Source organism: Flavobacterium procerum, assembly GCF_042431625.1.
In the GTDB taxonomy this organism is placed as follows: domain Bacteria; phylum Bacteroidota; class Bacteroidia; order Flavobacteriales; family Flavobacteriaceae; genus Flavobacterium; species Flavobacterium procerum.
In genome coordinates this window covers 57,672-173,014 of record NZ_JBHLYW010000032.1, presented here as the reverse complement: position 1 = coordinate 173,014, position 115,343 = coordinate 57,672, and the positions used below count along the sequence as shown (strand labels likewise).

Annotated in this window: 98 protein-coding genes and 3 tRNA genes (1 of these 101 only partly in view); 42 read left to right on the top strand and 59 right to left on the bottom strand. The window is 34.6% G+C overall.

Annotation, left to right across the window (positions count from 1 at the left end):
• Positions 1-428, bottom strand: the 5' portion of a protein-coding gene (locus tag ACFFLS_RS24940; protein ID WP_379682668.1) for an Lrp/AsnC family transcriptional regulator. The gene continues 25 nt to the left of window position 1, outside the view; 428 of the gene's 453 nt are visible here — the first part of the coding sequence; the start codon lies at positions 426-428; its stop codon lies beyond the left edge, outside the window.
• Positions 429-634: 206 nt separating this feature from the next.
• On the opposite strand from ACFFLS_RS24940, the gene rocD reads away from it, so the two are divergent.
• A complete protein-coding gene (gene rocD, locus ACFFLS_RS24935) occupies positions 635-1,894 on the top strand; it encodes an ornithine--oxo-acid transaminase (RefSeq protein WP_379682667.1) in 1,260 nt (419 codons plus the stop codon).
• A 312-nt stretch (positions 1,895-2,206) separates the two neighbouring features.
• Here the strand turns inward: rocD and ACFFLS_RS24930 are convergent, their stop codons facing one another.
• From ACFFLS_RS24930 to ACFFLS_RS24890, 9 genes are all read right to left on the bottom strand, one after another.
• Positions 2,207-3,598, bottom strand: a complete 1,392-nt coding sequence (locus ACFFLS_RS24930) for a RagB/SusD family nutrient uptake outer membrane protein (protein WP_379682666.1) — start codon at positions 3,596-3,598, stop codon at positions 2,207-2,209.
• 11 nt (positions 3,599-3,609) lie between these two features.
• Positions 3,610-6,594 carry a SusC/RagA family TonB-linked outer membrane protein gene (locus tag ACFFLS_RS24925; protein ID WP_379682665.1) on the bottom strand — a complete coding sequence of 995 codons (2,985 nt, stop codon included), beginning with the start codon at positions 6,592-6,594 and terminating at the stop codon, positions 3,610-3,612.
• A 409-nt stretch (positions 6,595-7,003) separates the two neighbouring features.
• On the bottom strand, positions 7,004-8,260 hold the full coding sequence (locus tag ACFFLS_RS24920) for a YeiH family protein (protein WP_379682664.1): 1,257 nt from the start codon (positions 8,258-8,260) through the stop codon (positions 7,004-7,006).
• A 112-nt stretch (positions 8,261-8,372) separates the two neighbouring features.
• Positions 8,373-9,989 (bottom strand): sulfatase-like hydrolase/transferase, encoded by a 1,617-nt coding sequence (locus ACFFLS_RS24915; protein ID WP_379682663.1) that lies wholly within the window; start codon positions 9,987-9,989, stop codon positions 8,373-8,375.
• Between the two features lie 51 nt (positions 9,990-10,040).
• A complete protein-coding gene (locus tag ACFFLS_RS24910; RefSeq protein ID WP_379682662.1) occupies positions 10,041-10,754 on the bottom strand; it encodes a rhodanese-like domain-containing protein in 714 nt (237 codons plus the stop codon).
• A gap of 4 nt (positions 10,755-10,758) precedes the next feature.
• Positions 10,759-11,826, bottom strand: coding sequence for a sterol desaturase family protein (locus ACFFLS_RS24905; protein ID WP_379682661.1), 1,068 nt, complete (start codon positions 11,824-11,826; stop codon positions 10,759-10,761).
• A gap of 238 nt (positions 11,827-12,064) precedes the next feature.
• Entirely contained in the window at positions 12,065-13,981 is a 1,917-nt protein-coding gene (locus tag ACFFLS_RS24900) for an arylsulfatase (RefSeq protein ID WP_379682660.1), read from the bottom strand.
• Positions 13,982-14,014: 33 nt separating this feature from the next.
• Positions 14,015-15,487 (bottom strand): RagB/SusD family nutrient uptake outer membrane protein, encoded by a 1,473-nt coding sequence (locus ACFFLS_RS24895; protein WP_379682659.1) that lies wholly within the window; start codon positions 15,485-15,487, stop codon positions 14,015-14,017.
• Positions 15,488-15,503: 16 nt separating this feature from the next.
• The gene (locus ACFFLS_RS24890) at positions 15,504-18,626 is read right to left on the bottom strand and encodes a SusC/RagA family TonB-linked outer membrane protein (RefSeq protein WP_379682658.1); all 3,123 of its coding nucleotides are present in this window, start codon (positions 18,624-18,626) and stop codon (positions 15,504-15,506) included.
• Positions 18,627-19,526: 900 nt separating this feature from the next.
• Here ACFFLS_RS24890 and ACFFLS_RS24885 point away from each other — a divergent pair.
• The 10 genes from ACFFLS_RS24885 to moaA all read left to right on the top strand — a co-directional run bounded on the left by ACFFLS_RS24885 (position 19,527) and on the right by moaA (position 27,525).
• Positions 19,527-20,699, top strand: coding sequence for a molybdopterin molybdotransferase MoeA (locus ACFFLS_RS24885; RefSeq protein WP_379682657.1), 1,173 nt, complete (start codon positions 19,527-19,529; stop codon positions 20,697-20,699).
• Between the two features lie 123 nt (positions 20,700-20,822).
• The gene (locus ACFFLS_RS24880) at positions 20,823-21,566 is read left to right on the top strand and encodes a sulfite exporter TauE/SafE family protein (RefSeq protein ID WP_379682656.1); all 744 of its coding nucleotides are present in this window, start codon (positions 20,823-20,825) and stop codon (positions 21,564-21,566) included.
• A gap of 180 nt (positions 21,567-21,746) precedes the next feature.
• The gene (locus ACFFLS_RS24875) at positions 21,747-22,316 is read left to right on the top strand and encodes a molybdenum cofactor guanylyltransferase (protein ID WP_379682655.1); all 570 of its coding nucleotides are present in this window, start codon (positions 21,747-21,749) and stop codon (positions 22,314-22,316) included.
• A gap of 5 nt (positions 22,317-22,321) precedes the next feature.
• Positions 22,322-23,110, top strand: a complete 789-nt coding sequence (cobA, locus tag ACFFLS_RS24870) for a uroporphyrinogen-III C-methyltransferase (protein ID WP_379682654.1) — start codon at positions 22,322-22,324, stop codon at positions 23,108-23,110.
• Between the two features lie 2 nt (positions 23,111-23,112).
• Complete coding sequence (locus ACFFLS_RS24865) at positions 23,113-23,352, top strand: MoaD/ThiS family protein (protein WP_379682653.1); 240 nt, start codon at positions 23,113-23,115, stop codon at positions 23,350-23,352.
• A gap of 3 nt (positions 23,353-23,355) precedes the next feature.
• A complete protein-coding gene (moeB, locus tag ACFFLS_RS24860) occupies positions 23,356-24,426 on the top strand; it encodes a molybdopterin-synthase adenylyltransferase MoeB (protein ID WP_379682652.1) in 1,071 nt (356 codons plus the stop codon).
• A 52-nt stretch (positions 24,427-24,478) separates the two neighbouring features.
• Positions 24,479-25,114 carry a DUF3592 domain-containing protein gene (locus tag ACFFLS_RS24855; protein ID WP_379682651.1) on the top strand — a complete coding sequence of 212 codons (636 nt, stop codon included), beginning with the start codon at positions 24,479-24,481 and terminating at the stop codon, positions 25,112-25,114.
• A gap of 71 nt (positions 25,115-25,185) precedes the next feature.
• A complete protein-coding gene (locus ACFFLS_RS24850; protein ID WP_379682650.1) occupies positions 25,186-25,617 on the top strand; it encodes a molybdenum cofactor biosynthesis protein MoaE in 432 nt (143 codons plus the stop codon).
• Entirely contained in the window at positions 25,617-26,531 is a 915-nt protein-coding gene (moaCB, locus tag ACFFLS_RS24845; RefSeq protein WP_379682649.1) for a bifunctional molybdenum cofactor biosynthesis protein MoaC/MoaB, read from the top strand. Before ACFFLS_RS24850 ends, moaCB begins: the two co-directional genes overlap by 1 nt.
• The gene (gene moaA, locus ACFFLS_RS24840; protein ID WP_379682648.1) at positions 26,518-27,525 is read left to right on the top strand and encodes a GTP 3',8-cyclase MoaA; all 1,008 of its coding nucleotides are present in this window, start codon (positions 26,518-26,520) and stop codon (positions 27,523-27,525) included. Before moaCB ends, moaA begins: the two co-directional genes overlap by 14 nt.
• A gap of 210 nt (positions 27,526-27,735) precedes the next feature.
• On the opposite strand, the gene ACFFLS_RS24835 is transcribed toward moaA, so the two are convergent.
• The 3 genes from ACFFLS_RS24835 to ACFFLS_RS24825 all read right to left on the bottom strand — a co-directional run bounded on the left by ACFFLS_RS24835 (position 27,736) and on the right by ACFFLS_RS24825 (position 33,540).
• Entirely contained in the window at positions 27,736-28,356 is a 621-nt protein-coding gene (locus ACFFLS_RS24835; RefSeq protein ID WP_379682647.1) for a hypothetical protein, read from the bottom strand.
• Positions 28,357-28,502: 146 nt separating this feature from the next.
• On the bottom strand, positions 28,503-29,933 hold the full coding sequence (locus tag ACFFLS_RS24830; protein WP_379682646.1) for a rubredoxin: 1,431 nt from the start codon (positions 29,931-29,933) through the stop codon (positions 28,503-28,505).
• 91 nt (positions 29,934-30,024) lie between these two features.
• Positions 30,025-33,540 carry a molybdopterin-dependent oxidoreductase gene (locus ACFFLS_RS24825; RefSeq protein ID WP_379682645.1) on the bottom strand — a complete coding sequence of 1,172 codons (3,516 nt, stop codon included), beginning with the start codon at positions 33,538-33,540 and terminating at the stop codon, positions 30,025-30,027.
• Positions 33,541-33,718: 178 nt separating this feature from the next.
• On the opposite strand from ACFFLS_RS24825, the gene ACFFLS_RS24820 reads away from it, so the two are divergent.
• Positions 33,719-34,423, top strand: coding sequence for a Crp/Fnr family transcriptional regulator (locus ACFFLS_RS24820; protein ID WP_379682644.1), 705 nt, complete (start codon positions 33,719-33,721; stop codon positions 34,421-34,423).
• Between the two features lie 69 nt (positions 34,424-34,492).
• On the opposite strand, the gene ACFFLS_RS24815 is transcribed toward ACFFLS_RS24820, so the two are convergent.
• The 14 genes from ACFFLS_RS24815 to nirB form a co-directional block, all read right to left on the bottom strand.
• Positions 34,493-35,044 carry a transglycosylase domain-containing protein gene (locus ACFFLS_RS24815; RefSeq protein ID WP_379682643.1) on the bottom strand — a complete coding sequence of 184 codons (552 nt, stop codon included), beginning with the start codon at positions 35,042-35,044 and terminating at the stop codon, positions 34,493-34,495.
• A gap of 56 nt (positions 35,045-35,100) precedes the next feature.
• Positions 35,101-35,418, bottom strand: a complete 318-nt coding sequence (locus tag ACFFLS_RS24810; RefSeq protein ID WP_379682642.1) for a type II toxin-antitoxin system RelE/ParE family toxin — start codon at positions 35,416-35,418, stop codon at positions 35,101-35,103.
• Positions 35,418-35,651 (bottom strand): hypothetical protein, encoded by a 234-nt coding sequence (locus ACFFLS_RS24805; protein ID WP_379682641.1) that lies wholly within the window; start codon positions 35,649-35,651, stop codon positions 35,418-35,420. Before ACFFLS_RS24805 ends, ACFFLS_RS24810 begins: the two co-directional genes overlap by 1 nt.
• Positions 35,652-35,757: 106 nt before the next feature.
• Positions 35,758-36,378, bottom strand: a complete 621-nt coding sequence (locus ACFFLS_RS24800; RefSeq protein WP_379682640.1) for a class I SAM-dependent methyltransferase — start codon at positions 36,376-36,378, stop codon at positions 35,758-35,760.
• 3 nt (positions 36,379-36,381) lie between these two features.
• Positions 36,382-37,095 (bottom strand): endonuclease/exonuclease/phosphatase family protein, encoded by a 714-nt coding sequence (locus ACFFLS_RS24795; protein WP_379682639.1) that lies wholly within the window; start codon positions 37,093-37,095, stop codon positions 36,382-36,384.
• 34 nt (positions 37,096-37,129) lie between these two features.
• Positions 37,130-38,455, bottom strand: a complete 1,326-nt coding sequence (locus ACFFLS_RS24790) for a tetratricopeptide repeat protein (protein WP_379682638.1) — start codon at positions 38,453-38,455, stop codon at positions 37,130-37,132.
• A gap of 128 nt (positions 38,456-38,583) precedes the next feature.
• On the bottom strand, positions 38,584-38,925 hold the full coding sequence (locus tag ACFFLS_RS24785) for a hypothetical protein (RefSeq protein WP_379682637.1): 342 nt from the start codon (positions 38,923-38,925) through the stop codon (positions 38,584-38,586).
• Between the two features lie 162 nt (positions 38,926-39,087).
• Positions 39,088-40,347, bottom strand: coding sequence for an alginate export family protein (locus ACFFLS_RS24780; RefSeq protein ID WP_379682636.1), 1,260 nt, complete (start codon positions 40,345-40,347; stop codon positions 39,088-39,090).
• 96 nt (positions 40,348-40,443) lie between these two features.
• Positions 40,444-41,928, bottom strand: coding sequence for an MFS transporter (locus ACFFLS_RS24775; RefSeq protein WP_379689721.1), 1,485 nt, complete (start codon positions 41,926-41,928; stop codon positions 40,444-40,446).
• A 96-nt stretch (positions 41,929-42,024) separates the two neighbouring features.
• Positions 42,025-42,684, bottom strand: a complete 660-nt coding sequence (locus tag ACFFLS_RS24770) for a response regulator (protein WP_379682635.1) — start codon at positions 42,682-42,684, stop codon at positions 42,025-42,027.
• A 738-nt stretch (positions 42,685-43,422) separates the two neighbouring features.
• Positions 43,423-45,231, bottom strand: coding sequence for a sensor histidine kinase (locus ACFFLS_RS24765; protein ID WP_379682634.1), 1,809 nt, complete (start codon positions 45,229-45,231; stop codon positions 43,423-43,425).
• 6 nt (positions 45,232-45,237) lie between these two features.
• The gene (locus ACFFLS_RS24760; protein WP_379682633.1) at positions 45,238-45,822 is read right to left on the bottom strand and encodes a DUF4202 domain-containing protein; all 585 of its coding nucleotides are present in this window, start codon (positions 45,820-45,822) and stop codon (positions 45,238-45,240) included.
• A 268-nt stretch (positions 45,823-46,090) separates the two neighbouring features.
• Entirely contained in the window at positions 46,091-46,468 is a 378-nt protein-coding gene (gene nirD / locus ACFFLS_RS24755; protein WP_379682632.1) for a nitrite reductase small subunit NirD, read from the bottom strand.
• Positions 46,469-46,694: 226 nt separating this feature from the next.
• Positions 46,695-49,208 (bottom strand): nitrite reductase large subunit NirB, encoded by a 2,514-nt coding sequence (gene nirB, locus ACFFLS_RS24750; protein WP_379682631.1) that lies wholly within the window; start codon positions 49,206-49,208, stop codon positions 46,695-46,697.
• A gap of 269 nt (positions 49,209-49,477) precedes the next feature.
• Between nirB and ACFFLS_RS24745 the strand changes: the two genes are divergently transcribed.
• Positions 49,478-50,251 (top strand): META domain-containing protein, encoded by a 774-nt coding sequence (locus tag ACFFLS_RS24745; protein ID WP_379682630.1) that lies wholly within the window; start codon positions 49,478-49,480, stop codon positions 50,249-50,251.
• 161 nt (positions 50,252-50,412) lie between these two features.
• Here the strand turns inward: ACFFLS_RS24745 and ACFFLS_RS24740 are convergent, their stop codons facing one another.
• On the bottom strand, positions 50,413-51,702 hold the full coding sequence (locus ACFFLS_RS24740; protein ID WP_379682629.1) for a DUF2130 domain-containing protein: 1,290 nt from the start codon (positions 51,700-51,702) through the stop codon (positions 50,413-50,415).
• Positions 51,703-51,991: 289 nt separating this feature from the next.
• Positions 51,992-52,873: a LysR family transcriptional regulator gene (locus ACFFLS_RS24735; RefSeq protein WP_379682628.1), complete on the bottom strand. Its 882-nt coding sequence runs from the start codon at positions 52,871-52,873 to the stop codon at positions 51,992-51,994.
• Between the two features lie 221 nt (positions 52,874-53,094).
• Here ACFFLS_RS24735 and ACFFLS_RS24730 point away from each other — a divergent pair, with 221 nt between their 5' ends.
• The gene (locus ACFFLS_RS24730; protein ID WP_379682627.1) at positions 53,095-53,802 is read left to right on the top strand and encodes a class I SAM-dependent methyltransferase; all 708 of its coding nucleotides are present in this window, start codon (positions 53,095-53,097) and stop codon (positions 53,800-53,802) included.
• Between the two features lie 91 nt (positions 53,803-53,893).
• Here ACFFLS_RS24730 and ACFFLS_RS24725 read toward each other — a convergent pair whose 3' ends face one another.
• The 4 genes from ACFFLS_RS24725 to ACFFLS_RS24710 all read right to left on the bottom strand — a co-directional run bounded on the left by ACFFLS_RS24725 (position 53,894) and on the right by ACFFLS_RS24710 (position 56,770).
• Positions 53,894-54,358, bottom strand: a complete 465-nt coding sequence (locus ACFFLS_RS24725; RefSeq protein WP_179002927.1) for a DUF3291 domain-containing protein — start codon at positions 54,356-54,358, stop codon at positions 53,894-53,896.
• A 165-nt stretch (positions 54,359-54,523) separates the two neighbouring features.
• Complete coding sequence (locus ACFFLS_RS24720; protein ID WP_379682626.1) at positions 54,524-54,802, bottom strand: putative quinol monooxygenase; 279 nt, start codon at positions 54,800-54,802, stop codon at positions 54,524-54,526.
• 2 nt (positions 54,803-54,804) lie between these two features.
• Complete coding sequence (locus ACFFLS_RS24715; protein WP_379682625.1) at positions 54,805-55,410, bottom strand: NAD(P)H-dependent oxidoreductase; 606 nt, start codon at positions 55,408-55,410, stop codon at positions 54,805-54,807.
• Positions 55,411-55,783: 373 nt separating this feature from the next.
• Positions 55,784-56,770: an aldo/keto reductase gene (locus ACFFLS_RS24710; protein WP_379682624.1), complete on the bottom strand. Its 987-nt coding sequence runs from the start codon at positions 56,768-56,770 to the stop codon at positions 55,784-55,786.
• 116 nt (positions 56,771-56,886) lie between these two features.
• On the opposite strand from ACFFLS_RS24710, the gene ACFFLS_RS24705 reads away from it, so the two are divergent.
• Positions 56,887-57,732, top strand: coding sequence for an AraC family transcriptional regulator (locus tag ACFFLS_RS24705; protein ID WP_379682623.1), 846 nt, complete (start codon positions 56,887-56,889; stop codon positions 57,730-57,732).
• A gap of 218 nt (positions 57,733-57,950) precedes the next feature.
• Here ACFFLS_RS24705 and ACFFLS_RS24700 read toward each other — a convergent pair whose 3' ends face one another.
• From ACFFLS_RS24700 to ACFFLS_RS24690, 3 genes are all read right to left on the bottom strand, one after another.
• A complete protein-coding gene (locus ACFFLS_RS24700) occupies positions 57,951-59,003 on the bottom strand; it encodes an SMI1/KNR4 family protein (RefSeq protein WP_379682622.1) in 1,053 nt (350 codons plus the stop codon).
• 18 nt (positions 59,004-59,021) lie between these two features.
• Entirely contained in the window at positions 59,022-59,783 is a 762-nt protein-coding gene (locus tag ACFFLS_RS24695; RefSeq protein WP_379682621.1) for a C40 family peptidase, read from the bottom strand.
• A 66-nt stretch (positions 59,784-59,849) separates the two neighbouring features.
• Positions 59,850-61,028, bottom strand: coding sequence for an acetyl-CoA C-acyltransferase (locus tag ACFFLS_RS24690; RefSeq protein WP_379682620.1), 1,179 nt, complete (start codon positions 61,026-61,028; stop codon positions 59,850-59,852).
• A gap of 238 nt (positions 61,029-61,266) precedes the next feature.
• On the opposite strand from ACFFLS_RS24690, the gene ACFFLS_RS24685 reads away from it, so the two are divergent.
• The 10 genes from ACFFLS_RS24685 (at position 61,267) to ACFFLS_RS24640 (ending at position 71,009) form a co-directional block, all read left to right on the top strand.
• A tRNA-Ser gene (locus ACFFLS_RS24685) sits at positions 61,267-61,350 on the top strand.
• A gap of 14 nt (positions 61,351-61,364) precedes the next feature.
• A tRNA-Pro gene (locus ACFFLS_RS24680) sits at positions 61,365-61,439 on the top strand.
• 16 nt (positions 61,440-61,455) lie between these two features.
• Positions 61,456-61,529, top strand: a tRNA-Arg gene (locus ACFFLS_RS24675).
• A gap of 185 nt (positions 61,530-61,714) precedes the next feature.
• Complete coding sequence (locus ACFFLS_RS24670; protein WP_379682619.1) at positions 61,715-62,221, top strand: ATP/GTP-binding protein; 507 nt, start codon at positions 61,715-61,717, stop codon at positions 62,219-62,221.
• 253 nt (positions 62,222-62,474) lie between these two features.
• Positions 62,475-63,377: a BRCT domain-containing protein gene (locus tag ACFFLS_RS24665; protein ID WP_379682618.1), complete on the top strand. Its 903-nt coding sequence runs from the start codon at positions 62,475-62,477 to the stop codon at positions 63,375-63,377.
• 89 nt (positions 63,378-63,466) lie between these two features.
• Positions 63,467-65,218 carry a tellurite resistance TerB C-terminal domain-containing protein gene (locus tag ACFFLS_RS24660; protein WP_379682617.1) on the top strand — a complete coding sequence of 584 codons (1,752 nt, stop codon included), beginning with the start codon at positions 63,467-63,469 and terminating at the stop codon, positions 65,216-65,218.
• The gene (locus tag ACFFLS_RS24655) at positions 65,215-66,528 is read left to right on the top strand and encodes an ATP-binding protein (protein WP_379682616.1); all 1,314 of its coding nucleotides are present in this window, start codon (positions 65,215-65,217) and stop codon (positions 66,526-66,528) included. The genes ACFFLS_RS24660 and ACFFLS_RS24655 overlap by 4 nt, the downstream gene beginning before the upstream one ends.
• On the top strand, positions 66,528-68,657 hold the full coding sequence (locus tag ACFFLS_RS24650) for a DEAD/DEAH box helicase (RefSeq protein ID WP_379682615.1): 2,130 nt from the start codon (positions 66,528-66,530) through the stop codon (positions 68,655-68,657). Before ACFFLS_RS24655 ends, ACFFLS_RS24650 begins: the two co-directional genes overlap by 1 nt.
• A gap of 160 nt (positions 68,658-68,817) precedes the next feature.
• The gene (locus tag ACFFLS_RS24645) at positions 68,818-70,008 is read left to right on the top strand and encodes an MFS transporter (protein ID WP_379682614.1); all 1,191 of its coding nucleotides are present in this window, start codon (positions 68,818-68,820) and stop codon (positions 70,006-70,008) included.
• 179 nt (positions 70,009-70,187) lie between these two features.
• Complete coding sequence (locus ACFFLS_RS24640; protein ID WP_379682613.1) at positions 70,188-71,009, top strand: phospholipase A; 822 nt, start codon at positions 70,188-70,190, stop codon at positions 71,007-71,009.
• 52 nt (positions 71,010-71,061) lie between these two features.
• On the opposite strand, the gene ACFFLS_RS24635 is transcribed toward ACFFLS_RS24640, so the two are convergent.
• The 8 genes from ACFFLS_RS24635 to nadA all read right to left on the bottom strand — a co-directional run bounded on the left by ACFFLS_RS24635 (position 71,062) and on the right by nadA (position 80,064).
• Positions 71,062-72,276 (bottom strand): hypothetical protein, encoded by a 1,215-nt coding sequence (locus ACFFLS_RS24635; RefSeq protein ID WP_379682612.1) that lies wholly within the window; start codon positions 72,274-72,276, stop codon positions 71,062-71,064.
• Between the two features lie 47 nt (positions 72,277-72,323).
• On the bottom strand, positions 72,324-74,750 hold the full coding sequence (locus ACFFLS_RS24630; RefSeq protein ID WP_379682611.1) for a TonB-dependent receptor: 2,427 nt from the start codon (positions 74,748-74,750) through the stop codon (positions 72,324-72,326).
• A gap of 5 nt (positions 74,751-74,755) precedes the next feature.
• Positions 74,756-75,232 carry a DUF4625 domain-containing protein gene (locus ACFFLS_RS24625; protein ID WP_379682610.1) on the bottom strand — a complete coding sequence of 159 codons (477 nt, stop codon included), beginning with the start codon at positions 75,230-75,232 and terminating at the stop codon, positions 74,756-74,758.
• A gap of 28 nt (positions 75,233-75,260) precedes the next feature.
• Positions 75,261-76,190, bottom strand: coding sequence for a DUF4625 domain-containing protein (locus ACFFLS_RS24620; RefSeq protein ID WP_379682609.1), 930 nt, complete (start codon positions 76,188-76,190; stop codon positions 75,261-75,263).
• Between the two features lie 404 nt (positions 76,191-76,594).
• Positions 76,595-76,909: a hypothetical protein gene (locus ACFFLS_RS24615; protein ID WP_379682608.1), complete on the bottom strand. Its 315-nt coding sequence runs from the start codon at positions 76,907-76,909 to the stop codon at positions 76,595-76,597.
• A 195-nt stretch (positions 76,910-77,104) separates the two neighbouring features.
• Positions 77,105-77,551, bottom strand: coding sequence for a copper resistance protein CopD (locus ACFFLS_RS24610; RefSeq protein WP_379682607.1), 447 nt, complete (start codon positions 77,549-77,551; stop codon positions 77,105-77,107).
• Between the two features lie 36 nt (positions 77,552-77,587).
• On the bottom strand, positions 77,588-79,129 hold the full coding sequence (nadB, locus tag ACFFLS_RS24605) for an L-aspartate oxidase (RefSeq protein WP_379682606.1): 1,542 nt from the start codon (positions 79,127-79,129) through the stop codon (positions 77,588-77,590).
• A 2-nt stretch (positions 79,130-79,131) separates the two neighbouring features.
• On the bottom strand, positions 79,132-80,064 hold the full coding sequence (nadA, locus tag ACFFLS_RS24600; RefSeq protein WP_379682605.1) for a quinolinate synthase NadA: 933 nt from the start codon (positions 80,062-80,064) through the stop codon (positions 79,132-79,134).
• Between the two features lie 280 nt (positions 80,065-80,344).
• On the opposite strand from nadA, the gene ACFFLS_RS24595 reads away from it, so the two are divergent.
• Together ACFFLS_RS24595 and ACFFLS_RS24590 are read left to right on the top strand one after the other, a co-directional pair.
• Positions 80,345-81,448, top strand: coding sequence for a fatty acid desaturase family protein (locus ACFFLS_RS24595; RefSeq protein WP_379689717.1), 1,104 nt, complete (start codon positions 80,345-80,347; stop codon positions 81,446-81,448).
• 147 nt (positions 81,449-81,595) lie between these two features.
• On the top strand, positions 81,596-82,111 hold the full coding sequence (locus ACFFLS_RS24590; RefSeq protein WP_379689715.1) for a hypothetical protein: 516 nt from the start codon (positions 81,596-81,598) through the stop codon (positions 82,109-82,111).
• Here ACFFLS_RS24590 and ACFFLS_RS24585 read toward each other — a convergent pair.
• The 3 genes from ACFFLS_RS24585 to ACFFLS_RS24575 form a co-directional block, all read right to left on the bottom strand.
• The gene (locus tag ACFFLS_RS24585) at positions 82,094-82,642 is read right to left on the bottom strand and encodes a hypothetical protein (protein ID WP_379682601.1); all 549 of its coding nucleotides are present in this window, start codon (positions 82,640-82,642) and stop codon (positions 82,094-82,096) included. The two genes, ACFFLS_RS24590 and ACFFLS_RS24585, sit on opposite strands and share 18 nt — an antisense overlap.
• Before the next feature lie 41 nt (positions 82,643-82,683).
• Positions 82,684-84,432, bottom strand: coding sequence for a CocE/NonD family hydrolase (locus ACFFLS_RS24580; RefSeq protein WP_379689712.1), 1,749 nt, complete (start codon positions 84,430-84,432; stop codon positions 82,684-82,686).
• A 126-nt stretch (positions 84,433-84,558) separates the two neighbouring features.
• Positions 84,559-85,119, bottom strand: a complete 561-nt coding sequence (locus tag ACFFLS_RS24575) for a hypothetical protein (RefSeq protein ID WP_379682598.1) — start codon at positions 85,117-85,119, stop codon at positions 84,559-84,561.
• Between the two features lie 82 nt (positions 85,120-85,201).
• On the opposite strand from ACFFLS_RS24575, the gene ACFFLS_RS24570 reads away from it, so the two are divergent.
• On the top strand, positions 85,202-85,855 hold the full coding sequence (locus tag ACFFLS_RS24570) for a M15 family metallopeptidase (RefSeq protein ID WP_379682597.1): 654 nt from the start codon (positions 85,202-85,204) through the stop codon (positions 85,853-85,855).
• Here the strand turns inward: ACFFLS_RS24570 and ACFFLS_RS24565 are convergent, their stop codons facing one another.
• From ACFFLS_RS24565 to tsaD, 8 genes are all read right to left on the bottom strand, one after another.
• Entirely contained in the window at positions 85,856-86,425 is a 570-nt protein-coding gene (locus ACFFLS_RS24565; protein ID WP_379682596.1) for a hypothetical protein, read from the bottom strand.
• Positions 86,426-86,428: 3 nt separating this feature from the next.
• Positions 86,429-87,610, bottom strand: a complete 1,182-nt coding sequence (locus tag ACFFLS_RS24560; RefSeq protein ID WP_379682595.1) for a THUMP-like domain-containing protein — start codon at positions 87,608-87,610, stop codon at positions 86,429-86,431.
• Positions 87,611-87,612: 2 nt separating this feature from the next.
• Positions 87,613-88,704, bottom strand: coding sequence for an AI-2E family transporter (locus ACFFLS_RS24555; RefSeq protein ID WP_379682594.1), 1,092 nt, complete (start codon positions 88,702-88,704; stop codon positions 87,613-87,615).
• Positions 88,705-88,813: 109 nt separating this feature from the next.
• Entirely contained in the window at positions 88,814-89,773 is a 960-nt protein-coding gene (locus ACFFLS_RS24550; protein ID WP_379682593.1) for a zinc metalloprotease, read from the bottom strand.
• A gap of 354 nt (positions 89,774-90,127) precedes the next feature.
• Positions 90,128-90,625: a TrmH family RNA methyltransferase gene (locus ACFFLS_RS24545; protein ID WP_379682592.1), complete on the bottom strand. Its 498-nt coding sequence runs from the start codon at positions 90,623-90,625 to the stop codon at positions 90,128-90,130.
• A complete protein-coding gene (locus tag ACFFLS_RS24540) occupies positions 90,626-91,264 on the bottom strand; it encodes a DUF4159 domain-containing protein (protein ID WP_379682591.1) in 639 nt (212 codons plus the stop codon).
• Between the two features lie 10 nt (positions 91,265-91,274).
• Positions 91,275-91,979, bottom strand: a complete 705-nt coding sequence (locus ACFFLS_RS24535; RefSeq protein ID WP_379682590.1) for a 16S rRNA (uracil(1498)-N(3))-methyltransferase — start codon at positions 91,977-91,979, stop codon at positions 91,275-91,277.
• 3 nt (positions 91,980-91,982) lie between these two features.
• Positions 91,983-93,005 carry a tRNA (adenosine(37)-N6)-threonylcarbamoyltransferase complex transferase subunit TsaD gene (gene tsaD / locus ACFFLS_RS24530; protein ID WP_379682589.1) on the bottom strand — a complete coding sequence of 341 codons (1,023 nt, stop codon included), beginning with the start codon at positions 93,003-93,005 and terminating at the stop codon, positions 91,983-91,985.
• A 229-nt stretch (positions 93,006-93,234) separates the two neighbouring features.
• On the opposite strand from tsaD, the gene ACFFLS_RS24525 reads away from it, so the two are divergent.
• The 5 genes from ACFFLS_RS24525 to ACFFLS_RS24505 all read left to right on the top strand — a co-directional run bounded on the left by ACFFLS_RS24525 (position 93,235) and on the right by ACFFLS_RS24505 (position 101,488).
• A complete protein-coding gene (locus ACFFLS_RS24525; protein WP_379689731.1) occupies positions 93,235-97,731 on the top strand; it encodes a translocation/assembly module TamB domain-containing protein in 4,497 nt (1,498 codons plus the stop codon).
• Between the two features lie 311 nt (positions 97,732-98,042).
• Positions 98,043-99,029: a 6-phosphofructokinase gene (pfkA, locus tag ACFFLS_RS24520; RefSeq protein WP_379682587.1), complete on the top strand. Its 987-nt coding sequence runs from the start codon at positions 98,043-98,045 to the stop codon at positions 99,027-99,029.
• A gap of 87 nt (positions 99,030-99,116) precedes the next feature.
• Complete coding sequence (gene gap / locus ACFFLS_RS24515; protein ID WP_379682586.1) at positions 99,117-100,121, top strand: type I glyceraldehyde-3-phosphate dehydrogenase; 1,005 nt, start codon at positions 99,117-99,119, stop codon at positions 100,119-100,121.
• A gap of 130 nt (positions 100,122-100,251) precedes the next feature.
• A complete protein-coding gene (locus tag ACFFLS_RS24510; RefSeq protein ID WP_379682585.1) occupies positions 100,252-101,103 on the top strand; it encodes an N-acetylglucosamine kinase in 852 nt (283 codons plus the stop codon).
• 10 nt (positions 101,104-101,113) lie between these two features.
• Positions 101,114-101,488, top strand: a complete 375-nt coding sequence (locus ACFFLS_RS24505) for a methylglyoxal synthase (protein ID WP_095930559.1) — start codon at positions 101,114-101,116, stop codon at positions 101,486-101,488.
• Here ACFFLS_RS24505 and ACFFLS_RS24500 read toward each other — a convergent pair.
• Together ACFFLS_RS24500 and ACFFLS_RS24495 are read right to left on the bottom strand one after the other, a co-directional pair.
• Positions 101,469-101,849, bottom strand: coding sequence for a RidA family protein (locus ACFFLS_RS24500; RefSeq protein WP_379682584.1), 381 nt, complete (start codon positions 101,847-101,849; stop codon positions 101,469-101,471). The two genes, ACFFLS_RS24505 and ACFFLS_RS24500, sit on opposite strands and share 20 nt — an antisense overlap.
• Before the next feature lie 23 nt (positions 101,850-101,872).
• Positions 101,873-104,605: a putative LPS assembly protein LptD gene (locus ACFFLS_RS24495; protein ID WP_379682583.1), complete on the bottom strand. Its 2,733-nt coding sequence runs from the start codon at positions 104,603-104,605 to the stop codon at positions 101,873-101,875.
• 49 nt (positions 104,606-104,654) lie between these two features.
• Here ACFFLS_RS24495 and ACFFLS_RS24490 point away from each other — a divergent pair, with 49 nt between their 5' ends.
• The 9 genes from ACFFLS_RS24490 to ACFFLS_RS24450 all read left to right on the top strand — a co-directional run bounded on the left by ACFFLS_RS24490 (position 104,655) and on the right by ACFFLS_RS24450 (position 112,583).
• Positions 104,655-105,770 (top strand): N-acetylmuramoyl-L-alanine amidase family protein, encoded by a 1,116-nt coding sequence (locus ACFFLS_RS24490; RefSeq protein ID WP_379682582.1) that lies wholly within the window; start codon positions 104,655-104,657, stop codon positions 105,768-105,770.
• Between the two features lie 50 nt (positions 105,771-105,820).
• Positions 105,821-106,786 (top strand): MlaD family protein, encoded by a 966-nt coding sequence (locus tag ACFFLS_RS24485; protein WP_379682581.1) that lies wholly within the window; start codon positions 105,821-105,823, stop codon positions 106,784-106,786.
• Positions 106,787-106,792: 6 nt separating this feature from the next.
• The gene (locus ACFFLS_RS24480; protein ID WP_379682580.1) at positions 106,793-108,133 is read left to right on the top strand and encodes a 4Fe-4S dicluster domain-containing protein; all 1,341 of its coding nucleotides are present in this window, start codon (positions 106,793-106,795) and stop codon (positions 108,131-108,133) included.
• An 80-nt stretch (positions 108,134-108,213) separates the two neighbouring features.
• Positions 108,214-109,005 carry a (Fe-S)-binding protein gene (locus ACFFLS_RS24475; RefSeq protein ID WP_379682579.1) on the top strand — a complete coding sequence of 264 codons (792 nt, stop codon included), beginning with the start codon at positions 108,214-108,216 and terminating at the stop codon, positions 109,003-109,005.
• 99 nt (positions 109,006-109,104) lie between these two features.
• Positions 109,105-109,587: an ABC transporter ATPase gene (locus tag ACFFLS_RS24470; protein ID WP_379682578.1), complete on the top strand. Its 483-nt coding sequence runs from the start codon at positions 109,105-109,107 to the stop codon at positions 109,585-109,587.
• A gap of 254 nt (positions 109,588-109,841) precedes the next feature.
• A complete protein-coding gene (locus tag ACFFLS_RS24465; protein WP_379682577.1) occupies positions 109,842-110,036 on the top strand; it encodes a hypothetical protein in 195 nt (64 codons plus the stop codon).
• Between the two features lie 52 nt (positions 110,037-110,088).
• Entirely contained in the window at positions 110,089-110,862 is a 774-nt protein-coding gene (locus tag ACFFLS_RS24460; RefSeq protein ID WP_379682576.1) for a hypothetical protein, read from the top strand.
• Between the two features lie 51 nt (positions 110,863-110,913).
• Positions 110,914-111,729, top strand: a complete 816-nt coding sequence (locus ACFFLS_RS24455; RefSeq protein ID WP_379682575.1) for a hypothetical protein — start codon at positions 110,914-110,916, stop codon at positions 111,727-111,729.
• Positions 111,730-111,836: 107 nt separating this feature from the next.
• Positions 111,837-112,583 carry a hypothetical protein gene (locus ACFFLS_RS24450; protein WP_379682574.1) on the top strand — a complete coding sequence of 249 codons (747 nt, stop codon included), beginning with the start codon at positions 111,837-111,839 and terminating at the stop codon, positions 112,581-112,583.
• A gap of 114 nt (positions 112,584-112,697) precedes the next feature.
• Here ACFFLS_RS24450 and ACFFLS_RS24445 read toward each other — a convergent pair whose 3' ends face one another.
• Positions 112,698-113,867, bottom strand: coding sequence for an IS3 family transposase (locus tag ACFFLS_RS24445; protein WP_379682573.1), 1,170 nt, complete (start codon positions 113,865-113,867; stop codon positions 112,698-112,700).
• Between the two features lie 5 nt (positions 113,868-113,872).
• Positions 113,873-114,994 (bottom strand): IS3 family transposase, encoded by a 1,122-nt coding sequence (locus tag ACFFLS_RS24440; protein ID WP_379682572.1) that lies wholly within the window; start codon positions 114,992-114,994, stop codon positions 113,873-113,875.
• Positions 114,995-115,343 lie beyond the last annotated feature (349 nt).

Below are 115,343 nucleotides of genomic sequence, written 5' to 3'. Positions count from 1 at the left end.
GCACAGCCTAATTCTATAATCGAATCGGTTTTGGCAATTCCGGGAATACTATCGATTTTTTCGTACAAAATGCTTCGCATGTGCTCATGGTTTTTTGCGATTATTTTGATATAAAGTGTAAATGAACCCGTTACATAATAACATTCTGTGATTTCGGGAATCTCTTTTAAGGCCTGTATTACGCGGTCTGAATCGGAATCTTTGTTTAACGAAATTCCGGTAAAAGATGCCCAGTCGTATCCTATCTTTTTTTCCTGGATAATAGGCTTAATTCCGCTTATGATGCCTTGTTCGGTCATTCTGTTGATGCGCTGGTGCACCATTGTATTTGAAATCTTTAAATTGGTCGCTATAGCGGAAAATGCCATTCTGCCGTCTCTTTCTAATTCTTTTAGAATATTAATATCAAAATCGTCTAAATTATCCATAAGTTGAAATTTCTCTTTTTTATAAAAGTAATTATTTTTTTCAATAAATAAAGAAGAAAGAGATTTTGCCAAGGTTTCGGATTTGCTTTTTTTGATGTTTAAAATTCATATTTGACTTTGTTTAGCTGTTTTTAAAGTCAAAAAACATATTTTTAGGTTTTAAATAAATTAATTTTGTTACTTTTGTGTTTCTAAAACAATAAATTATGATTGATACAGAAAAAGCACTTTCATCAAAGTCTGAAATTTTGATTGAAAAAGAAAATAAATATGGAGCTCATAATTACCATCCGCTTCCTGTGGTTTTAGAAAGGGGAGAAGGAGTATATGTTTGGGATGTTGACGGGAAAAAATATTTTGATTTTCTTTCGGCTTATTCGGCAGTAAATCAAGGGCATTGCCATCCTAAGATTGTTCAGGCTATGATCGATCAGGCTCAAAAACTGACTTTGACTTCACGTGCTTTTTACAATGATAAACTTGGAAATTACGAAGAATTTGTAACTAAATATTTTGGTTTTGATAAAGTTCTTCCAATGAATACTGGTGCCGAAGCTGTAGAAACGGCATTGAAAGTCTGCAGAAAATGGGCTTATGAAGTAAAGGGAATTCCTGAAAATCAGGCACAAGTGATTGTGTGTGAGAATAATTTTCACGGGCGTACTACAACCATAATTTCTTTTTCTAATGATGAAACTGCGCGTAAAAATTTCGGACCTTTTACTGACGGATTTATAAAAATAGAATACGACAATCTTGAAGCGCTTGAAAATGCTTTAAATTCATCTAAAAATATTGCAGGATTCTTGGTTGAGCCAATTCAGGGAGAAGCTGGTGTTTATGTTCCGTCTGAAGGTTATTTAGCAAAAGCGAAAGCATTGTGCGAAAAACATAATGTTCTTTTTATTGCCGATGAAGTACAGACCGGAATCGCTCGTACTGGGAAATTACTTGCGGTTCACCACGAAAACGTGCAACCTGATATTTTGATTTTAGGAAAAGCAATTTCTGGTGGTGTTTATCCGGTTTCTGCAGTTTTATGTAATGATGAAATAATGAATGTAATTAAACCGGGACAACATGGTTCTACTTTTGGAGGAAATCCTGTTGCGGCGGCAGTAGCCATTACAGCTCTTGAAGTGGTGAGGGATGAAAAACTTGCTGAAAATGCAGAAAAACTTGGAGCCATTCTTCGAAAGGGCCTTAATGAAATCGCCTCTAAGAATGATTTGATTACACTGGTTAGAGGTAAAGGACTTTTGAATGCCATTGTCATCAACTGTGATGAAAATTCTGATTTGGCTTGGGAAATATGTTTGAAATTTAGAGATAATGGTTTGCTTGCTAAACCAACGCATGGAAATAAAATACGTCTGGCACCGCCTTTGGTTATGACAGAAGAACAAATTCAGGAATGTATTCAAATTATAGAAAAGTCTTTGAACGATTTTAGATATTTTTTTTAAGAGGCAAAGGTTCAAAGTGACAAAGGTTCAAAGTTTTTTTTTAAGATAAAGGCTCAAAGGTTTATAGAATAGTATAAACCTTTGAACCTTTGTCGCTTTGTTACTCTGTTATTTTTTTTTGGAACTAAAAACTGACTTCCGTAGCGAGGAGGATTCTGTGCTAATATCTATTTTTTGTAACGGAATTGGGAATGTTCAAAGATTCAAAGTCTTTTAAAAGATAAAGGTTCAAAGATTTATAGAATAGTATAAACCTTTGAACCTTTGTCACTTTGAACCTTTGTTACTCTGTTACTTTTTTACAACTAAAAACTAACTTCCATAGCCTGGATTCTGGGTTATTTTACCATTTGTATCCATTTCTCTTAACGGAATTGGGAATACTAATTTATTATCGTTGTAAGGAATCAATACTGAGCCGTCTCCATTTACATCAATAGAACCTTTGGTTCTTTTCAGGTCATGAATAGCAAATCCTTCCATAGCCAATTCTAACTCGCGTTCTGCTAAAATATCATCAAGCGTAATTAGTATAAAATTAGTCGCGTTAGCTCTGGATCTTATTAAATTGATGTCATTTAACGGAGTATCTCCAACAGCTGTGCCTAATCTAAAGTTGCTTTCGGCTCTGATCAAATACATTTCGGCAAGACGAATAATTCCGACATCGCCAAACTGATTGGTGTATTTAGAGGTTAATAATCTTCCGTTGTCATCATTCACATAATTAAAATTAGCTCTTACATCATTAGGATCTGTAAACTTATCTAGGTATGTATTTCTGATTTCGATATCACCTCCGCGTCCTCCATTGCCTTCAGAAGCGTACATTACTACAATTTCATTTTCTCCTGTCTGTTTTGTAATCTGTACAGCAAAAATATCTTCAATTTGATTCACGTCATGATTAAAGGCTCCTGCATAAGTGTTAGACAATGCTCTACCACTGTCGCTTATTACTTCATCAGCGGCATCTCTTGCTGCTTCATAATTTTGCTGTTGCAGATATACTCTTGCCAATAATGCTTTTGCTGCGTATTTATCAGGATAAAAGCTGTTTTCTTCTGGTAGATTGTCATAAGCATCATTTAAACCTGAAATTACCAAGGCATATACTTCTTCGACTGTGCTTCTTTCTTTAGATAAATCAGAATTATAATCGTAGATAGCATTTGGTCTGATAATAACTCCAAGCTGCGTATTTTGCTTACCGGCTTCATACGGTTGGGCAAAAAAGCGTACCAGATCAAAATAAGCCAATGACTTTAAGAATTTTGCTTCCGCAATCATTCGGGCTTGTTTATCAGGATCTTTTACTTTGTCAATATTTTCTATTACAATGTTTCCTGCGTTGATAATGTCATAACAACGCTTATATATTTGTCTAACAAAAGCATTATCTGTAAGGATCGTTTTAGTGTACATCTGTCTAAACTCTCCGTAGGTTCCTCTCCATCTAAAATCGGTTGTGGCAGTAACTCCAGTTTGCGCCATTAAATCTCCAGATACAAGCATTCGTCCTCCGTAAACATCTGCATCTGCAACAAGGGCATAAGCTCCGTTCAGAATATTGGTAATACCTCCTTCGGTACTTAACGTAATATCGGAATCCTGACTTTGTTGCGGGTCAATTTCCAGCTCATTTTCACAACTCGTCAAAAAAGCTGTGAAGAGAAAAAGTAAGATATATTTATATGATTTCATTTGTTGTATTTTTAAAAATTAAGATTTACACCTAAAGCAATTGTTCTCGCAGGTGGAGCAGAATAAAAATCTTCTCCGATTCCTGTATCATCTCTTCTGGCTTCTGGATCAGTACCGTTGTATTTGGTAAAAGTAAGTAAGTTTACTCCTGTTGCATACAAACGAACACTGCTGATTCCCGCTTCTTTAAGAATTGTTTTTGGAAGTGTATACCCAAGAGTTAAGTTTCTTAGACGAATAAAATCTGCTTGGTCAAGAAATCTTGTAGAATCACCTGTTCCGTTGCTGCCGTATAATCTAGCCTGAGGGACATCTGTAATATCTCCCGGATTCTGCCAGCGTCTCAACTGATCAGCAGTCTGGTTGTCAAAATAATCTCCAGCTACAGATTGGTATCTTCCGGCTGAATTATAGATGCTAGCTCCCCATTCTCCCTGAAAAGTAAAAGTTAAATCAAATCCTTTGTAATTCAGAGTGTTGGTTAAACCTGCCATTAATTCTGGGAAAGGATTTCCAGCAACAACTCTTTTTGCCTGGCTGTAATCGTTTGTAGTACTTCTGTCAATTGTACCATCAAGATTTACAGTGTTTTTTATGAAAAGCGCATCTCCGTTTGCAGGGTCAACTCCAGCATATTCTACAAGGTAAAAAGAAGAAATATTTTCGCCGACTCTGTTAATGGTATAGGTTGTCACAATGTCTTTGCCATTTGGCATTGACAATACTTTTGACTGATTGGTTGTAATATTGAAGCTAGTATTCCAAGTAAAGTTTTCGGTACTAAAATTTTTAGTGTTTAAAGTAAATTCGAAACCTTTACTTTCAATTTTACCAACATTTTTATTGATAGTACTTGCTCCTGAGCTTATCGCTAAAGGAACTTCAAACAATAATCCGTCGGTAGTTTTGTTGTAGTAATCAACTTCGACATTGATTCTATCAAATAAACCAAATTCTACTCCAAAATCTACCTGAGTTGATTTTTCCCAAGTTAAATTATCATTTCCGGCTTGAAAAAAAGTAAGCCCTGATTTTAAATTATAAGGATTAGACTCATATAACTGACGAGAAGCAAAGTTCTCAATTTCAGCATTTCCTAGTTTTCCCCAACTTCCTTTTAATTTTAAGAATGACAATGTTTTGTTTTCTTTTAAGAAACTTTCTTCAGAAATAATCCATCCTGCAGAAAACGCGGGAAAAATCCCGAATCTTTCATTTTTTCCAAAACGTGAAGAACCATCACGACGAATACTTGCTTTAAATAAGTACTTATTTGCAAACGAATAATTAAGTCTTCCAAATTGAGAAACAAAAGTATATCCGGTTTCTCTTCCTTCTCCTGCGTTAACTTCGGCACCTCCATCAATCGTCTGGAAAGAATCGTCTGGGAAATAAATACTGGTTACAGACTGGTATCTTCTGTGGTATTTATTGAATTCCATACCTACAACGGCATTTATAGTGTGTTTTTCGGCAAATGTTTTGTCAAAACTAAAGTAGTTACTAAAAATGTACGTTTCGTTGTTTACGGATGTCGCATAAACTTCGCCATCTGTTGCCATAAACGGTGCATTTTTCCCCTGCCAGTAATCTTCTGTCTGAGAAAGAAGGTCATAAGCAAAATCAGAATTGAATTTTAATGAAGAAAGAAGCTGGTATTCGCCAAATACTTTTCCTGTAAGTCTTCTCATAATGGTTTTCCAGAATGAATTATCAGCCGCTAAGAAGTAATTCGCATAAAGTGTATTCGGATTTGCGCTTCCGTCATCTAAACGAGCCTGAGACAATGGTGATTGCGCTACAACCTGAAGTGGTGTCGTAAAGGCGTTATCATCCTGTACACGATCTATTTCAGATCTTGAAAAGCTTAAATTCATTCCAGCAGTAAAACGATCAGAAACTTTGTGAGAAAGGTTGGTTCTCGCTGTTATTCTTTGTAAATCATTATTTACTACAATACCTTTTGTGTTATTATATGCTCCAGAGAAAAAGTATTTCGTTTTGGCATCTCCACCAGAAACAGAAAAATCTGCATCTGTTGTAAGTCCGTCACGTAAAACAAGATCTTGCCAGTCAGTATTTACCTGTCTGCTTCTCCAGTCTGTTCCCTGTGCAAGAAAATCGAAAGTGCTTTCTGCTTCGGCCGCATCTCCGGTTCCGTTTATAGAAGCTTCTGTAAACAATTCAACATACTGATCTGCATTCAGCCATTTCTTTTTGTTTGTTGCTGTACTCACACCTTGAGAAAAGTTAAGAGAAAAAGTCCCTTTTCCGTCTTTTCCTTTTTTGGTAGTAATGATTACAACTCCGTTTGCTCCTCGCGCACCGTAAATAGCGGCCGACGAAGCATCTTTTAATACATCAATAGATTCTATTTCATTTGGGCTTAAAGTCAGTAATGGATTGGTTGGAGCTCCATTGGTAGACTCGTTTGAAGTGATAAGCGGAATACCGTCTAAAACATATAATGGATCTGTTCCTGCACTGATACTCGCCGCACCACGAACGCGAATTTTTACGCCTCCGTCTACTTTTCCATTCGTTTGTGTTATCTGCACCCCAGCCAGTTTACCTACTAAGGCATTTTGTACGTTTGCCACTGGAACCTGCTGGATATCTTTAGCAGTTACACGAGCTATATTATCAGTAGATTTTCTTTTTACTTGTGTTCCGTATCCTACTACAAGAACGGTTTCTAACTCATTGGAAGCATCCTGAAGTGAAATTTTTAAGGCTTTTGATGCTTGGACCTCGATGGTCTGCATTCCAAGGTAAGAAATTACTAAAGTTTGCCCTTCTTTAGCATTGATAGTAAATTCTCCATCAAAATTTGTCTGAGTGCTTACATTAGTTCCCTTTAAAATAACATTTGCACCCGGGATAGGAAGTCCTGTTTTATCGGTAACTTTTCCGGAAACCGTTCCATCTTGTGCTGTCGCTATTTGTACAAAAAATACAAATAGTAGAAGCATAAATTGCTTTAATTTAATTTTCATTGTTCTTCTGATTTAAATTAGTTATCTCAAATATCTTAAATTAATGTTAATGTTTTTAATGTTTTTGCGGATAATTGTCACATTTGTCGTTGTTTTTGTGTGTTTGTCGATTTTTGCATTGTTATTTGGTGAGATTTGTGTTTTGTTGCTGTTTTTTTTACGTAAACTGCAAAGCTGCAATTTTGCTAAAGAAGTTAATACTGGTTTTATGTATGCAAAAAGAAAAAGCGACTGCTTTGCAACAATCGCTTTCTGGCTATAATTACTAAAAATATCAAAAAAAGTAATTATCTCATAATAGAGAATGCATGGATTGCAAACTCTTTTTTATTTTATAAATGGTTTAAGCTTTATCATTTGTAAATGATTAAATGCAAAAAACATATTGTAATTCACGGCAGATAAATTTTTAACTAAAAAGGAAAAAAGCGATAATCAGTGTAATGATAATATTGAATAATTGTGCAAGTAAAAAGGCATATAAGGGTTTGCGGCTGTTGTTGGCAAGAAGATCTTTAAAATTGGTTTCCAAACCAATGCTTGTAAAAGCCAAAGCAAACCAGATTCCTTGAAGATTTTTCAAACTGTCTTTTACATTATCTCTAGTTTCTGCGGTAATTAGGAATGAAAACAGCAGAGAAGCCGTAATAAATCCAATTACGAATTTTGGAAAACGTTGCCAAATTACTTTTAAAGTCGGTTTTGATTCAACGGTTTCAGATGATGCATTTTGTGAATATGTCCAATATACCGAAATGGCAAAGGCTGCTAATCCTAATAATACATTTTGAGAAAATTTTACAATCGTACTGATTTTTAAAGCTGTTTCTCCAACCAAAGTTCCAGAAGCAGCTACGGCTCCAGATGTGTCTATGCTGCCTCCAAGCCAGGCTCCAGTTACTTCTTCGGGAAAATTGAAATATTGGGCAATTAAAGGCATGAAAATCATCATGGGTACTGCCGTAATCAAGACAATTGAAATGACATAAGACAGCTTTTTTGCATCGCCTTTTATTGCGCCTGAAGTAGCAATTGCGGCAGAAACACCGCAAATGGAAACGGCACTTGAAATCATCATAGCCAATTCATCGTCGACTTTTAATTTTCGGCAGAGCCAGAATGCAAAATACCAAACTGATAAAACGACAAATAAAGCCTGAATTAATCCGAGTGAACCGGCTTTTAAAATATCCGAAAAAATTACGCTGGTGCCTAATAAAACCAATCCGATTTTTACAAAAACTTCTGTTGAAAGTGCTGCTCGGAACCATTCTGGAAGTTTGAAAAAATTACCAATAGCCAGACCAATTAGTAAACTAAAAATTACCGCTTCGAGATTAACCGATTTTATTGCCGAATTTCCAGCCAAGAGAAGAGCGACCAATGTTAAGAAATATAGCGCTGGAAAAGTAAACAAAAAATACTTAACCGACTTTCCGATTAAAAACACACCTAATGTTCCGATAAAAATTAAATATATAAATTGGATAAAAATAATTTTAAGGTTTTTGAAATTAAATACTTTTGCTGTTAAATCACCAGTATCTGACCAGCTGAAAACTGGAACTTCGGGAATAAAAATAAAAAGAGAGATTCCGATAATGAGAAAACTCAGAATAACGACAGTCCAATCTTCGTGAATGGTAAATTTTGTTGAGGTTGACATTTTATTTTAGTTTTCCTGCAAGGTTTTCAGAACCTTGCAGCCATTAATTATTAATTTGGATAAATAAAAAGAAACCTAAAAGGCTTTGGAAACCTTGCAGGGTTATATGAAATTATAAATCGACAAAGTATTTTTGTTTTCCAAAGTCGAATTCATAATGCATAAGATTTGGCCACAGAGGTTTTACAAGGCCTTTTTCCCAGTTTTTTAAAGCATCTTCCAATTCTTTTACTTTTTCAGGATTTTTTGCTGCCAAATCAGTTTTTTCAGATTTGTCTGAAGCAAGGTTATAAAGCCATTTTTCATGTGTTTTGCCGCTAATTATTAGTTTCCAGTCACTACTTCTGATGGCTTTTGCATCACCTGAACGCCAGTAAAGGTTCTTATGGGCTTCTTTATTTTCATTTACGGTCGAAATTAAATCGACGCCATCATAGATTCTGTCCTTTGGAAGATCGGAATGAATAGCAGCAGCAATTGTGGTAAAAATATCAAGCGTACTTACAGGCGTTTTATAGACGGTATTCGGTTTGACTTTCCCTTTCCACGAAAGTGCAAAAGGAACATTTACACCACCTTCAAAATGTGAAAACTTGCCACCTTTTAAAGGTGCATTTGTCGTTGCAAAAGTGTAATCGGCTCCTCCGTTGTCACTGGCAAAAATGATCAAAGTATTTTCTTCAAGTCCTTCTTTTTTCACTTTTGCACGAATCCTACCGATTGCATCGTCTAAAGCGCTTATCATTGCAAAATAAACACGTTTGTTTTCGTCTTTTACATTCGGAAAACGATCATAATATTTTTTACGCACCTGAAATGGCGTATGCGGCGCATTGAACGGAATGTAAAGTAGAAACGGCTTGTCTTTGTTTTTATCGATGAAAGTTTCAGCTTCGTCAGCAAATTTTTCGGTTAAATACTCTTTTTCGTCAATAATCGTGGTATCTCTTCGAATTTTTCCAATTCCGACACGTCCTTGTCCCCAAATTACTTTATCGGTAAAATCTTTATGATGATGGTTGACGATGTCTGGATTGTCATCTTCGGGAGCAAAAAGTGAAAAAGCCTGATAAAATCCGTAGTGATAATCAAAGCCACGATCCAAAGGAAAAAAGCCCTTGTTGTGGCCTAAATGCCATTTTCCAATAATAGCCGTACTGTAGCCTTTTCTTTTTGCCAAATCAGCAAAAGTAATTTCAGATTGCGGTAATCCCTGCGTGGCAATTGAAGCATTATTTGGATACGTGATTTTAGGATTCAGATGCCAATTATCTGTATTGATTAGGTATTTGAAAGCATAATATTCCAGATTATTTTTCGGATAACGATCGCCCGGTTGAAATTCATGACCAAAACGTTCTTGATATCTTCCAGTAATGAGTCCGGCTCTTGATGGCGAACAAATAGAAGATGAGACATAACCATCTGAAAAAGTTACACCAGAAGCCGCCAGAGAATCAATCTGAGGTGTTGGCGCTGATTTTCCTCCATATAAGGAAATATCATATTTGCCTAAGTCATCTGCGAGCAAAATAATGATATTAGGCTTTTTCTCTAAAGAGGAAGTATCTTTTTGTGATAGAAATGTTTTTTTGCCTTCGGCTAGTATTTTATCGGCTTCAATTAGTTTTCCGTCAGTATTGATAGGCCAAAATAAAAATGCTGCTATAATTAGGAGCACTATCAAAATAGAGACAACAATTTTGGTTATTTTTTTATAGGTTGCCATAGTTTGGTTTTGGTTGGTTTTTGAATGGATAGAGATTTATACACATTTTCGTCATTTCGAAGCCAAAGCAAGATCAACATCATTTTTCAAGTCGCCTAGACCGTCTTTTTTGAAAATAATGTTACTGTTTTGATAGAGAATTAAAGTAGGAAAGACTTTTATGTTTTTTAAATCGGCAATAACCTGCGGGCTTTCTTCTAATTCAATTTCGATGATTTTTAGCTTTTCTCCGTACTGAGTTCTCAGTGATTCTAAAATTGGTTTTACGGTTTTACAGGTTGCGCAATATTTAGAACCTATATCTACCAAAACATATTGATTTTCAGAAAGTATCTTTTTGTATTCTGCCAATGATAATTTGCTTTTTAGATTGCTGTAAAAAGGTTTTCCGCCTCCAATCCAGCTGGCAATGCCTCCTTCCAGAATATATACTTCTGTAAAACCTCTCTTTCCCAGATCGGATGCTAATAGTCCGCTTCTATAAGCGGCAATCGAATAAATAAATACTGGTTTTGAGGGATTTAAATTCGCGACATATTTTTCATAATCTTCTGATTTAAGATTGAAATTTAGAGCGCCTTCGATATGGTTAAGAGCGAATTCTTCAGGACTTCTTGCGTCAATTATTTGTGGCTGTTTTTGATTTTTCACTTTGGTGTAAAAAGCATCCAGCAATAGATTTGCGCTTTGTCCCTGAGGAAAAACAGCAATTGTAATTAGAAATACAATTGCTGTTAAACTAAATTTTAGTTTAGATTTTTTCATTTTGCTATTGAGCCTGCTCTAATTCTAATGCTGGAACCGGATTTTCTTCAACAAGAGCAACTTTTGGTTTTAATGGAAGTGACAAAACACCTTCAGCAAGAGAGCTTCCTTCTTTTTTAGATTTAAAAATCGGCCAAAGAAACTGCGCATACCATTCTTCTTGTTTGTATGATTTTGTTCCGTATGATTCGGGGAATTTACGAGTAATCAATCCTGTTCCGAAGATTACATCCCAGATAAAAAACATATTTCCGAAGTTTCCTTTAAAATGACCAACACCGTCTCCGCTTGTATCTGCATGATGTGCGTGATGTGTTGCAGGAGTAGAAATCAATCTTTCTAAAACCCAAGCAATCGGATGTAAAACTTTGTATTTGTAGAAAGGTTTATCCCACGCAATGCTTGAATGCGCTCCTAAAGTGATAAAACTTTTAATTACCAAAACAAATAAAGCAGGTAATCCTAATCCTAAATACGTTAAAGTTGCAGTCAAATAAATCTGTGAAAAGAAAATCGTGTAGATAAAGTTTTGTCTAGAAGCCATCGCCATTCCCATATATGGAGCAGAATGATGTGTTCTGTGAAAACGCCATAAAAAAGGCACTTGATGATGCAGTCTGTGGTACCAATATTGCGTTAAATCATCTGCAATTGCAATAAGAAAAAATCCTCCCCAAAATGGAACCCATGATAATGAATTAGCCAGATTTGGTATTAGGTATGGTAAAGCTGTCAAACTGAAAAAAGCAATTACTGGAGGCAAAATTAATTTTGGCGCCAAGAAAGAAACAATATCAATTTTGCGTTCTTCCCCTGTCCATTCGTCGTCGTATAAACCTGCTGCAAATTCGATGATGCCCAACACAATCATAAATACGATTAATCCCCAAGACCTGATGTTGGCAAAAACGGGCTGTAGAAATTGTAAAAATGAGGGTACGGTTAAATGTGATTCATTTACAGAGGAACCGCCCAGTTGAAAGTAAAGATAAATTGCCACAACCGGCAATGCGTAAATGAAGAAACTAATTGTTAAGTCTCTCGTTAATTTTTCTTTTTGAACTATTGCCATGATTTCTTATTTTAAAAATTGATTAATAATGGTTAATCCTCCGGCTAAAATGGCCAGTGGTACTAAAAACAAGATTATCCCAACGACAATCTTTTTTCCTATAATTTCATAATCTACTCTTTTCATAATTATTCGTTTTATCTCCTGCTAGGTTTCTAAAACCTTGTAGTCATTATTTTTTAGTTTTTATAATTTAAACCTACAAGGTTTTAGAAACCTTGCAGGTTGTATGAAATTTTTAATTTGAACTTCCTCCAGGTTTAGTGGCTTGTTTGATTAAATCTGAAACTGTTTTTCCTTTGTCGGCTCCTGTGTTGTGAATTCTTCTGTTGTAAACATCCTGCCAATCAATCAACGGATAGACGTTGTTTTCTTTAGCTTGTTCGTCAAATAATTTTTGGAGTTCAGCCAATTTTTCAGGATATTTTTTGGCTAAGTTGTTACGTTCGTTGAAATCTTCGTTTAAGTTGTATAATTCCCAAACATCGGTATCAAAATTGCTTGGCGCAGGTTTTTCGTTATTTCCTATAGATTTTTTAACAGCGAAAGAATCTGGTAAATGTGCCGCAGAAGCTTTCCATCCGTCTTTGTAAATTGCTCTGTTTCCAAAAATGTAGTAATACTGCACTTTATGCAAAGATTCTGCTTTTGGATTATCGATAGAAGATTTGAAGGTTGACCCCTGAATAATATCCTGCTTAATATTTTTAATGTATTCTGGAGCTTTAATTCCAGCAATATCCAAAGTTGTTGGAAGAATATCGGTTACGTGGCTATATTGGTTTCTGATACCGCCTTTGTCTTTAATTCCGTTTGGATAAAAAACAATTAACGGGTTACGAGTTCCGCCTTCAGAATGCGCATCTTGTTTCCAATTTTTGAAAGGAGCATTGGTTGCTTGCGCCCAACCTAAAGGATAATTGGTATTTAAACCTTTTGCTGTTCCAATTTCTCCAATATTATTCAAATTGCTTTGAAAATTTTCTTCATCTGTTTTTCCTTGAGAAAACAAACTCTGGCTGATTGTTCCTTGTAAAGTTCCTTCTTTACTCGCTCCGTTATCACCAATTGCCACAAAAATCACAGTATTATCAAGTTGTCCGCTTTGTTTTAAGTAATCGACAACTCTTCCAATCTCATAGTCGGTGTAGGTCAGGAATCCCGCATAAACTTCCATGAATCTTGCGTACACTTTCTTTTGGTCTGGAGTTAGTTTTTTCCATTCAGTAATTAAGGCATTGCGTTCAGGCAAAACAGCATTCGCAGGAATTACGCCCAATTTCTTTTGGTTAGCCAATACTTTCTCACGATAAACATCCCAACCTTCGTCAAATTTTCCTTTGTAAGGTTCAACCCATTTTTCAGCAACCTGATGAGGTGCGTGAACAGCTCCTGGCGCATAATACAAGAAAAATGGTTTTCCCGGTGCTGCTTTTTGCTGTTTCTGAATATAACTGATGGCTTTATCTGTAATCAATTCATTCAAATGGCGTCCGTCTGGTTTAATATGAACTTGATCTTCGACCAAATCAGGATTGTATTGATCAGTCTGAGAACCTAGGAATCCATAAAAATGATCGAAACCTTTTCCGGTCGGCCATCTGTCAAACGGACCTGCATCTGTTGCTTCTTCATCTGGGGTAACTCCGTATTTTCCGACTGCGAAAGTGTTATAGCCGTTTTCACGTAAAATCTCAGCAATCGTTCCTTTATCAGAAGGAATTCTGCCATCCCAACCTGGAAAACCAGCTGACAAAATAGTGTGTGAAAATCCGCTTACATGAACCCTTCCAGAATTTCTTCCTGTTAATAGAGCGGCTCGGGTAGGAGCACAAATTGCTGTAGTATGAAAGTTAGTATAGCGTAAACCATTGTTAGCAAGATTATCAAAAGTTGGAGTACTTATTAAACCTCCAAATGCACTTGCGGCACCAAATCCGACATCATCTAACAAAATCCAAACTAAGTTCGGAGCGCCTTTTGGTGCCGTTACAGGTTCTGGCCAATATTCTTTTGAATCGGCCAAAGTTTTCCCGATTGTTCCTTTAAATTCTGTTTTTTCCTGAGCTATTCCCAATTGTGCAATCAGGAAAGCAGTAATCAAAAGTCCTTTTTTCGGACTTTTGAAATTAATGCTATTATTAAAGTTTTTCATTTTTATAGTTTTTTTATAGTTAAAGGTTCTTGATTAATATCCAGGATTTTGTGGTAAACCGTCAGGATTGATGTTTCTTTCACTTTGTGGAATCGGATAAAGATTATTTCGTTCTGAAACAGAGTTTTTGGCCGTTACTTTTTTTACTTCTGTAACTAGAGTTCCCCATCTTACTAAGTCAAACCATCTTTGTCCTTCCTGAACGAATTCTTTTTTGCGTTCTTCCTGAATTGCGGCTCTAAAACTCGCTTGATTCAATGCGACTAAATCAACCGCTACATCTGGCGTTGTAATGGGTTTTCCAAAAGCTCTTCTTCTAACCTGATTGATCAATTCGTAAGTTTCTGGAGTGGGTCCGTTTTGTTCATTTATCGCTTCCGCTAAAGACAGAAGAATGTCTGCATAACGAATAACCGGAAAGTTGATAGCCACATTTGATGGAGTTGCCAAATTGGTTAAATCCAAGTATTTTTTGAAGATTGGTTTCGGAAAAGTATAAAGTGTTCCTGTTGTAGGATTCAGCAATTGTTTCGCATAACTTACATCTCTTCTTTTATCTCCAGAAGCATAAATGTCATAAAACAAAGCAACATCCGAGATAATGTCTGCTGGTTCGGTTGCTGTAAATCCGGTAAAAGAAGTTGCTTGAAAAGTACTGCCGCTAGAACCGTTTCCTGCCTGATTTGGTTCAAACTGAACAGAGAAAATATGTTCTTTTCCGTTCTTTTTAGTTTTGGTAAAAATATCTTGAAAGTCTTCAAACAAGGCATATCCGTAACCACCATCAATTACTTCTCTTGATTTTGCAATGGCATTTGGCCAGTCTTTTCGAGTCAGGTAAACTTTTGCCAAAATTGCTTTTGCAGCACCAGAAGTAGCGCGACCCGCATCTGCGGTTGTATAGGTTTTTGGTAAAGCTTCGGCATCGGTTAAATCTTTTATGATTTGAGTGTAAACTTCGTCTACAGTGGATCTGTTGGTTTTTAAACTTTCTAAATTAATCGAAGTTGCTTCGTGTAAAACAATCGGCACACCGCCCCAAAGACGAACAGCCTGAAAATATAAGAGACCTCTAATAAATTTTGCCTCATTGATCAATCTAGTTTTGATTACATCTGAACCAGAAACTTTAGGAATATTATCAATAGCAACATTGGCTCTGTTTACTCCTGCATAAATCTGTCTCCAAGCCACTTGAACACGATCGGAAGTCGCGTCGTGAGTCAAACTGCTCAAAGCCCTTACCTGCGGATTGGTTGCAGAAACTCCCGCAGCTGCATAATCTGAAGCCATATCGGTTAGGAAATAAAGATTTCTACCAAACAAGCTCTGCTCGCCAGGATCAAGACTTAATGATGCATAAACAGCGGTTACACTGGCAACAGCATCATCTTGAGTTATAAAATAATTGTCTTCGGTTACAAAAGAGGCAGGAGTTACCTCTAGATCTGTGCACGATACGAATAAGCCGGCACTTAAAAGGAATGTTATAATGATTTTTTTCATTTTGATATTTTTTTACTTAGAAAGTTACGTTCAAGCCCGAGATGAATGTTTTAGAGTTTGGATAAGAACCAAAGTCAATTCCCGGATATAAGTTGTTTTGTTCGTATGAACTTACCTCTGGATCATAGCCAGTGTATTTTGTCCATGTAATTAAGTTTTCAGCAGATACGTAAACTTTTACGCTTTTTGTTCCCAATTTTTTAGAAACGCTTTTAGGTAAAGTGTACCCTAAAGTGATTAATTTCAATCGTAAGAAAGAAGCATCTTCAACATATCTTTCAGAAACAATTCCTAAAGGAGAACTTGTCGCTCTCGGAATTTCATTACTCGGATTTGTTGGAGTCCAACGATCATTTAAAGTTGCCGCTGCATTGGTTCCAAGAGTAGAAATTTCTAATTGCTGATTTAAAGCATTGAAGATTTTAGCTCCATAAGATCCTTGAAAAGAGAAATTCAAATCGAAATCATTGTATGAAACCGTGTTACTGAAACTTCCAACGAATTTTGGTTGAGACGTTCCTAAGTTTCCTTTGTCCAAAGCAGTAATTACGCCATCGCCATTTGTATCAACATATTTTCTGTCTCCAATTCTTGTATTGGCCAAACTGTTGATTTTTGGCTGAGTATTGACTTCTTCCTGAGTTTGGAAGATTCCGTTGGTTCTGTAACCCCAGAATGTTCCCAAAGGCAGACCCACTTTTACAATTACAGGTTGTTGTTGTAATAAAGAACCATTTGGTACTACAGGAAAAAACTGGTTTACACCGTTTCCAATTTCGGTTACTTTATTTCGATTTGCAGAAAATACGATATTCGAATTCCATGCAAAGTTTTCAGTTTTTACGTTTTCAGTTGTCAAACCAATCTCGACACCTTTATTTTCAACTCCACCTATATTCTGAAGAACAGTCGCATAGCCAGAACTCAACGGAACTGGAACGCTGATTAGTAAATCGTTTGTTTTTTTGTAATAGACATCAAAAACAAAATTGATTTTTCGGTCTAATAACGATAAATCCAATCCAACATTATATTGGGTGGTTTTTTCCCATTTCAAATCCGGATTTGACAATCGGGTAGGAGCGATTCCGGTGTATAAAGTTCCGCCGAAAGAATAGTTTACAGAACCCATTGAAGCAAGAGAAAGATAATTTCCAATTTCTTGGTTTCCTGTTGTTCCCGCTGTAATTCTAAGTTTGGCTTCGGTTACGCCTTTGATGTTGTTGGCAAATTCTTCGTCGGTAATATTCCACGAAAATCCTGCAGAAGGAAAATAACCCCAAAGTGATTCAGCACCAAATCTAGAAGAACCGTCTGCACGTCCTGAAAGCGTAAAGTTGTATTTTCCTTTATAAGAATAATTTACCCTTGCCAACCATGATTTTAAAACGCTTTCATACGCTTCGCTATATGGTTTTACTGGCACACCATCTTGAAGTGCATTGTACAAGTTTGCATCATTTACAAAAGTATTAGCTCCTGCATTAACCACTTCGCCTTTAGTGTATTGAAGCGTATAACCTCCTAAAGCAGAAAACTTATGATTTTCGCCGAAATTAGTGTTGTAGTTTAAAGTGTTTTCATTTAGAACAGAACCGACTAAACGGTCTCCTACTGAAGCTAAACCTTTTGTTCCGGCTCCCGTCGTGGTATTAGACGGCGCATAATAATTTTGTTTTGTATTCAAAACATCACCGCTTACCGCAATTTTAGCAGTCAGTTTTTTAGAGAGTTTGTATTCGCCGAATAAACTGGTTAGGATTCTGTTCAAATTAGTTTGATTAGTCGTATTATCTAAATCGTTAATTGGATTCGGAACGTAACCATTTACTGAAGTTGCGTAAGGATTATTAGTGACATTATAACTTCCATCAGCATTTTTGATTGGAACAACTGGCGCTGTCAGTACTGCAGCTACTATTGGATTTGGAGTTCGACCACTACCAGCAGTTCCTACACCGTTGGCAAGAGAATAGGTGTAATTTGCATTCACACCAAATTTGAAATTCTGAGAATAGTTTCTTTCGTAATTGGCGCGAAGAGAAATACGTTTAAAATCTGAACCCAAAACAATTCCTTCCTGATCAAAATATCCTGCAGAAACCGAATATCGAGATCTTTCATCACCACCAGAAAAAGACAAGTTATGACTTTGAACGGGTGCAGCAGTTCTAAATGCCGCAGATTGCCAATCGTAGTTTCCAGAAGTTTTGAATGCTTCAATCTGTTCCGCAGTAAAAGAAGGCGACTGACCGATGCTTGCCTGAACGTCGTTGCGCAGACTTGCCCATTCGCTGGCATTCATTAATCTCAGTTTTTTTGAGATATTCTGAAAACCGAAATAACCTTGGTACGAAATATTGTCTTGTCCTTTTGTTCCTTTTTTAGTCGTAATAATGACTACTCCATTTGCACCACGCGAACCGTAAATTGCTGTTGCAGAGGCATCTTTCAAAACTTCAATGGATTCGATATCTGCGGGATTTATGGTAGACAAAACGTTAACGCTTGCTCCAGCATAAGTAACTCCTGCCGAGCTGTTGGCATTATCATTATAAATTAAGATTCCGTCAACAACATAAAGCGGTTCATTACCAGCTGTGATGGAGTTTCCTCCACGAATTCGAACGCTTGAAGAAGCACCCGGACGTCCAGAACTTTGTGTAACTACAACCCCAGAAACGGCACCTCGTAAAAGATTGTCTGCCGAAGAAGTTACCTGCGATAAATTTGCCTTTGGTACAGAAGCGACAGAACCTGTAATGTCTTTTCTCTTTTGAGTTCCATAACCGACAACTACCAATTCATCCAATTCTTGGCGTTCTTCTTTTAAACTGATGATTACTGGATTTTTTTCTACTATAATTTCGGCTTTTTTATAGCCTATATAACTTACGATTAGCGTGTAAGGGAATTTTTGTCCGGTTTGAAAATAAAACTTTCCTTCCGCATCAGTTACAACACCGTGAGTTGTTCCTTTAATGTTTACAGAAGCACCGATAATTGGCTGATTTGTAATGGCATCGACTACAGTTCCATCAAGTTTGGACTGAATGAGCGGTGTGGTATTTTGGGCTTGTATTCCTGCCGTCAGCAGCAGGAGAAATAACAATGTGTATATCTTTGAAATATTTTTCATTTCTTTGTGTTGGTTTTAAGTAATTAACAAGACGCCCTGAGCACTGTTTATACAGCACTCTAAAAGTGTTCTTGATTTAGTGATAAATGTTCTTTAAGCCTCGCCATTTCTGTTGCCGCAGAAATGGCTTTTTTTATTTACAACAACAAGTTTGCATTATTTTCATTTTTAGTTTTTTTTAAGTGTTAGTTATTTAATTCTGAATTATAAAATTAGGTCTCAACAATCCGACTAACGCATATAAATGCATCAGATAGATTTTTGTTTTTGAGTAAATATTTTTGATGGTGATTTTGAAATTCGTCAAAAAAACGAATAAAGAATTACAGAGTATTAACAACAGCTGCACATATAACAAAAAGTGTTATGCGTGCCTTTTTTAGAAAGAATGTAAAACGAAATGTTTTCTGTTGTTTTCAAAATATAGTTTTTTACGGTTCGAAATAATATTTAAAACTCTACTAACTCTATAGGACAAAGTTAATTTTAATAAAATAAAAACCAAAAGTTTACAGCTTTTTTTTTGAAAAAATATGGAGAGGATTTAAGTAGAAGTGTGTTCTGTATTGCCTGAGGCCTTATAAATATTGATATATTTGAAATTTTTCGGGATAAGACAAATGTTAAAATTAATGAGTTAAGATTTTAAAATTGTAGTATTTTATACTTATTTTCTGTAATGATAAAGGTTGGAAGTTTCATTTGGAACAGGCTATAAGTCAGCTGAAATTGTTTTTGAAACATCATTTTATAAAATTTAGCACTTAATTTTAAAGTTGATTTTGAATAAATTAGAGTAATTTTATAGACTTTAAAATAAAATAAAAGTTTTTTATTCATGCTAACTATAAATACTTATATTTGTAATAAGTATTTTTACTTAGTTTTATAGCTAAAGAAATGATAGAAGTAAAAAAAGCCCTTGAAATTACGGCAGCCAGCAGTTCGATTACAGTTGTTAAGAAAGTTCCGATTGAAAAAGCTCTTGGCTGTGTTTTGGCAGAAACAATATACGCTCCAATTGCGATGCCTCCATTTCGCCAATCGGCGATGGATGGGTTTGCTTTTATTCATTCAGAAAGACATCAGTTTGATGTGGTTGGGATTTTACAAGCCGGAGACCATTCTGATATAAAATTAAAGGAAAATCAGGCAATACGTATTTTTACTGGAGCTTATGTTCCTAAAAATGCTGATACGGTTGTAATGCAGGAAGATGTCATGGTAAATGGCGATTCGATTTTGATTGCAAAAAAGCCTGATCAATTTGCAAATGTGAGAAACAAAGGAGAGCAAATTAACGAAGAAGATGTTGTTTTTGAAGCCAATACTTTAATTACGCCTGCAGCAATTGGTTTTTTAGCCTGTTTGGGTATTACAGAAGTTTCCATTTATAAAAAGCCCAAGGTAGCCATTTTAGTAACTGGAAATGAATTGGTAGAGCGTGGTAAAAAGCTTTCTGAAGGAAAAATCTACGAAAGTAACTCGGTTATGCTTCAGGCAGCGTTGCAAACCATTGGCATCAAAAAAACAAAAGTATATACCGTTAAAGACAATTTAAAAGCTACCCAAAAAGCATTAAAAACAATTCTACAGAAAAACGATGTGGTTTTAATTTCCGGAGGTATTTCAGTAGGTGATTACGATTTTGTAAAAGAAGCATTGTTAGCAAATGGAGTAGAAGAGCTTTTTTATAAAATCAACCAAAAACCCGGAAAACCGATGTTTTTTGGCTCTAAAAAAGATACACTTGTGTTTGCGTTACCCGGAAATCCAGCATCTTCATTGACTAATTTTTACATTTATGTATATCCAGCTATCAGAAACCGAATGGGATTTTCAGACACTCATCTGCCAAAAATAGTTAGGAAATTAAATACTGATATAGAAAATAAAACTGGTAAAACATTATTTTTAAAAGCACTCTATGACGAAACCCATGTAACGATTTTAGAAGGTCAGGCATCGTCAATGCTTAATTCTTTTGCCATTGCAAATGGTTTAGTAATTATCGATCATGATGTTCAAAAGATGAATAAAGAAGATCAGGTTACGGTTCTGCCGATTGGTTAGTCTTTTTAGATTTTAGAAGAAAGAGAATAGAAAATAGAATAAAGAAAATAGATTTTTAGTTCAAGTTTAGACACGAAGTAACAACTTGAAACCTGAAACCTGAAAAAAAAATAACAAAATAACATGTTGCTAACATCAGAAAATATAATCTTATTCGGTTTTGCATTAATCATAATTGCCTTTCTATATTCCAGTGTAGGACACGGTGGCGCTTCGGGATATTTGGCTTTGATGAGCATTTTTGCTTTTCCGATTTCGATTATGAAACCGTCGGCTTTGTTGCTGAATCTCTTTGTATCGAGTATTTCGTTCTTATTTTATTACCGAAATAATTATTTCAAACCCAAGCTGTTTTATCCTTTTGCGATAGCTTCTATTCCGGCAGCATTTATTGGCGGATTTATCACTCTAGACAATATGATTTATAAAATCATTCTCGGACTTGTACTGGTTTTTGCCGCTTTGAGATTGTTTGGCGTTTTTAATTTTAAAGAAAAAGAAGAAGTAAAAATCAATCTGCCTTTTGCTTTAGCAATTGGTTTTGCCATCGGATTATTATCTGGTATGTTAGGAATTGGAGGCGGAATTATACTAAGTCCAATTTTATTGTTTTTAGGATGGGCATCTGTAAAAGAATCGGCGGCGATTTCCAGTTTGTTCATTTTTGTGAATTCAGCTGCCGGAATGTTAGGTTTCTTTTTAGGAGGGAAAACAATTCCGATTGAAAGTTTTTATCTGGTTCCAATTGCAGTTGTTGGAGGAATGTTAGGCGGATTTTATGGAAGCGGTTCTTTTTCCAACAAAACCTTAAAAATGGTTCTAGGAACCGTAATTCTGATGGCAAGTGTTAAATTGATTTTTCCTTAAAAAAACTAAGTCGATGTAGATTGCGTTCCTGAGGTTGAAACCTCAGGCTATATTTTAAAATCAAACTCAAAAGAATGCTATAAAAACATAGCCGACGGTTTCAACCGTCGGGACAAAGATTGGCAAAACCTGAAACCTGAAACCTGAAACCTGAAACCTGAAACCTGAAACAAAAGAAACATGAAAATAACAGTATTTATTCTTTGCGGAGGAAAAAGCTCCAGAATGCAGTCAGAAAAAGGATTGGTTTTGTTTCAGGAAAAGCCATTCATAGAACATATTATTCAAGCAATTCTCCCTATAACCAATCAGATAAAACTGATTACGGCTTCAAAAGAATATGATTATTTAGAATATGAAAAAATACCTGATTTAATTGTAGATAAAGGACCGTTGGGCGGAATTTACACAGCACTATGGCATACGGAAACTAAGTTTAATTTGATTTTGAGTTGTGATATTCCGTTGATTTCAACTGAACTTTTGCAGGAATTAATTTCAAAACATACAAAAGAAGCCAGAATTACGGTTTTTGCTTCCGAAAGTAAAACACATCCATTAATTGGGATTTATTCAAAAGAAATTGTTCCGGTTATTAAAGAAGCGATTGATTCGAATGAACTAAAAATGATGGATTTGCTGTCGAAATTGCCACATCAGATTATCAATATAGAAGAAAGTGAAAATGTTCATTTAACCAATATTAATTCGGCTGACGAATTAAATGACCTGAATATCAATTTAAGTTAAGGATTATGCAAAACGTAAAAACACCCAAGTTAACAATCGTAGGCGCAGGCCCAGGTGATGTTGAACTGATTACGATGAAAGCGATAAAAGCTTTAAAAAGTGCTGATGTAGTTTTGTATGATGCTTTGGTCAACGAAGAATTATTAGAATATGCATCAAATGCTGAAATTGTTTTTGTTGGAAAACGATTAGGTTGTCATGCTTACACGCAAGACCAAATCAACGATTTGATTGTTTCTATGGCAAAAACACATGGACATGTTGTGCGATTGAAAGGTGGCGATCCGTTTGTTTTTGGTAGAGGAAGTGAAGAAATAGAATTTGCAGAAGATTTCGGAATCGAAACCGCGATTGTTCCCGGAATTTCGTCGGCTTTGGGAGTTCCTGCTTCAGTTGGAATTAGTTTGACGCAGCGAAAAGTAGCAGAGAGTTTTTGGGTAATTACTGGAACAACTTCTGCTCACGAATTATCAAAAGATGTTCATCTGGCTTCAAAATCGGCTGCGACCGTTGTCATTTTAATGGGAATGCATAAGTTGAATGAAATTATTTCGATTTATCAGGAGAACAGAAATGACAATCTACCAATTGCTATTATTCAGAACGGAACGAAAAATTCAGAACAGAAAGTAATTGGAACTATCGATACAATTAGTAAATTGGTAGCTGAAAAAAACATTTCATCGCCCGCAATTATTGTTATTGGCGAAGTTGTACGAAATACATCGAGTTGGATTTCTTATTTTCAGGAACATTTTGACGATGAATTCATTTTTCAGAATTTAAACTTATAAGAATGATTGAGGTTAAATATTTTGGAGCTGTCGCCGAAAAAACAAAATGCGATTACGAAAAATTATCTTTTTCTGAAGAATTGTCATTGCAAAAACTCTTGCAGGATTTGAATGAAAAATATGAGTTCGAATCACTGACTTTCAGGGTTGCAGTCAATCAAAAAATAGTTTCAAAAACATCCGATTACACTTTGCAGACAAGTGATATCGTAGCTTTATTACCGCCATTTGCTGGAGGATAAATTATGAATGCAGATAACCGATATAATAGACAAATAATCCTTCCTGAAATTGGAGCGGGAGGTCAGCAGAAATTAGCAGAATCAAAGGTTTTGGTAATTGGTGCAGGAGGTTTGGGCGCTGCAATTCTGCCTTATTTGGCTTCGGCCGGAGTTGGTGAAATCGGAATTGTGGATCATGATGTTATTGAGGTTTCGAATCTTCAGAGACAGGTGATTTATAAAACTGATGCTATCGGAAAATCAAAAGCAAAGGAAGCTAAAGCAATGATTTCAGACCTGAATCCTTTGGTTAAAGTAAAAGCAATTTCTGAAAAATTATCTGGAAAGAATGCTCTCTCATTATTTGAAAAATATCAGATTATTGTTGATGCAACAGATAATATTGCAATTAAATACTTAATAAATGATGCTTGTTTGGCAACCAATAAACCAATGGTTTACGGATCCATTTTCAGGTTTCAAGGACAAGTTTCGGTTTTCAATTATCAAAAGGGGCCGAGTTATAGATGTCTGTATCCAGAAGAAAACTTGGATGCATTAAATTGTGAAGAAGCTGGAGTATTAGGTGTTTCGGTTGGAATTGTCGGAATGTTTCAAGCAAATGAAGTTTTAAAAATGATTCTCGGAATTGGAGAAGTTCTCAGCGGCAAAATACTGGTTTATAATACGCTGAATAACGAACAGCAAAAGTATGATTTCGATAAAATTGATTCTCAAGACATAAGTAGAGAATCATTTGAAGAAAAATACAATAAAGCTGAAATTGATGAGGTAAATTTTAATTCGGTTTTAGATGAAATAAATAATCAAAATGTTCTGTTTCTAGATGTTCGAAATTTTAATGAATCGCCAAAAATAAATTTGAAACGTCAAATTCAGATTCCGCTAATGAATTTGGAAAAAGAAGTTGAAAAACTAGATAAAAATCAAACAATCTATGTTTTCTGCCAATCGGGAATTAGAAGCAAAATAGCTGTTGAAATATTACGGAAAAAAGATTTTAAAAATGCTAAAAGCGTTGCCGGCGGGGCTTTGATATTGAAAAAACTGCTTGAAAACGAAATAATTATCTGAGATTAGAAAATAATGACAAATGTATTGGTAAGAACCTGCAAATTAGCTGTTCATGGTAACAAATAATATTGACAAAGATAAACTAAAGGCTTACGGCTGTCTTGGTTTGTTTTTTCTGCCTTTTGTAGCAGTAGGAATTTGGACTTTGTATAAAAGTATCTCTAATATTTATGATTCTCAAAAAACAGACGATTGGAAAAAAGTTACGGCTATAGTTGAAAAAGCTACTATAGAATATGACACTGATAGTGAGGGAACCGAAACTGCTAAAGTCATAATTCAATATAAGTACACAATTCATAACGTAAATTATACGGGAGATAAAATTGCTTATGGATACGGAAACAATAATGTTGAGGAGCATTCTGTATTATTTTCTAATGTAGAGCATGCAAAAAAAATTGCCGTTTTTGTAAATCCAGATGACTATTCTGAAGCTGTGATTATTAAAGGAATGAATAATTCTATAGTTTTTCTTTTGGTATTTTCGATGTTGTGGAATTCGTTAATCTCATTTTTCTTGTTGCCGTTATTGCTAAAAAAGAATACTAAGATTAATGTAAAAACATATTTTTTAGTTGTAGCCATAATTTGGATTTTGGGTTTCACCTTTTTGATATCTGAAAAATTCAGTATTCCTTTTGGTGAAAAACTTGAAGTTATTGAAAATAAGCCTGTACAACAGTAGTTAGTTTTAAAAACAATTCGTGGATTAATGAGGCATCAGAAAAATGTAATCTGCGTAAAAAAATATAAAAAATGAGTAAAAATGTATTTGTAGAAGGACCGATTGCTCCTGAATTTATAGCAGAATCGATTGCCAAACATCAATCCAAACATACTATTGGTGCACACAATATTTTTCTAGGACAAGTTCGGGCTGATGTTATTCACGATAATACGGTCGTAGCGATTGATTATTCGGCGTATAAAGATATGGCAAACGAAGCTTTGTACACGATTCGTGAAAAAGCTTTCGCTAAATTCGATTTGACCTGCATGCACATTTATCACAGTTTAGGCGTGGTTAAAGCGGGTGAAATTTGTCTGTTTGTTTTTGTATCGGCAACAAGACGTAAGCAGGTTTACGAAGCTACAGAAGCGATTGTAAACTGGATTAAAACCGATGTGCCGATTTTTGGAAAAGAAATGTTTGAAAACGATACATTCACTTGGAAACAAAATAGTTAATGGTAGATATTACGCATAAAATAAGCACTTTAAGAAAAGCAACCGCAAGGGCAATTGTAAAAGTTAGTAAACAGGAAACAATTAATGCTGTGGTCAATAATTTAGTGCCAAAAGGAAACGTACTCGAAATGGCAAAAACGGCAGGATTGTTTGCTGTAAAAAACACGCATTTGTCTATTCCAGATTGTCATCCGATTCCAATTGAATTTACTTCGGTTGAGTACAATATTGAAGATTTAGAAATTCAGATTATCTTCAATGTGAAAACGGTTTACAAAACTGGAGTTGAGGTTGAAGCCATGCATGGTGCGTCGATTGTTGCGTTGACGATGTATGATATGCTAAAACCGATTGATAAAGAAATCGAAATTGCAACAATCAAATTAATCAACAAAGAAGGCGGAAAATCTTCTTTCAAAAATAAATTTCCGAATGCAATAAAAGCAGCCGTTTTCGTTTGTTCTGATTCGATTTTTGCGGGCGATAAAGAAGATCGTTCGGGAAAAACAATTGTAGAAAAATTGGAATCATACGGAGTTGAAACTTCTCATTATGAAATCATTCCAGACGAACTGGAGATTATTCAGGAAAAAACAAAAGCTTTCGCCAAAGAACATCAATTGGTAATCTTTACAGGCGGAACCGGTTTGTCGCCAAGAGATGTAACACCAGAAGCTTTGTCACCGATTTTAGAAAGCAGAATTCCAGGAATTGAAGAAGCAATTCGCAATTACGGACAACAGAGAATGCCTTATGCAATGCTTTCGAGAAGTGTAGCGGGAACTTTAGGAAAAACGTTGGTTTTGGCATTGCCAGGCTCAACAAATGGTGTACGAGAATCGATGGACGCTGTATTTCCGCATGTAATGCACGTCTTTCATATTTTAAAAGGAAAAAACCATGACAGCCTCTAACACAATTTTGACGGATGTTTTTGGGCGTAGACACAATTACCTGCGCATTTCGCTGCTGGAAAAATGCAACCTGCGTTGTACGTATTGCATGCCAGCGGACGGAATCGCACTTTCTCCAAAAGCCAGCTTAATGACGGCCGATGAGATTTTTGCAATTGCTGAAACTTTCGTAAAAAATGGTGTGGACAAAATAAGATTAACGGGAGGCGAACCTTTACTTAGAAAAGATTTTCCTGAAATTGTTTCTAAATTATCAGAATTAGAAATTTCACTTTCTATAACGACAAACGGAATTTTAATTGACCGTCATATTGATACTTTAAAGCAATTTAATGTCAAGAAGATTAATTTGAGTTTAGATACTTTGGTTTCATCTAAATTTGCTTCTATAACACTTAGAAATCAATTTGAAAAGGTAATTGATAATCTGCATTTACTTTTGAATAATGATTTTCACGTAAAAGTAAATGTGGTTTTGATAAAAGGTTTTAATGATAACGAAATTGTCGATTTTGTGAAATTGACTCAGTTTCTGCCCATTTCTGTAAGATTTATTGAGTTTATGCCTTTTGCTGGAAACGAGTGGGACAGGAGCAAAATGGTTTCACAAAAAGAGATTTTATTTTTAGTTGAAACTGCTTTTGCTGAAGATGAAATTCAGAAACTAGAAGACGAAAAAAACTTCACTTCTAGAAATTATAAAATAAACGGTTTCCAAGGCGATTTCGGAATTATAAGTTCCATTACAAATCCGTTTTGCGACAGCTGCAACCGAATCCGCTTGACGGCCGACGGAAAAATTAAAAACTGTCTTTTCTCCAATTCAGAAACCGATTTACTGACGGCTTTTAGAAATGGTGAATCTATTACAGATTTGATTTCAGAATCCATTCAAAATAAAAAGAAAGTTAGGGCAGGAATGGCGACTGTCAATGAGATTAATGATCCTGCACTTCATTTTGATAATCGCAGTATGATTGCGATTGGAGGGTAATGGTTTCTAGAGAAACTTTGTCAAAGTTTTAAACTTTGACAAAGTTCATACACAGTTTTGTCATTTCGACCGAAGGGAGAAATCACACAAATAATTCCGCATGCAAAATCGCCAATCTTTGCCGAGTTCCGTGTGTGATTTCTCCCTTCGGTCGAAATGACAAAATGAAAAAAGGTTCAACTTTTTTCAAAATCAAACCTTTTTAAAGTATTATTTTTTCTTTTTAGCTTTCGCCTTTTTCAAAGCTTTTGCTCTTTTCTCAGCAACTTTTTTGGCTTTCGCTTTTTCCTTTGCTTTTTTAGCTTTTTCTTTTTTCTTTTCTGCGGCTTTCAGTTTCGATTTCTTCGCTTTTTCAAGTTTTTTGATGACAGCCTTAATCGCTTTTTCTCTTTTCTTTTCTTTTTCTTTTTTAGCTTTAAGTTTCGCTTTCAGTTGCGATTTTAAATCCTTCTTTTTGTCTTTTACAATTTCAAGAATTGTTCCGTCAATTTCCAAAACAGGTTCATTGGATTCAACAGGAACAGAAATATCTTGAGTTTGAATTTCTATAATTTCAGAAACAATCGGTTCTTTTTTTTCTGGTGTTACAGCTTCTTTTTTAACCGTTGCTCTCGGAGTTCCTTTTGATGCTGCTCTCACAGGTGTTTTGACTGCAGGTTTAACCGTTGCTGCTGGTGCTTTTGCAGCGGTTGTTTTTGAAGTAGCTGTTTTGGTGGTTCTTCTAACCGTTGTTTTTGCTTCCGGCGTTACTTCTGTAGTGCTTTCTACAGCTGTTTCTGCTGGTATATCAGTTGGTTTTACAGCAGAAGTTCGCGTTGTTCTTTTTATCATAACTGTATTTTTTTATTGAGTAAAATAGATTGTTACTAAGTGCGGTAAACAAAATCTTGGAGTTCGATGTTTCGATGGCAATTCTTAGTTAAGTTAAATATACGCAATTTTTAGATACAGAAATGTTAAGCTTTTTATAGAAAGTTTTAACTTTCAATAGTTTCCAAAACCCTAAAATTACTTTTGGGAGCTTCGCACAAAGAGCAGCAATAATCAGCGCCTAAATCGGTAAACAATATGCCTTTCGGAATTCCTTGTGTCTCATCTCCATATTCTGAATTATAAAGGGTTAAGCACTCTTGGCATTGGTAAATATCCAATTGAGGCTTTTCTTTTTTCTTCGGATTTTCGGTTGTTTCTGATGCTGTATTTCCAAGTTCATCGAAATATTTTCGACTTAATTCAATTAAAATTGTGGGAAGTTCCAGTTTGTCGATATCCTGAGAATGCACAATATATTCGCGTGTATTTGGGTCGAAATTCTTAGCAAACAACACATTATAAGTATCTCGAATTTTAATCGATTCTAAAGCCGCTGGGAGTTCATTTTTTTCGATTACGATCGATGTAAAATAATGCCCATCACGATTGTATTCTGAAATTCCGAAATTCAATCCGTACGTACTGATATCAAATTGATCTAAAGTTCTAACTAAAAATGTTTTCAGATTCAAAGCCCATTCCATGGCAACTGGTAAATGCCAATTTAATTCTAGTAAAGAATGACGGACGTTGATTCCACGTTTTCCAAGGAATTTTTCCCATTCTAACTTTCTATCTTTCGGAATTCCCTTTATAATAAAAGATTTCCAAGGCGTAATCGAAATTTTACCGATTTTGCATTCAAAACACAAATCGCACATTTCTTTTAGAAAATCTAAATCGTAAAGATTGTTTCGCCAATACAATCCCAACCAATATTGATCGATTCCCATTCTGTTCATTCCTTCATAATATGGAAATGGATAAAAAGGAATGTTGAGAGGTTTGTCGATAGTGCGGTTATTAGTGTCTAAAGCTTCGCTAACTAAACTAAATAGCATTTCGATATCAACGGATTCTTCTTCGGAGATTTTTTCGATTTCGTAATAAATCTTTGCTAGGTCCCAAGTATAAAGCAGAACTGGATAAAGTTCCATTTTTTCCCATTTTGGAAGACGAATATATAAATACCAATAATCTTCATGCGCAGAAGCAATAAAGTTTAAATGTCCCGTAAACAAAGGAACCAATTGCTGTTTGGGATCGGTTATGTTTACTTTGAGTTTTGGCTGTTCTTTAAATTCTTCTAAAATATATAAAAACCGATTTCCGGTTAGCCAATTGGTATTTCTAAAAATATCAGTTGAAACATAAGACGATACGATATTGTTCCCGCTTTTCTGATCAGGATAAACAAAATGATGCTTGCCCAAAATGGTTTTATCCAAAGATTTAAAACCTTTCGGAAAAATAATATCCTGCCTTGAACCAAAAGAAATAGAATCTAAACCTTCTTCCAAAGCAATATTTACAACTTCTCTAAGTTCTCCTGGCGAAATAACGCCTCCTTTTACTATTAATCTTGTTAGTTCCATTTTGTTTTTCTTTGTTTCAGGTTTCAGGTTTCAGGTTTTCCTCGTTTCAGGTTTCAAGTTGTTGCAACGTGAAACCTGAAACAAAAACAAACTATTTGCACTTCGCCAATATCTCCTTAACCTCCGTTTTACAGCTTCCACAACCTAAACCGGCACCGGTGTTTTTACATAATTCGGTGAAATCGTTTACACCGCTTTTAATGGTTTCTTCGATGTTTCCTGCGCCGACCTGACTGCATGAGCAGACTAGTTTTCCGAGAACTGGTTTTGTATTTGAACTTCCTCTTAAAAGCGTGTTTCGTTTATCTGATAATTCGATTTTGCTTTCGATTATGGTTTTGAATTCGGCAAATTCGTTTTTATCTCCCATTAAAATGGCTCCAACCAAAAGATCATCTTTTACGATGCATTTTTTGTAATAGCGTTTTTTAAGATCTGCAAAAACGATTTCTTCGTATGAATCATCGTTTTCCGGAATCGTTAAATCACCGATACTGCAAAGATTTATATCTTCTAATTTTAGAATGTTCATTAAAATCGAGCCTTTGTAATAACTGCTGATATCGCCCGCTAAAAAGTTGGCCAAAATAGCAGCCTGTTCTTCGGCGGCAGAAGTGATTCCGAATAATTTATTGTTGAATTCTGCTATTTCGCCAATCGCAAAAATATCGGGATTTGAAGTCTGTAAATACTGATTGACTTTTACACCGCGTCCGCAGATTAAACCGCTTTCTCTGGCAATTTCGATATTCGGAATCGTTCCAATCGTATATACAATGGCATTCGCAGTCAATATTTTGCCGCTTTTTAAAGCAATCTCGATTTCGTTTGGATTATCGGTTTCAAAAACGGTACTGACTTCATTATCAAAATAAATCTGAATATCGCGAAGTTGTACTTCTTCAGCCAAAAGTTTGCTCGAAATACGATCGAGCTGGCGTTCCATCAAACGGGAAGCTCTTTGGATTATAGTGGTTTTTACTTTTTTATGTTTTAATGCTGCAGCCAATTCCAATCCTAATAAACCGCCACCGATAATGACAACATGTTGTTCTTCTGGTGGAAGATTGGTACTGTCGAGATGTTTTTTTAAACGATCGGCATCTTCTTTTCTTCGAACAGTAAATCGGCCCGGAAGATGAAGCTGGGCATTTTCTGGAACAAACGGACGGCTTCCTGTTGCTAATATTAGAGAATCGAAAGTATGCGTTTCGCCTAAACTGTCTTTTATAATTTTGTTTTGAGTATCTATTTTGTCAATCGAAACTCCCGCTTTCATGGTTATTTTTAACTTATTGAAAGTTTCGCCGTCTTTGACTTTTAAAAGCTGTTCCCAAGTAAATTCTCCCGTCATATATTCAGGAAGTAAAACGCGATTGTAAAACGGATTTACTTCATTCGAAAAAACAATAATTTCGTCGGTTGTATTGAATTCGCGATAGTTTTGAATGAATCGGAAAGAAGCCGCTCCGGCGCCCACAATAGCAATTTTCTGAAATGGTTTTACATATTTTTTAATAGAAACTGTAGTGAACTTAAAATCAGGTTCTTTAGAAACGGGATCAACGACGTTATTCGTTAAATTATTTGTTCGGTTTAAATCATTTTCTAATTGTTTTCCCCAATGCATTGGCAGAAACAGCACTTTTTCTTTGATAGAATCCGTTACTTTTGCTTTTACTCTGACTTCTCCGTTTTTGCTCGAAACCACAACAATGTCGCCATTTTTGATGTCATTTTTAAAAGCATCTATCGGATTTATTTCTAAAACCGGACTCGGAATGTGCGTTAATAATCTTGATACTTTTCCGGTTTTCGTCATCGTATGCCATTGATCACGAATTCTTCCTGTTGTTAAAATAAAAGGGAATTCATCGTTGGGTTGTACCGAAGTATTTTCAATAGAAACAGGCAGATTAAAAATAGCTTTTTGAGAAGGCGTATAGAATTTTTTATCTGTAAAAAGTCTTGGTGTTCCAGGATGTCCATAATCGGGAACGGGCCATTGAAAAGTACCTTCGGTTTTTAAACGATTATAGTTTAAGAATGAGATATCGATATTGGTATTTTTGGTAAGCGCACAATGCTCTTTGTAGATTTCTTCGGCACTATTGAAATTGAATCCGTTGAAATTCATTTTTTTAGCAAAACGAATCAAGATTTCAATATCCGGAAGCGCTTCTCCAGGCGCATTGATTCCTTTTGGAAGATACGAAATACGACGTTCCGAATTGGTCATCGTTCCTTCTTTTTCGAGCCACCCAGCTGCGGGCAAAAGTAAATCGGCAAATTTTGCAGTATCTGCATTATGAGAAATATCCTGAACAACAACGAATTTTGCATTTTGAAGCGCTTTTTCGGCTCTGCGAGAATCTGGAAGACTTACCAACGGATTGGTACAAATAATCCAAACGGCTTTCATTTTTCCTGACTCTAGAGCTTCAAACATTTCGGTTGCGGTTAAACCCGGTTTATCTGAAATTTCGTCAACACCCCAAAAATCAGCGACTTCTTTTCGATGCGTTGGATTTGCTATGTCTTTGTGTGCGGCTAAAAGTGTTGCCATTCCGCCCACTTCACGTCCTCCCATTGCGTTCGGCTGACCAGTTAGAGAAAATGGTCCAGAACCTGGTTTTCCGACTTGTCCTGTTAATAAAGATAAATTTAGCAATGCCGTATTTTTATCCACGCCAACAGCGCTTTGATTTAATCCCATCGCCCAAAGCGAAATAAATCCTTTGGCTTTTCCGATAATATCAGCCGCAAGTTTTATGTCGTTTACAGAAATACCACAAAGTTTGGAAGCTTTTTCAAGCGAAGTTCCTAAAACTAGATCTTTATATTGTTTGAAATTCTCAGCGTGGTTTTTTACAAAATCATGATCGACATAACCTTTTTCGATAATGCGTCTGGCAATAGCATGATACAAAATAATGTCTGAACCCGGAATAATCTGCAAGTGTAAATCGGAGAAAGTTGCCGTATCTGTTCGTCTTGGATCGATACAGATTATTTTGATTTTCGGATTTTTTTCTTTGTGTTTTTCTAGTCGTCTGAATAGAATAGGATGGCACCAAGCAGGATTTGCTCCAGTGATCAAAAACGTATCGGCCAATTCTATATCATCATAGGCTATTGGCACAGAATCTTCTCCAAATGTTTTCTTGTAACCTACAACCGCAGAACTCATACAAAGCCTTGAGTTGGTGTCGATATTATTCGTTTTTAAAAAACCTTTTACAAGTTTATTGACTAAATAGTATTCTTCGGTTAAACATTGTCCCGAAATATAAAATCCGACGCTGTCTGGTCCGTGTTTCTTAATGATAGACGAAAAAACAGCTGCTGCACGGTCAAGAGCGGTATCCCAGCTAACGCGTTCCAATGGATAATTTTTGCTTCCGCGCATTTCAGGATACAAAATTCTGTCTGATGTATCGTTTACTACGTAATGCAGATTCATTCCTTTAGAACAAAGCATTCCCTTGTTTACAGGATGCTCTTTGTCGCCTTCGACCATAACACCATTTTTAGCATCGTTGGTCACGATTATGCCGCAGCCAACGCCGCAATAGGAACAGGTAGTTTTGATCTTCGTAGTTTGCATTAGAGTTCTATTTAGAGATACTGCTTTTATTGAATGCTCAGTCTTTAGAAAAGTACTTATGCAAAAATAAGTATTTTTACGTATTAATACTTATTTTTTGAATTTATTTTTTTTACTTTTGGTGAAAATAAATGAGGAACAACAAATTAGTTTTTAATGTGCTAAAAATTTAGAACTCATGAAAGAAGAGCAAGCCATATGTTATTCTTGTATGAATGAGAATTGTTTTATAAAGAAACACCTGCATTTAGAGCAAATGATGACTTATGTTTCTAAAAAACAGAACATAATCTGCAAAAAATCGGATCAGTTTATTACAGAAGGTGCGCCATTGCAAGGGCTTTATTTTATTTGTAAAGGAAAAGCCAAAACGGTAAAAACAGGAATCAACGGTCGGGAACAAATTGTTCGCTTAACAACGAACGGCGATATTATTGGTTTTCGGGGATTCGGAACAAGTAAGAAATACTTAATTAGTGCTTATGCCTTGGAAGATACTGTTTTGTGTAATTTTAGCAACGAAACGATGCTCGAAATTTTACAGCACATTCCAGAATTCACATACGCTTTAATGTTGTTTTATGCTGATGAATTGAACAAAAGCGAAAACAATATCCGTAAGATTGCTCATATGAATGTCCGTGAGCGCGTAATTGATTTACTGCTTTACATTCATCGTAAATTCGGACAGAAAAATGGTTTGATTGATATTGAGCTTTCGCGAAAGGAAATTGCAGACTTTGCCGGAACTACAGAAGAACAGGCAATCCGTATTTTATCAAGCCTTAAAAAAGAAACTTTAATTAAAACAGAAGGAAAACGTCTGGGCATTTTAGAGGTTGCAGCTTTGCGTTCTGAAATTATGGAGCATAAATATTTTTAATTAAGTTGCAAAGTTACATAGGAACAAAGGTGCAAAGGTTTTCTTGAGCTAAAAAATACTTTTTAAATATTATTTTTCTTCACTTTGATTCTGTACTATTTTTTCAAAATATTGAACTTTTCTTTTTAATTTTTCTCCATTTCTAAACGGATTATATAAACCTGAATTTTTTAGCATTGCTATTAAACTTAGTATTTCCGTTTTGTTGAGTTGTTCAATATTTTTCTTGAAATAAAACTTTGAAGCCTCTTCAACTCCTCTGTTATGATCTCCAAAATCATAGTTTAGCAAAACAAAACTCAGACATTCATCATTAGAAAATTCTTTTTTTATTTTGAAATAATACAAGGCTTTTTTAAATAATGACGAATGAGTAATCGTTGGAATATTATTAGACACAAATTTACAGGGACAATCGAGTTCTTTTGTTTTTTCGTTTATCTTATTATGAATTTCAATAATTGGTTTTAAACTTTCTTTTTGAGACTTTTTTATTTCGTTAGTGATAAAAACGAATTCAGAATTTTGATAGATTGGATTGAAATCGCTTACTAAATAAGTAATTATGATTGTAAGAAGGATGAGTAATCCAAAGCATATTTTTAATGATTTTTTGAGCATGAAGAAAAGATACTTTTTGAAATGTGCATTGGTGCGTTAACGCGTTATAAAAAAGCTTATTTTGTGCGCTTAAGTTTTACAGGATTTTGTCTGGTATCAAAAACATCAGCAATTTGAATTTGCTTTTTTTCTTTATCTATACTGTAAATAATCTTGTAATTTTTACAGATTAAGTAATGATATTCGCTTTCTCTATCAAGTAAAAGTTCTTCAATTTGAGTAGAAAGGTTATTAGAAATAAGTTTATTTGGTTCAGAAATTATTTCCTGAATGATTTTTTTAACGACTCTGATTCCTGCTCTAAGAAGATAATAGTCGTAAATTTTATCAAGTTCATTTTCTGCAAACTGCGACCAGACAATTTTTAATTTCATTATTTGTATTTTTCTAAAAGCTGAGAAGTCGTTTTAGATCTTCCATTTTTAAAATCACTTTCAGATTGGTCTATTCTATTATTAAACTCTTCAATTGACATTGGTTTGAAGAAATCATTATCATCGACAATGTCTTTGTTTTTTAATAAATTTTCCAGTTGAGAAATCAGTTCTTCGCTTTGAATTTTTAAAAACTCCTGTACAAATTCTATTTTTCTAGTTTGTAAATCCATGATATTGAATATTTTTTCAAATTTACGAATTATCTTTCAAGCAGTATTTTTTTTAAGATGTTTTTTGTAGAGGCGCACGGCAGTGAGTCTCTACGGCGAATATGTTTTATTTTTTTCTCCCAACAAATCGAATCACAGAACCTGTTCCGTTATGGAATAAACCTTCGCTGAGTTCGATTTCTTTTTCTTCTAATTCTATGATTTCATAATTTGGAAAATCGGCTTGGATTTCTTCAATTGAAAAAAGAGATTCAATATCTTTTGGTCCGCCAACTTTTTCGTTTTTGGTTACATATTCCAAATGTTTCTTGCTGAAAGCTTCAAAAATTAGGATACCGTCTTTTTGTAAAAATTTATCAAGTTGTTTGTGAATTTCAGATTTTATTGCTGCCGGAAAATGCGCATAAATCAATGCAATGGCATCAAACTGATTTTCTTTAAAATCCAACGTTTCTAATTCGCCAACCCGATAATCAATCGAAACGTTATTGGCTTTAGCAAGTTTTAAAGCTTTGTTTCTGCCTTCTTCGCTAATATCAAAAGCCGAAACTTTCCAACCCAATTTTGCGGCAAAAATGGCGTTTCGTCCTTCGCCTTCAGCAGGAAAAAGAATAGAGTTTGGATTTAGTTTTTCTAATTGCTCTTTTAAATAATTATTGGGTTCTTCGCCGTATGCAAATTCTTCAGTGCTGTAACGGTCGTCCCATCTTTTGGTCCAGTTGTTCATGGTTTATATATTGAAATTAATGATTAAAGGTTTGTGATCGCTGAGCATTGTCCAATCTTTATAAGTGCCAACATCAATACTTTCTAGGAGTTCTATGAAATCATTCGACGCAAAACAATAATCTATATGATACGGCTTATTTTCATGACGATACATATATAAAGTTGGATGCTCTTCTTTACCCTGAATTTGGTTAAAATATTTATGATAAGTGCTGAAAATATTCTTTTCTGAAAGTTTGTTTACAACTGTTGTATGATTCCCTTCTCTTTTTGGTTTGTCCCAAATAGTGTTGCTGTTGAAATCTCCAGTTAAAATGGTTTTGGTTTCTTTGATTAATTCTTCGTAGTAATTGATGGCTTTCCAAATCTGCGTTACATATTGTCCGTCTTTGTCTTCTAGATTATTCGCCCAAATGGCAAATAAAGTAAAATCGATTTTCCCTCCGGTTACAGCAATAGGCAGAATGTTTTTAAAAGCAGGATTATGACAATCTAATAATTGAAACCGATAATCGCTATAAGAGAAAATGCCAATTCCTTTATGCAGATTTGAACCGTACCAAAGAATATCACTTGGCAATTGAACATTCGGTGGGAATTTTAGGTTCTCAGGGTTTTCGCATTCTGAAATTACAGCAATATCAGGATTGAACGGCAAAATAAATTCTGCTTTTTTTCTGAATGCCATATTGCAATTCCAGGCTATGAGTTTCATTGGTTAAAGTTTTGCGTCGAATTTTGATTGTTATTTACACTTTTTCAACCTCTAAAGTTCCCATGTATGATTTAAGTCTGTAACTGTATTTGTTTTGATCTGTTCCAAACGTTTTGAATTCTCTTTTTATCAGTTCTATCAAATCTTGTCTTACAGGTTTGTTTTCCATTTTTGCGCATTTTGCTTTAAGCCAAAATAAATACGATGAGTTTGGGAAATCTTTTAAGGCTTCATTTAACTCAATATTATCATATTTTAAATCATTTGCTTTAGCAGAAAAATAGCTTTTTACAAATCGTTCATCTTTAAATTCTTTCCATCCTAATTTGTCAATTTCTGGATTCACAGTTCCGTTAACTGACGCTTGCAGATAAGCGTAAATATTTAGCAGATCTTTATCTTTTGTTTTTTTAGCGAGTTTTAATAGCTCATTTCCTCGATTCTTGTAAAAATCATTTTCATTTAAAAATTGATTGATGAAAGAAATACGTAACAAATCAGATGAAAACTCACCAAAAACGGGTATTGGATTATTGTTTAAAATAATTTTATTGTCAATCAGAATCTTTTTAATTTCCTCTGATTGTCTTAATCCTTCAAGTTCTTTTATCTTTAAATAGGCTTTTATAGTTTTAAAATCTGGATTTGTTTCTCCTAATTTTGTTTGAGCTAGTTTAAGATCTTCATTTAAAAAATATTCTTGGGTATGCGTATTCCACCAATCTGATTCCCAGTTTTTATCTAAGAATAGTAACGGATAAAAATTTGAGGTTTTTCCTTTTTCAATTTCAGACCTTAAATCACTTCTGGTTTTAATTTGTGTAGTTTTTCCATAAATAATGAACATAGCATTGTCAATTGATATATGATTTTCGGATTGGTTTGCTTTCTTCCAATTTAGAATTGATTTCTCTATTTCTCCCGTATTGATGTAGCAATCACTTAACCATGCATATACTCGTATGTCTTTTGGTGCACTTTCAGAATATCGTTCATAAAGTCTAGAAGCTTCTGCATATTTTTCTTTTCTGTGAAGCTCAAGTGCATATTCTAAGACAAAATTTTGATCATTACTATTGGCTAAATAAGCTTCTTCGTGAAGTTTAAAAGATTTATCAGCATCAATTTCATAAAGAACTCCACCAATACTATATTTCCTGTATTCATTTGTAGCATTTTTGACCAATTCGTCAACACATAATTTTATATCAGAATTTACAATACAAGTGCTAAAAATTTTATTTGCCTCTTTTAATTCAATTTTTGCGCTTTCAATTTTTTCTCTATTTGATTCTAATGTTTGAGAAAAGCATTTTGAGAAGATAAAAATTGTAAAAAAAAGTAAAATTGGTTTGTTCATGCTTATGGATTTTTGTTCATCAAATATATCCAAATTAACAAGATAAAAATGATATTGAAAGCAAAAAAACACCCTTTTTTCTAAGTAGAAAAAGGGTGTTCTATAAAAATTTCTTCATTTTTTAAATTTCAACCAACAAATTTAGTTTCGCCACTATTTATGTCAATTTCAGCAAAATTGTGCTTTCCGATAACGATAAGCAATTTGTTTGAATTGTATCCGACATATCGTATTTCTGGTTCTCCTTTTTTGGGTTTTCCGCAAACAGAAATTACATTGGTCTGCCATTTCAATTTGCTTCTTTTGTAGGCCGATATAGTCTGTAAATCATTTTCAACATAATAAATAATGTTGTTTTTTTTGATGCCTCTTTTTTGAGTTTTGGCAAAATTAATTTCTGAGTTTTTAGAAATTAAGTCATCATTGTATTTCTCAGCAATACCAGTCTGCGTCACAATGAAAGTTAACATTGATAGTTTTAAAAATGATTTCATTAGGATAGAATTGGGGGTTCATAATCGCTTCAAATATAATTAATTATAGTATATGATAAATCTTTGCTAGCCTAAAAAAAAGTATCCTTTTCCGAAATAGGAAAAGGGTAAAATATTGATGTCAATTTTGAAATAAATTTATTTTTTCCAATTAAAAATTCTAGGATTCACAGAAACCATCAGCCAAGCCCAGTTATTGGTGTGGTTTGCTTCTCCGTTTTTGATGAATTCCATCGTCTTTGAGCCAAACATTTGGGAATATCCTCCCGTTACGGTGATTTCTTTTTTAAAATTATAGCCGAAAGAAGCGTCAATCTCGGTTCCTAAATAAGAATCCATTTTCTCATTAAGAGGAGTAACAACATCGGCAGCAGCCAAAAACATATGCGGACTTAAAGTAAACTGCCATTTGTTTACATTGTAATTAAGTTTTAGAAAAGCGTCTTGCAAACCTACATTGTTTAGATGGTTACCAACATAGAAATAATCCATAAAACCGTTAAAAGCATGGTTGGTTCCAAAAATCGGATTGAATGATTTGATTACAGAACTTCCGTCGTTTGTATTTTTCCCAGATAAAAATTCATATCCTAAACCAGCTTTAAAAGAATCTGTTATGGCATAATTAAAGTTTGCGGCTGCATTCCAAGCGCTTACTTGTAAATTGGTGCTTTTGCCTGTTTGTCCGTACGCCCAAAAATTACTATCTATTTTACCTGTTTTATAACTCAAATAAGGGCCAAAAGTCTGCTTATAGTCTACTAATAATTTAGCGTCAAGGTTTGCATATTCGTAGCCAGTATTCAGTGCTAAAAAACTAAAACCAAAATCACTGCTAAACTGATTATGATACCAAGCATATTGCATCGCTTTATAATTGGCAACTGTGTAAGGTGTTTGCAATACATTTTCGGCAGTAGAATTGTAAGCGCCTCCAAAATCTAATTTTTGTTTTTCGGTATGAAATGTAATGGTTAAAGCATCATGGCTTTGTGCCTGTTGTCCCCAATCTTGTTCTCCTAAAATACGTTGATTGTCATATGAAAGTACCTGACGTCCCATTCTTGCACTCCATTTTTCGGTAAAATTATATTGTGCCCAAGCTTCAAAAACGGCAACACCATTTTTATCAGCAACGGCTGCTGGTGTTACATCTCCCCAAGTTCTGGTATTCTGAAGCGTTAGTTTTACGATTAAATCTTCTTGCGTGTAATTGAAATTTAAACGAGAACGTTGCGAAATCTGCGATGTTCCTTTTTGACCTTCCTGTAAAAGCTGTTTATAACCGTTTCTGTATTCAAAACGAGGTCTTATTTGTAAATTTACATCTAACTCCTGAGCTTGAATTCCGAAACTTAATCCTAAAGAGAGGAATAAAACTAGTTTAAGTCTTTTCATAAAATTTTGTTTTTTTTAACGGCGGTAAATTTATAAGAAATAGATTTCTTTTAGTTATGATTTGGGTCATATTTCTAATTTTTTTTTAATACGATTTTAATATGCAGGCTCAAGTTTTGCATTGTTTACGGTAAGTTCTTTCTTATTAGTTAGTTGTGTTATAGTATAGTGCATCCAAACGAGGCAGACAATTGAAAAAATTAGAATAAAAATCCATGAACTTGACCAAATTCCGGTTGCCGTCAGTAAATATCCGAAGATAATCGGGCCGAAGAAACCTCCTAAACCGCCAATCATTCCAACCATTCCGCCAACAACACCGATTTCATTAGGAAAATATTCAGGAATATGTTTGTAAACCGCCGCTTTCCCGATTCCCCAAGAAATTCCGATAAGAATTACTAAAACCAAGAAAACCCACATATTGGCATCAAACTTAATAACAGTAACACCTTTGGCTATCAACTCTTTTTTGGCTACGCTTTGGTTATGGGCTACTACGACATCTTGCCAGCTTGTAGAGGTTGGAAAAATTGTATTCTCGCTCGTATTGGGTGCTTTTTGTAAGATTGAATATTCTTTATCGTCTATTTTGACGGTTTGATTATTGATTGCGCTTACAACTCCTTTTTTAGCGGCTAAGATTCCTGGACCAGAGGTCGTGATTTCCATTTTTGGAATCGATAATAAGGCGCTTAAGATAACAGAAGATCCTAAAACCCAATACATTACTTTTCTGGCTCCGAACTTATCAGACAGATAACCACCAAAAGCCCTGATTACGCCAGATGGCAAACTAAACATAGTGGCAAACAAGCCTCCCATGACTAAACTCGTTTGATAAACATTCATGAAGTTCGGCAGTAGCCATTGTGAATAAGCCACAAAACAACCAAAAACTAAGAAATAATAAGCACCAAAACGCCAAACTCTTTGCGATTTTAATGGAGTAAGCATTTGTGAAATTGTTTTGTTACTGCTTTCGACTTTTTTGTTTTCAGTAAAAATTAAAAAGGCTATTCCAATCACAACCAAAGAAATTGCATAAATAATAGGGAGCGTTTTCCAGCCGTTTTGAGGATCATCAATCGAAAAATGATTTAATAAGGATGGCGCTAGAAAGGTTGTTATCGCTGCTCCAGCATTTCCCATTCCGAAGATTCCGAGTGCGCGCCCTTGCCATTCTTTTGGATACCAGATTGAAGTGTAGCCGATTCCGACAGCAAAACTGGTTCCGACCATTCCAAACAAAAAACTTAATAAGGCAAACATGCCAAAGCTGTCAGCGTAGGGAAGAAGAAACAACGGAATCGAACAAAGCAGTAGTAAAAGGGAAAAAACATATTTGCCACCATATTTGTCTGTCAGGATTCCGATGGGCAAACGCATAATTGATCCGGTTAAAATCGGAATGCCCAAAAGCCATCCCACCTGAACAACGTTCCAATGGAAAATTCCGTTATCGACTAAAAAGGTTACCAGCACTCCGTTTAATGTCCAGCAGGCAAAACACACTGTAAATGCTAATGTGTTCAAAAATAAAATTTTGTGTGATTGCGATAGTGAGTTTGAATTTTTCATAGTACTTATATTTTTATGTAAAAATAAGTACTACAACTTAGTTAAAACCTGCTAAAACGCAGTTTCTGAAAAATAATTACGTATTTATACGTATTTTTAGATTAAAGAATATTCAGTTGCTTTGTTAGAAAGTTCCATTAGATTTTTTACTTTCAGTTTTTTCATCAAGTTGAAACGGTGTACTTCAGCGGTTCTTTTACTGATGTCTAAAGCTTCGGCGATTTCTTTGTTTCCTTTTCCTGATAATAAAAGCGTAAGGATTTCTTTTTCTCTTTTTGTAATCATCATTTCGTCGCTTAAGTTTTGCTTAGGCTCTAATGATGTTGACGAGTTTGTTAACTGTCCAATTAAAATAGAAGAGATGTCACCACTGAAATATTTTCCTCCAGAAGAAACAGCGTGAAGCGCTTTTAAGAATTCTTCTTTTGAAGATCCTTTTAATAAGTACCCGTCGGCTCCGGCTTTTATAGATTTCAATACGTATTCTTCCGATTCATGCATCGAAAGCATGATGATTTTTACGTTATTATTCTCGCTTCTAAGTTTTTCTACTAGTTCTATGCCTGTCATGTTAGGCATGCGAATATCGGCTATAAGTAAATCGGGTTTTGTGTCTGCAACAACCTCAAGTGCATCAGCGCCATCAATAGCTTCGCCTACAACCTCTATGTTTGCTTCGTTTTCTAGTAAAGATTTGATTCCATCTCTTACAAAAACATGGTCATCTGCTAATACTACACGAATGATATTGCTCATAATTACTTAATTTAGATTCTCGATTTTTACGTATATTCATCTATAAAGAAGACGCTAATATACGTACTTTTTTTAAAAGTAAATTCCAATATTAAAATTTCTAATGTTGGAAATTCCAAATTCTAAAGTTTTCTATATGTAATGTTTGTCATCTCGACGAAGGAGAGATCTCTACAAGTAGCTCTACAAAGATTGGCGATTACGATTGTCATTTTTTTTGCACGCAGATTTAGCAGATTCGGCAGATTTTTTTGTCGTCAAATGATTTTCAAAGATTGCGGAGTTTCTTGCGAAGATTTCTCGTTCCTCGAAATGACAAAATTGAGAGGGAATTTTTGGGTGAACTTTGTCAAAGTTTTTCAGCCCAACATTTGTAATTCTGAGGAACGAAGAATCATACTCGAGATTCGGTAAAGATTGGCGATTTAGATTGTGGAGTTTCTTGTGTGATTCTTCGTTCCTTAGAATGACAAAAAAACGCTAAGTAAATAAGTGTTCTTTTGAAAACGTTTGCCCGCGAGAGGGATAGGAGGAAGCTACCGAAGTAGCCCGGATAGCCCGACAGTATTAGGAAAAGTGGGCGAATAGAGACAAAGTTTGATAGCCCACTTTTTCTAATACTGGCTCGCCCTGATTAATTAGATAATTAGGCAATGTGGTAATTAGATAATATTTTTAAAATGCTAAAAATAATTATCTAATTTTCTAATTGACACATTGCCTAATTTTCTAATTATCTCATTTAAGAATTGGAATGTTGAACGTAATCCTCGTTCCTTCGCCTGGGATTGATTTGATGAAAACGCGTCCGTTGATGTATTGGATGCGTTCGTTCATGAATAATAATCCCATTCCGGATTCGCTATTGCGTTTTTTGTCTACTGAATGGATGTCGAAGCCTTTTCCGTTGTCGTCTACGATGATGCTTAAAAGGGATTCGCTGTGGGAAAGCTGTACGATGATATGCGACGATTCGGCGTATTTGATAGCGTTGTTAATGGCTTCCTGAGTAAGACGATAAATGTTGATCTCGATTAAGGAATCTAAACGTTGGTCGAAATCGGTTTTGTTGTAGAAAAGGATTTCTTTTCCGGTTAGTTTTGAAAGTTCCTGTGTGAGTTTTGATAAGGACGAAACGATTCCGTGATCGCTTAATTCCGGAGGCATAAGGTTAAAAGTGGCCGTGCGGACTCCTTTAATAATATCCAAAGAAAGTTTCTTTAAATACTCGATTTTTTGTTCTGATTTTTCTCGGTCATCTAGATTGATGCTTTCTAAACTGAACTTTAAACCCGTAAGCATTTGCCCGATTCCGTCGTGAATTTCTTTGGCGATTCGGTTTTGTTCGTTTTCCTGGTTTTCGACGATTTTGCTTGAAATAATCTTTTGCTGATTGATTTTTTCGGTCGTGTTTTCGAGATTTAAACGCTCGACTTCGCGCTGTGCTTTTTTGCGTTCGGTGATGTTGAAGCAAACGATTAAAAGTTCCAGTTCGTCTTTTTTAATCATTACGGGAACCATCGATAAATCGAGCCAAATGGTTTGAGCTTCTTTGTTTAAAATGCTGATTTCGCCCTGCCAGCCACTGCGCTGTTTTTCGAAAATCAATCGGTCGAAATTGAGTTGTTCTTTTTCGTCGACAGTTAAAACTTCTGAGAATTTTTTGTTGGAAGAAAATTTGGTGTAATTGAGCAGTTTGGCAAATTTTTCTCCAATGTGAATGATAGAACCGTCGGGCGCAATTCGGCAATAGAGCAACGTGTTTTCCATTGCGTAATTGAGCGATTTGAGTTCTTTTACCGAGTTTTCTTTGATTTCACTGAGGATTTCGGTGTCGTATGCGAGTTTTAAAGCTTTCTTTTCTGAAGATAAAAGTTTAGCAATTAATCGTTCGATTTTCTTGTTGGTTGGTTTGAAAATGAAGAAGAATTCTAAAAGCAATACCAAAAGCGTGAATCCGAAAATCCAGTATTCTATTCGACGTTGTTCGGTTACTTTTTCGTGTGCTTCGAGATCGTATTGGGTTACGATTTGATTCATTTTCGCTAAAAACGTGCCTTCGTTTTCTAGAATGATTTGAACGTATTTTTTGTTTTCGGAAGGCTGTTTTTTCTGCTTTAAATTTTGCAAAAATGAATCGGTTGCCTCAACTACTTTTTTGAAAATCGGATTGATTTCGAGATATAATTTAGAAATTGTTTCTGATTTTTCTTTTGGGAAAGCGAGACTGTCATTTCCGTTTTCGAGTGCATTTTGGTTCTTTTTCCAAAGTGCTAAAACTTCTTTTAAATGCGAAATTTGCTTTGTTGAAGCAGTATCAGAAACATAATGCAGAATCAGAACTTCCTTGACGATTTTCTGACTCAACATTCGCTGTTTTCCAGAGAAGTTAATGATTTTAGAATCGCTTAACTGCTGATTCAGATTGTATTGCACCAAAAACTGACTGATGATTATGGTTAAGGCAATAGTTAGAAGCGCAAAAAAATACAGTCGGCGTAAATTTTTGAAAGTGATTTTTTCTGCTTCTTGATTGTCCTTACTCATATTTTTTTACAATCCTAGAGATGCTTTTATGAGATTCAAATTTTCTTCGGAATAGCTGATTTTTAAGGCTTCTTGATGTCCTTTATCGGACATTTTGTCCCAAGTTTTTTTGATGATGTTTTTTAGTTTTTCATCATCATGTTTATGAACGAAAGGTTCTAAGTAATATTCTAAAAACACCAGACAGATTATGTCTTCCAGTAATTGGGTTTCGGCGTCTTTTTTAAGTAGTTTTTTCTCAATTAGAAATGAAACACGATCGATAAAGGTCTGGTCGTAACCAGCTTTTTCAAGAATTTCGGCTGTAGTTTTTGCGTGAAATTTTTTCAGTTCTTCCCTCCATTTCAAATAACCCACACGATCCATTGGATACGATTCGCGAGCGACTTTCCATCGGCAAATATGCTGTGCTTTTGAAGCAATCTGAATTTCTTCAGAGGCATTTGGTTCAAATTCCATCAGTCTTTTATACATCCTGTCAGAATACAATAATTCTTTTGGATATTCTTTGTTTTGGTCGGTTTCGATGTTTGGATCTTGCGCGTTTTCGGCATCAATCCATTCACTTGCTTTTTGAAAAGGTGTAGTCATTTTTTGGTTTGATAATAGAATTTCAAAGATACGGAATTAAGTTTTTTTTCCGCAACGAATTCACGAATTAGCAAGAATTATTGTTTTGTTTTTTGCCACAGATTAAAAGGATTTTTTGGATTTAATCTTTATTTGCATGACTATCACGTCAGTTTTGTCATTTCGACGAAGGAGAAATCTTCGCAAGTAGCTCCGTTCCAATAAGCCAATCTTTGTCGAGTTTCTCGTGGAGATTTCTCCTTCGTCGAAATGACAAGATTGTGAGAAATCAGTCTATGAAACCTACAAAAACTTCGTTTTCTACTACTTTAATTGGATAAGTTGCAATTTTATAATCGTCTCCGTTTAGGTTTGAACCATCAACAAGTGAGAAGGTTTTTTTATGCATCGGGCAGGCAATTTTCGGAATATCGTCTGTAGAGCCTGTCATTCCTCTTGAAAGCACCATTTCCATTTTGTGAGGGCATGCGTTTTGGCAGGCATACCATTCGTTACGGCGCGTGAAATTGAAAATCGCAATTTGCTTGTTTTTGTATTTGATGCATCCGCCTCGATTGGTTGGGAAATCTTCTACTTTACCTGCTTTGAACCAAATTGTAGCATCGTTTGCCTGAACTGTTTCGTATTGATTTAAGATTTCTTCCATTTTGATTAAGTTTTGATTTCCTGTTTCTTAGCCCTCTCCTTACAATCAAGAGAGATTTGATGGCGCAGTAAAAAAGAGGGCAAGAAGGACAGCAAACGTTTATGATTTTTTTTCTTTTTTTTGGAGCTTTATGGTGTTTTGCCGCAAAGTCGCAAAGGCGCTAAGTTTTTTTCTTTAAGTTTTTATGATTTGACTTTGCGACTTCGCGTCTTTGTGGCATTTTTTTTTAAGACCAAGCTTTTGGCATTTTTTGATCTCTTAAAGGAACAAAAACTGCGTTATCGTCTTTTTCTTCTGAGTTTATAAAGTGATTGAAACGTTTTAATAATCTTGGTTTTTCTAGCACTTGTTTCCATTCGCATTCGAAAGTGTTTACTAGAGTCTGCATTTCGGCTTCAAGAGTTTCGCAGATTCCTAAACTGTCTTCAATAATTACTTGTTTTAGATACTCTAAACCGCCGTCTAATTTTTCTAACCAAGTAGAAGTTCTGATCAGCGGACCAGCGGTGCGGATGTAATACATTAAGAATCTATCCATATATTTTATAACGGTTTCTTTATCAATTTTTTCTGCTAATAACACGGCGTGTTTTGGATTTGCTCCGCCATTTCCTGCGATGTATAAATTCCATCCGCCTTCAACAGCAATTAATCCGAAATCTTTTCCGCGAGCTTCGGCGCATTCGCGAATGCAGGCCGAAACACCACCTTTTAGTTTATGCGGAGAACGGATTCCTTTGTATCTGTTTTCGAGTTCGATAGCAAATCCGGCGCTGTCGTCCATTCCGTAACGACACCATGCATTTCCGACACAGCTTTTTACAGCACGAAGTGATTTTCCGTAGGCATGACCGCTTTCAAATCCATTGTCGATTAGGATTTTCCAGATTTTTGGCAAGTCACTCAAATGTGCTCCAAATAAATCGACTCTTTGTGCTCCAGTGATTTTAGTGTACAAATCAAATTGTTTGGCTACTTCGCCAATTACGATTAGTTTTTCGGCTGTAATTTCGCCTCCGGCAACTCTTGGAACTACAGAATAGGTTCCGTTTCGTTGAATATTCGCTAAAAATCTATCATTTGTATCTTGTGTGGTTACGTGTTTGTTTGCTGTATCATTGTAAATACTGGAGAAAATTGAAGCTACGACAGGTTTACAGATTTCGCAACCATCGCCTTTCCCGTGATGATCTAAAACATCGTAGAAATTCTCATATTTATTGATTTTTACCAAATCAAATAATTCCTGACGATTGTAGTTGAAATGCTCGCAAATCACTTCTTTTACTTCTTTTCCTAAAGATTTTTGAGTGGCTTTCACTAAATCTGAAACCATTGGTTTACAGCCTCCACAACCTGAAGTTGCCTTGGTTGCTTTAACGACATCTGATAATGAAGCACAACTTTCGTCTAGAATTTTACAGCAGATCGCTCCTTTGGTAACATTTTCGCAAGAACAAATCACGGCTGTATCAGGCAGATCCATTACACTTCCTAAAGAAGAACCTTCAGAACCATCGCGAGAACCTAAAATCAAATCTTCTGGATTTTTTGGCAAAGCCATTGCGTTGCTGTAAATCTGGAAAAGCGAATTGTAATCGCTTGAATCGCCTACTAAAATTCCACCTAAAAGCGTTTTAGAATCTTTGGTAACGTTTATTCTTTTATAAATTCCGCTTAATTTATTCTCATAAATAATGGCAGTTACGTTTTCATTTTCGATGAAAGGATCGCCAAAACTTGCGACTTCAACACCAATTAATTTTAATTGTGTCGACATATCGATGGTTTCTCTCATGGTTTTGTCACCATTTAATATTTGCTCAGCAGCAACATCGGCCATTTCGTAACCTGGAGCAACCAATCCGTAAATGTTTTGATTGTAAAGTGCCGCTTCGCCAATCGCATAAATAGAAGGATCTGAAGTTTGCATTTGATTGTTGACTACAATTCCACCTCGTACACCAACTTCAAGTCCTGAAATCCTAGCCAGTTCGTCGCGAGGTTTGATTCCGGCAGAAATAACCAGCATATCGACTTTTAGTAATTCGTCGTTGGCAAACATCATTCCCGTTATACTTTCTTTGCCGTCAATATATTGTGTTACTTTGTTAAGATGAATTCCGATGTTTAATTCTTCTATTTTTGATTGAAGCATATCGCTTGCACCTTGATCTAATTGTCTTGGCATCAAACGAGGTGCAAATTCTACGACATGCGGATTCAATCCTAAATCTCTAACAGCTTTTGCTGCTTCTAATCCTAATAAACCTCCGCCTAAAACGGCAGCTTCTGTAGCGCCTTTTATTTTTATTTTTTTGGCATAAGCCATAATTGCATCTAAGTCTTCGATTGTTCTGTAAACAAAAACACCTTCTTTTTCGACACCTTCAATAGGAGGAACAAAGGCAGATGAACCTGTAGCCAAAAGTAAGTAGTCGTACGTATGTGTTTTGCCTAAGTGCGTATGAATGGTTTTTGAATCGCGATTGATATCTGTAATAAGTTCAGATGTGTTGAGAATAATATTGTTTTCTGCGTACCATTCGGTTGTTGATAATGATAAGTCATCAGCTGTTTTGCCTCCAAAGTACTCGCTTAAGTGAACGCGATCGTAAGCTCTTCTTGGCTCTTCTCCAAATACTGTGATTTGATACTTTTCTTGTCCCGATTTTGCAACAAACTTTTCGCAAAATTTATAACCAACCATGCCGTTTCCAACTACTATTACTCTAATCATGATTTTTTTAATTAAGTATTACTATGCAAATATAAGTATTTGTACTTATTTTGAATACGTATTTTTTTATTTTTTAATAGCCGATTATGTTTTTTGAACTACGTATTTTGGCTTAGTCTTTTGACTAGTGCGGGTTTTGAAAGAATTTATAGAGAAATAAAAAGTCTAAATTTGAAAAGATTCTAAATAAGGAATCGGGAAAAATGTCGTAAATTCATAAGAATTTTATTGTTGTTTTTTTGAAAAATGAAAGATTAAATAAATTGATTATGAGAAAAGTACTTTCAATATTATTGTTGTCAGTTTTGATTATAAGTTGTAAAACGACGGCAAACAAAGAATCTGGAGGAACAACTTCGACAAGTTCTACAGAGGAAGATTTAAAATATTATTTTAAAGGAACTGGAAACGAACCGTTTTGGGGAATTAAAATAGGGAATGAGGAGATTGTTTTTACTTCATTAATACAAGGAAAAGAAAAGCTTGTTTTTCCGTCAACCGAAGCAATTCGAGCAATGGATGCGAATGTGAAAATGTATAAGGTATCTAATGAAACCAGTACTGCCATGATTACGATTCAGCAATTAGATTGCCAGGATTCTATGTCTGGTGCAATTTCACCTTATAGTGTAAAAGTAGAAATCAAAAATAATTCGGAATTGGAGACTAAAAAATTAAGCGGATGCGGTAAATATCTGACTGATTATCGACTTCACGATATTTGGGTTTTGGAAGAATTAAACGGCTACAAAGTTTTTGCAACCGACTTCCAAAAAGAAATGCCTAGAATAGAAATTAATTCTACTGAAAATAGATTTTCTGGTTACGGTGGCTGTAATGCAATAAGTGGTTCTATTTTTTATGAAAAAGATCTATTACGTTTTTCTAAAGTTGTTTCAACTCTTATGGCTTGTCCTTCTGGAAATAAAGAAAATGAGTTTACTAAAGCATTGCAGAGTACGACTACTTATTCAATCGGGAATAATCAGTTGATTTTGTCAAATACTTCTGGGAAATTGGCTGTTTTTAAGAAGGTGGATTAATTGTTTTGTTTATTTTGTTTCAGGTTTCAAGTTGCTGTTGTCATTTCGACTGAAAGGAGAAATCACACAAGAAATTCCGCAAAGTATGTCGCCAATCTTTGTAGAATCCCGCGTGTGATTTCTCCTTTCAGTCGAAATGACAAACTGGATGTGGAAAATTATTACTCAAACAATTCCTTAGGTTCTTCGTCTTCCGGTTCTTCACCTTCAATAAAATCCAATTCTAAAGCTTTCACACTTTGAACCGCATTTCCGGCAATTCCACGAATCGAACCGTACATTCCTAAAGTATTATGAACCACTTTTTCGATTTGTTTTTCGCGCTGTTTCCAGATTCTCTGCATCGCTCTTTTTTCAGAATCTAAGTCGCTTTGCATTTGCGTAAAACCTTCTACAATTCCTTCAATCTGCAAACGGAATTCATTGCTGGTTAAGAAATCATATAACATGGACATTTTATCGCCTTTGTTTTCCTGTGCCTGAACAGCTTGGTTTATCTGAATCAACGACTGACGTAAAACGGCACTCAAACCTTTAAATTCTTCATAGGTACAAATCCAGATTCCGTCGCGCATGCCCATTCTATCCATTCCGTTTGGCATTACTTCGGTTACCAAAACACCAATATTGGCTCTTTTGGTTCTAATATCATTTTTGAATTTCTCAATCCAGGAAGGTTGGAACGCTTTGGTTCTTTTGCTTTCGTAATAAATAGAACCGCAGTTTTGATGTTCGCGAGTATTTACAATCTGCAGACAATCAGCACCATTTGCACCTTTTTTAACTTCGTCGATACTGTCAAGCGGGAAGTTGTTGGCCAACCATTCTTCAATTGCTAGTTCCATTACTTCGCCTTGCAATTGCATAGAACCTTGTTCCTGCTTGCGTTTCATCTCTTCAGTCAGCTTTTTTTGTTCTTCAAGCTGTTTCTGAAGTTCTTTAAATTTTAGTTCGTTTTTGTCGTCTTCTTGCTTTCTGATTTTTTCACGTTCCAAAGTCAGTTGCGCGTTCAATTGTTTCTCAGCTTCGGCTTGAATGGCTTCTTTCATTTCCAGTTTTTCACGTTGCAATTTTGCGATTTCACCTTCCATTTTATTTAATTCTCTGATTTTTTCTGATTTTTCAGAGAGTTCTTTTTCCATCAAAAGCAAACGGTCTTTGTTTTCTTCTTCGAGTTTGGCTTTTAGTTTTTCAGAGATTTCTTTTTCGGCTGTTTTTTTCTCGCGCTCTAAACGTTCTGCAAAAAGTTCGTTTTCCTGTTTCTTTTTGGCTTCAAAATCGGCTTTGGCTTTGTCCAATTGTTCATTTTTAAGCTCTAATTCACGGTTTTGAATATTGGCTTTTTGTTGAAATTCTTTACGAATGCTGTCTTCCAACTGATGTTTTAAAACATCATTTACATCGATAGGGGTTCCGCAGTTTGGACACTGAATTGAAGATTGCTCAGCCATTTTATATTGAAATTTTTATTGTAGAATTTGAATTTGCTAAGGTATTTAAAAGTTCTCTTTTTGTGATGTGGATTTCTGTACTAAATTGTAACGAATTTTTTATATAGCCACAAAGGCGCTAAGACGCAAAATTTTTATTTCACGCAGATTTTATAAGATTTAAGCAGATTCTGCAGATGATTTTTAAAAAATAAATCTGCAAAAATCTGCTGAATCTGCGTGAAACTTAATTTTTCACATTTAATAAGTAAAGCTTTGTGACTTTGCAAGATTAAAAAAACTTTGCGTCTTAGCGCCTTTGCGGCAATAAAAAAGCAACGGCAGATTGAGTAATCTCAGAATCATCTTCTTTTGAAGTTATTAATGATACATTAGTATAAAGATTCACTTTTTTCAACTCGATAAAACCAATTTCAGAATCCTGATTGTTTTTGGCAATATTGGACGGTACAATCGAAATTCCCAATCCGTTTTTGACTAATTGTACGATGGAATTGATGTTATTGGCTTCGTGAATAATCTTTGGCGTAAAGCCATAAAAAGCACATAATTCCAGCAAAACTTCGTGATAATGCGGTGCGTAATCTTTATTGAAGAAAACAAATGTTTCATCTTTTAAGTCAGCAATTTCTTTTTCAGATTTTAGTTGAACATTATTTTTATTAAAAACAATCGAGAATCCGTCCTGAAACCATAAATGTGATTGTATTTTAGGTGAAGTTATAGGAGAACGAATAATTCCCATTTCGATTTTTCCTTGTTCTAAAGCAGTGATTTGTTTGGTGGTTGAAATTTCAAATAATTTGAAATTAACATATGGAAACTGTGTTTTCAGATGTTTGATTAAATCTGAAATCACTGCCGAATATATTGAACTTATATAAGCGATTCTGAATTCACCCGAAACATTTTCGGCTATCTTTTTTGTTTTTAAAGAAATACGTTCCAGATTCTGAAAAAGGTCTTTTACTTCTTTTTCGAAATATTTTCCGGCTTCGGTCAGTTCGACTTTTTTATTATTTCTGATGAAAAGCTTTGCCTGAAGTTCTTCTTCTAATTCTGCTATTTGTCGGCTTAATGGAGGCTGCGAAATAAAGAGTTTTTCTGAAGCTTTGGTAAAGTTCAGTTCTTCGGCTACAGCTAAGAAATATTTGAGATGACGTAATTCCATGATACTTTAAAAGTATTATTTATTGATAAAAATAGTATTTTTAAAGTATTTATGAAAGGGGTAGTTTTGAAAAAAAATAATTCTCTCGCAGATTCAGCAGATAGGGCAGATTATTAATTAATTTTATAAAAATCATTCTTAATCATACATATTCCGATCCATAATAGCAAAAAGATCCCCTAAATCTACGTAATCTGCGAGAGATAAAAAAAACAATAGCCATGAAAAAATCAACGATTGAAGAAATCAAGGAACGATTTGACAATGATGTCGAACGGTTTTCAAATTTAGAAACGGGGCAAGTCGCTACAATTGACGCGACTATTTCTTTGGAATTAATTACTGAAGCTTCAAAACGTATTGTTCCGAATGCTCAGAATGTTTTAGATGTTGGATGCGGAGCAGGAAATTATACTTTAAAAATGTTATCTAAAGTGCCAAATTTGAATTGTACTTTAGTCGATTTGAGTTTGCCAATGTTAGAAAGAGCTTTTCAAAGAGTTTCGGCAGGAACAAATGGAAAAGTAGAAATTAAACAAGGCGATATTCGAGAAGTTGATTTAGCCGAAAACAGTTTTGATATTATTTTAGCAGGAGCGGTTTTACACCATTTGAGAGATGATAAAGATTGGGAAAGTACTTTTACCAAGTTGTTTAAATTATTAAAACCAGGTGGCTGTTTAATGATTTCGGATTTAATCACACAAGATACAGAATTATTGAACGAATATACGTGGCAACGTTATGGAGAATATTTGGAAGGAATAGGAGGAGCGGAGTATCGTCAGAAAGTTTTAGATTATATCGAGAAAGAGGATTCGCCTAGATCTATGAATTACCAATTGGATTTGATGAAAAAAGTAGGATTCTCCAAAGTCGAGATTTTACATAAAAATATGTGTTTTGGGGCTTTTGGTGGAATTAAATAAGTTTTGTTAGCCACGAATTCACGAATTAATTCAAAATTTTTGCTTATAGATTTAAAAAATAAAATTCGTGAATTCGTGGCTATAAAAAAAACTATGCATCAACTGGCATCGGATATTTAGTTCTTAAATCAAAAACTAGTTCTGAAGGCCCATTTTTTTGAAGGTAGTCTAATTTTTCAACGGCTTCTTCCATGGTTGGAATTTGGCCTGCGGGAATCCACCACATGGCTGTATGGGCTTTTCCGAATTTTTGAAACCACTCTTTACGACGTCTTAGGAATTCGCTGTGAAAAGTTTTATACATATAATGTTCCAATGTTTCAATGCTTTCCCAAACCGATACATTAATGATAATTTGCTCATCGTTGTACGGATTCAGACTTGTTGCGTTGTAGCTGTCGGTATCGTCTTTTAATCTCCAGACAAAACCTTCGCTTTCTTCTGCTAATTTATTTACGGTGTCTAAATTGTCCACAAATTCTTTCATGATTGGATCGTTGATGTCGACGCCTTTCATTTTGGCAATATTAATTTCGGCAAGATGGTATTTGCTCATAAAATATAGGTTTCTGAATTTTAGGCAATTTAGCTTTTTTCTGGATAGTTTTTCCGCCACGAATTCACGAATTTATTTTTTTTTAATCTATGCGCATAGTATTTAAAATAATTCGTGAATTGCTTCGCCTGTTCGCTATCGCTCGGGTCGTGGCGGAAAAAAAACTTATAAAATCTGTGCAGTTTTGTAAACTTGAATTGGGCTTGAAACCAGCGTTTCGGTTTTTTTTATAAAATCTTGCAGGTAAGACTGGCTGTTGTGTAAATCTAAGCCAACTTGGTCTTTCCACTCTTCCCAAAGGATAAAAATATTTTCAGAAGTGTGTAAATCATAACGAATACAAGCGGCTTCTTTTCTAGTTTCTGATACTAAATGCGTAAGCAGATTTTGAACTTCAATTAAATGTTCTGGTTTGCTTTTTAAAATTGCTGTAATCGAAATCATAATTATAAGTTTTTAAAAGTTTGCTCTAAATGTTTCGTGTAATTCTCTTTAAAGATAACGATATTTTCTGGTGTAGCACCTTTTTCTACGTCATGGAAATGAAATCCGTTTATGCGTTCCATTCCTGTGAATTTGTTCATTTTGTGAAAACCAAACATCACGCCGTCATCTACAGAAGTTTCTTCGAAGAATTCGCCTGGTAATGTAAAAGCCGTTGCAGGTGCATTCCAGCTCGTGGTAAGCATGTATTTACGTCCGTGTAAAAGTCCGCCAGTTCCGTAGTTGATGTCTGGATTTACACGGCTTCTTCCATCGCTTTTGTAGATTCCGTTGTTGTGTCCTTGTGTAAAAACATCGTCGATGTATTTTTTGAAAAGATTCGGAATTTGAAACCACCAAACTGGTGTATGATAAATGATTAGGTCTGCCCAAACGAATTTTTCTACTTCTTTTTGAAGGTCAATTTCTTCTTCGATGTGAGTTGTTTTTATTTCGTAATCGTTGTTTTTAGAAAGAAATTCAACTGTCCAATCCTGAACGGTTTTGTTGAATTGTCCTCCTGAATGCGCGAATTTTTGTCCGCCGTTAATTATAAATATCTTTTTCATTTTTACTATTGTTTCTTTTGAAAATGGATGCGTGAGGGATAGTAGTGAAAATCCTTTTTTGCCGGGGTTCGGCACAAAAGATTGTAACGGATAGCCCGGCCTTTGGGACACGCCCAAATTCTGATTATTTAATTTTTGAGATTTTTTTAAACACATAGAAACATAGATTTTTCTTTCTTGAAAAGAGAATTGAAAGAAACTAGTTTCTAACACATAGCTCTCGATGTTTGTCATTTCGACTGAAAGGAGAAATCACACTCGGGATTCGACAAAAATTGGTGATATACATTGTGGAGTTTCTAGTGTGATTTCTCCTTTCAGTCGAAATGAACAAATTATGCTTACTATGTTTCTATGTGTTTAAAAAAGAGAATTAGTCTAACTTAGAAAGTGCTTCATTAATGAAAGCAAGTTCTGAAGCTGATAAATCGAAATCCATAGTTTTGGCATTTGAAATGGCTTGTTCTGCATTTCTTGCTCCGGCTAATACAATTGCGATTCCTTTTTGTAATGTTGTCCAACGCAATACCAATTGTGCGATAGAAATGTGTTTGTCGTTTGCTAGTGAACTTAATTCTTCGATTAGAGTTTTTACTTTTTGTAAATCAAATTTTCCGAAGTAGCCGTTGCGATGGTCGTTTTCTTTTAATTTACTATCGGTGAAATATTTTCCTGTCAATAAACCTCTTTCCATTGGACTGTAGGCAATGATTCCGATGTTTTCTGCGATGGTGAAAGGAAGCAAGTCTTTTTCGATGCTTCTGTTTAGCATGCTGTACGCTACCTGATCTGATGCAATCTGAACCGTTTTTTGTGCTTCTTTGACTTGCTCAACATTGTAATTACTTACTCCAAAAGCTTTGATTTTTCCTTGTTGAAGTAAGGTTTCTACGGCTTCCATAGTTTCAGAAATTGAAGTGGTAATGTCGGGCCAGTGAATCTGCAATAAGTCGATATAATCGGTTTGAAGACGTTTTAAGCTTTCTTCAATTTCTTTGATCACGTTTGCTTTTGATGAATATTTGTAAATCGGAACTTTTTTGCCGTTGTCATCGGCGTCGAAAAAATAATCGCCTTTTCCGTTGTTGCTTCCGTCCCAAACCAAACCGAATTTGGTAAGCAACTGCACTTTTGAACGGTCGTAAGGTTTTATAGCTTCTCCTATCATTTCTTCGCTTAAGCCAAATCCGTAGAAAGGAGCAGTGTCAATTGTAGTAACGCCGTGGTCGATAGAGGCCTGAACAGATTCGATTGAATCTTTCTTTTCGGTTCCGCCCCACATGGTTCCACCAATGGCAAAAGCACCGTAAGTGATGGTTGATAATTCCAATTCTGAGTTGCCTAATTTTCTATATTCCATTATTGTAATTTTATTTTGATTAATTTGATGAGGCAAAATTATACCATTTATAAGGTTTTAACTTGGTATATATTTGTCTTTTTTAGGTATATTTGCAACTTCAAATAAATAGAATTATGAAGAAAGAAAATTTATACGAACCTTTTACGGTTTCTTTTGAAACTTTAAGCGAATATCCGGATGTGGGTGATCGTCATAATTTTTTCGAATTGGTTTATATTTTGGAAGGAACTGGAAGGCAGTGTATAAACAAAAATATTTTTGAATACGATCCAGGACATTTGTTTCTGTTAACGCCAGAAGACTGTCATAATTTTACAATTGAGACCGAAACGAAGTTTTTCTTTTTGAGGTTTAATGATATTTATTTGAAAAATTCGAGTCTGCAAAACGAGAATGTACAACGATTGGAGTATATTCTTCAAAATGCCAATCATCAGCCGGGCTGTATTCTAAAAAATGATCCAGACAAATGTTTGGTGAAAGTGATGATTGAAGCAATTTGCCGTGAACATCAGGATAAAGATGTCTACAATCAGGAATTGATTCAGCAATTGGTGAATACTTTGATTATAATTGTGGCGAGAAATATTGCGAAATATCTTCCTGAACAAGTTAATATCGGAACAGAGGCAAAAGCAATGGATATCCTGCAATACATTCAGAATAATATCTATTATCCAGAAAAAATTAAAGCAGAATCACTTAGTGATTATTTCGGAATTTCGAATACGTATTTAGGGCGTTATTTTAAAAAACATGCCAGCGAAACGATGCAGCAATATATCAGCAATTACAAAACCAAACTGATTGAACATCGTTTGCAGTTTAGCGACAAGCGTATTAATGAAATTGCGTACGAATTTGGTTTTACAGATGAAAGCCACTTTAATAAATTCTTCAAAAAACAAAAAGGCTATAGTCCGTCTGAGTTTAGAAAGACGATCCGATTGAGTGCTTAGTTTTTTTAGCCACTAATTTCCCGAATTTACACTAATTTTATTTTTGCCACAGATTATAAGGATTAAATGGATTTTTTTGTTTCACGCAGATTTTAAATGATTTTGGCAGATTAAAATAGATTTTAAAAATAAATCTGCTCAATCTGCGAGAGAAAAAAAAGAAAAAAATCCGTGTAAATCCGCGTTTTCGTAAAGCGAATCTGTTTTATCCGCGTACCTTAATTTTCTTTTTCAATGATAAAACTAAAATGCTCGGTTTTACCAGCTTTTAAATTGCTGATTTCGTTTTGAATTAATTCTTCTAAAGATTCTGCGACAATATCTCTTGACCAAGATTCGTTCTGTAATTCAATTATCTGCCCAAATTTTCCTTTTGAAGCTGGGTCTGTATCATAAAGCAAATAATCGCCGTTTCGTCCGGTTGCAAACGGAATCCATTTTGGATTTGCGTAGTTGCTCGTGTTGATTTTTTCGAAATCTATTTCTTGCTCTGGCAAATCATCTTCGTCGAATTGTAAATCTTGAATTGAATTCCATTCTTCGGCAATATCTTCAAACGGAATAAGCTCATATGGACAATTGTTGATTAAAATCTGGAAAGTTGAAGTTACCGCATCATAATCGACATTTTGAACTTTATAAAAGTTAACTAAAGCTGGTGGAATTGTAATATCATCTTCTAAAACAGAATGTTGTTGAATGTCTTCTAAAGAAATACCATCTGCAAGATTATAATAATCGTTATTTGTTGAGACAATTTTATTGATTTCAGCAATCCATTCCTGCCATAAAGGTTCAAAAAATTTGAATTCTGGGTCAAGTGAAGCTGTAATTTTCTTTTCTTTTTCTTCGTTAGCTGAAATGCTGACACCAGTAATTTTGCCATTTTCTTTATCGAACCAAACGCTAATTCCGTTAAGAATGAAAGCGCCGCTTCGGTCTCCTTTGAAAAGTTTTACAAGCAGATTTTTGTTGTTTTCGTAGTATTGAAATAATTCTTGTTCTTCAAAATTGAATTCTCCTGTAAAAATGCTTTTTGCGCAAAAATCGTATTCGCGAAGTTCTAATTCAAGTCCGATACTTTCGACTTTATCTCCTTCTTTAGAAAAAGCTACAATGCCTTCGTTATCCCAAGTGTAAATATGATTGTATTTTTTTTTGATGTGTCTGCAGTCTCCTAAAGCTTGTTTTAAAACTGTTATATCAATTGGGAATTCGATGTTTACATTGTTGATCTGAAAGCCTGTTTTGGATAATTCAATTTTTGTCATTTTCGCTTTTGTTAAGAATTAGATAATCTTTTTGATTACACGAAGTTTGTGTGTGTGTTTGTTTAATTCAGGATTGTAAATTCCGGTGTGGTCTAAACGGTCAATACGAACTTTTCCACTTGCGTGAATGATGTAGTTGTTTTCCATTATGATGCCGACGTGGGTAATGTTTCCTTCTTCGTTATCAAAGAAAGCCAAATCACCAGCTTCGCATTCTTCAATAAAGCTTAAAGAATCGCCTTCAAGTGCCTGTTGTGATGCATCACGATGAATTTTGTAGCCGTTTAGTTTATAGACCATTTGGGTGAAACCAGAACAGTCAATTCCAAAAGGTGTTTTTCCGCCCCATAAATAGGGGGCATTCAAATACATAAAAGCAGTTTTGATTAAAGCGCTTTTAGGTTTTGTTCCGCTGGTTTTGGTTCCTTCAAAATCGAAGTTTGAAATATTGATTTCGGTGTTGTTTAAAAAGGATAATGAAGCTCCAAGCGGAATCGGTAACAATAAATTATTTGGAGCTGTGATGTAATCAATCAAATCGGCATTCAAAATAATCGCTTCTTTGCTTAAGAGGTCAAATTGCTCTTTTGAAATTTCCTGATATTGTTTAGAGTCGATCCAGCCTTCATAAGCATCAAATTGAATTCGGATTCGCGCCCATTGATTTTGGCGTTCTAAAATTTCGATATGTTCACCAAATAAAAGTTGTGTGACAATTTCACTTCTATCGCTGGCTTCGGCTCGAACGGGTACTATGGCTAAATTGCAAATTCCAAACATCTAAGGAAATTTATAAGTTGAAAATCAGGAGTTACATTTATAACTCCTGATTTTTTGAGATATTGTTTAAGCTCTTTCGATAACAATTGCCGATGCGCCACCTCCACCGTTGCAAATTGCAGCAGCTCCAGTTTTCGCATTGTTTTGTTCTAAAACATTCAGTAAAGTCACAATGATACGCGCTCCAGAAGCTCCAAGAGGATGTCCTAAAGAAACAGCGCCACCGTTTACGTTTACTTTGTCGTTATCTAGGTTTAATATTTTTGAATTGGCTAGTCCAACTACAGAGAAAGCTTCGTTGAATTCGAAATAGTCAACATCTGAAATTGAGATTCCAGCTTTGTCTAGCGCTTTTGGTAATGCTTTTGCTGGGCTTGTAGTAAACCATTTTGGTTCTTGCGCAGCATCTGCATAACCTTTTATGTAAGCTAAAGGTTTTAGGCCTAAAGCGATTGCTTTTTCTTCAGACATTAAAACCAAAGCAGCGGCCCCGTCATTAATTGTCGATGCGTTTGCAGCGGTTACAGTTCCGTCTTTAGTGAAAACCGGAGCCAAAGATGGAATTTTATCTAATTTTACATTAGAGTATTCTTCATCTTTTGAAAATATAATAGGTTCTCCGCGTCTTTGAGGAACTTCGACAGGAACAACTTCGTTATCGAATTTACCAGCATCCCAAGCTTTTGTACTTCTTTCGTATGATTGGATTGCGAAAGCATCTTGTTCTTCACGGCTTATTTTATATTCAGTTGCACATAAGTCAGCGCAAACTCCCATTGCGTTGTTGTCGTATGCATCTGTCAAACCATCTTTCTGCATTCCGTCCAACATTGTGGCTGGGCCAAATTTGTTTCCGGCGCGCATTTGCACATAATGTGGAATCAAACTCATGCTTTCCATTCCGCCCGCAACTACGATTTCAGCGTCGCCGCATGCGATTGCTTGCGCGGCAAACATTACGGCTTTCATTCCAGAGGCACAAACTTTGTTTACGGTTGTAGCGGCAACTTCTTCAGACAGACCAGCAAAAAGTGCTGCTTGGCGTGCAGGAGCTTGTCCAACGCCTGCCTGAATTACATTACCCATGAAAACTTCATCGACTAATTTTGGGTCAAGGTTAATTTTTGAAAGCGCTCCTTTTATGGCAGCAGCTCCTAATTTTGGTGCAGGTACAGTAGATAACCCGCCCATGAAACTTCCGATAGGTGTTCTAACGGCAGAAACGATAACAACTCTTTTGTTCATTTTCTGTTTAATAATAGTTAGTAAGCAAATTTAATGTTTATTTAAATATATTCAAATTTTGTATTGAATAGGAGGGATTTTAAATTTGAGTGAATTTTTTGTTAATTCTATTCGTTTGATTGTGAAGTGGTTTTGAAAAAAGATGAAAAAAAACTAAAAAAACTAAAAAAAAAGCTTGTGAGATATGGAATGTTGTTATACATTTGCACTCGCAAAACGGAAGCAATTCCACTAGCAAGGAGAGGTGCCAGAGCGGTAATGGAGCAGATTGCTAATCTGTCGACGGGTAACCGTCGCCAGGGTTCGAGTCCCTGTCTCTCCGCTTAAATTTTGCTTCGGGGTGTAGCGTAGCCCGGTTATCGCGCCTGCTTTGGGAGCAGGAGGCCGCAGGTTCGAATCCTGCCACCCCGACTACAATTGAAATAATGGACGCATAGCTCAGCTGGATAGAGCACCTGCCTTCTAAGCAGGCGGTCGAAGGTTCGAATCCTTCTGCGTTCACACTTAGACCCCTTGTTTTTCAAGGGGTTTTTTGTTTTTACTACTTTTTTATTTCTATATTTACCATAAAAAATCACCACTTTTTACAACATTTTTGTATAAATATTGTATATGAAAATGAATCAGGTTCAAAAGTTTGGGATTAGGCAAAAGATTAGACAATTTGAAGTGAAAATACTACTAACATGAGAATAGCGATAATGGGAGCTCATTTGGTTGGTAAAACCACATTGGCACAAAAACTACACGAATCTTTTCCTGATTATGAATTTTACCCAGAACCTTATTTTGAATTAGAGGAAATTGGTTTTGCTTTTCCGGAAATACCTACTGCAGATGATTATTTGATGCAGTTAGAACATTCTTTAAAACAAATCGTGAGAAGTAATAAAAATGCCATTTTCGATCGTTGTCCAATTGATCTTCTAGCTTATGTACTGGCAGTTGACAATACATTTAATTTTCAATTAGTATTTAATAAAATTCAAAATACAATTAAAGAAATTGACGTTTTTGTATTTGTTACTATTGAAAAACCAGACAGGATTTTGTGTTCAAATGCTGATTTACCTGGACTTAGATATGAGGTAAATGAGATTCTTGGCGAATTAATTAATGATTTTGAGATACAAGTAATTGAAGTTAAAGGAGATGTATCCGAAAGATTAAATCAAATTCAAAATAAGATATAGCGATTCAGAATTTTAAAACTGATCAAGTGTTTGTAAAAATTATTCGTCAATAAAATAAATCAAAAGATTAAAACAGGTATAAATACTTGGTTAATTATAATTCTTGCTTGATATTTTAGTGCATATTTTTTTTTGATTATGGTTTTCCGTAAAAAACATAAAATCAAAAGACTGATATTTGACTTGTCATAAAATAATGCATAATACTTTTAAAATTAAATTTTAATTGTAACTGTAAGAAAAAAGCAGAAAAATGAAAAACATCGACCAAGAATTATTAAAGGTTTATACAGTTAAATCCCAAACAGATAAAGCAATCAGTTCTTTGAAAGGTTTTTTGTTAGGAATTAAATTAGACGATGAAATTAATATAAAAGAAGTAAACGAACTTCAGAAATGGGTTACTGCACACAAAGAGTTGATAAATCGTAATCCGCTGAATGAGTTTATGAATATTATTGAAGATACAATAGCAAATAAAATTCCACCAAAAGAAACTATTGAAGATTTATATTGGTTATGCCAAAAATATGAGAATGGTAATTATTATTACGATACGGTAACTTCAGACCTTCAAATTTTGCAAGGTCTTTGTCACGGTATTTTGGCAGATGGCGTTATTACTGATAAGGAAGTCTATGATCTTCAAAAATGGCTCGATGAGAATGAGCACTTAAATACTTATTATCCTTATGATGAAATAAGAAGTCTCGTGCTTTCTGTTCTTTCAGATAATAAAATTGATGATGAAGAAAAAGTTGTCTTGATGGCTTTTTTTAAGCAATTTGCTAAAATTCAGGATGATGAAGTGAGACAAAATATAGAGAACGCTACAATAGATGTAAACATCTCGGGCCTTTGTACCAGTGAGCCGGAGGTAATTTTTGAAGGTAAAACTTTTTGTATAACCGGTGTATTGCAGAGAGGAAATAGAGAACACCTTCATAGAGATATTATTAAACTTGGCGGAATACCGACTGACAGCATTACAAAGAAAACGGATTATTTAATAGTTGGGGATAACGGAAATCCAGCTTGGGCTTTTTCATGTTATGGAAGAAAAGTTGAAAAAGCGATAAATTTAAGAAAGGAAGGACATACCATCATGCTTATACATGAGTTTGATTTTTCTGACCTTATCGATGATTTGTTATAGTACATAAAATATACTAGTTATTGTTTGCAATAATATAGCAATCGTAGAAGCAATTTTTAACTTAAGTGAATAAACAAAATTCATTGTATATGGATAATTCGGTTATAGATATTTCTGGGGAGTCTTATAATCTTTCAAATATTTCAAGAAACTCAAATGTTCCTTATTGGAGACATCAGCAAGTATATTCTTTTTCGGAAATAAATTCTGCTACTAACCAACAGAGAGTATTTTATAAAACGTTTAAATTTAATTTTTTAGGCGGTATTTATACAGACCTTGATGGGAACACTAATTATGCATTTGTTTTGCTTTTTGATCTTTTAAAAGAATTCGATAATCATAAAAATGTTGCTCGTTTAGAAAGAGAATTAAAAGAATTAAAAGTAAATTATCCTAAAACAAAAACGTATTGTGTTTCTCATTTTATTAAAAAATTAGAAGAACATAATTTAAGGGAAGAATCAGAAAGAATTCGCCGACAGGAAAATTACTATGATGATTATTCAGGATATGATCAACAGAAATTAGGATTTCAGTTTAGAGCCAAGTTAAATCTTAATGATGAAGATGCCGCTCTTTTAAATAAAATTTGGAATCCAGCTAATAACTTTTTTAATATTGAATTTTGTGCAATTGAGATTATCAAATTTTATTTGTCTGTAATTAAAAGATTAGATGAACGATGTAAAAAAGATTCTTCTTCTTTAAATGAAGAGCTTTCTAAAATAGCCGATACAATTGCACAAAAACATTATAATTACAAACCTGGCAGCAGTAATTATAAATATTCTAAAGATACGGTAGTAGGCGAATTGCATTCTAATATTTTTAAGTACTGTGAAAATACTGTTCGAGACAGTTTTGGGCATAAAAGAAAACTGAATACAGATTTACAATACATTTCAAATACTGTAAAAGAAGAATACGAAGAACGAATAATTACTAGGTTAAATAAAGTAGTACAAATTTATGCTCCTACAATCAATGATCCTGATGAAAGTACAGATTATGAGCTTAATATTCAAAATACTACTCGTTGGAAAATTAAATTTGATGAATTTACAAATAAGTTTAATAAAGATTCAGAGAAGTTTATAAATCAGATTATTAGTCTTGGGGTTTCAAATCGAGATAATCCATCGGTTGAGAATGTTTTTTACGATGCATCAAAGTTTATCGCTGTACATAATAAAGAAGCAGCGCTTACATTGTACGTTTATTATATTCATTATTATTTAAAATCGGTAAAATTTGATCATAAACCACTGGGTTTAGCTGTTCAGAAAACTTTGTTTAAAAATGGTGATCAGTTTGACGATTTTCAAGCTGTAATCAATCAATTTATACAAGATAAAGATTTAGAAAAAGCTTTAAAGGCTGTACAAAATGTTTATACGGCTAGACGAAAAAAAATTCAATTGGATAGAGATGCTATTCAACAAGTTCATGAAAAACATTCGGGAACGGTTGAACTTCTTAACGAATATCTTAGAGATGAAGATGAACATGAAGATTTAAAAACAGAATTGGTCATTAATCCGGAACTAGAGAAGCAGGTTGTTTCTAAAAACAACAGCATTGATGTATCTCTTTATGACAGCTTACTCAATTTTACAAAAATACAGCAAGATATTCTTGATTCTTTTTCGAAGGCAAATTTTTCTGTTCTTCAGACAGATTTTGAAGCTTTCGCAAAATCAAAAGGGATGTTTAAAAACCAATTGATAGAAAGTATTAATGAAATATGCTACGAGACATTAGATGATGTTTTAATTGAAGAAGAAGATGATTTTTATATTATTAACGAAAACTACTATAACCGAATTTTAGCAAAATGACAGAAAACATAAAACCTAAAGAAGCCACAGCAATTATTAATTCGTTAATTGGAGGTGTTGTTCCTAAAATTGGTGTACAACATATCACAGTGGGACGCTCTGAAGAAATTGATGCCGTTGTGAGTGCATTAGAAGATGTAAAAAACGGACACAGTATGGTTAAATTTTGGATTGGTGATTTCGGATCCGGAAAATCATTTATGTTACACTTGCTAAATACTGTGGCGCTAAAACAAAAGTTTGTGGTGGCAAATGCAGATTTTACGCCAGATAACAGACTTTATTCCAATGATGGAAAAGGAGTAGCACTCTATGCCGCTATTATGGACAATGTCGCTATTCAGACAAAACCAGAAGGCGGAGCATTGCCAACTTTAATGGAAAAATGGATAGAACAAATGGTTATGAAAACGGCAGAATCGAATAATATTCCATTAGAAAATATAAGAGAAGAACAATATTTGAGTCTTATTCAGAATAACATAATGAAGACCATCAACGAAATAACAGAAGTTGGAGGTTTTGATTTTGGAACGGTTGTGATGAAATATTATGAAGGTTATATCAAAGATGATGAACAATTAAGAAGAAATGCCTTAAAATGGTTAAAAGGAGAATATAATACCAAAACAGAAGCCAAACAAGATTTAGGCGTGAGAGAAATTATCAACGACCTAAATTATTATGATATGCTTAAAAACTTTACCAAATTGTTTGTAAGCATGGGATATAGCGGTTTTATGATCAATCTTGATGAGGCTATAAATCTTTATAAAATATCGGTTTCTGCAACGAGAGAAAAAAATTATGAAAAGATTCTGGCTATATATAATGATTGTTTTCAAGGAAAAGTAAGTAATCTTTTTTTCAATTTTGCAGGAACTAAAGAAGTGCTGGAAAATGAAAGAAGAGGTTTGTTTAGTTATCATGCTTTAAAATCACGTTTAGAAACCAATAAGTTTGAGACTGCAGAAATTAGAGATTTTGCACAGCCAGTAATTAAATTATTGCCACTTGATCATAACGAAATTTTTGTGCTTTTAATAAAGCTTAAAGCAATCTTTGATTATAATTACAAAATAGCTACAAATGTTTCTGATGATGATATTCAGAACTTCATGGAAGAAATGTTTAATAAGCCAGGAGCTTCAGAATTTTTAACGCCTAGAGAAGTTATTAGAGATTTTTTAAATATTCTAAACATACTAAGACAGAATCCTGATTTAGATAAAGCAAAACTATTTGGAGAGATTGAAATTTCTGATGAAAGGCCAGATACTGTTTTGATGGATAGCATAGAAGAATTATAATGTCATTTGAACTATTATCAGAACCCATCCGAAAATACATTCGTGACAAACGATGGGAACAATTGCGTCCCATTCAAAATGCAGCAATTTCAAGAGTTTTAACAACAGATAACCATTATATTTTGGTCTCTAGAACTGCTTCGGGAAAAACTGAAGCTGCTTTTCTGCCTATTTTATCTCAGGTTAATTTTAATGAAAAAGGGGTTCAGGTTCTCTATATTTCGCCTCTTATTGCATTAATAAATGATCAGTTTTACAGAGTAGAAGAATTGTGCAAAAACTTAGAAGTTAATGTTGTTAAATGGCACGGAGAGGCCAATAAATCTTCAAAAGATAAATTAATAAAAGATCCGTCGGGAGTAGTTTTAATAACACCGGAATCTTTAGAAGCGATGTTTGCCAATAAACCCTACAATGTAAAGCATCTTTTTGCAAATCTTAAATTTGTTGTTATTGATGAGATACATTCGTTTATTGGTTCAGATAGAGGCGTTCAGCTTAAATCTATATTGTCTCGATTACAAGATATAAATGAAAAAGAATATAGAGTCATTGGTTTGTCAGCAACACTTGGAGATTATAGCGAAGCAAAAAAGTTTACTGGTGATAGTCTCAAAACTATAGTTTTAAGAGATAGTACAGCAAAAGATATAGAAGCAAAATTTAAATTTTTCAAAAGTACTGGCGCTGAATTACCACTAGATCTATTAAAGGATTTATATCTTGAAACAAAAGACAGTAAAGTTCTTATTTTTCCTAATAGTCGTGGATTAGCAGAAGAAGTAGCTGTTAAACTCAAGAAAATATCTGAAAAGGTAAAAGGACATACGAATTATTTTTCTCATCATTCTTCTGTAGATAAAGAAGTTAGAGAATATGTCGAGTATTTTGCAAAGAACAATAAAAGACAAAGTTTCTGTATTTCATGCACTTCAACTCTCGAACTCGGTATTGATATTGGTTCGGTTGATCAAGTGGTGCAAATTGATGCTACAAATAGCATTGCGTCATTGATTCAAAGAATTGGAAGGAGCGGTAGAAGAGAAGGAGCAAAAAGTCTTCTTTATTTATATGCTACTGATCAATGGAGTTTATTGCAATCACTGGCTTGTTGGGAATTGTACAAAGAAGGATTTATTGAACCTAAAGAATCAATGAGTTTTGCATATGATCTTTTGTTACATCAGGCCTTATCAATTACAAAAGGTCATGCAGGAATTAAGTTAAGTGATTTGATTAGCCAGTTGAAGAAAAATTTTACTTTTAATGAAATTGAAGTTCAAGATATTCAACAAATTTTGGATTATTTGATTACCATTGATTTGTTGGAAAAGATTAATGATGAGGTCATAATAGGTGTTGAAGGCGAAAAAATAGTCAATAATCGTGATTTTTATAGCGCCTTTACTATTGAAGATAATTTAAAAGTTATAAATGCAGGTAATAAAATTGGAGAAATTCCTTGGAGTCCACAAATTATTGAGGATGAAAATATTTTATTAGCAGCTAAAATTTGGAAAATTAAATTTGTTGATTTAAAGGCCAAAAAAATAGAAGTCATTCCAGCAAAGGATGGTAAAAAAACTAAATTCTCTGGAGGTGGAGGGATAGTACATCAAGCAGTCAGAAATAAAATGTTTGAAATTTTATACAATAATATGCTTTTTGATGAACTTAATGAAGAAGCTTCTAATCAGTTGCAGGAAATGAGAGGTGATTTTTCTGTTTTTGATGTACAAAATTCTGAATCTGAAAGAATATTATTGATTTCAGAAAAAGATATTTCATTTTATACTTTTACAGGAACAAGAATAAATAGAACATTGGAATTTCTTTTTAGTATTAATGAAATAAATTATGTTTTAAACGACCATACAAGTTCGTTTCGAATCAAAAATACGAAAGAAGAATTTTTATTGAAATTAGAGAATATTTGCTCAAATATTAAAGGTATTGATGAAGTAATTACTCAAAAACTTGAAGAAGCCCCAGATACTTTGCAGGTTTCAAAATGGGGGATTTATTTGCCTGTTAAATATCAGATAGAAAAGATGAAGCAAAGCTATTTTGATGTAAAACAAACTCAAGATTTTTTACTTAGTCTAACTAGAATTGTAAATAATTTGTAAAGTTTAGTTTTACAGTTCGCTTTAAAATTTAAAGGATTTATATTAATCATTAAGAGAAAAGGCATTTGAAGATATAAATATATTATCGGGAATTTTAAAAGCCGATAGGCAAAAAGAAACCTATCTTTGCGGCCTTAATTTTATACTATTCTAAAAGTTAATGTCACAAGAAAAGAAATCCATTTATACCCTTCAATTCATTTTGCTTTGCATGAGTTCGCTTTTGTTCTCTTCAAGTTTTAATATGATTATCCCAGAACTTCCTAGTTATTTAAGCAGTTTGGGTGGTGCAGAGTATAAAGGATTCATTATTTCATTGTTTACCCTAACAGCAGCGATATCTCGGCCTTTTAGCGGAAAACTGACCGATAAATGGGGACGTGTTCCTGTAATGGCAGTTGGATCTGTTGTATGTTTGATCTGCGGATTTTTGTATCCGATTTTGAGTTCAGTTTCTGGATTTTTATTTTTACGTTTAGTCCATGGCTTTTCAACGGGTTTTAAGCCAACGGCAACTTCTGCGTATGTAGCCGATATTATTCCGCAGGAGCGTTGGGGTGAAGCTTTAGGAATGCATGGATTGTGTTTCAGTATCGGTGGAGCATTAGGGCCTGCACTCGGTGGAATGGTGGTAAATGCCTACGGAATTGACGTTATGTTTTATAGTTCGTCTTTTCTTGCCTTTTTATCGATTGTTATTGTAATGAACATGAAAGAAACATTAGAAGTAAAAGAAAAACTACATAAATCGATGTTTTATATTGGCAGAAAAGATATTATAGACATTGGAGCACTTCCCGCGGGAATAATTACTTTTTTCTCTTATACGGCTTTTGGATTAATACTTACTTTAATTCCTGACTGGAGTGAACATCTTGGAGCGCAAAATAAAGGAGTCTTTTTTACGGCCTTTACAATTGCTTCGGTTTTAGTTCGGTTCGGAGCCGGAAAAGTTTCCGATAGACACGGAAGAACAAATGTTATTTTTGTTGGTCTACTTATTACATCAATAGCATTATTTACAATTAGCGAAGGAACAACTATTACAGTTTTATTAGCAGGTGCTTCGATTTACGGAATTGGAACTGGTATTTTATCACCCGCCATCAATGCTTGGACAATTGATTTGAGTAACCCGCAGCATCGCGGAAAAGCGATTGCAACAATGTATATTTCGATGGAGTTAGGAATAGGTCTTGGCGCTTTGCTTGGAGGAAGTTATTACAGCGATCAAATAAATCGTATTCCGCAAATCATAAAAGCAGATATTCTGGTTCTGTTTTTAGGGATTCTATATCTCACTTATTGGAAAAGGAAATCTGCTAAAAAGCAAAATGCCGTGAGCAAATAGCTTTCAAACAATGAAAAAATGCTTTAAGGACAGCATTATCTCATAGAATTTGAAGTACATAGAAAGAAAAAAATAGGTTTAAAAGGATAAAAAAACCGGTTTTAAACTTTTTATTGATTCATAAAATAGTGTAACTTAGTGTAAAAGGCTTATAAACAACGTCAAATTTTATACTAAAAATGCACTCTAAATACCTATTATTTTTTCTCATTTTATTTTCAATCCAATCCAATTCGCAAATTGTAGAGGATAAGAAAAATTTCCGAGCCGCAGATTCTCTATTAAAGGAAAACAGCTTTTCTGTTCATCGTGATAATTACTTTTTGACTGGTATTCCGCTTGATGAGGATATTACCAGAAATACTGCCGATGTAAAATATCAAGTCAGTTTTAAACTTCGATTGCGATCAAAACCCTTATGGGGCGGTTTTTTCCCTTACTTAATGTACACTCAAAAAGCATTTTGGGATATTTATGCCAATTCAAAACCGTTTTCGGAAATTAATTTTAATCCGGGAGTTGCCATTGTTCGTCCGTTTTATCTAAAAGGAGGAAGGCTGACTTACGGAACAGTTTCATTAGAACACGAATCAAACGGTAGAGATTCAATTTATTCCAGAACATGGAACATGCTGGCATTTTCATTAAAATCGCAAATTTCCCCAAGATGGACTGTTGGATTAAGAGGTTGGATTCCGCTTGTTGATAAAGACGATAATCCTGGACTTACGAAATATGTAGGTTATGGTGAAGCGAGCGCCACTTATTTGATAAAACCAGGACGTTGGAGTGCAGATGTTCTCTTTAGAAAGGGAAGCGGTCTTATAAATTATGGATCGCTTCAGACACAATTAAACTGGCGTCCGTACAAAAACGAAAACTATTACCTTACACTTCAATGGTTTGTCGGTTATACCGAAAGTTTGATTGATTATCAAGAACATAAAAGTATGATTCGTTTAGGTTTTACAATCAAACCTGAAAATATGGGAATTTTTTAAAAACAAAAGGCATACTTAAATCGTATGCCTTTTTTGTGTTTCAATAAAAAAATTAATGGCTTTTACTGTTTTCAAATCCTAGAATCGTAATGGTGTAAGGAGTTGCAGAAACTTTTATTCTCTTAGCAATTTTCATGTCAGTTAGGTTAAGTTGCAATAATTCGCCAGTTGCAGGAGAAGTGATATAAGCAAAATTCTCTGTTAGCTGAATTTGTGGTTTTGAAGCCGCATCGGTCGCAGTTTCAGAAATCACTTTTGCTTCTTTTTCTGCTTGCAAGCTGTTTAGACTGCATAATTTGAATTCGCCTGAATGCAACAAAATGCCTAGTTTGCTTTTGTCGTAACTTGTTTTACACTGCATAATAGAAGTGTTTTTCAAAATCGGATTAATCGTTTGGTTTACAACATCAATCAGGTAAGCACCTTTTGCAGCAGTGTATCCAACGAATTTTCCTTTAGAAGCAGTTTCCAAGATTGTGCCGAACCAAGCCGTTCCAAAATCTTCTGGAAATGCAATAAGCTTTTGTTTTCCGTTGCTTTCAACAACCAAAACGCCGCTTGCAGATCCGAATACTGCGTAAGTTCCGTCTGATGCATTTCCGTGTATTCCTTTTGTAGAAAGTGCAGCATCAAAAAGCGTTTTTCCTGTATTATCAATAACTTTTACTTTTTCAGGAAGTGTTCCTGCAACCGTGTTATCTTTTTCGGTAATCGCATAAGTTCCGTTTGAAAAAGAAGCCATTGCACCATGATGCGCCAAAAGACCAGCATTGATTGTTTTGAATTTAGCTCCAGCTGTATTGATTTCTGATTCTTTAGCAACAGAAAGAGTTCCGTCTCCATCATTAAAAGTTAACAATTCTCCTATTTTGCTTTTAAAATGAGTAGGAAGAAGAGATTGCCCTGTCAAGGCGCCAAACTTTGGAAGTCCGTCTACATCAACGTGATCTCCATGGCTTTCAAGTCCAGTGTCAAAAGTTTCGACTGTATTGTCTGCACGATGAATAATTCCGGCATATCGCCCTGATTCTGTTGTGTAAAGAGAAGATTTTGCAAATTTTGCATTAAAAGAAGCCGTCGTTGCTTCAAATGGATTTACCAATGTCAGTTCGTTTGTTTTTTCATCAGAAAGCAAAACCCTGATGTGTTTGTATTCTAAGAGAGCTTCTTCTGGAATTTCAGTAGTATTGTCGTCATCGTTGTTGCAGGAAACTGCGAATAAAGATAAGACAGCTACGTAAATCAGTTTGAAATAATTGTTTTTCATTGTTATGGATGTTAAATTAATATTTGTATTTATTGATTTTGAATGAATTAGTTGCTTAATAAAAATGGAAGCCTAAGCGATAGAATGATGTTTCTGCCGGCTTCAGGAAGTTCAATCAACCTGTAAAAGCTCGTGTGATTGAGATATCTGGTATTGAACAGATTTTGAACTTGAAGGCTGAGAATCAAATCTTGTTTTCCGGATCTGATTTTAGTTCCTAATCCGAGATTTATGACATTGCTCGCGTTGGTTTTTTTCTCGGGCGGCACAATTTGATTTTGTGGCGCGGTGTATCGGTAATCCAAGGAAAGATAAGTGTCTCTTAAATTTTTGATTTCCGGATTGTATGTCATTCCAAACAAAACAGAAGCGGGAGGAGAAAAGGGTAGCGTATAACCTTTTTTGCTTCCCGATAGCTGTTCAGAATAAAGATATTCAGCTAGAATCTCAACGCTTATTTGCCGTAGTACTTGATAACGAGTCTGCAACTCGCCACCATAGCGCATCACTTTACTTTGCTGATATTCAAAAACCTGATTTCCTGCGCCGTAGTAAATATCATGCTGCGAAGTAGGATTCAGATAAATGTAATTCGGGAAATAATTAAAAAACGGACTCAGTTGTACGGACCATTTAGAAGCTTGCCATTCCATTCCTAAATCCAGTTGATAAGAACGCTCTGGATTTAAGTCCGAATTCCCTTTTTCAAATCTGAAATAATGATAGTTTACTCCATTTGAAGCCAATTCTTTGGCAATTGGCATTCTAAAACTAGTTCCCAGATTGGTTTTCAATGTTAATGATCCAGGATTGTAATTGACTCCTGCAGACCAGTTAAAACTGCTGAACTGCCTCGTTAGATCTTCCGAACGTTTTAAAAATTCCTGAGTTGTCTGGCCATTTTCTGAAATTTCGCTTGGAAACCAGTCCATATATTCTTTGATTTTGATTTGACCATAGTCTGCGCGTACTGCTCCATGAAGCAACCAAAAATCATTGAGTTGCCATTTATCATACACAAAAATGCCACTGTTGAACTGTTTAAAGGCAGGAATCAAAAAACTCCATCCGTTTATGGTATTCTCCTGTTTTTCGGCATTGGCTCCAATTGTGATTTGATGTTTGTTCAGATAAAAATGATCTTTAACGGCAATAGAAAATACCTCTTTGTCGTACTGTCTTTCCAAGTCTTGAGGGGCGTACATCTCGTCAGGATAAATTGGAGGCATATAACCGTGATTAACATAATGACTCCATTCACGGCGAAAGTTTTTCTGAAAACCGATTTGAGTTTCCCATTGATGATTTCCTAATTCAAATGAAGTTGTATTACTGATTTTATGATGCGTCACTTCCTGAAAAGGCATTAAAATATCTCTGCTCGATTTATCATGAAGATTGGTATCAACATTTCGGGGTTCAAGTCCGTGTGCATTGGCAAAAAAACCGCTTTTGGTATAAACACGGCTGAGATACACTATTGATTTGAATTTTTCGCTTATGAAACCTGTGCTACCATGCAAATCAAATTCACGACCCGCTGTATTCCGTAACTGATTTTTGTGCAAGCGCACCGCATAATTGTATACATGTACGGTGTCGGTAGGAACACGGTAATCTCCGTAATCCATAACGGTCATTCTAGTATCGAAAAACCATTTTTCTTTACGTCCAAAAAGATTGACCGATCCTCCAAATTGTTCATTGTTGCTTTTTCCAGTAAAATCAATGTTTCCGCCCAAAACATTTTTGGCAGGCTGGTGAATAGGTTTTATGTTTACCGCCCCGCCAATAGCGTCTGAACCGTACATGAAAGAAGACGGACCTTTGATAATCTCTACACGGTTTACTGCATATTGGTCAATTTCGAGGCCGTGATCTGCTCCCCATTGCTGACCTTCATGTTTGATTCCGTTTTCGACAACAATTACCTGATTAAAACCGAGTCCGCGGATCAATGGTTTAGAACCGCCAGATCCAATAGAAATAGTCTTTACACCTGGCAAACGCTGTAAGGATTGCATAAGACTGCCACCAAGATTACGTTGTATAAAACTGCTGTTTACGGTTTCAATATTTAGTGATTCTTCCTTTTTTCGTCGACCTTCATAACTCTCGGAAACAATCACTTCTTGTAATTCTTTTACTTCTGAAATCAAAAAAATATTTGGAATAATAACAGCGCTTTTTTCCAGTTTTAACTTCATTTCATAGACAGCATAACCCGAAAAACGGACGGTTAATTTCGTAGCGTTTTTCGGAATCCCATTTAAAATGAAACCGCCGTCTTTATCTGTAATCGTGCTGATTTTAGCAGGAAAAACAGTAACCGAAGCACCTTCGAGAGGCTTACGTTCATTAGAAAATACAGTTCCAGACAAACGAACAGATTGTGCCACAGTTTTTGAAGCAGATATAAGAGAGAAAAGCACTAAACAGAAAGTCAGCAATCGGATTGATTTATTTTTCGGCATTAAATCTATTCTATAATTTTTATACTTAAACCTTTAATCGTCTGCCAGCCTTCTTTATCCGTCAAGCGAATCATAAAATGATAATCACCAAGATCGATATCGGCAGGAATGTTTATTTCCTGAGTGGCTTCGTAACTTTTTTGTCCCGCGGGAATTGTTACAGAATTAATGTAAAGCATCGGATTTAAAGGCTTTTTGACCGGTTCTGCAATGCAATTGTTGACTTCGGTACTGTGTGTATGATGATCAAAATTATGATGAATGTCTAAGCTGTATGAACCGAGTTCTGCATTGTCGGTAAATCTTGCTCTGAAGGTTATTTTCTGACCACGTTTGATTTCACTGCACTGTATCGGGAATGCATTTGTAGTAGAATTGTCAATTACAGGGTATTCTTTGTCGGTTTCAGAAGAATCACTTTCGCATGACGAAATAAAAAATGTGCAAGCCAAAAGGCCTAGAAGGAATTTTAGAATTTTCATAAAAAGAGATTTTACAGTTTAAATGAGTTTACAATGAAACAGGAACATCTATAGCCTGCGAAAAATTGATGTTGTAAGTTGTGTTTTTATAAACTGCCAAATAAATATAATCTCCAGATGTCCAGGCTCTTGTTCCTGTAATGTCCTGCGGGTTAGGACTGTTGTTATCTTTTGCTGCACCAATTTTAAGCACCGGCATTTGCCTGATTACGTTAAAATTTCCATCGATAGGTGTGTTGGTAAATGTGCCGACTTCTGTCATGTTTTTATGTTCGTAAACATCGTAGACAATTACTTTATTGAAATCGATTTGATCAACACTTTCTGGTTTGTGTTTGGCATTTTTGTTTATTAAAAGCAGGTACATAATTCCGTCTCCTTTGACGCCGCTAATGCTAACCTGAGAAGAAAAAGTTTCGCCTGTTTTAAAACTAGCGCCTTCCTGATAGTATTTTCCTTTTCTAAAGAAAAAGCCATCGTTTTGGAACACATTAAAAACAGAAGCAGTTGGATTTACTGGAAGATTTCCTGCTTCATAAATGTTGAGGTTTTTCTTTACTTCGAGTGTAGTGCCGTTTTGGTCGGTTATAAGGATTATGAAATCGTATTTTCCTTCTGCAGCATCAGACGGAATATCAAAATGTTTGTGAATGGTTGTGTTTTTAGCTCCTGCATATTGCGGCCAGCTAATTTCGTGCGACCAGACTTTGCTGTACTTTTCGCCTGCAATCTGCTGTATTTTGATTTGTACGTTTTCAATTTTGTCTCCTGCGATAACTTCCGCATTAAAATGAAAATCTTCGCCAATAGTGCCAATTTCGTTATTGCCTAATCCAAGTTCGATTTTATCAATTGAAGGTTTAGCGGTTTCGTTTTCGGCAGGATTATCGTCATTATTACAGGCTGTAAATGCAAAAGCACTGACGAGAAAAGCGATTAGGATTTTTGTAGTTTTCATTTTGTCTGATTTGATTTTAATAATATTCATATGTATCAATTTGGGTTACGAATGAAGAAGGCAAGCATAGCAAAACTGGTGTCCTCTGATTTTTTTAGTAAAAACAAAAGGCATCAGCGGCTTGTTACGAGCACGATTTTTAATAAAGAAGTAAGGAAATATTCAATAAGAATACGATTCGATCAAAAGTGATGACCAGACATTGTTCTCAATAACTATGAAATAGACGTAAAATAGCGTAATCCGTTGTGAAACTGATTGCTTTTATTTAATGAGCTAGTAAATTTCCATTGAAAAAAATAGCTACTTAGACCCAATCCAACTTGCAGATTAGGATTTGAAAGCAATTTCTTTTTTTAATAAAAGACGGTACAGCTTATTTCAGAGCTAAATGAATATCGTGATTAAACTGTTGGAGGCGCACGAAGTGCAAATAATGAGCCTTTGAAAAAGGATGAAGATGATTTGAAGTAATAACAAATCTTAGATGAAATAGCTACAGCTTTGTAAAAGCTAAAAGAAACAAACGTAAAGGTACCAACAGGACTGAATTTGAAGTGACAAATCGCACACTCCTCATTTGAGTGGCTGTGTTTTTTGAACTCAGTTTTACCGCTGTGGTATTGTTTCGTGATTTTATGCGAAGAATCATGAGCTTGAATATGCTCGTAAGAATGGATAACCGGAAATAGTATCGCAAATACTACTACCAGTGGCATAAGAAGATTAATAAATTTTAATTTCTTTTTCATTCGAATGAATCAGTGCATAATTTTTAAGTATTGCAAATATAGAATACTTATTTGTAAACGCAACATTGTTTCATTAAAAATGTTTTTTTATTTTGATAAATGAAATGTCAACAGCCAGTTTAAGGCATTGTTTTTTAGAAATTCGTCATAATTATAAGTTCACTAAATTCCGCCATAGCGCATTGTCGAACCAAGAACAAGCATCGTTATTCCAATCAGGGTAACAGTTGTAATAATAATTGCCATTTTCCAGATTGCGTTTTTATCGAGATTCGGAAGAATAAAAAATTGTGCACAAACTGCACAGATAAAAGTCGCAAAAAGCAGCAACAGCTTAATCGAAATTGCTTTTTCAAAACCGGTTTTAAAATGAAACCAAGATTCGGCAGTTACTCCAAAATCATATGCCATCCAGATGCCTGTGATAATTAATAGTATGAGCGATGTCATCCCGAGTTTCTCAAATTTCTTTTCAAAATTTAAAATAATCTGCGGATTTTTCTCTTTCAAAGCTTGTGGAAGAAAGCAAACCAAAAGAAACAAATGCCCTCCAACCCAGATTGTGGCAGCCAAAAGATGAACTATCAGTACAAAGTGATGTAGTGTCATATTACATTTGTTTGAGTGGTTAAGAAAAAGTGTTTTTTATCCTTTGCACATTTCCTTTTTTTCAGCTTTGCATTGCATGATTATAATTAATGATGTGGTCAGCATGTTTGAAAACTCTATAAACGGAATTGTGATTTCATGAGGTTTTATGAGCGATAAAGCGCTATCATTAAGCGCTTTTATTTGTTCTGATACTAAATCGGCGTTGCGGTTTTCGCTTGTGTAAAAAGCCGTAACCAGCTGTTGCAATTCTTTTTTCAGAATGTCAAAAGCATAATAATCATTTAATTGTGGCAGTTTTGGGAATTTAGGAACTAATATTTTAGAAGAAAATTTGAATTTTGAAATCGTCTTTACGACATTTTCAGAAGCTTGATGAGCAAAAACCAAAGCTTCTAAAAGCGAATTTGAAGCCAAACGATTTTTTCCGTGCAAACCCGTTCTGGCACATTCGCCAACAGCATAAAGATTTTGAACAGTTGTAGTTCCGTTTTTGTCAACTTTTATGCCCCCGCATTGATAATGTGCCGCAGGAACTATCGGAATTAAATCTTTTTCTGGTTTGATTCCCAGTTGATTGCAGTGTGCAGTTATAACAGGAAATTGATTGTAGAAAGCGTTTCGGTCTAAATGTCTGCAATCTAAATACACATGATTTTTTGAACTTGACTGAAGCTCTCTGTTTATTGCATTCGAAACAACATCACGAGTCGCTAGTTCTGCTCGTGCATCATATTTAAAGAGAAATCTTTTACCATCCTCGTTTACAATATGCGCTCCAAAACCTCTTACAGCTTCAGAAATCAAAAACATCGGATTTTTTTCTCCTGCAGCCAAAGCCGTTGGATGAAACTGAATATATTCCATATCAGAAATTGTTGCGCCTGTGCGCGCCGCCATTGCGATTCCGTCTCCGGTTGCAATTTTCGGATTGGTTGTGTTTTCAAAAAGCTGACCGCATCCGCCTGTACAAAGCATAATGGTTCGAGTTCTGATGTATTTTATGGTATTGCGTTTTTTGTGGTAAAAGAAAGCGCCAGTACAAATAGTTTTGTTTTTTTTGATCTCGGTGCTAATGTCAAGTACCATATGATTTTCCAAAAGCTCAATATTAGGAAGTTCCTTTATAATTTTGAGTAATTTTTTCTCAATTTCCAGTCCAGAACTGTCTTTATGATGCAAGATACGATGCTGCGAATGACCACCTTCAAGACCAAGATTCCATTCTCCTTTTTCATTTTTATCAAAGGAAGTTCCAATTTCAACAAGTTCTTTTAATCGCTCGGGAGCTTGTTTCACTACCATATCTACAATTTCTAGATCACATAAGCCATCTCCCGATTGAAGAGTGTCTTTTATATGCTGTTCAAAACTGTCTTTTATATAGTCTGTCACCACAGCAATACCGCCTTGAGCAAGTTGCGTATTGGTGTTTTGAGCATTTTCTTTAGTCATTATAACAATAGACAAATCAGGACGTTTTTTGGCTGTTTTCATTGCAAAAAACAATCCTGAAATACCAGAACCTACAATAAGTATATCTGTCTTAAGCTTACTATTTTGATTTAGGTCTTGCATGGTTATGATAGTTCAAGCATTCTTTTGATCGGTTTTAGTGCTTTGGTTCTAAGTTCTTTAGAAACGGTCATTTCTGGACTTTCATTTTTAAGGCACAAATACAGTTTTTCAAGCGTATTCATTTTCATAAAAGCACATTCGCTGCAAGCGCAGGTATTGTCTTCTGTGGAAGGAGCCGGAATTAGCATCTTATCAGGTACGGCTTTTGAAAGTTCATGCAGTATCCCGGCCTCCGTAGCCACAATAAAAACATTAGTAGGATCTGTTTTTATAAAATTGATAATTCCCGAAGTAGAACCGATATAATGTGCCACTTTTAAAATATGGCTTTCAGATTCTGGATGCGCCGCAATCTTGGCGCTCGGGTTATTATTATAGATTTCAATGAGTTTGTCTAATGAAAAAGCTTCATGTACCACACACGAACCTTTCCATAAAACAAGTTCACGTTTGGTTTCCCTTTGAAGATAATTTCCCAAATTTTCATCGGGCGCAAATATGATTTTTTGGTCTAATGGTATCGAGTCTATTATTTTTTTTGCGTTTGCCGATGTACAAACCAAATCGCTCATTGCCTTTATTTCTGCCGAACAATTGATGTAGGTAATTACAATATGATCGGGATGTTGATTTTTAAAAACCTTAAAATCTTTTGGATGACAGCCATCAGCAAGCGAACATCCTGCTTCCCAATCCGGAAGCAGGACTTTTTTATCAGGATTTAGAATTTTAGCTGTTTCTGCCATAAAATGAACACCAGCAAAAACAATTATAGAAGCATCGGTGGTTTGCGCTTTTTTGGATAGTTCAAGACTGTCTCCGATAAAATCTGCAATTTCCTGAATATCTTGATCCTGATAATAATGCGCCAAGATTACAGCATTTTTTTCTCGTTTTAACCTGATGATTTCTTGTACTAAAAAGTTCTTGTTCATTTTTTGAATCTTAATTTACCGTTGCAACCGAAAAGTTATTTAAGACTTTTTCAGAAATACAATTGAGCGCTATAATTTACCGCGTAAATGTACCATCAGTATTTTTTTTAAATTATGATTTTAATCATACAGATTCATATTTTTTTATAGTTTATGGAATTTTCAAAAAGAAATAAATCTGTTCGAATGATTTGTTTTTTTTAAATGTAATATGTTGTAATGATGTGTTTTAACTTTTTTTAATTAAATTTGAAAGAACAATTTCTAGCCAAATAACTGTATGGAAAAATTAAAACGACCAGTTTACCTTAAACCTGGAGATGATGATTTTTTTAAGAAGATGCGTTTAGAAGTGAATGAAACGGTCTTAAATAACTCATCGTTGTATGTATTGAATGTTGTAAAGTCTTTGGGCCTCCTTGCTGTTTTCTTTTTATTTTACGCCTGTGTTTTATTATTTGGCAATCAGACTTATTTATTATTTTTCTTCTATATCTTATGCGGTATTACAATGATTGTGCTTTTTATTAATGCCTTTCATGATGCCGCTCATGGTGCATTATTTAAAAAACCGAAGCATAATAAATGGTTCCTTTATGTACTGGAACTTTTTGGAAGCAATCATTGGCTTTGGATGCGCCGTCATATTGGGTTGCATCATGCTTATCCAAATGTGCCCGATTGGGATGTAGACATCAAACAAAGCAACATAATACGAATTTTCCCCAATACTCCTTTACTGAGTTATCATAAGTACCAGCATATTTATATGTGGTTCATTTATCCGCTGTATAGTCTTAATTGGCTTTACATTCGTGATTTTAAGGATTTTTTTGGGAAGAAGGACAATTACGTTATGAAAGTCGTAGAAACAATTCCGAAGCCTGAAATTTACAGACTTTTTGCAGCAAAAATCATCAACCTTTTTTACCTGCTTTTTATTCCGATGTTGTACTTAAACCAGCCTTGGTATATAGTTCTTTTCGCTTGGCTGGCTATGCATATGTGCGGTAGTGCGCTCGGAGTTATTGCGCTAATTTCTACACATGTTGACGAAGATGCTAATTTTCCGCATGCCGATGAAGACGGAAATCTTTCTGCAACTTGGGCGAAACATCAAATGATTGTAACCAAAGATTTCAGTACCGAAAGCAAATTGGCTAATTTCTTGTACGGAGGTTTTACCCATCATATAGCACACCATCTTTTTCCAGCCGTGGGCCATACGTATTATCCTTACATCACGCCAATTATTAGACGTTATGCTGTTGAGTACGATCTTCCTTATACGTCATATCCTTTTTATCACGCCGTACGTTCTCACTTCCGAATGCTTAAAAATAAAGGGGTAAAGGAGAATGTTTTAAGGACGGGAGAGATTTGATTGATTTACGAGCGATCACTTTTAAAAGAATATGAATTCTAGATTTATGTAGAATGAATTTTGTATATTTTTGTTTGAAAAATAAAATTCAGAAATAAATCAGCTCAGGAGATTTGAGCTAAACTTTAGCTCAAAAACAAAAAAAGGATGAAAAAACAATCAAATCGAGGAAATGATAAAAATTTTATTCTTGCAATAAAAAACAGTGTTTTGCTTTTAGTATTGATCACTTATGGGTGTAATTTTTCTGATTATAATCTTGATGGAAATTGGAAGATTGTAAATTCAGAAATTTTCTTGACATCGAACATAGACGAAAAAGAAGAATTTTATAAATCCTGTTTTGATAAAAATATAATAATTGAAGGAGATGAAATTTATTTTCCTCTGCCTGATAACTGTTTCGATGTAAAAAGCAATATTAAAATTATCAACGAAAAAACTTGTAAAAGAAAAGAGCTTCCAATTAATAATCTAGAACGATTTTTTTCTAGTTTGGGATGGAGAAACGATGCAAATTCACAAAATAATGAGATAACCTATTTTGAAGGTCTTTTAAACAATGAAAAAGAACAAAAGAAAGTTTTGATTTTTAGAGTTGATGAAGTTAAAGTTGCAATTTATCAAGATCCGTATCTTTTAATGTTAAGAAAGAGCAAATAGATTTTTCATATTTGTGTTATTGGATTGGCCGGCTAGCTTCTGTCCTAATTTCCATATTTCAGTTTCCCATTTTTTCCATTCTTCTGTGCTCGGGTTGTTAACATTCAGGAATGAATCAATATTCTTAGAAATTATTCTAATTCTATATTTTACACCATCAAGAGTAATCGAATTATTGGCTTCAAATAAATTGAAATTGAACGATTTAATAATTTCATTAGAGGTGTTTAAGTCTTCTGTGAAATAAATTTCATGAGGACCATCGTTATTAAAAAGTAGTATTCCCTGCACCAACTTATCTTCATTAGAATATTGCCTGAATTTATTTTCTTTAAATTTAATTTGAAAAATACTTCCCCAACCAACAAATGAAAGAGACATTTCAACAATCCAGATGTATTCTATCGCAATCTCATTTTCTCTCCATCCTTTTTCATTTCGAATAATTTGAATGCCGGTTTTTAGTTCTGTAAGATTTAAATGAGACGCTATAGCATTTTCAATTTTTTGAAAATAATGGTAATCTTTCATCTTTTTCGTTATTTGTGGGGCTTTGTAACATTTTTTATTAATTATCTCAAAATTGGAATCTTCACAAAACTATCATTGTACCATTTAATTTTTAAAGGCTCTTGTGCATCTTTGATGGTTTCATCGCTGGCATCCTTTTCTGTTCCATAGTTTAATTGCGAAAACGGATTTTTATTCACATTTAGTGCTATTAAAATACGGCTTCCTTTGTTTAGTTGTTTGCTCACAAAATGAGTGTTTGTAAAAGCAATAGTTTCTATTTTGTTTGGTTCCAAAAGCTGTCTTTTCTCAATGTCTTTGGCATAACTGGCACGTCCAATATAATATGACAAATGAAAATATTCTCCATCTGGTGTAACTTCATAAAGCGTTACACCCAAATCAAGATCTTTTTTGTTGATGCTGAGTTTGATTTCGCCCCAAAAAGAACCGTTTACAATCAATGGTTCTGTCAGAGGTTCACTAATAAAAAAGTAACCGTCGTTTATGCTGACTTCTTTTCGTATAATTGGACTCGGATAATAGTTATTATTGCTCGTTTCTCTGTCTGCAAAATCAACATCTTGTGCTAAGAACTCTTTCTTTTTCGGTTTTTGGGAATCTGCAAGTTTAAAAGCCTGCGAAGAAACAGAAGTCAGATAAAAAGTCAGGTACTCATGATGCATTTTCTCGAATGACGAAGCACTTTTCCATTCATTTGCGCCCATCACTTCATAATTGATTTTGTTTTTTAAAATTTCAGGCTTTGGTCCATTTTCCAAAATATAATCAAACCATTGATAGGTTATTTTTTTAATATCAATCAAAGAAACAGAATCTACTTTATAGTCATTAACAACGGCTTCTCCGCCAACTTGTGTCCCAAAATGACCATAAGGACCAATAACCAAATAAAAAGGCGTTTTCGGACTGTATTTTTCGAGTTCTTTTAAATAATACAAACTCGAATTCTGAGAATCATTGTAATAGCCGTCAAAAGCTAGAACTGGAATATTTATTTTCGAAAAATCAGTTTTATAAGGAGCCATTTTTTGCCAGTAAGAATCAAACGAAGGATGGCTGATCCATTTCTGAAACCATCTGTTGGGCTCTCCGTCAATGCTGTCTAGTTTTTTGTAAGCGACGCCAGTTTCCCACCATCTAAACTGCATTCCTCTAAAACGCTGTCTATTATTTCCGGCAACCGTATCAAGATATTTATTGTTTCCGACATAAAAAGCCCATTCGTAATTTGGGTTTATAAAGACATTATTTTCCATCGGATGCCCCATTCCGGGTCTATTAGCCACTGCGGGAACAATTGTTTTAAGTGCCGGATGCATTTTTTTGCAGGCCGCCCATTGGGTAAATCCGTTATAACTGCCTCCATACATAGCCACGCGCCCGTCACACCATTTCTGTTTGCTGATCCAGTCAATTGCATCGTAAACGTCATTGCTTTCATTTTCATACGGATTGATTTCACCGCCTCCGAAGCGCTTTCCACGTGCATAAACAATTACTCCGACATAACCTTTATCGACCGATTCTTTTATGCTTTTAAGGTCGCGGCCTTTATCCCGAACGTATATAGTGTATTGAAGAATAACGGGCTTCAGATTTGCATCATCTTTTTTTCTGGCAACCATTGCAGATAAAAATATTCCATCGCGTGTCGGAATCATAATGCTGTCCTGAACATCGTAATCACTGTTTTTAGCTGCTATTTGCGCCGCTTTCGTCTGTTGTGCAGTAATAGAAACTGTTAGAAAAAGATTCAAAATCAGAAAATATAGTTTTATATTCTTCATTTATTGTTTTTAAATAATTGATGGATCTAAATTTGATTTTGAGGGAAATATAATAAAAAAAAGCGGTTTTAAAACCACTTTTTTAGTCAGAAAATTATTTTGTATATGAAAAACCAGAACGACCTTTTAGGTCTTTGATTTAAGATATTGAAGCGTTTTAATGATATTCGGAATGTCTTTGACTCTGGTTTCGGTCCAAAAATATTTATCCTCGTATTTAGAATTTTTCATAATGATTGTAAAAGTCTGGTTGTTGTTGTAAACATCAAATTTGAATTGGACTTCTTTGGAATTAAAAACGTACTGTACCGTTTTTTTAGAATTTGCTCCAGAATTCAAATTGGGAATGATATAATTTTCAAACCAAAAAAGAAGTTCTTGAATTTCGGAAGTTTCAATCCATGCGGTTTCTTTTGCGTATTGCGAAGGCCTATTTTGATGCTCTTTTGTTATAAATACACTTTCTAGCTCAAGACCTTCTGTTTTCTTGTTTTCTTTCAAATTAATAATTTCGCTGGGATAAAAAGTCACCGTTTCGCCAATTCCGGACTTAAAAACCGTTTTTTCATTCTCATTTTTATTGATTTGAACAGAAACAGATTCATTTATAAACTTTGAAGGTTCCGATTGTTGCTGCGAAATTCCGAGTAATGGAAAGAGAAGCATTAAGAAGATAGTTTTTTTCATTTGAATATCCATTTAGTTAAACAATTTATTATTCCTATATTTACTTTTTGAGAAAATTCCTTTATATAAAAAAGCTAATTTCATGCCGAAAGTCTCCAAGTTTTTGTTTTTATTAAGTTTCTTTTCAGCGTTGTTTTTATCAAATGCGCAAAATGAAACCTATTCAAATCCAGTAAAAAATCAAGTATCAGATACCAGTTTTGTCAATCTCAGCGATTACAGTAGTGATTTTATTTATGATATGAAATATGCCACCGAAGACAATTTTCTAAAAGCAAAAGTCTATGATTGTGCAGAATGTATGCTTCGTTTGAAAACAGTAAAAGCTTTGATTGCGGCAAATAAGGAGTTTTTGAAAAAAGGTTACCGAATCAAATTATATGATTGTTATCGTCCTTTGGATATTCAGAAAAAAATGTGGGAGATAGTTTCTAACCCAAAGTATGTTGCAGATCCAAAAAAAGGCTCCATCCACAATAGAGGAGGAGCCGTAGATATTTCGCTTGTAGATGCTGACGGTAAAGAGGTTGATATGGGAACTCCTTTTGATTTTTTTGGAATCGAGGCGGGACACAATTTCAAACAGTTGTCAAAAGAAATCCTTTCAAAAAGAGCTTATCTAAAAACGATAATGATCAAAAACGGATTCAATTCTTTTGATTCCGAATGGTGGCATTATAATTTAAAAACGGGTTTAAAAGATAAGGTTTCTAATGAAAAATGGTCTTGTCCGTAATTATTCAACACAACGGATATTCTTCATAAAATAAGTATCAGGATGATACACTTTTCCGTTCATTTCAGAAGTCAATTCGCTTTTCATGATATAATCTTCGATATCAGTTAGATATTTAATTCGAAGCATGGTAACCGGAGATTTTTTCAGTTCTTCAAAATTGTCTTTCATAAACATAAAAACGCCCGTATTCACACGGTTATTATATCCTTTTTCACCACCTTGAATAAGTGTGCCACAGTTTTCTTGATTGATGTGCATAAGAGAAACGATTTTCCCATTTTGCAGCTGGAGGAAAATTCTTGAATTCTTGTCAAAACAATTGGCTTTAATAAAATCCTTGCTTTTCTGAATCATCTGTACATTCAAAGTCGGTACACCGTCTGTTTGGGCAAGTGCAAAAAAAACATAGTTAAATGTTCCTCCAAAGTTTTTCTCGTTTACAAGGTATTCGTTGGTAATTTTGTAAGTTCCGATAGAATCGGTAACATTAGCACTGTATTCGCATGGTTTCTGAGCAAATGCAGTAAAAGTCAGCAAAAAAACAGTTAAGGTAATTAGTTGTTTCATTTCTTAGTTTATTTTGCTGCAAATTAAAACTATTTTGTTATCTTTTACATCAGTTGTAAAAAAACAATACAAATTCCCCCCATTTTTTATTTTCCATTTTTTTCGAATATTTTCAACGGTTTCTGGAAAATTTCGCGTTGTGATATTGGCTTGTTTGTTAGCAAATTCATTTTTCATTTCAGATTTGCTGTACGGAATCATTTTTTGGATTTCAAATCTCCTTCCAGGGAAATCGATTAAGGTTTCTGACGTGTACAAATGCGAATGTTTGTGAAGTTTGTCTATTTCAAAAAAGGAACTTATTTCTTCAAAACCGCCAGATTTCATTACTGCAGCATTAGGCTCGTAAAGATATTTTTGAGGAAGTGAATACGAAACGCAAGTACTGTCGTTTCCTAAGACAAACTCAAAATTCTCTGTTTTTTCCTTTAGAATATTAACGGTTTTGATGCTAACCTGACCTGAATAATTTTTGTGAATTTCAAAAAGAAGCTCTTTAACTTCATTATCCAAAGCAACGATATGAATGTTTTTAACGAATTTTAATTCTGATAAACCAGCAGAAATATCTAAAATCGGAGCAGTTTTGATTAAAATAGAATTGGCTTTTTCTAGATAAAAATCCAATAAATCGGGTACATTCGGCAGACAGTCTTTAAGCATAAAGACTTTTCCTTTGGCATCATTTCTACGCGAAGGATCAATGTAAATCCAATCCCATTTCGTTTCCGATTCATGCAGAATATTGATGGAATCTACTGGATAGCAAAAAATATTTTTACTCTGAAGCTGCTGAAAATTGTGTTTTACGATTTCTGATAATTCTTCGTTTATTTCACAGTGTGCAACCACTTTAAAGTTTTTAGCAAAATAATAATCGTCTACTCCAAATCCGCCAGTAAGATCGATTAATGTTTTGCCAGAAATCAAAGAAGACTTATAAGCAGCTGTTTTTTCAGATGAGGTCTGTTCTACAGAAATCTTGCTCGGAAAAATAATATTTGATGCCGTAAACCAAGTCGGAAGTTTGTCTTTCGCTTTAGATCTTGCTTCTATCTGATTTAAGATTGAAATCCATTCTACTTCAGGAAACGGATTTTTCTGAAGCGCCAATTTTGTAATGTCTGCACCCGTATTTTGAATTATAAATTCCTGAATATCTGGATGCAAAATGGATGTGTTCAAAGCTAAATTCTTTCGGTTAATACGGAGACAATTTTATTGTTAGGAAAAAATTCTTTTAAAATTACTTTAATTATTGTAAAAGCTGGTACGGCAATGATCATTCCGACAATTCCAAACGTGATACCGCTGATTAAGATAATTAAGAATATTTCTAACGGATGCGAATTTACGCTTTTTGAGGATATTATCGGTTGACTGATATTATTGTCAATTGCCTGAACAATTAGGAATCCTATAATTACATAAATTGTCTTTGGTAGGATTTCAGATTGAAAATCTTGCCCTATCATACTGATCATGGTTAAAATTCCCGCTAAAGTGGTTCCGATAATCGGTCCTAAATAAGGAATTACATTTAGAATAGCACATAAAAAAGCAATTACAAAAGCGTTTTTATTTCCAAAAATCAGTAATACAATAAGATAAAGAATAAAAACAACAATCAACTGCAAAAGCAAACCAACAAAATAGCGGGTCAAAAGATGGTTGATTTTCGTGATTGAATTCAAGATTTTATCTTCGTTGGAATCAGGAAGTATTCTTCTTGCTTGATCTTTAAAAATAATCTGATCTTTAATAAAAAAGAAAGTAATAAAAAATACCGATACCAATCCCATTCCCATGTCGGCCATAAAGTTTATAATCGAATTGATAAATCCAGTAAAGTAACTAAAATCTAATACCGATGTTAGCTTAGAATCTTTGATAACTTTATTTAAATCAATATGTTGAATGTTGAAATAATCTTCAAGATGTTTTTCTGTTTCCATAAATTTCGTCTGAAGATGAGCAGTATCTAATAAAGCCAGATTATTGGCTTGCGAAATGATAAGAGGAACAAATAATAGAATAAAACCCACAATGATGAAAATAAAAAGAATAATTGTTGTTGTGGCTGCCATAGAGTTGCTGAATTTCAGTTTGTTTTTTAAAAACAAAACCAGCGGATTTGCAATTAAGCACAGTATTAATGAAATACACAAATACACAATTACGGTTTGAATTTGATATAAAAAGTATAAAACGATACCAATTATTAAGATGGTTGCTAAAGCTCTTAAAATTCCGTTCGAAATAGTTTTTGAAGTGATCATGTTTAAAATTTAGAAATATAAATATAGGAAAAAGCATTTTTAAAATCTAGACTTAAACAAAAAAAGCGAGATCTTAAAATCTCGCTTTTCTATTTATATTAGGTAACTTTTACTGTGCAAATGAAGCTCTCGCTCCTCCGCTCGTAAAAATGGCTGCAATTCTGCTTTTCTGTCCTGCTGAGAACATGTACATTCCGGCGTCATCAACATAATCCATGTAGTTCATTGTCATTTCTACAGGAGTGCCAGAACAAGTACTGTAGTGAGGATAAGCTGGAATGCCGTAATTTTCTTCGTTATGAGTAGGCGTATCGGCAACTAAATCGCTTCCGCATGTTGCGTCTCCCCAAATGTGGCGAAGATTCATCCAGTGTCCTACTTCGTGAGTAGCCGTTCTTCCTAAGTTAAATGGCGCATTTGCAGATCCCGATAGTCCGAAATAACGAGGGTCGATTACGACACCATCTGTAGAAGAAGCTCCCCCAGGAAATTGCGCATATCCTAAGATTCCGCCCCCAATTGTGCAAGACCACATATTAAGTTTTGTTGTTGGCGAAGTCGGTGCAATTCCTCCTTGAGCTGTTTTTTTCATCGCGTCATTGGTTCCCCATGAAGTTTTGGTAGTAGATTTTCGGATAACCTGATCTAGAACAAATGTGATTCCGATATTGGCTTTTACACCAGCAAAAAGAGCCGGAACATTATTGTAATCTGAATTCAGGGCATTAAAATCTTTATTAAGCACATCAATCTGAGACTGAATTTGTGCATCCGAAATGTTTTGTGCTGTAGTTCTGTACAATACATTTACAACAACTGGTATTTCGATTTTACCGTTTACCAAACGTCCTGTAAAATTGCTTGATAAATGTTTTGCTGTAAACGCTTCAATTTCGTTCATTCTAATTGCCAGTGAAGGATCTGCTTTTAATTGGGCATGTAAAACATCTTGCGATGCACACGCACGACGTGAAGCAATGGCAGTTTCTGAATTGGTGTTTTCAGATTGGTCATTTTGGCAAGCAAACAGCAATAATGCTGCACATGCGGAAATAATAACTTTTTTCATAATTTCTTGGGTTTTTGTTATAAAAATGTTGTTTAGTTAAATATTACGGCAATTTTATAACAAAAAAATATTGTAACAAAATATTTACAAAGTTTTATTTGTGAGAAATTTACAAAGCCTTGTATAATCTAGTTCTTACAAAAAAATCAATAAAAATATTAGTAGGTTTTTTCTTGTTTTAAGATTTTAATAATGCATTTTGACGTTGTTATTTGCACTTAGTCGGTAAAAAATCTTAAAATTATTTTAAAATTTTATTCTAAATGGCTTTTTTTCGAGAAAATCAGATTGCGAGAAGTGGTAAAATCATTCTAAAAAGATGATTTTTTTGTTGAGAATGTCGATAAGAGATTTTTAGATAGAAGTAAGTTCGTAAAGTGCTATGCTTGCAGCTTGTACAACATTCATGCTACTGTTGTTTCCGAACATTTTGATATGAACAATTTGATGTGAAAGTTTAAGAAGTTCTTCGGATATTCCATTAATCTCACTTCCGATTAAAAGTGCAATTTTTTTGTTTTCTGGAATAACAACTTCTTTCAAAGGTTTACTGTTTGAAGTGATTTCTAAAGCTATAATTTCAAAATTATTGTCAATTAGAAATGAGTGAAGTGCAGTATAGTCTTCAATAACAGAATGAGGCACATGAAGATGTGTGCTTCGCGAAGTTTTGTTGATTTTGCGGGGTGTAAGCGGGATATCTTTTCCAAAAAAGATAATATTTTTTACTCCAAAAGCTTCAGAAATTCGAAACAAAGATCCAATGTTCTGCTGAAAGTAAATATGATCGCAGATTAGCGTAATCGGAAAAGTTTTTCTTTCAAACTGATTTTCGTGATGAGTAAGCTGCATTTAATTGGTGAAAATATAATTGATGATATTGGCGCCCATTTTTAAGGCTTTGTCACGCACGCCAACTGGGTCGTTATGTACTTCGGTATCTTCCCATCCGTCGCCAAGATCGCATTCGTAAGTGTAAAGCAATACCAGCTTGTTTTCTATGAAAATGCCAAAAGCTTGGGGACGTGTTCCGTCGTGTTCATGAATTTTCGGCAGTCCGTTTGGAAAAGGAAAAGGTTTCTGAAAAATGGCATGATTAGCCGGAATTTCAACAAGATTGTTGTTCGGGAATATCTTTTTGATTTCTTTTCGAATGAATTGATCCATTCCGTAATTATCGTCTATATGAAGAAAACCTCCTGCGACAAGGTAATTTCTAAGATTGATTACATCAGAATCGCTGAAAACCACATTTCCGTGCCCTGTCATATGTACAAAAGGATACGAAAGCAAATCTGGACTTCCTGGTTCAACAGTTGATGGTTTTGGTTTTATTCTCGTGTTGATGTTGGCATTACAAAAACTTATCAAATTTGGCAGAGAAGTCGGATTGGCATACCAATCGCCTCCGCCGCTGTATTTTAGCAAAGCAATTTCCTGTGAGAACGAAGAAAAAGAAATCAATAAAAACAATAAGAATATTTTTTTCATTTAAATTAGTTTATTCATTAAAAAAAACAACACTGTGACAGGCCACAACAGCGGCGGTTTCTGTTCTCAAACGTGTATTTCCTAAAGTTACGGGCTTATAATCATTTTCTAATGCCAGAGCAATTTCTTTTTCAGAAAAATCTCCTTCTGGACCAATTAGAATCGTTACATTTTGATTGGGTTCTAAAACTTCTTTCAATGATTTTTTATCCGTTTCTTCGCAATGAGCAATCAGCTGAAGACCTTCATTTTTTTGTTTAATGAATTCTTTAAAGGAAACAGCATCATTTAGTTTAGGAAGAAATGTTTCGTTGCATTGTTTCATGGCCGATAAAATGATTTTTTCGAAACGGTCTTTGTTGATCACTTTTCGCTCCGAGCGATCACAAAAAACAGGAGTTATTTCCTGAATTCCGATTTCGGTTGCTTTTTCCAGAAACCATTCAAATCGGTCGTTTATTTTGGTTGGAGCAACCGCAAGATGTAGACGGAATTTAGGTTTTTCGGCATTTTTTATCGACAATACCTGTACGGTACATTTGTTGTCTGAAGCCAGCGTAATCTGAGTTTCAAAAAGAAGTCCCGATCCATTTGTGACTTGTACGATATCAGAATCTTTTTTTCGCAACACTTTTATAATATGACGGCTTTCTTCTTTGTCAAAAGAAAAATTTTCGGTCGACTCGTTTATATTTGGATTAAAGAATAACTGCATAATTTAAAATTCTATTCGGGCTTTAGAGACAACAGCAGCATTTTCAAATCGTTTTGCTAGGTATTTTTGATAGCCTACAATTCCGATCATTGCGGCATTATCTGTGGTGTATTCAAATTTCGGAATAAATGTTTTCCAGCCGTATTTGGATTCTGTTTCTTTCAATGTATTTCTAATTCCAGAATTTGCAGAAACACCGCCTCCAATGGCAATTTGTGTAATTCCAGTTTCTTTTACGGCCAATTTTATTTTATCCATCAAAATTTCGATAATCGTGTGCTGGATAGAAGCACAGATGTCGTTTAGATTTTCGTCAATAAAATTTGGATTTGCCTGTTTGTTTTTTTGAATGAAGTATAGAATAGCCGTTTTTAATCCGGAGAAACTAAAGTCTAAACCAGGAACTTTTGGTTTTGTAAAAGCGAAAGCTTTCGGATTTCCCTCTTTTGCGTATTTGTCAATCAGTGGTCCGCCAGGATAGGGAAGTCCCAAGATTTTGGCACTTTTGTCAAAAGCTTCTCCGACCGCATCATCAGTGGTTTCTCCGATAATTTCCATATCAAAAAAACTGTTGACTTTTACGATTTGAGTATGACCGCCGCTAATGGTAAGCGCCAGAAATGGAAATTCGGGTTTATCGTAGCCTTCTTCGTCAATAAAATGGGCTAAAATATGAGCATGCATATGATTTACAGCGATAAGCGGAATTTTTAACGCCAGCGATAATGATTTACTGAACGAGGTTCCTACCAATAAAGACCCCATCAGCCCAGGTCCTTGTGTAAAGGCAATGGCATTTAGCTGTTCTTTTTGTACATTTGCTTTGCGAAGCGCAGCATCTATAACAGGGACAATATTCTGCTGGTGTGCTCTCGAAGCCAGTTCGGGAACCACACCTCCATATTGATTGTGAATTAACTGATTGGCCACAACATTTGACAATACTTTGTCGTTATGTAGAACCGCGGCAGCAGTATCATCACATGAACTTTCGATGGCGAGAATAAAAACCTCAGGATTTTGCATATAAAGGCACAAATTTTGAATTATATTTGACAAATCAAATTTTTTAAGTATTCTTTGATTGCCACAGTGCCCAAAATTAAAGAATTTTTATCAAAAACAGCGATTCTTGTCTGTTCAAAGTAAATTTAAAAGAAAAACTAAAATTAAAACAGCTATCAAAAAAGTAAAGAAAATAATATCAAGAACCCTAATTGGGTTGATTTTACTTTTGCTGACAATTGCCATTATTTTGTCACTGCCATTCGTGCAGACTAAAATAGCCAATTATGTGACCGATTCGCTTAACAAAGATTTTAATGTTAACATAAAAGTTGAGAAAACGGCAATCAATATTTTTGGAGGCGTAAAACTGAAAAAAGTCACGATTTTAGATCATCATAAAAAAACGATGATTTATTCGGAAATCATTACTACCGATATTGCTAGTTTCAGCAGACTGCTCGATGGAGATCTTCTTTTCGGAGATATTCGACTTACAGGTTTGATTTTCAATTTGAAAACATATAAAGGCGAAGACGAAAACAACATGAATAAGTTCGTCGAAGCGTTTGAGACGGATAAAAAAACACCCACAAAATCAACCAAGCACTTTTTGCTTACTGCACGAAATGCCTATATAGAAAAAGGAAGTTTTTCTGTAGTTGACGAAAACAAACGTGTTCCGCTTTTTCTTGATTTCAAGAAAATGAATGCCTATATCAGCGATTTTAAAGTATATGGCCCAGATGTTAATACGATTATCCACCGTTTTTCATTTTTAGATCATCGTGGTTTGTATGTTTCTAATTTTGCGGGGAAATTCAGTTATACAAAAAAACAGATTAAGGTTGAGAATCTTGCAATTAAAACCAAGCGTTCGTCTCTTTACGGATTGGCGGTTTTAAATTATAAAATTAAAGATTTTTTAGATTTTACAGACAAAGTGCGCTTTCATGTTGTGCTGGATTCTGCTTCGATTGCTTCAAACGATATTCGTTATTTTTATGATGGATTGGGAAAGAACCAGCGTTTTAAAATCAAAACCAAACTAAACGGTCCGTTAAACAATTTTACCTTGAGTAATTTGCGTCTTAGTGATGCAAACGGATCTAGAATTAACGGAACAATTAATTTTAGAAATCTTCTGGGAACCAAAGAACAGAAGTTTTCGATGGATGGAAAATTTGAAAAACTGATTTCAAGTTACGATAATCTTGTGGTTTTGCTTCCAGGGGTTTTGGGTAAAAGTTTGCCTAAAGAATTAAAAAGGATAGGCAAATTTAATATTGTCGGAAAAACCAAAGTATCTACAACTGATCTAGAAGCCACATTTAAGATGGCGTCTGATCTTGGAAATGCGCGTGCTGATCTTCATATTAACAATATGGATTTTATAGATAAAGCTTCTTATTCGGGAAATATTGTATTAGAAGATTTTAATATAGGTGCTGTTTTGGCTCGAAAAGATCTTGGTAAAACTACATTGAATCTAGATGTAGACGGAGTTGGTTTTACAGAAAAGTATCTTAATACGATTATTAAAGGTGAGATTTTGAAATTAGATTATAATAGATACACCTATAATAATATAGAAATTAACGGTAACTTTAAATTGCCTTATTACAAAGGACAAATCACCATAAATGACCCAAATTTGAGTCTTAATTTTGATGGTCTGGTTGATTTGAGCAAAAGAGAAAACCGATACGATTTTCATATCAATATTGAAAATTCAAATCTGCAGAAACTAAAGTTTGTCAACGATTCTATTTCAAATTTCCGAGGCGATGCGGTGGTACAGTTGACTGGTAATTCTATCGAAAATCTTCAAGGAAATATTTTTATTAAAGATGCTGTTTACCAGAATCCAAAATCTACTTATGTCTTTGATGAAGTAACGGTTAATTCTAATTTTGATGAAGACCGCTTGAGAACCATAACCATTAGTTCGAAAGATGTTGTTGATGGTAAAATTGTTGGGAAATTTCAGTTTGCACAATTAGATAAACTGGTAATGAATTCTGTTGGAAGTCTGTACACGAACTATAAGCCTTATAAGGTCAAAAAAGGGCAATTTCTACGTTTTAATTTCCATGTTTATGATAAGGTTGTCGAAATGCTTTATCCCGAAATCAATATCGATTCTTCTACTGTAGTAAGAGGAAAAATAGACTCTGACCAGAAGGAATTTAAATTCGGTTTCAAATCACAAAAAATTACAGCGGCAAAAAATACCTTTGATAATATCCGAATCAATATCGACAATAAAAATACGCTTTACAATGCCTACATTGAGTTAGATAGCATTAAAACGCCGTATTATAAAATCCGTGATTTTAATTTAATTAATGTTACGGCAAAAGATACTTTGTTTGTTCGTTCTGAGTTTAAAGGAGGAAATCAAGGAGAAGATTATTTTAATCTCGATTTGTTTCATACAATAGATAAAAACAAAAACAATATTATCGGAATTAAGAAATCTGAAATGAAATTTAAAGATTATTTATGGTATTTAAATGAAAATGCAGAAAAGGACAATCAGATTGTTATCGATCAATATTTTAAGAATTTCTCTATAGACAATATTGTTCTGTCGCACGAAAATCAGAAAATTGATTTGAATGGGGTAATAAAAGGACAAGATTATAAAGATTTGGTGCTGAATTTTGAAGATGTAGACATCAATAAGATTACGCCGCTCAATTCGAAATTTATCTTTCATGGTAATCTGAACGGAAATATCAATTATAAGCAGAATAAAAATATCTATCAACCGACGGCTTCTATCGAGATTGATCATTTAGTGCTTAATAAAACAGAACTCGGGACGCTGAATTTTGATATTGCTGGGGATGAAAGTTTTAAAAAATTCACTATAAATTCGTCCATCCGAAATGGTTTTACGGAATCTTTTAAAGCAGAAGGAACTTTTGCAACAGAAAACAAAGAAACGTTTTTGGATTTAAATTTAAAATTAGAAGGTTTTAATCTCGCTACTTTAGGAACGGTTGGAGGAGATGTGTTGTCTAATATTCGTGGTTCTGTTTCGGGAAATGCGGCGGTTGTGGGTAATCTGAAAAAACCTGAAATCAACGGAAGGCTTTATGTTGAAAAAGCAGGAATGACTATTCCGTACTTAAATACCGATTACGAATTAAGTGACAGAACGGTAATCGATTTGACCAACGAAAAGTTTTTGTTTAGAAACAACCAGTTGACGGATACTAAATATGGTACAAAAGGTTTGCTGAATGGAAGTATTGAACATCAGAATTTTGGAGACTGGAAATTAGATCTTAATATAACTTCTAAGCGATTGCTGGCTCTTGACACCAAAGACAGCGATGACGCGGCTTATTTTGGAACTGCTTTTATAAACGGTAGCGCTAGTATTCGCGGTCCCGTCGAAGGCTTGTTTATTAAGGTTGATGCCAAATCGGAAAAAGGTACAGAAGTCAAAATTCCGATTAATAATGCGCAGAGTGTTGGAGAAAGCAGTTGGATTCATTTTGTGACTCCAAAAGAAAAGTTCAATATGTCTAAAGGAATTGTAGAAAAAACAAAAAACTACAACGGACTGGAGCTGGAGTTTGATTTTGATATTACACCTGATGCCGAAGTAGAGGTTATTCTGGATCGAAATTCGGGACATGGAATGAAAGGAAAAGGATACGGATCTCTTTTGTTTAAAATCAATACATTGGGTAAGTTTAATATGTGGGGGGATTTCCAAGCATATGAAGGAACTTATAATTTTAAATATGGAGGTCTTATTGATAAAAAATTCTTGGTTAAAAAAGGAGGTTCGATTATTTGGGAAGGAAACCCGATGCGAGCCCAGCTTAATCTTGAAGCGGTTTATAAGACATCGGCAAATCCGGCGGTGCTTTTAGACAATACTTCTTCATTCAACAAAAAAGTGCCAGTAGAAGTAGTTATTGGTTTAAGGGGAGATTTAGCGAGTCCTGAGCCAAATTTTGACATTCAGTTTCCGTCTGTGAGTAATGTTTTAAAATCTGAAATCCAATACAAATTAGATGATAAAGACATTCGTCAGACACAGGCCTTGTATTTATTGTCTACAGGTTCTTTCATGAGTCCAGACGGATTCAGTCAAGGAGATTTCTCTGGAACATTGTCAGAAACCGTGTCCAGTTTGTTTGGGGGTATTGTAAAATCAGATAACGATAAGGTAAATGTCGATTTCACCTATACATCTGCAGACCGTAGAATGGGGCAAGAAGTCGACGGCCGTTTCCAAGCCAATATTTCGTCTCAGGTTAATGAGCGTATTACAATTAATGGTAAGCTCGGTGTGCCGGTAGGCGGCGTAAACGAATCTGCAATTGTAGGAGACATTGAAGTTTTATACCGCGTTAACGAAGATGGTACGATGAACCTGCGTTTGTTCAATAAAGAAAATGATGTAAATTATATTGGACAGGGAATTGGTTATACCCAAGGTGTCGGTATTTCTTATGAAGTAGATTTTGACACTTTCAGTGAATTGGTCAACAAGCTCTTTAAGGATCATAAAATTGAGAAAGCGGTTAAGAATACTTCAGACGACGTTCAGGATTCTTACTTAAATCCTGATTTCGTAAACTTCTCTAATAAGAAGGATGCCGAAAAGAATAAAAAGAAGGCAGAAAAAGAAGAGGAGAAACGCAAAAAAGAAGAAGAAAAGAAAAAACAGCAACAACAGCAAAACAATCAGGGAGTCATTCCAGACGATAACGATTATTAATAGATTGTTAAAAACAAATATTTCTAAAACCATTATTTACGTAATGGTTTTTTTTATTCTAAATTTATAGGCTTGATTGGGATTTATTTCTTTTGAAACAGATTTTCCGATTTTTATAACAGTTCATTCGGGTATTGTTAATTTTAATGATTTGTCTAAAAAAAGGGCGTTTTATTATTGTAAATGAAATTTTTACTATAAAAAAACTTATTAACGAAAACGTTTGCATTTAACATATTTGATTAATTTATTATAATCATAACCCGAAAAGTGCTGAATGTTTGCTAATTTTACACTTTAATACTTAAATAATGCCAAAAACAATAAAAAAAGTAGGTGTTCTTACCTCAGGAGGAGATTCACCTGGAATGAATGCTGCAATACGATCTGTTGTTCGAACTTGCGCTTATCATAATATAGAATGCATCGGGATTTATAGAGGTTACCAAGGTATGATTGAAGGCGACTTCAAAGAAATGGGGCCACGTAGCGTAAATAATATTGTAAACAAAGGCGGAACGATTTTAAAATCGGCTCGTTCTGTTGACTTTAGAACACCGGAGGGAAGAAAAAAAGCACACGAAAATCTTTTGAAAGCCGGAGTTGATGCTTTGGTGGTTATTGGTGGAGACGGTAGTTTTACCGGAGGTTTGATTTTTAATGCCGAATTTGATTTTCCTGTAATGGGAATTCCGGGTACAATTGATAATGATATCTACGGTACAAGTTTTACTTTAGGTTACGATACTGCATTGAACACTGTTGTCGACTGTATTGATAAAATCAGAGATACGGCAAGTTCGCATAATCGTCTGTTTTTTGTAGAGGTTATGGGAAGAGATGCGGGACATATCGCATTGAACGCTGGTATCGGAGCAGGAGCAGAAGAAATCCTTATTCCTGAAGAAGATTTAGGTTTGGATCGTTTGTTAGACTCACTTCAAAAAAGTAAAGCTTCAGGAAAATCTTCAAGTATTGTGGTAATTGCTGAAGGTGATAAAATTGGTAAAAACGTATTCGAATTAAAAGATTATGTTGAAGCTAATTTACCTGAATATGATGTACGTGTTTCTGTGTTAGGGCACATGCAAAGAGGTGGTTCTCCATCTTGTTTTGACCGTGTTCTTGCAAGCCGTTTAGGTGTTAAGGCGGTAGAATCTTTAATTGAAGGAAAATCAAACTACATGGTGGGTGTAAAAGAAGATAAAGTGATTTTAACACCGCTTGAGCAAGCTATCAAAGGAAAGTCTGAGATAGACAGAGAATTATTGAGAGTGTCAGACATCATGTCAACTTAATATAAAAGTTTAAAAGAAGAGAAGTTTATTGTGAGGAAATTAGACTTTGAATTAGTATAATAAAAACAAAAGCAAAAATTTAGTAAAATGTCAAAAGTAAAATTAGGAATAAACGGATTTGGACGTATCGGAAGAATCGTTTTTAGAGAGTCTTTCAATAGAGATAACGTAGAAGTTGTTGCAATCAACGATTTATTGGATGTTGATCACTTAGCTTATTTATTAAAATATGATTCAGTTCACGGTCGTTTCAACGGAACTGTAGAAGTAAAAGAAGGTAAATTGTATGTAAACGGAAGAAACATCCGTATCACTGCAGAAAGAAATCCTGCTGACTTAAAATGGAACGAAGTTGATGTAGATGTTGTTGCTGAATGTACTGGTATCTTTACAACTGTTGAAACTGCAAATGAGCACATTAAAGGTGGAGCTAAAAAAGTAATTATTTCTGCTCCTTCTGCTGATGCTCCAATGTTTGTAATGGGAGTAAACCACGAAACTGCAAAAGCTTCTGATTTAGTTGTTTCTAACGCTTCTTGTACTACAAACTGTTTAGCTCCTTTGGCTAAAGTAATCAATGATAACTTCGGAATTGTTGAAGGTTTAATGACTACTGTTCACGCAACTACTTCAACACAAATGACTGCTGACGGACCTTCTAGAAAAGACTGGAGAGGTGGACGTGCTGCTGCAATCAATATCATTCCTTCTTCAACAGGTGCTGCTAAAGCGGTTGGAAAAGTAATTCCAGATTTGAATGGAAAATTAACTGGTATGGCTTTCCGTGTTCCTACTGCTGACGTTTCTACAGTAGATTTAACTGTAAAATTAGCCAAAGAAACTTCTTACGAAGAAATTATGGCTGTATTGAAAAAAGCTTCAGAAAACGAATTGAAAGGTATCTTAGGATATACTGAAGATGCAGTTGTTTCTCAAGATTTCATCTCAGACAAAAGAACTTCTATCGTTGATGCTACTGCCGGAATCGGTTTAAATTCAACTTTCTTCAAATTAGTTTCTTGGTATGACAATGAGTACGGTTACTCAAGTAAATTAATCGATTTATCTGTACACATTGCAGGTTTAAAATAATAATATATATTTTTGCAAAATCCCGTTACTTCAAAATAACGGGATTTTCTTATTTTGTCACTTCTTTAATTAATGTAAAAAATACACTTTTAAATTAATAAAGAAGACTTAATCCCAAAAACTAAACAAAATGAAATTAATAGTTGATAGTGGGTCTACTAAAGCCGATTGGATTGCAATTGATGATAATGGAAAAGTATTATTCACAACACAAACTTTAGGATTAAATCCTGAAATTCTTGACGCACCGGAAATTATTTCAAGATTAAATGACCGTTTTGATATTTTGCAAAACAAAAAAAATGCATCACATCTATTCTTTTACGGAGCTGGATGTGGAACTGAAAGAATGCAGCAGTTTTTAAAACAAGTTTTTCAGGAGTATTTTTCTAACGCGATTGTAGACGTTCAGGAAGATACTTATGCGGCTGTGTATGCAACAACTCCAAAAGGGCAGGAAGCAATTGTTTCTATTTTAGGAACAGGATCTAACTGTAGTTATTTTGATGGAAAAGTATTGCACCAAAAAGTTCAGTCATTAGGTTATATTGTAATGGATGACTGCAGCGGAAACGTTTTTGGTAAAGAATTAATTAGAAAATACTATTTTAATAAAATGCCTAAAGAATTGGCTGTTGAGCTTGAAAAAGAGTACGACGTTGATCCAGATTTTATTAAAAATAAATTATACAAAGAGCCAAATCCAAATGCTTATTTAGCAACTTATGCTAAGTTTTTAATCAAACATAAAGATACAGAATTCTGCAGAAAAATCATTTTCAAAGGAATGAAATCTTTCGTTAAAAACTACATCAAGCAATTTGATAACTGTAAAGAAGTGCCAGTACATTTTGTTGGTTCTATTGCTTTCTATTTGAAAGACGAATTACAAGAGACTTTTGATAAATATGAACTTCAATTAGGTAATGTTCTAAGAAGACCTATTGATGGATTAATTGCTTACCATGTCGCTAATCAATAGTTCGGGTTTTATGGAAATTGCCATTATTGCTCATGATGGAAAAAAAGCTGATTTAATTGATTTCTTGATTAAAAACGAGGCTGTTTTACACAATGAAAAGATAAGGTTGATTGGGACCGGAACAACCGGAGGAAAAGCCGAAGCGGCAGGGTTTAAGACTCAGAGAATGCTTTCGGGACCTCTAGGAGGCGATGCGCAAATTGCAGGAAGGGTAGCAGAGGGAATTACACAAATGGTTTTCTTTTTTAAAGATCCTTTGTCCAGTCATCCGCACGAGGCAGATATCAATATGCTGATTCGAGTTTGTGATGTACATAATGTGCCGCTGGCAACCAATGAAGCAACGGCACAATTGTTATTAGATGCTATTGCACAGCGATTATAGAAATCTCAACATTTACATTTTTTGGCAGACAAGCCACTTGAACCGTTTCACGAGCTGGAGCGGTTTTTTCGTTAAAATAAGAACCGTAAACCGTATTTATGGCTCCAAAGTTATTCATGTCCATAATGAAGATTGTTGACTTTACAACGTTTTCAAAAGTCATTCCAGCTGCTTCAAGAATCGCAGCGATATTCTGCATTACCTGATGTGTTTCGTCATTGATGTTGTCTGTAATTATTTCTCCAGAAGTAGGATTAATAGCGATTTGCCCAGAAGCATAAAGTGTATTTCCAGTTAATACGGCTTGGTTATAAGGTCCGATCGGAGCCGGAGCTTTCTCAGTAAAAATTATTTTTTTCATAGTAAGATTTTTAAATTCGATTGTTATCGATTAGAAGTGCTTCGTTTGTTCCATTTAATGTCGCTAAGCATTCCCGATTTGATTCCGATAAAGAAATTCCAGTTTGAATTTACGCCTAGCGGTGTCCAGTTAAAGGCCATTCTCCAGCTTAACAAATCTCTTTCAAAACGGAATTGAGTAAAGGTAACTCCTTTTTGAACAAAATCATAACCTGTAGAAACCCCGCCTTTCCATTTTGGCGTGATATCCATGTTGACAGATACCATCAGTGAGTTTCCGCTTATTTTGCTTTCTCTATTGGTGTTTTGGTAGGTCAAAGAGTAGGCGAGTGTCATGTCCCACGGAATTTTAGAATTAAAAAATTCGGTAATAACGTCGTCTTCACGTTCAGGGTCATTAGCAAACTGACTATTTCTGGTGTCGTTCAGATCGGTGTTGGTTCCAAACAAGTCGTCGTTACGTCCTCCATTCCGCTGACTCTGGGAATTTTTTTCCTTATCGCCGCCTTTGTTTGAAAATGAATAATTTAAAGTAAGGTTGGCACTGGTCATTCTAAACAAACTACCGCCATTGTCGATATTGTATTTGTTCATTTTGTTACCGCCATTATCAATTGCATACGGGTCAAGAGTAGCACCAAAATTCATATTCAGTTTATTGTCAAAAAACTGCGTACCACCACTTACTAAAACCGGTTGCCATGCAAAGGTTGATTTTCCATCCGCGTTAAAATTGTAGCTTGTGCTGAAATTTAAATTGTTCAAAAGCATAATTTTTTTCGGCTCTGTTTTTGTGCTGTCACTATCTCTTACTTTAGCCTCAAAAGTGTTGCTTAATGCGATACCAACAATGTTTGAATTGTCTTTTCCAGGAGCGCTAAAAAGACCTCCGTCAAAGCGGGAGTATTGAGAAGTTATAATTCCGGTTGCATCTACATAATAATTATCATAATAACGCTCAAAACTTGGTGTATAAGCATATGTAATACTCGGGCGCATAACGTGTCTGATGGCTTGGAGTTTTTTGTCGCTTCCAAAGTCATAAGTACCATAAATAGTGGTTCCTAAATTGGTGCTGAAATTATACGTTCTGTATGCATCAAAACCATCAACAACTTTGTCGTTTACTCGTCCGTCTGCTTCATCAAATTCTTTTTTAATAGTTTTGGTCACCCAAGTTTCTTGATAATTTGTAGAAGCACCAGCACTAAAGTATTTGAATATTTTAAAGTTCGTACTAATCGGAATACTATGTTGCATACCAATTTGTGCATCTTTAAACATTTGAGGCTTGAAAAACAATGAATCGGTTGTCTTAAAATAGTTTTTACCGCTTACGTTATATTGTAAATTTATGTTTTTAATAAGTCCTTTTTTTGCGCCGTCTTTTGAGGCAAAAGGATAAATACGATCAATACTTGCTTGAAGCGAAGGCAGTGTCATTACGATTTCTTCTGTCTGCGTATTCTGCTGGTGTGTTGCGGTCAAAGATATACGCGAACCTGGAATGGTGTTAAAATTCTTGTTGTATGAAATAGAAGAGCTTAAGGTATTGTTCAGGTTGGATCCAACATTCGCTTGGTTGATCGATCGCTTAAAATATTTACTTGATCCCATGTTTACAGAAGCTGAGAAAGTCGAATTAGGATTCGATTTTGTATCTCTGGAATGCGACCATTGGATATTATAAATATTTTGTTTGCTGTAATCAGGATAACCGCGTTCACTGCTGATCAGGTTTTCATAACGAATATTGACATTTCCTCGGTATTTATATCGTGTAGCATAAGCTGATTCAAATCGCATGGCGTAACTTCCGTTGGTATAATAATCACCCAGTACGGTCAGGTCGTAATTATCGCTTAAAGCGAAATAATAACCTCCGTTTTGAAGAGAGAATCCTCTCGTATTAGAATCGTTGTAACTCGGAACAATAATTCCCGAAACACTTTTTTCTTTGCTTAAAGGAAAATAGCCATATGGAAGCGCAAGCGGTGTTGGTACATCTGCAATAACCAAGTTAGTTAGCCCAGTAACGATTTTTTTACCGGGAACAAATTTGATTTTTCGTGCTAGAAAATAGTACTCAGGTTCGTCAATGTCTTCGGCAGTAGTAATAATAGCGTTTTTTGAAAAGTAAGTGGAGTCGTTTTCTTTTTTGGTTACGGCAGCCTTAATATTTAGTTCACCTTGTTTTGTTCTTGAGTTAAAGATTACGGCTTTTTTTGTTTTAAAATTAAAACGGATAGAATCAGGCTGTACTTCGCTTTCTCCTTGTTTAAAGTTTGGATATTGAACTAATACCCCAGCAGAATCTTTAATTCGGCCGGCATAAACTTCATCTTTTTCGTAGTTAAGGATTATGATACCCGATTTCAGCTCTACATCTTTGTAATAAAGTTCTGCCTCGTTGTACAAGGTAATGAGTTTGTTTTTTTGATCTATTTTGGCATAATCCTTTGCTACATATCGCACTTTGCCATCCAAAAAGGTCTTTTTGGGTTTTACAGTATCAAGTTTGATGGTGTCTGTTATAGATCCAGCCGTTTTATCTGTTTGTTTTACAGCGGGAATCGGCTTTTTTTTGTTTTTTATCTCCTGCGAATATGAATTACCACAACCTATAGTTAGGAAAAATGATATTAAAACGATATTAAATAAGTTTGTGTGCAAAGGTTTAAATGCTATTTTTGTAAAATTATGGCTTGTTTTTTGACATGTCAAACTTACATATAATTTTTTGGCAAAAATAATCAATTGTAAAAATTATAACAGCTGCATTTTATTAAAATTAACTATTGGATTTATGAATAGATTGAACAAAATTAAGGTAATATTTACTTTTTTTCTACTAATTACGGCTTTTTGTGCTCAAAGTCAGTCAAATGTGTTTAAAGTGACGCTTGATGCTGGACACGGAGATCATGACTTTGGCGCTGTTTATAGTGGTCGTATCGAAAAAAATATTGCTTTGGCTATTGTTTTAAAAGTGGGGAAAATTTTGGAACTTAATCCTAATGTTAATGTTATTTATACCCGAAAAACAGATGTTTTTATAGATTTAGTTGAAAGAGCAAACATCGCAAATCGTGCAAATTCTAATATTTTTGTTTCTATACACTGTAACGCTAATAAAAATACTGCCGCCGACGGTACAGAGACTTATGTGATGGGTTTGAGTAAAGTTGCTTCTAACCTTGAAGCGGCGAAAAAAGAGAACTCGGTAATTACGCTCGAAAAAGACTATAAACGTAAATACGAAGGTTTTGACCCAAATTCTCCCGAATCCATGATTGGAATGACTTTAATGCAAGAAGAATATTTGGACAACAGTATTTCATTGGCTAGTAAAATCGAAGATAATTTTGAGAAATTAGGAAAAAAACTGAGACAAGGCGGTGTAAAACAGGCCCCATTTATGGTTCTTCATAAAGCCTATATGCCTAGGGTTTTGGTTGAGACCGGTTTTATTTCTAACCCGACCGAAGGTAATATTTTGAATTCTGAAGAAGGGCAAGACGATATCGCAAGAGCAATTGCAGAAGCCATTTTAAGTTATAAGCGTGAATATTTTGGTTCGGGAGGAGAAGTAACCGAGGCAAAACCGGTTAAAGATACAACACCTAGCAAACCAAAAACGGTGGTAGCCACTTCTCCAGCTAAACCTAAAGGAACATTTTTTAAAGTACAGCTTATAGCAAGTATCAAAAAAACACCTTTGGAGCCAAAAAACTTTAAAGGACTTAAAAATGTTTCCATGATTTACGAAAACAACATCTATAAATATTTTTACGAGGAAACTTCTGACTATGAAAAAGCTCAAAAATTTCTGCAAGAAGCTAAAAGTAAAGGATATGGAGCCGCTTTTTTGACCGCAACCAGAGATGGGGAAAAAATCAGTATTCAGGACGCAGTTAAATAATAGGCGCCAGTTCGAATATTTATATTAATTTTGTACAAACACTAAGAATTTTGAAAGTAACAAGAGAAATTAAAACGGCTATTTTAGTCATCGCATCGATTTTATTATTTATTTGGGGATATAGTTTTTTAAAAGGAAAAGATCTTTTTACAAATTATAAGGTTTTATACGCAGAATACGATAATGTTGAAGATTTGTCATCATCAGCACCAGTAACCTTAAACGGACTTCCTATCGGGAAAGTAAATAAAATCACTATTAATGAAGTGACCGGTAAATTAATGGTAGAGCTTCAGTTAAAAACAGATTTTCCAATATCAAAAACAAGTAGCGCTGCATTATATTCTCCAAGTTTAATTGGAGGAAAACAAATTAAAATCCTTCCAAACCTTGCTGATAAAGATCCTGCTGAAGACGGACAGGTTTTGCAGTCTGCTGTAGAATTAGGCCTTACCGAATCTTTAGGAGGTAAAGTTGCGCCACTAGAGCAGAAGTTAAGTGCAATGCTTGTAAATATTGACAAACTTGTTGTAGGATTAAACAATACTTTAGATACACAGACTCAGCAAAATTTGAAGAGAACAATTGCAGAATTATCTCAGACAATGGAGCAGTTTCATAAAGCTTCAGGGACTTTAAATACTATCCTGGACACTAATAAAGGTCAGATTAATGGAGTGGTTACAAACTTCAATAAAATGTCTAATAATTTTTCTAAAATCTCAGATTCTTTAAACAAAGCCGATTTAGGAAAAACAGTTAGAAATCTTAATCAGACGCTTGCAAAAGTAGATGCATTGATGAATAATTTAAATTCAGGAAAAGGTACAGCAGGAAAAATATTAAATGATGATGCTTTGTACAACAATTTAGCAAAAACTTCCAAAGAATTGGAGTTATTGCTTCAGGACGTACGCCTTTATCCAACTCGTTACGTGAATGTTTCTCTTTTCGGAAAGAAAAACAAACCTTATGTAGCGCCTGCAGAAAATGCAAATTCAACAGATAAAAAATAATATGTAATGAGTTATTTAGATAATATTTTATTCGCAATACTTCTTATAGTAGGTTTCGGCTTTTTTGCAGCGAGCGTAAAAAAGATCATCCGAAACATTAACTTGGGAGTCGATGTAGACCGAAAAGATAATCCTAAAGCTCGTTGGAAAAATATGGCTATGATTGCTCTTGGGCAATCAAAAATGGTGAAGAGACCTGTGGCCGGAATACTGCATATTTTCGTATATGTAGGATTTATAATTATCAATATCGAATTGATAGAAATCATCATTGATGGTTTATTCGGGACTCATAGAATTTTTGCGCCTTATTTAGGTGTTGTCTATGATGTTTTAATTGCCTCATTCGAAATATTAGCCATACTTGTAATTTTTGCGGTTACTGTTTTTTGGATTAGAAGAAACTTTATCAGGTTGAAACGTTTTATACATTCTGATTTAACTGGTTTTCCAAAAAGTGATGCCAATTATATTTTGTATTTTGAGACAGTATTGATGATATTGTTTCTGTTGATGAATGCTTCAGATTTTCATTTACAGAATGTTCCTGGAGGATATTCACATTTTCATAAAGCAGGAAGTTATCCGATAAGTCAATTTATTGCACCAATATTTAATGGTACTTCAAATGAATTGGTTGGACTTTTATTCGAAGTGTTTTGGTGGCTTCATATTGCGGGTATATTGGTTTTTATGAATTATTTGTACTTCTCAAAACACCTTCATATTCTTTTAGCATTCCCAAATACCTATTTTGCAAATTTAAAGCCTCAGGGACAATTTGATAATTTGGCTTCGGTTACTAATGAAGTCAAATTAATGTTGGACCCAAATGCAGATCCCTTTGCAGCAGCGCCTCCAGCAGACGCGAATGCTGCTCCGGCTAAGTTTGGAGCCAGCGACGTTCAAGATTTGAACTGGGTACAGCTTTTAAATGCGTACACCTGTACAGAATGCGGACGTTGTACATCTGCATGTCCTGCAAATCAGACAGGAAAAAAATTGTCGCCACGTAAAATCATGATGGATACAAGAGATCGTTTGACAGAAGTTGGGAAAAATATGGATGCAAACAAAGGTACTTTTGTTCCAGACAACAAGACTTTATTAAACGATTATATAACTCCAGAAGAATTATGGGCTTGTACTTCGTGCAATGCATGCGTAGAAGAATGTCCAGTAAATATCAGTCCGTTATCTATTATTATGGACATGCGCAGATTTTTGGTGATGGAGCAGAGTGCCGCGCCAATGTCTTTGAATGCCATGATGACCAATATAGAAAACAACGCAGCGCCTTGGCAATACAGCCAACAAGACAGGCTAAACTGGAAAAACGAGAATTAAAAGTTTAATTCTGAAATAAAATAACAGCAAAATTCAGATTTCATAAACGGAACTTTGAACTTTAAACAAAAGAGAGAGAGATGTCAGAAAGTTTAGTAGTGCCTACAATGGCAGAAATGCTGGCTCAAGGAAAACAGCCGGAAGTTTTATTCTGGGTTGGATGTGCCGGGAGTTTTGACGATAGAGCTAAAAAAATTACAAAAGCATTTGTGCGTATTTTAAATCGTGCAGAAGTTTCGTTTGCAGTACTGGGAACAGAAGAAAGCTGTACCGGAGATCCTGCAAAGAGAGCCGGAAACGAATTTTTGTTTCAGATGCAGGCAATGATGAATATCGAAGTTTTGAATGCCTACGAAGCAAAAAAAATAGTTACTGCATGCCCACATTGTTTCAATACCTTAAAGAATGAATATCCTGAACTAGGAGGTAATTATGAAGTAATTCACCATACGCAGTTTTTAAAATCTTTAATTAACGAAGGCCGATTGACTGTTGAAGGTGGCCAGTTTAAGGGTAAGAAAATCACTTTTCACGACCCTTGCTATTTAGGGCGAGCCAATAAGGTTTACGAAGCACCTAGAGACCTAATTGAAAAACTAGACGTAGAATTGGTCGAAATGAAACGTTCTAAAGCAAATGGATTATGCTGTGGTGCAGGTGGTGCACAAATGTTTAAAGATGCTGAGCCAGGAAACAAAGAAGTAAACGTACTTCGTACAGAAGATGCACTTGAAGTAAAACCGGATATTATTGCAGCAGGCTGTCCGTTTTGTAACACGATGCTGACAGATGGTATCAAGCATGCACATAAAGAAGGCGAGATAAAAGTAATGGACGTTGCCGAATTAATTGCAAACGCACAAGATCTTTAAGCTAAGACTCTAAGTTACTAAGATGCTAAGGTTCTAAGTTTTTTAACTTGAAACTCTTCAAGAAATCTAAAATCAACAATCTAAAATCTAAAATTAAAAATGTATATACCTTTTGAAAATTTACCAGGCGAATCCAGAGTTTGGATTTACCAGTCGAACAGAAAATTTTCTGAGGAAGAATTTTCTGAAATCGAAAACGATCTGAAAGCTTTTGTAGAAGACTGGGCAGCTCACGGAACAAGTCTTGAGGCTTCTTACTTATTGAAATACAATAGGTTTATAATACTAGCTGTAAATCAAGAGGTGCAGCCGGCAACTGGTTGTTCTATTGACAGCTCGGTAGAATTTATCCAGAATCTAGAAAAAAAATACGGTGTAGATTTATTGGATAAGATGAATGTTACATTCAAACTTGGAGAACATATTGCACACAAACCGTTGATTGATTTCAAGAAAATGGTTAAAGATAAGGCGGTAACAGGAAATACGATTGTATTTAATAATTTGGTTACCAATATTGAAGAATTTAATGACGCTTGGGAAGTTCCTGCTGTCGACAGCTGGCATAGCAGATTTTTCTAAGATGAACTTATGATATTTTTGAAAAGGCATGAAATTTAGATTTTGTGCCTTTTTTTTATGGCTTTAAGTTTAGTTTTGGTTTGTTCATAATGTACTTGAAGCTGTTGTTGCTCCACGCTATTAGCAACGGCTAATTTTTTTAATACTCTATAATAGTTTAAGTCTAATGACCTAAACTGTAGCCTATTTTACTACAAAGAAAACTTTTCCTGGCAATAGAGCCGATTTAGCAAGAGTAATTTCGCATAAAAAAAATGAAAACCAAGGAAAGTTACAATCAAGATGTATTAAAGTTAATACAAATCAAATATGGGTATTCTTATGACTATATAAGAAAATCCATTCGCGGAGATCGTTTAGGTGATGTTTCCAATACAATAAAAGCAGAATACAACAAACTAAATGACGAAGCTAGAAAGGCTATTATGATGTACTCTAAAAAATTATAATAGAGAACAAATACCACACTAGTACAATTATTAATTTTTAAATTCATGTAAAATGAAGAAAATTACGCTCTTGCTATTGGTAATTCAGAGTGGGATTATGATGGCACAAAAGACTATTCTAGCTCCTACTGGGCAAAAAATTACGATTCACTCCAATGTAAACAATGGTCTTACTGCTACTGATGGCGTCATACAACTGGGCGGTGCTTTAGTTAAACCTACAACTATAAACACCAGTGCTACAAATACTCTTGCAATTAAAAACCTTACCACCAGTACCGATACCAGTGATACTCCTATAGTAGTGGAGGCAGATGGCACTCTTAAAAAAGGGGCTTTTCCGCCAATTGATATAGTTCCTACGGATATGGGAACTGTAATTGTTGTAGATGGCAAGCTCCAAGTAGCACAAGAACTTACAGTAAAGCTTAGAGAAGACTATCCTATTGGTTCTACTAACTACTCGAACAGAGTTGTAGGCAAACTTACTGCTGTGACCGATACCGATAACACCTTTATAACCAGCGATACCAGTAATTCCTTTACTGTAACTACAACTGGTTGGTATATGGTCTCCATAAATACTATGTTTTATAATTCAAGCGGTGCCGCGGGAGGTAGTCCGGCTATAGGAGTCTGGTGTAATACCGACAATGTCTGGGTAGCACGTAACAACAATGCTTTAAGTGATGTAAACATGAACACGACCTTGATTACTACCATAACTATGTCTGCAGGCAAAACCTATTCGTTTAGGGCATCCTGCGGTTTTCCATCAGGTGCTTTAAGGGCAGAATTCACTTATTATTCCATTAAAAGATTATAACCAAAAAAAGATAGTGTACTTCTTTTAAGTATTGAATTAAAACAAAGTAAAATGAAAAAAATAGTATATCTGATTTTGTTACTTCAGATTGGAGTAATAAACGCCCAAACCAAAACCGCAGTATCTCCTTATGGCGAAAAAATTACGGTTAACACCAGTGCCAATAACGGGCTTACTAACAACAATGGCACTCTGGAGCTGAATGGAGAATTAATAAAACCCACAACCATCGCCACAACCACCACAAATACGCTAAAATTAAATGGTCTTAGTACTAGTGCTGACACCAACGACAAACCAATTGCGGTAACAGCAGATGGCACTATAAAAAAGGCCGCTTTTCCTGTTGTCAATATTTTGCCTAGCGATATAGGTACAGTGATAGTGTTAAATGGTAAACTGGAAGTAGCACAAGAAATCTCTGCTCTTCTGGCGGCAGATTTTCCTATTGGCACCAGTAGTCCTGCTGTAAAAGTAATTCCTAATATAAGCAATGTCTTGATAGATAATAAAGGCACTTTTGCAAGTGACGGTACGGGCAATTCGTTTACTGTAACTGCAGATGGCCTCTATGCGGTAACTATCAATACACAAGTCAACAACACAAATAATGTAAAAGGCGGAAATCCTACGATAGGGGTATGGTGTAATACTGATAACCAGTGGCTGTGTAAAATAAACAACGAAACTGGAAACGACTACAAGGTAAACCTTACGTTGCTTACCTCTGTTACTATGTCTGCTTCTAAAACTTATTCGTTTAGAGCGGGTTATTCTACTAATACAACGGCAACAATTGTGGCTGTTAATTCAGGTACTACTGGTGGTGGTCCTGTTTCTTATTTTTCAGTCAAGAGGGTACAATAGTTCTAAGAGTCGGTTGTAAAAATCAAATTCAAAAAACAATACATTTTATATTTATGAAAACAAAAAAACTTTTGTACCTCCTGTTTCTTGTGCAAAGTGCAATTGGTATGGCACAAAGCCCTGTCGGACTAAGTCCAAATGGCGAAAAAATCCCTTTGATTCCTTATACAGATAACGGCATAACTGCCAGTGCTGGCTTTACAGAACTGAACGGCAATCTTAGTAAACCAACCACTATTATTACTAACGAAAATAATACGCTTGCTTTAAGCGGTCTGCCGGTTAGCACTAATACCAATGATAGTCCTATTGTTGTAGATGCAGATGGTAATTTAAAAAAAGGCCGTTTTCCTTCTATTAATATTACGCCCTCAAATCGGGGAACTGTATTGGCAATTAATGGCAAGCTTGAAGTAGCGCAGGAAATTACTGCCATGCTGGCAATAAATTTATCTGTCAATAATACAGCTTCGCCAGTACAAATTGGGAACTTATCCAATATCTTAATAGATAACACCGATAATTTTACCTTTAGTGGTACGAGTAATACAATTAAAGTAACCACAGATGGTATTTATCTAATCCAGATGAATTTTTCTATCTTAAATCCATCAGCATTTGTCATTGGAGTCTGGTCTGATACAGATGGCAAATGGGTAGCCCGCATCAATAATGGTTTAGCTGTTTCTAAAACAACCTTAAACCTGATTACAGCTATCCCTATGTATGCCTCTAGCGTATATTCTTTTAGGGTTTTCTCAACTTATGGTGTTGCTACCCTAGAAGCTGTGAACGCCACTGCTGGTGCAGGTAATGGCCCAACAGGTTTTGTTTCTCTTAAAAGGTTGAAATAAGGAAGAGTAGACATCAATAAGACATAAAAAAAAGCTGTAAAATTTAGATTTTGCAGCTTTTTTTTATACCTAAAAATTTGTTTTATATTTATTCAATGGATATTTAGCTAAAAATCAAATTATATTTTTAAATCTATCAAACTCTTCAATAGTTTTGTATTTCAAAAAGGAGTGCATTCTTTTCTTATTATACCAATTTTCTATAAATTCAAAAACTTCGACTTTCAATTGTTCTTTAGTAAACAGTGAATTTCTATATATTAATTCTTTTTTTAATGCGCTGAAAAAATTCTCTGCAATAGCATTATCCCAAAAATTTCCTTTTCGACTCATACTTCTAATTATATTTTTATGCGAACTTAGTCTTTCTATGAAACTTTTACTTGCATATTGAGCTCCTCTATCCGAATGAAATATTAATTTATTAGTAGCTTTTCTGTTGCTTATCGCCATTTCCCAAGCGGGTATAGTTGTTTGTAAAGTTGTTAATGAACTGCTTAAATTCCATCCAATTATTTTTCTATCAAATAAATCCAAAATAATTGTAAGATACATAAAACTATTTCTTATTCTTATGTATGTAATATCAGAAACCCAAACTTTAGAAGGTTCTTTTACTGTAAACTTTCTATTTAAAATATTTGGTGCAATTAAATTAGTATGATTTGAATTAGTTGTTATTTTAGTCTTTTTATTTCGCTTATAGCATAAGCCTAATTTTACCATATACCTTCTAACTGTTGTTTTTGAAATAGTATAACCGCGCCTTTGAAGCTCTATAGTAATAGTATTGGAACCGTGTCGTTGGTTAAATTCAAAAAATATAGATTTTACTTCTTCGCTTATTAAATTCTTTCTTTGTTGTGGCTCTGAAATAAAATTTCTTTTCCATCTGTAATAAGCGACAATGCCAATTCTTAAAACTTTGCACATGGTTGTAGTAGGATATACTTTTGCATTGTCTTTAATATACTGAAGAACTATTAATCTTCCTTGTGAAACATATTTGCTTGCTTTTTTTAAAATTTCCAATTTCTGTTGAGCAAATTTTATTTTTCTAGTTAACTCTTTAATTTTTTTTTGTTCAGGATTTAATCTGACGTAACCTCTTCCCGAACCACAAAAACTTGTTATGCCAAATCTTTTGTATTCTAATTCCCATCTCGACAATGTGCTTTCTGATACTTCAAGGTCTTTTGCGACTTGCTCAATACCCTTTTCGCACATTAACCGAACAGCTTTCTGTTTGACAAGACGATTATATGTATTATATCTCTTAGCCATATTTTTCAAATGAAAACAATTTCTTTTTTATTATTCCAAGTTTCTATATATTCAAATATTTCAAATCTCATTTCTTTTTTGCTGAGAAGTTTATTTTTTAAGATAAATTTATTTTTTAATTGATTACAAAAATCTCTAGCTACAGCATTATCATTGTAATCTCCTTTCAAGCTCATACTTCTCCTAACAGTTTTATAAAAACTTAATGTTTTTGCAAACCTTTTATTTGCATACTGCATTCCTCTGCAAGAGTGGAATATTAATCCATCTGTAATTTTTCTATTAACAACTGCCATTTCCCAAGCTGGCAAAGAAGTTTCTTTTGATTTCAAATTATTGCTTAAACTCCAGCCTATTATTTTTTTATCATGTAAGTCCAATATAATGGTGAGATACAAATATCCTGTTGTTGTCTTTAGATATGTTATAGTTGAAACCCAAATTTGAGATATTTTGTTACATTTAAACTCTGGGTCTAAAACATAGGGAACAACGGAAGAATTGACAGTTGGAATTAATTTGACACTCTTTTTTGCTTGTGCTTTACTACTTAAACCTAATTGTTTCATATAGTCACCAACAGCTCCTTCTGATATTTTATATCCTTTTCCTTGAAGTGCTTTAGTAATTTTGGGACTTCCATATAGTTGCTTATTTTCAAAAAATATATTCGTAATTTCTTTCTTTATTTGGATTATGAAATCTGCTTTTTTTGAAACAATCTTTTTTGACACAACCTTTTTTTTCCACCGATAATAAGAACAAGAATCTATTCTTAAAAATTCACACATTTTATTAGTGGAGCACATTCCTTTGTTGCGTTCTATAAATTTATATAGTAATGAGTAATCGTGATAAATATTTTGTTTCTCTTTTTTTAAAACTTCGTATATCAGCTCTAAATTTTTAAGTTCCGTCTCAAGTTTATTGATTTTTTCTTCCTCAGCACTTAACCGTGGATGTCCCTTTCCACAGAAACTTGCCATTCCGAATTTTTGATATTTTAAACGCCAGGTACACAATAGTGCAACTGGTATTCCAAGTTCTCTTTCTGTTCTCGAAATATTGCCTGATTCATAACTTAATTGAATCGCGTTCAGTTTGAAAGCACGGTCATATTTTTTCATACATGCCTGATTTAAAAAACATAAGTCTTACATTATTATAAAAAAAATTTAAAAATTATTTTAGTTAATGTTAAATCCTACGTTTGGTGAGAGATGTAGTATGAAACAGTAAATGGCATTGAGGTAAAAATCGTAGAGAAATTAATTCCAGCAGATTTAAATGAAAAAAATATTATGGCAGAAAAAGTAAAGAAACTATTTCGAGCTATGATGGCATGTTTATTAATAGTTTCGCTGGATTTATAAATATGTAAGATTATTTATAGTTACAAAGATAAGACAAAAATAAAAAGCTATAAAACTTTTGAGTTTTACAGCTTTTTTATGTCAAATAAACCCTTATACAATA

Bases quoted from the DNA above. Each gene is read 5' to 3' on its own strand.
- rocD (WP_379682667.1), top strand. From the start codon at position 635: ATGATTGATACAGAAAAAGCACTTTCATCAAAGTCTGAAATTTTGATT.
- ACFFLS_RS24930 (WP_379682666.1), bottom strand. From the start codon at position 3,598: ATGAAATCATATAAATATATCTTACTTTTTCTCTTCACAGCTTTTTTG.
- ACFFLS_RS24925 (WP_379682665.1), bottom strand. From the start codon at position 6,594: ATGAAAATTAAATTAAAGCAATTTATGCTTCTACTATTTGTATTTTTT.
- ACFFLS_RS24920 (WP_379682664.1), bottom strand. From the start codon at position 8,260: ATGTCAACCTCAACAAAATTTACCATTCACGAAGATTGGACTGTCGTT.
- ACFFLS_RS24915 (WP_379682663.1), bottom strand. From the start codon at position 9,989: ATGGCAACCTATAAAAAAATAACCAAAATTGTTGTCTCTATTTTGATA.
- ACFFLS_RS24910 (WP_379682662.1), bottom strand. From the start codon at position 10,754: ATGAAAAAATCTAAACTAAAATTTAGTTTAACAGCAATTGTATTTCTA.
- ACFFLS_RS24905 (WP_379682661.1), bottom strand. From the start codon at position 11,826: ATGGCAATAGTTCAAAAAGAAAAATTAACGAGAGACTTAACAATTAGT.
- ACFFLS_RS24900 (WP_379682660.1), bottom strand. From the start codon at position 13,981: ATGAAAAACTTTAATAATAGCATTAATTTCAAAAGTCCGAAAAAAGGA.
- ACFFLS_RS24895 (WP_379682659.1), bottom strand. From the start codon at position 15,487: ATGAAAAAAATCATTATAACATTCCTTTTAAGTGCCGGCTTATTCGTA.
- ACFFLS_RS24890 (WP_379682658.1), bottom strand. From the start codon at position 18,626: ATGAAAAATATTTCAAAGATATACACATTGTTATTTCTCCTGCTGCTG.
- ACFFLS_RS24885 (WP_379682657.1), top strand. From the start codon at position 19,527: ATGATAGAAGTAAAAAAAGCCCTTGAAATTACGGCAGCCAGCAGTTCG.
- ACFFLS_RS24880 (WP_379682656.1), top strand. From the start codon at position 20,823: ATGTTGCTAACATCAGAAAATATAATCTTATTCGGTTTTGCATTAATC.
- ACFFLS_RS24875 (WP_379682655.1), top strand. From the start codon at position 21,747: ATGAAAATAACAGTATTTATTCTTTGCGGAGGAAAAAGCTCCAGAATG.
- cobA (WP_379682654.1), top strand. From the start codon at position 22,322: ATGCAAAACGTAAAAACACCCAAGTTAACAATCGTAGGCGCAGGCCCA.
- ACFFLS_RS24865 (WP_379682653.1), top strand. From the start codon at position 23,113: ATGATTGAGGTTAAATATTTTGGAGCTGTCGCCGAAAAAACAAAATGC.
- moeB (WP_379682652.1), top strand. From the start codon at position 23,356: ATGAATGCAGATAACCGATATAATAGACAAATAATCCTTCCTGAAATT.
- ACFFLS_RS24855 (WP_379682651.1), top strand. From the start codon at position 24,479: ATGGTAACAAATAATATTGACAAAGATAAACTAAAGGCTTACGGCTGT.
- ACFFLS_RS24850 (WP_379682650.1), top strand. From the start codon at position 25,186: ATGAGTAAAAATGTATTTGTAGAAGGACCGATTGCTCCTGAATTTATA.
- moaCB (WP_379682649.1), top strand. From the start codon at position 25,617: ATGGTAGATATTACGCATAAAATAAGCACTTTAAGAAAAGCAACCGCA.
- moaA (WP_379682648.1), top strand. From the start codon at position 26,518: ATGACAGCCTCTAACACAATTTTGACGGATGTTTTTGGGCGTAGACAC.
- ACFFLS_RS24835 (WP_379682647.1), bottom strand. From the start codon at position 28,356: ATGATAAAAAGAACAACGCGAACTTCTGCTGTAAAACCAACTGATATA.
- ACFFLS_RS24830 (WP_379682646.1), bottom strand. From the start codon at position 29,933: ATGGAACTAACAAGATTAATAGTAAAAGGAGGCGTTATTTCGCCAGGA.
- ACFFLS_RS24825 (WP_379682645.1), bottom strand. From the start codon at position 33,540: ATGCAAACTACGAAGATCAAAACTACCTGTTCCTATTGCGGCGTTGGC.
- ACFFLS_RS24820 (WP_379682644.1), top strand. From the start codon at position 33,719: ATGAAAGAAGAGCAAGCCATATGTTATTCTTGTATGAATGAGAATTGT.
- ACFFLS_RS24815 (WP_379682643.1), bottom strand. From the start codon at position 35,044: ATGCTCAAAAAATCATTAAAAATATGCTTTGGATTACTCATCCTTCTT.
- ACFFLS_RS24810 (WP_379682642.1), bottom strand. From the start codon at position 35,418: ATGAAATTAAAAATTGTCTGGTCGCAGTTTGCAGAAAATGAACTTGAT.
- ACFFLS_RS24805 (WP_379682641.1), bottom strand. From the start codon at position 35,651: ATGGATTTACAAACTAGAAAAATAGAATTTGTACAGGAGTTTTTAAAA.
- ACFFLS_RS24800 (WP_379682640.1), bottom strand. From the start codon at position 36,378: ATGAACAACTGGACCAAAAGATGGGACGACCGTTACAGCACTGAAGAA.
- ACFFLS_RS24795 (WP_379682639.1), bottom strand. From the start codon at position 37,095: ATGAAACTCATAGCCTGGAATTGCAATATGGCATTCAGAAAAAAAGCA.
- ACFFLS_RS24790 (WP_379682638.1), bottom strand. From the start codon at position 38,455: ATGAACAAACCAATTTTACTTTTTTTTACAATTTTTATCTTCTCAAAA.
- ACFFLS_RS24785 (WP_379682637.1), bottom strand. From the start codon at position 38,925: ATGTTAACTTTCATTGTGACGCAGACTGGTATTGCTGAGAAATACAAT.
- ACFFLS_RS24780 (WP_379682636.1), bottom strand. From the start codon at position 40,347: ATGAAAAGACTTAAACTAGTTTTATTCCTCTCTTTAGGATTAAGTTTC.
- ACFFLS_RS24775 (WP_379689721.1), bottom strand. From the start codon at position 41,928: ATGAAAAATTCAAACTCACTATCGCAATCACACAAAATTTTATTTTTG.
- ACFFLS_RS24770 (WP_379682635.1), bottom strand. From the start codon at position 42,684: ATGAGCAATATCATTCGTGTAGTATTAGCAGATGACCATGTTTTTGTA.
- ACFFLS_RS24765 (WP_379682634.1), bottom strand. From the start codon at position 45,231: ATGAGTAAGGACAATCAAGAAGCAGAAAAAATCACTTTCAAAAATTTA.
- ACFFLS_RS24760 (WP_379682633.1), bottom strand. From the start codon at position 45,822: ATGACTACACCTTTTCAAAAAGCAAGTGAATGGATTGATGCCGAAAAC.
- nirD (WP_379682632.1), bottom strand. From the start codon at position 46,468: ATGGAAGAAATCTTAAATCAATACGAAACAGTTCAGGCAAACGATGCT.
- nirB (WP_379682631.1), bottom strand. From the start codon at position 49,208: ATGATTAGAGTAATAGTAGTTGGAAACGGCATGGTTGGTTATAAATTT.
- ACFFLS_RS24745 (WP_379682630.1), top strand. From the start codon at position 49,478: ATGAGAAAAGTACTTTCAATATTATTGTTGTCAGTTTTGATTATAAGT.
- ACFFLS_RS24740 (WP_379682629.1), bottom strand. From the start codon at position 51,702: ATGGCTGAGCAATCTTCAATTCAGTGTCCAAACTGCGGAACCCCTATC.
- ACFFLS_RS24735 (WP_379682628.1), bottom strand. From the start codon at position 52,873: ATGGAATTACGTCATCTCAAATATTTCTTAGCTGTAGCCGAAGAACTG.
- ACFFLS_RS24730 (WP_379682627.1), top strand. From the start codon at position 53,095: ATGAAAAAATCAACGATTGAAGAAATCAAGGAACGATTTGACAATGAT.
- ACFFLS_RS24725 (WP_179002927.1), bottom strand. From the start codon at position 54,358: ATGAGCAAATACCATCTTGCCGAAATTAATATTGCCAAAATGAAAGGC.
- ACFFLS_RS24720 (WP_379682626.1), bottom strand. From the start codon at position 54,802: ATGATTTCGATTACAGCAATTTTAAAAAGCAAACCAGAACATTTAATT.
- ACFFLS_RS24715 (WP_379682625.1), bottom strand. From the start codon at position 55,410: ATGAAAAAGATATTTATAATTAACGGCGGACAAAAATTCGCGCATTCA.
- ACFFLS_RS24710 (WP_379682624.1), bottom strand. From the start codon at position 56,770: ATGGAATATAGAAAATTAGGCAACTCAGAATTGGAATTATCAACCATC.
- ACFFLS_RS24705 (WP_379682623.1), top strand. From the start codon at position 56,887: ATGAAGAAAGAAAATTTATACGAACCTTTTACGGTTTCTTTTGAAACT.
- ACFFLS_RS24700 (WP_379682622.1), bottom strand. From the start codon at position 59,003: ATGACAAAAATTGAATTATCCAAAACAGGCTTTCAGATCAACAATGTA.
- ACFFLS_RS24695 (WP_379682621.1), bottom strand. From the start codon at position 59,783: ATGTTTGGAATTTGCAATTTAGCCATAGTACCCGTTCGAGCCGAAGCC.
- ACFFLS_RS24690 (WP_379682620.1), bottom strand. From the start codon at position 61,028: ATGAACAAAAGAGTTGTTATCGTTTCTGCCGTTAGAACACCTATCGGA.
- ACFFLS_RS24670 (WP_379682619.1), top strand. From the start codon at position 61,715: ATGAGAATAGCGATAATGGGAGCTCATTTGGTTGGTAAAACCACATTG.
- ACFFLS_RS24665 (WP_379682618.1), top strand. From the start codon at position 62,475: ATGAAAAACATCGACCAAGAATTATTAAAGGTTTATACAGTTAAATCC.
- ACFFLS_RS24660 (WP_379682617.1), top strand. From the start codon at position 63,467: ATGGATAATTCGGTTATAGATATTTCTGGGGAGTCTTATAATCTTTCA.
- ACFFLS_RS24655 (WP_379682616.1), top strand. From the start codon at position 65,215: ATGACAGAAAACATAAAACCTAAAGAAGCCACAGCAATTATTAATTCG.
- ACFFLS_RS24650 (WP_379682615.1), top strand. From the start codon at position 66,528: ATGTCATTTGAACTATTATCAGAACCCATCCGAAAATACATTCGTGAC.
- ACFFLS_RS24645 (WP_379682614.1), top strand. From the start codon at position 68,818: ATGTCACAAGAAAAGAAATCCATTTATACCCTTCAATTCATTTTGCTT.
- ACFFLS_RS24640 (WP_379682613.1), top strand. From the start codon at position 70,188: ATGCACTCTAAATACCTATTATTTTTTCTCATTTTATTTTCAATCCAA.
- ACFFLS_RS24635 (WP_379682612.1), bottom strand. From the start codon at position 72,276: ATGAAAAACAATTATTTCAAACTGATTTACGTAGCTGTCTTATCTTTA.
- ACFFLS_RS24630 (WP_379682611.1), bottom strand. From the start codon at position 74,750: ATGCCGAAAAATAAATCAATCCGATTGCTGACTTTCTGTTTAGTGCTT.
- ACFFLS_RS24625 (WP_379682610.1), bottom strand. From the start codon at position 75,232: ATGAAAATTCTAAAATTCCTTCTAGGCCTTTTGGCTTGCACATTTTTT.
- ACFFLS_RS24620 (WP_379682609.1), bottom strand. From the start codon at position 76,190: ATGAAAACTACAAAAATCCTAATCGCTTTTCTCGTCAGTGCTTTTGCA.
- ACFFLS_RS24615 (WP_379682608.1), bottom strand. From the start codon at position 76,909: ATGCCACTGGTAGTAGTATTTGCGATACTATTTCCGGTTATCCATTCT.
- ACFFLS_RS24610 (WP_379682607.1), bottom strand. From the start codon at position 77,551: ATGACACTACATCACTTTGTACTGATAGTTCATCTTTTGGCTGCCACA.
- nadB (WP_379682606.1), bottom strand. From the start codon at position 79,129: ATGCAAGACCTAAATCAAAATAGTAAGCTTAAGACAGATATACTTATT.
- nadA (WP_379682605.1), bottom strand. From the start codon at position 80,064: ATGAACAAGAACTTTTTAGTACAAGAAATCATCAGGTTAAAACGAGAA.
- ACFFLS_RS24595 (WP_379689717.1), top strand. From the start codon at position 80,345: ATGGAAAAATTAAAACGACCAGTTTACCTTAAACCTGGAGATGATGAT.
- ACFFLS_RS24590 (WP_379689715.1), top strand. From the start codon at position 81,596: ATGAAAAAACAATCAAATCGAGGAAATGATAAAAATTTTATTCTTGCA.
- ACFFLS_RS24585 (WP_379682601.1), bottom strand. From the start codon at position 82,642: ATGAAAGATTACCATTATTTTCAAAAAATTGAAAATGCTATAGCGTCT.
- ACFFLS_RS24580 (WP_379689712.1), bottom strand. From the start codon at position 84,432: ATGAAGAATATAAAACTATATTTTCTGATTTTGAATCTTTTTCTAACA.
- ACFFLS_RS24575 (WP_379682598.1), bottom strand. From the start codon at position 85,119: ATGAAAAAAACTATCTTCTTAATGCTTCTCTTTCCATTACTCGGAATT.
- ACFFLS_RS24570 (WP_379682597.1), top strand. From the start codon at position 85,202: ATGCCGAAAGTCTCCAAGTTTTTGTTTTTATTAAGTTTCTTTTCAGCG.
- ACFFLS_RS24565 (WP_379682596.1), bottom strand. From the start codon at position 86,425: ATGAAACAACTAATTACCTTAACTGTTTTTTTGCTGACTTTTACTGCA.
- ACFFLS_RS24555 (WP_379682594.1), bottom strand. From the start codon at position 88,704: ATGATCACTTCAAAAACTATTTCGAACGGAATTTTAAGAGCTTTAGCA.
- ACFFLS_RS24550 (WP_379682593.1), bottom strand. From the start codon at position 89,773: ATGAAAAAAGTTATTATTTCCGCATGTGCAGCATTATTGCTGTTTGCT.
- ACFFLS_RS24545 (WP_379682592.1), bottom strand. From the start codon at position 90,625: ATGCAGCTTACTCATCACGAAAATCAGTTTGAAAGAAAAACTTTTCCG.
- ACFFLS_RS24540 (WP_379682591.1), bottom strand. From the start codon at position 91,264: ATGAAAAAAATATTCTTATTGTTTTTATTGATTTCTTTTTCTTCGTTC.
- ACFFLS_RS24535 (WP_379682590.1), bottom strand. From the start codon at position 91,979: ATGCAGTTATTCTTTAATCCAAATATAAACGAGTCGACCGAAAATTTT.
- tsaD (WP_379682589.1), bottom strand. From the start codon at position 93,005: ATGCAAAATCCTGAGGTTTTTATTCTCGCCATCGAAAGTTCATGTGAT.
- pfkA (WP_379682587.1), top strand. From the start codon at position 98,043: ATGCCAAAAACAATAAAAAAAGTAGGTGTTCTTACCTCAGGAGGAGAT.
- gap (WP_379682586.1), top strand. From the start codon at position 99,117: ATGTCAAAAGTAAAATTAGGAATAAACGGATTTGGACGTATCGGAAGA.
- ACFFLS_RS24510 (WP_379682585.1), top strand. From the start codon at position 100,252: ATGAAATTAATAGTTGATAGTGGGTCTACTAAAGCCGATTGGATTGCA.
- ACFFLS_RS24505 (WP_095930559.1), top strand. From the start codon at position 101,114: ATGGAAATTGCCATTATTGCTCATGATGGAAAAAAAGCTGATTTAATT.
- ACFFLS_RS24500 (WP_379682584.1), bottom strand. From the start codon at position 101,849: ATGAAAAAAATAATTTTTACTGAGAAAGCTCCGGCTCCGATCGGACCT.
- ACFFLS_RS24490 (WP_379682582.1), top strand. From the start codon at position 104,655: ATGAATAGATTGAACAAAATTAAGGTAATATTTACTTTTTTTCTACTA.
- ACFFLS_RS24480 (WP_379682580.1), top strand. From the start codon at position 106,793: ATGAGTTATTTAGATAATATTTTATTCGCAATACTTCTTATAGTAGGT.
- ACFFLS_RS24475 (WP_379682579.1), top strand. From the start codon at position 108,214: ATGTCAGAAAGTTTAGTAGTGCCTACAATGGCAGAAATGCTGGCTCAA.
- ACFFLS_RS24470 (WP_379682578.1), top strand. From the start codon at position 109,105: ATGTATATACCTTTTGAAAATTTACCAGGCGAATCCAGAGTTTGGATT.
- ACFFLS_RS24465 (WP_379682577.1), top strand. From the start codon at position 109,842: ATGAAAACCAAGGAAAGTTACAATCAAGATGTATTAAAGTTAATACAA.
- ACFFLS_RS24460 (WP_379682576.1), top strand. From the start codon at position 110,089: ATGAAGAAAATTACGCTCTTGCTATTGGTAATTCAGAGTGGGATTATG.
- ACFFLS_RS24455 (WP_379682575.1), top strand. From the start codon at position 110,914: ATGAAAAAAATAGTATATCTGATTTTGTTACTTCAGATTGGAGTAATA.
- ACFFLS_RS24450 (WP_379682574.1), top strand. From the start codon at position 111,837: ATGGCACAAAGCCCTGTCGGACTAAGTCCAAATGGCGAAAAAATCCCT.
- ACFFLS_RS24445 (WP_379682573.1), bottom strand. From the start codon at position 113,867: ATGGCTAAGAGATATAATACATATAATCGTCTTGTCAAACAGAAAGCT.
- ACFFLS_RS24440 (WP_379682572.1), bottom strand. From the start codon at position 114,994: ATGAAAAAATATGACCGTGCTTTCAAACTGAACGCGATTCAATTAAGT.